At 64.5% G+C, this 114,498-nt stretch carries 101 protein-coding genes and 1 tRNA gene (2 of these 102 running past the window's edge); 44 read left to right on the forward strand and 58 right to left on the reverse strand.

Annotated elements, in window-relative coordinates:
- The 4 genes from secD to queA all read right to left on the reverse strand — a co-directional run.
- Nucleotides 1-160: the 5' portion of a protein translocase subunit SecD gene (gene secD, locus NCR39_RS01655; protein ID WP_250450323.1), read on the reverse strand. Its footprint begins 1,907 nt before the window's first position; the window shows 160 of its 2,067 coding nt (coding positions 1-160); it begins with the start codon at nt 158-160; its stop codon lies off the left edge, out of view.
- A 130-nt stretch (nt 161-290) separates the two neighbouring features.
- The gene (yajC, locus tag NCR39_RS01660) at nt 291-620 is read right to left on the reverse strand and encodes a preprotein translocase subunit YajC (protein WP_159835259.1); all 330 of its coding nucleotides are present in this window, start codon (nt 618-620) and stop codon (nt 291-293) included.
- A 203-nt stretch (nt 621-823) separates the two neighbouring features.
- Nucleotides 824-1,984, reverse strand: coding sequence for a tRNA guanosine(34) transglycosylase Tgt (tgt, locus tag NCR39_RS01665; protein WP_250450324.1), 1,161 nt, complete (start codon nt 1,982-1,984; stop codon nt 824-826).
- Nucleotides 1,985-2,035: 51 nt separating this feature from the next.
- Nucleotides 2,036-3,079, reverse strand: coding sequence for a tRNA preQ1(34) S-adenosylmethionine ribosyltransferase-isomerase QueA (queA, locus tag NCR39_RS01670; protein ID WP_250450325.1), 1,044 nt, complete (start codon nt 3,077-3,079; stop codon nt 2,036-2,038).
- 90 nt (nt 3,080-3,169) lie between these two features.
- Here queA and recG point away from each other — a divergent pair, with 90 nt between their 5' ends.
- From recG to ubiA, 7 genes are all read left to right on the forward strand, one after another.
- Nucleotides 3,170-5,368, forward strand: coding sequence for an ATP-dependent DNA helicase RecG (gene recG / locus NCR39_RS01675; protein ID WP_250450326.1), 2,199 nt, complete (start codon nt 3,170-3,172; stop codon nt 5,366-5,368).
- Nucleotides 5,369-5,528: 160 nt separating this feature from the next.
- Nucleotides 5,529-6,488, forward strand: a complete 960-nt coding sequence (locus NCR39_RS01680; protein WP_087127862.1) for a hydrogen peroxide-inducible genes activator — start codon at nt 5,529-5,531, stop codon at nt 6,486-6,488.
- A gap of 238 nt (nt 6,489-6,726) precedes the next feature.
- Nucleotides 6,727-7,092 carry a DUF805 domain-containing protein gene (locus tag NCR39_RS01685; protein ID WP_250450327.1) on the forward strand — a complete coding sequence of 122 codons (366 nt, stop codon included), beginning with the start codon at nt 6,727-6,729 and terminating at the stop codon, nt 7,090-7,092.
- A gap of 301 nt (nt 7,093-7,393) precedes the next feature.
- Entirely contained in the window at nt 7,394-8,881 is a 1,488-nt protein-coding gene (locus NCR39_RS01690) for a catalase (RefSeq protein WP_250450328.1), read from the forward strand.
- A 51-nt stretch (nt 8,882-8,932) separates the two neighbouring features.
- Entirely contained in the window at nt 8,933-9,085 is a 153-nt protein-coding gene (locus NCR39_RS01695; protein WP_250450329.1) for a hypothetical protein, read from the forward strand.
- 199 nt (nt 9,086-9,284) lie between these two features.
- Nucleotides 9,285-9,773 carry a Dps family protein gene (locus tag NCR39_RS01700; protein WP_250450330.1) on the forward strand — a complete coding sequence of 163 codons (489 nt, stop codon included), beginning with the start codon at nt 9,285-9,287 and terminating at the stop codon, nt 9,771-9,773.
- Nucleotides 9,774-9,911: 138 nt separating this feature from the next.
- On the forward strand, nt 9,912-10,772 hold the full coding sequence (gene ubiA / locus NCR39_RS01705; RefSeq protein WP_250450331.1) for a 4-hydroxybenzoate octaprenyltransferase: 861 nt from the start codon (nt 9,912-9,914) through the stop codon (nt 10,770-10,772).
- Between the two features lie 53 nt (nt 10,773-10,825).
- On the opposite strand, the gene proC is transcribed toward ubiA, so the two are convergent.
- The 6 genes from proC to NCR39_RS01735 form a co-directional block, all read right to left on the reverse strand.
- The gene (gene proC / locus NCR39_RS01710; protein WP_250450333.1) at nt 10,826-11,638 is read right to left on the reverse strand and encodes a pyrroline-5-carboxylate reductase; all 813 of its coding nucleotides are present in this window, start codon (nt 11,636-11,638) and stop codon (nt 10,826-10,828) included.
- Between the two features lie 22 nt (nt 11,639-11,660).
- Nucleotides 11,661-12,356 (reverse strand): YggS family pyridoxal phosphate-dependent enzyme, encoded by a 696-nt coding sequence (locus tag NCR39_RS01715; protein ID WP_250450335.1) that lies wholly within the window; start codon nt 12,354-12,356, stop codon nt 11,661-11,663.
- Nucleotides 12,357-12,402: 46 nt separating this feature from the next.
- Complete coding sequence (glcF, locus tag NCR39_RS01720) at nt 12,403-13,629, reverse strand: glycolate oxidase subunit GlcF (protein ID WP_250450337.1); 1,227 nt, start codon at nt 13,627-13,629, stop codon at nt 12,403-12,405.
- Between the two features lie 8 nt (nt 13,630-13,637).
- On the reverse strand, nt 13,638-14,726 hold the full coding sequence (glcE, locus tag NCR39_RS01725; RefSeq protein ID WP_040052940.1) for a glycolate oxidase subunit GlcE: 1,089 nt from the start codon (nt 14,724-14,726) through the stop codon (nt 13,638-13,640).
- Nucleotides 14,727-14,845: 119 nt separating this feature from the next.
- Complete coding sequence (locus NCR39_RS01730; RefSeq protein WP_250450339.1) at nt 14,846-16,399, reverse strand: FAD-linked oxidase C-terminal domain-containing protein; 1,554 nt, start codon at nt 16,397-16,399, stop codon at nt 14,846-14,848.
- A 94-nt stretch (nt 16,400-16,493) separates the two neighbouring features.
- A complete protein-coding gene (locus NCR39_RS01735) occupies nt 16,494-17,918 on the reverse strand; it encodes an FAD-binding oxidoreductase (protein WP_250450341.1) in 1,425 nt (474 codons plus the stop codon).
- Between the two features lie 186 nt (nt 17,919-18,104).
- On the opposite strand from NCR39_RS01735, the gene NCR39_RS01740 reads away from it, so the two are divergent.
- Both NCR39_RS01740 and NCR39_RS01745 read left to right on the forward strand, forming a co-directional pair.
- On the forward strand, nt 18,105-18,656 hold the full coding sequence (locus NCR39_RS01740) for a cob(I)yrinic acid a,c-diamide adenosyltransferase (protein ID WP_250451435.1): 552 nt from the start codon (nt 18,105-18,107) through the stop codon (nt 18,654-18,656).
- 59 nt (nt 18,657-18,715) lie between these two features.
- The gene (locus NCR39_RS01745) at nt 18,716-19,792 is read left to right on the forward strand and encodes a hypothetical protein (RefSeq protein ID WP_250450342.1); all 1,077 of its coding nucleotides are present in this window, start codon (nt 18,716-18,718) and stop codon (nt 19,790-19,792) included.
- 64 nt (nt 19,793-19,856) lie between these two features.
- On the opposite strand, the gene aroG is transcribed toward NCR39_RS01745, so the two are convergent.
- The 4 genes from aroG to NCR39_RS01765 all read right to left on the reverse strand — a co-directional run bounded on the left by aroG (nt 19,857) and on the right by NCR39_RS01765 (nt 28,074).
- The gene (aroG, locus tag NCR39_RS01750) at nt 19,857-20,930 is read right to left on the reverse strand and encodes a 3-deoxy-7-phosphoheptulonate synthase AroG (protein WP_250450343.1); all 1,074 of its coding nucleotides are present in this window, start codon (nt 20,928-20,930) and stop codon (nt 19,857-19,859) included.
- A 333-nt stretch (nt 20,931-21,263) separates the two neighbouring features.
- On the reverse strand, nt 21,264-22,730 hold the full coding sequence (gene tldD / locus NCR39_RS01755; protein WP_040052935.1) for a metalloprotease TldD: 1,467 nt from the start codon (nt 22,728-22,730) through the stop codon (nt 21,264-21,266).
- A gap of 180 nt (nt 22,731-22,910) precedes the next feature.
- Nucleotides 22,911-23,744 carry a carbon-nitrogen hydrolase family protein gene (locus NCR39_RS01760; protein WP_250450345.1) on the reverse strand — a complete coding sequence of 278 codons (834 nt, stop codon included), beginning with the start codon at nt 23,742-23,744 and terminating at the stop codon, nt 22,911-22,913.
- A 55-nt stretch (nt 23,745-23,799) separates the two neighbouring features.
- A complete protein-coding gene (locus NCR39_RS01765) occupies nt 23,800-28,074 on the reverse strand; it encodes a YhdP family protein (protein WP_250450347.1) in 4,275 nt (1,424 codons plus the stop codon).
- A gap of 215 nt (nt 28,075-28,289) precedes the next feature.
- On the opposite strand from NCR39_RS01765, the gene glnE reads away from it, so the two are divergent.
- A complete protein-coding gene (gene glnE, locus NCR39_RS01770; RefSeq protein ID WP_250450349.1) occupies nt 28,290-31,082 on the forward strand; it encodes a bifunctional [glutamate--ammonia ligase]-adenylyl-L-tyrosine phosphorylase/[glutamate--ammonia-ligase] adenylyltransferase in 2,793 nt (930 codons plus the stop codon).
- A 57-nt stretch (nt 31,083-31,139) separates the two neighbouring features.
- Here the strand turns inward: glnE and recN are convergent, their stop codons facing one another.
- Both recN and NCR39_RS01780 read right to left on the reverse strand, forming a co-directional pair.
- Nucleotides 31,140-32,792, reverse strand: a complete 1,653-nt coding sequence (recN, locus tag NCR39_RS01775; RefSeq protein WP_250450351.1) for a DNA repair protein RecN — start codon at nt 32,790-32,792, stop codon at nt 31,140-31,142.
- Between the two features lie 34 nt (nt 32,793-32,826).
- The gene (locus NCR39_RS01780) at nt 32,827-33,720 is read right to left on the reverse strand and encodes an NAD kinase (RefSeq protein WP_040052930.1); all 894 of its coding nucleotides are present in this window, start codon (nt 33,718-33,720) and stop codon (nt 32,827-32,829) included.
- A 198-nt stretch (nt 33,721-33,918) separates the two neighbouring features.
- Here NCR39_RS01780 and hrcA point away from each other — a divergent pair, with 198 nt between their 5' ends.
- The 3 genes from hrcA to NCR39_RS01795 all read left to right on the forward strand — a co-directional run bounded on the left by hrcA (nt 33,919) and on the right by NCR39_RS01795 (nt 36,566).
- The gene (hrcA, locus tag NCR39_RS01785) at nt 33,919-34,935 is read left to right on the forward strand and encodes a heat-inducible transcriptional repressor HrcA (RefSeq protein ID WP_250450353.1); all 1,017 of its coding nucleotides are present in this window, start codon (nt 33,919-33,921) and stop codon (nt 34,933-34,935) included.
- A 128-nt stretch (nt 34,936-35,063) separates the two neighbouring features.
- Nucleotides 35,064-36,131 carry a ferrochelatase gene (gene hemH, locus NCR39_RS01790; protein ID WP_250450355.1) on the forward strand — a complete coding sequence of 356 codons (1,068 nt, stop codon included), beginning with the start codon at nt 35,064-35,066 and terminating at the stop codon, nt 36,129-36,131.
- Nucleotides 36,132-36,158: 27 nt separating this feature from the next.
- Entirely contained in the window at nt 36,159-36,566 is a 408-nt protein-coding gene (locus NCR39_RS01795; protein WP_250450357.1) for an RNA-binding S4 domain-containing protein, read from the forward strand.
- On the opposite strand, the gene NCR39_RS01800 is transcribed toward NCR39_RS01795, so the two are convergent.
- Nucleotides 36,538-36,699, reverse strand: coding sequence for a hypothetical protein (locus NCR39_RS01800; protein ID WP_250450359.1), 162 nt, complete (start codon nt 36,697-36,699; stop codon nt 36,538-36,540). The two genes, NCR39_RS01795 and NCR39_RS01800, sit on opposite strands and share 29 nt — an antisense overlap.
- A 350-nt stretch (nt 36,700-37,049) precedes the next feature.
- Here NCR39_RS01800 and grpE point away from each other — a divergent pair, with 350 nt between their 5' ends.
- The 5 genes from grpE to pabB all read left to right on the forward strand — a co-directional run bounded on the left by grpE (nt 37,050) and on the right by pabB (nt 43,403).
- Entirely contained in the window at nt 37,050-37,652 is a 603-nt protein-coding gene (grpE, locus tag NCR39_RS01805; protein ID WP_250450361.1) for a nucleotide exchange factor GrpE, read from the forward strand.
- Between the two features lie 7 nt (nt 37,653-37,659).
- Nucleotides 37,660-38,061: a thioredoxin family protein gene (locus tag NCR39_RS01810; protein WP_250450362.1), complete on the forward strand. Its 402-nt coding sequence runs from the start codon at nt 37,660-37,662 to the stop codon at nt 38,059-38,061.
- 153 nt (nt 38,062-38,214) lie between these two features.
- On the forward strand, nt 38,215-40,167 hold the full coding sequence (gene dnaK / locus NCR39_RS01815) for a molecular chaperone DnaK (RefSeq protein WP_250450363.1): 1,953 nt from the start codon (nt 38,215-38,217) through the stop codon (nt 40,165-40,167).
- Between the two features lie 264 nt (nt 40,168-40,431).
- Nucleotides 40,432-41,568, forward strand: coding sequence for a molecular chaperone DnaJ (gene dnaJ / locus NCR39_RS01820; protein ID WP_040052923.1), 1,137 nt, complete (start codon nt 40,432-40,434; stop codon nt 41,566-41,568).
- A gap of 44 nt (nt 41,569-41,612) precedes the next feature.
- Nucleotides 41,613-43,403, forward strand: a complete 1,791-nt coding sequence (gene pabB / locus NCR39_RS01825) for an aminodeoxychorismate synthase component I (protein ID WP_250450364.1) — start codon at nt 41,613-41,615, stop codon at nt 43,401-43,403.
- Between the two features lie 10 nt (nt 43,404-43,413).
- On the opposite strand, the gene dgoD is transcribed toward pabB, so the two are convergent.
- Nucleotides 43,414-44,562 carry a galactonate dehydratase gene (gene dgoD / locus NCR39_RS01830; protein ID WP_250450365.1) on the reverse strand — a complete coding sequence of 383 codons (1,149 nt, stop codon included), beginning with the start codon at nt 44,560-44,562 and terminating at the stop codon, nt 43,414-43,416.
- 191 nt (nt 44,563-44,753) lie between these two features.
- Between dgoD and NCR39_RS01835 the strand changes: the two genes are divergently transcribed.
- Entirely contained in the window at nt 44,754-45,389 is a 636-nt protein-coding gene (locus tag NCR39_RS01835) for an FCD domain-containing protein (RefSeq protein ID WP_250450366.1), read from the forward strand.
- Between the two features lie 69 nt (nt 45,390-45,458).
- Here NCR39_RS01835 and gloA read toward each other — a convergent pair whose 3' ends face one another.
- The 13 genes from gloA to glpK form a co-directional block, all read right to left on the reverse strand.
- Nucleotides 45,459-45,845 (reverse strand): lactoylglutathione lyase, encoded by a 387-nt coding sequence (gene gloA / locus NCR39_RS01840; RefSeq protein WP_250450367.1) that lies wholly within the window; start codon nt 45,843-45,845, stop codon nt 45,459-45,461.
- Between the two features lie 121 nt (nt 45,846-45,966).
- A complete protein-coding gene (locus NCR39_RS01845; protein WP_040053239.1) occupies nt 45,967-46,857 on the reverse strand; it encodes a M48 family metallopeptidase in 891 nt (296 codons plus the stop codon).
- A gap of 93 nt (nt 46,858-46,950) precedes the next feature.
- Complete coding sequence (locus NCR39_RS01850) at nt 46,951-47,724, reverse strand: lysophospholipid acyltransferase family protein (RefSeq protein ID WP_250450368.1); 774 nt, start codon at nt 47,722-47,724, stop codon at nt 46,951-46,953.
- Between the two features lie 32 nt (nt 47,725-47,756).
- Nucleotides 47,757-48,308: a D-glycero-beta-D-manno-heptose 1,7-bisphosphate 7-phosphatase gene (gene gmhB / locus NCR39_RS01855; protein ID WP_250450369.1), complete on the reverse strand. Its 552-nt coding sequence runs from the start codon at nt 48,306-48,308 to the stop codon at nt 47,757-47,759.
- Between the two features lie 3 nt (nt 48,309-48,311).
- Nucleotides 48,312-50,411: a glycine--tRNA ligase subunit beta gene (glyS, locus tag NCR39_RS01860; protein WP_250450371.1), complete on the reverse strand. Its 2,100-nt coding sequence runs from the start codon at nt 50,409-50,411 to the stop codon at nt 48,312-48,314.
- A 17-nt stretch (nt 50,412-50,428) separates the two neighbouring features.
- Nucleotides 50,429-51,445, reverse strand: coding sequence for a glycine--tRNA ligase subunit alpha (gene glyQ / locus NCR39_RS01865; RefSeq protein WP_250450373.1), 1,017 nt, complete (start codon nt 51,443-51,445; stop codon nt 50,429-50,431).
- A gap of 172 nt (nt 51,446-51,617) precedes the next feature.
- Nucleotides 51,618-53,297, reverse strand: coding sequence for an apolipoprotein N-acyltransferase (gene lnt / locus NCR39_RS01870; RefSeq protein ID WP_250450374.1), 1,680 nt, complete (start codon nt 53,295-53,297; stop codon nt 51,618-51,620).
- Nucleotides 53,298-53,374: 77 nt separating this feature from the next.
- Nucleotides 53,375-54,277, reverse strand: a complete 903-nt coding sequence (locus tag NCR39_RS01875; RefSeq protein WP_250450376.1) for a CorC family transporter — start codon at nt 54,275-54,277, stop codon at nt 53,375-53,377.
- A gap of 173 nt (nt 54,278-54,450) precedes the next feature.
- The gene (locus NCR39_RS01880) at nt 54,451-55,149 is read right to left on the reverse strand and encodes a gamma-glutamylcyclotransferase (RefSeq protein ID WP_502800150.1); all 699 of its coding nucleotides are present in this window, start codon (nt 55,147-55,149) and stop codon (nt 54,451-54,453) included.
- Between the two features lie 47 nt (nt 55,150-55,196).
- A complete protein-coding gene (gene ybeY / locus NCR39_RS01885) occupies nt 55,197-55,667 on the reverse strand; it encodes an rRNA maturation RNase YbeY (protein ID WP_250450378.1) in 471 nt (156 codons plus the stop codon).
- Entirely contained in the window at nt 55,664-56,779 is a 1,116-nt protein-coding gene (locus tag NCR39_RS01890; RefSeq protein WP_250450380.1) for a PhoH family protein, read from the reverse strand. The genes ybeY and NCR39_RS01890 overlap by 4 nt, the downstream gene beginning before the upstream one ends.
- Nucleotides 56,780-56,812: 33 nt before the next feature.
- A complete protein-coding gene (miaB, locus tag NCR39_RS01895) occupies nt 56,813-58,189 on the reverse strand; it encodes a tRNA (N6-isopentenyl adenosine(37)-C2)-methylthiotransferase MiaB (protein WP_250450381.1) in 1,377 nt (458 codons plus the stop codon).
- A gap of 193 nt (nt 58,190-58,382) precedes the next feature.
- On the reverse strand, nt 58,383-59,879 hold the full coding sequence (gene glpK / locus NCR39_RS01900) for a glycerol kinase GlpK (RefSeq protein ID WP_250450383.1): 1,497 nt from the start codon (nt 59,877-59,879) through the stop codon (nt 58,383-58,385).
- Nucleotides 59,880-60,103: 224 nt separating this feature from the next.
- Between glpK and NCR39_RS01905 the strand changes: the two genes are divergently transcribed.
- The gene (locus NCR39_RS01905) at nt 60,104-60,493 is read left to right on the forward strand and encodes a hypothetical protein (protein ID WP_250450384.1); all 390 of its coding nucleotides are present in this window, start codon (nt 60,104-60,106) and stop codon (nt 60,491-60,493) included.
- A gap of 51 nt (nt 60,494-60,544) precedes the next feature.
- Here NCR39_RS01905 and NCR39_RS01910 read toward each other — a convergent pair whose 3' ends face one another.
- Nucleotides 60,545-60,742, reverse strand: coding sequence for a hypothetical protein (locus NCR39_RS01910; protein ID WP_040053236.1), 198 nt, complete (start codon nt 60,740-60,742; stop codon nt 60,545-60,547).
- Nucleotides 60,743-61,178: 436 nt separating this feature from the next.
- Between NCR39_RS01910 and ggt the strand changes: the two genes are divergently transcribed.
- The 4 genes from ggt (at nt 61,179) to NCR39_RS01930 (ending at nt 66,016) form a co-directional block, all read left to right on the forward strand.
- Nucleotides 61,179-62,816: a gamma-glutamyltransferase gene (gene ggt, locus NCR39_RS01915; RefSeq protein ID WP_250450385.1), complete on the forward strand. Its 1,638-nt coding sequence runs from the start codon at nt 61,179-61,181 to the stop codon at nt 62,814-62,816.
- Between the two features lie 127 nt (nt 62,817-62,943).
- Nucleotides 62,944-64,311 carry an MFS transporter gene (locus NCR39_RS01920; protein WP_250450386.1) on the forward strand — a complete coding sequence of 456 codons (1,368 nt, stop codon included), beginning with the start codon at nt 62,944-62,946 and terminating at the stop codon, nt 64,309-64,311.
- Between the two features lie 343 nt (nt 64,312-64,654).
- Complete coding sequence (locus tag NCR39_RS01925) at nt 64,655-65,479, forward strand: ferritin-like domain-containing protein (protein ID WP_250450387.1); 825 nt, start codon at nt 64,655-64,657, stop codon at nt 65,477-65,479.
- Nucleotides 65,480-65,521: 42 nt separating this feature from the next.
- Nucleotides 65,522-66,016, forward strand: a complete 495-nt coding sequence (locus NCR39_RS01930) for a hypothetical protein (protein WP_250450388.1) — start codon at nt 65,522-65,524, stop codon at nt 66,014-66,016.
- Between the two features lie 91 nt (nt 66,017-66,107).
- Here NCR39_RS01930 and NCR39_RS01935 read toward each other — a convergent pair whose 3' ends face one another.
- The 4 genes from NCR39_RS01935 to NCR39_RS01950 form a co-directional block, all read right to left on the reverse strand.
- Entirely contained in the window at nt 66,108-67,652 is a 1,545-nt protein-coding gene (locus tag NCR39_RS01935) for a DEAD/DEAH box helicase (RefSeq protein ID WP_250450389.1), read from the reverse strand.
- Nucleotides 67,653-67,888: 236 nt separating this feature from the next.
- Nucleotides 67,889-68,509 (reverse strand): PAQR family membrane homeostasis protein TrhA, encoded by a 621-nt coding sequence (trhA, locus tag NCR39_RS01940; protein ID WP_250450390.1) that lies wholly within the window; start codon nt 68,507-68,509, stop codon nt 67,889-67,891.
- An 82-nt stretch (nt 68,510-68,591) separates the two neighbouring features.
- Nucleotides 68,592-69,890: a c-type cytochrome gene (locus NCR39_RS01945; protein WP_250450392.1), complete on the reverse strand. Its 1,299-nt coding sequence runs from the start codon at nt 69,888-69,890 to the stop codon at nt 68,592-68,594.
- Nucleotides 69,891-69,911: 21 nt separating this feature from the next.
- A complete protein-coding gene (locus NCR39_RS01950; RefSeq protein ID WP_250450394.1) occupies nt 69,912-70,655 on the reverse strand; it encodes a c-type cytochrome in 744 nt (247 codons plus the stop codon).
- Between the two features lie 479 nt (nt 70,656-71,134).
- On the opposite strand from NCR39_RS01950, the gene NCR39_RS01955 reads away from it, so the two are divergent.
- Nucleotides 71,135-72,070 carry a CopD family protein gene (locus NCR39_RS01955; protein ID WP_250450396.1) on the forward strand — a complete coding sequence of 312 codons (936 nt, stop codon included), beginning with the start codon at nt 71,135-71,137 and terminating at the stop codon, nt 72,068-72,070.
- Between the two features lie 21 nt (nt 72,071-72,091).
- Here the strand turns inward: NCR39_RS01955 and NCR39_RS01960 are convergent, their stop codons facing one another.
- From NCR39_RS01960 to hda, 7 genes are all read right to left on the reverse strand, one after another.
- On the reverse strand, nt 72,092-72,391 hold the full coding sequence (locus NCR39_RS01960) for a hypothetical protein (RefSeq protein ID WP_250450398.1): 300 nt from the start codon (nt 72,389-72,391) through the stop codon (nt 72,092-72,094).
- 110 nt (nt 72,392-72,501) lie between these two features.
- A complete protein-coding gene (gene panB / locus NCR39_RS01965; RefSeq protein ID WP_250451437.1) occupies nt 72,502-73,317 on the reverse strand; it encodes a 3-methyl-2-oxobutanoate hydroxymethyltransferase in 816 nt (271 codons plus the stop codon).
- Between the two features lie 41 nt (nt 73,318-73,358).
- Nucleotides 73,359-74,039, reverse strand: coding sequence for a deoxynucleoside kinase (locus tag NCR39_RS01970; protein WP_250450400.1), 681 nt, complete (start codon nt 74,037-74,039; stop codon nt 73,359-73,361).
- Complete coding sequence (gene folK / locus NCR39_RS01975) at nt 74,036-74,608, reverse strand: 2-amino-4-hydroxy-6-hydroxymethyldihydropteridine diphosphokinase (protein ID WP_250450402.1); 573 nt, start codon at nt 74,606-74,608, stop codon at nt 74,036-74,038. Before folK ends, NCR39_RS01970 begins: the two co-directional genes overlap by 4 nt.
- Nucleotides 74,609-74,705: 97 nt before the next feature.
- Nucleotides 74,706-76,295, reverse strand: coding sequence for a polynucleotide adenylyltransferase PcnB (pcnB, locus tag NCR39_RS01980; protein WP_250450404.1), 1,590 nt, complete (start codon nt 76,293-76,295; stop codon nt 74,706-74,708).
- Nucleotides 76,288-76,974, reverse strand: a complete 687-nt coding sequence (locus tag NCR39_RS01985; protein ID WP_250450406.1) for a histidinol-phosphatase — start codon at nt 76,972-76,974, stop codon at nt 76,288-76,290. Before NCR39_RS01985 ends, pcnB begins: the two co-directional genes overlap by 8 nt.
- A gap of 11 nt (nt 76,975-76,985) precedes the next feature.
- On the reverse strand, nt 76,986-77,801 hold the full coding sequence (gene hda, locus NCR39_RS01990; RefSeq protein ID WP_250450408.1) for a DnaA regulatory inactivator Hda: 816 nt from the start codon (nt 77,799-77,801) through the stop codon (nt 76,986-76,988).
- A 245-nt stretch (nt 77,802-78,046) separates the two neighbouring features.
- Here hda and purM point away from each other — a divergent pair, with 245 nt between their 5' ends.
- Complete coding sequence (gene purM / locus NCR39_RS01995; RefSeq protein WP_250450410.1) at nt 78,047-79,102, forward strand: phosphoribosylformylglycinamidine cyclo-ligase; 1,056 nt, start codon at nt 78,047-78,049, stop codon at nt 79,100-79,102.
- A 648-nt stretch (nt 79,103-79,750) separates the two neighbouring features.
- Here the strand turns inward: purM and miaA are convergent.
- Nucleotides 79,751-80,734, reverse strand: a complete 984-nt coding sequence (gene miaA / locus NCR39_RS02000; protein ID WP_250450412.1) for a tRNA (adenosine(37)-N6)-dimethylallyltransferase MiaA — start codon at nt 80,732-80,734, stop codon at nt 79,751-79,753.
- Nucleotides 80,731-82,668: a DNA mismatch repair endonuclease MutL gene (gene mutL, locus NCR39_RS02005; protein WP_250450413.1), complete on the reverse strand. Its 1,938-nt coding sequence runs from the start codon at nt 82,666-82,668 to the stop codon at nt 80,731-80,733. The genes miaA and mutL overlap by 4 nt, the downstream gene beginning before the upstream one ends.
- 189 nt (nt 82,669-82,857) lie before the next feature.
- On the opposite strand from mutL, the gene NCR39_RS02010 reads away from it, so the two are divergent.
- Entirely contained in the window at nt 82,858-83,517 is a 660-nt protein-coding gene (locus NCR39_RS02010) for a VTT domain-containing protein (RefSeq protein ID WP_250450414.1), read from the forward strand.
- Nucleotides 83,518-83,575: 58 nt separating this feature from the next.
- Here NCR39_RS02010 and NCR39_RS02015 read toward each other — a convergent pair whose 3' ends face one another.
- Nucleotides 83,576-83,827: a GlsB/YeaQ/YmgE family stress response membrane protein gene (locus NCR39_RS02015; RefSeq protein WP_250451438.1), complete on the reverse strand. Its 252-nt coding sequence runs from the start codon at nt 83,825-83,827 to the stop codon at nt 83,576-83,578.
- A gap of 489 nt (nt 83,828-84,316) precedes the next feature.
- On the opposite strand from NCR39_RS02015, the gene NCR39_RS02020 reads away from it, so the two are divergent.
- Together NCR39_RS02020 and bamE are read left to right on the forward strand one after the other, a co-directional pair.
- Nucleotides 84,317-85,210 (forward strand): peptidoglycan DD-metalloendopeptidase family protein, encoded by an 894-nt coding sequence (locus NCR39_RS02020; protein WP_250450415.1) that lies wholly within the window; start codon nt 84,317-84,319, stop codon nt 85,208-85,210.
- 19 nt (nt 85,211-85,229) lie between these two features.
- Complete coding sequence (gene bamE, locus NCR39_RS02025) at nt 85,230-85,781, forward strand: outer membrane protein assembly factor BamE domain-containing protein (protein ID WP_250450416.1); 552 nt, start codon at nt 85,230-85,232, stop codon at nt 85,779-85,781.
- Nucleotides 85,782-86,120: 339 nt separating this feature from the next.
- Here bamE and NCR39_RS02030 read toward each other — a convergent pair whose 3' ends face one another.
- The 5 genes from NCR39_RS02030 to NCR39_RS02050 all read right to left on the reverse strand — a co-directional run bounded on the left by NCR39_RS02030 (nt 86,121) and on the right by NCR39_RS02050 (nt 90,972).
- On the reverse strand, nt 86,121-86,333 hold the full coding sequence (locus NCR39_RS02030; protein ID WP_250450417.1) for a hypothetical protein: 213 nt from the start codon (nt 86,331-86,333) through the stop codon (nt 86,121-86,123).
- Nucleotides 86,334-86,555: 222 nt separating this feature from the next.
- Nucleotides 86,556-86,632: transfer RNA gene (locus NCR39_RS02035), tRNA-Met, on the reverse strand.
- 95 nt (nt 86,633-86,727) lie between these two features.
- On the reverse strand, nt 86,728-88,386 hold the full coding sequence (locus tag NCR39_RS02040) for an MFS transporter (protein ID WP_250450418.1): 1,659 nt from the start codon (nt 88,384-88,386) through the stop codon (nt 86,728-86,730).
- A 236-nt stretch (nt 88,387-88,622) separates the two neighbouring features.
- Nucleotides 88,623-90,227 carry a sensor histidine kinase gene (locus NCR39_RS02045; protein ID WP_250450419.1) on the reverse strand — a complete coding sequence of 535 codons (1,605 nt, stop codon included), beginning with the start codon at nt 90,225-90,227 and terminating at the stop codon, nt 88,623-88,625.
- Nucleotides 90,228-90,240: 13 nt separating this feature from the next.
- On the reverse strand, nt 90,241-90,972 hold the full coding sequence (locus NCR39_RS02050) for a response regulator transcription factor (RefSeq protein ID WP_250450421.1): 732 nt from the start codon (nt 90,970-90,972) through the stop codon (nt 90,241-90,243).
- A 255-nt stretch (nt 90,973-91,227) separates the two neighbouring features.
- On the opposite strand from NCR39_RS02050, the gene recA reads away from it, so the two are divergent.
- From recA to NCR39_RS02090, 8 genes are all read left to right on the forward strand, one after another.
- Entirely contained in the window at nt 91,228-92,298 is a 1,071-nt protein-coding gene (gene recA / locus NCR39_RS02055) for a recombinase RecA (RefSeq protein WP_040051648.1), read from the forward strand.
- A gap of 381 nt (nt 92,299-92,679) precedes the next feature.
- Nucleotides 92,680-93,612 carry a recombination regulator RecX gene (gene recX, locus NCR39_RS02060; protein ID WP_250450423.1) on the forward strand — a complete coding sequence of 311 codons (933 nt, stop codon included), beginning with the start codon at nt 92,680-92,682 and terminating at the stop codon, nt 93,610-93,612.
- A 133-nt stretch (nt 93,613-93,745) separates the two neighbouring features.
- Complete coding sequence (locus NCR39_RS02065; RefSeq protein ID WP_250451439.1) at nt 93,746-94,402, forward strand: DUF2889 domain-containing protein; 657 nt, start codon at nt 93,746-93,748, stop codon at nt 94,400-94,402.
- Nucleotides 94,403-94,519: 117 nt separating this feature from the next.
- Nucleotides 94,520-95,686 carry an ADP-forming succinate--CoA ligase subunit beta gene (gene sucC / locus NCR39_RS02070; protein WP_040051651.1) on the forward strand — a complete coding sequence of 389 codons (1,167 nt, stop codon included), beginning with the start codon at nt 94,520-94,522 and terminating at the stop codon, nt 95,684-95,686.
- 98 nt (nt 95,687-95,784) lie between these two features.
- On the forward strand, nt 95,785-96,666 hold the full coding sequence (gene sucD, locus NCR39_RS02075; RefSeq protein WP_040051652.1) for a succinate--CoA ligase subunit alpha: 882 nt from the start codon (nt 95,785-95,787) through the stop codon (nt 96,664-96,666).
- A 123-nt stretch (nt 96,667-96,789) separates the two neighbouring features.
- Complete coding sequence (locus NCR39_RS02080; protein ID WP_250450425.1) at nt 96,790-97,506, forward strand: TerC family protein; 717 nt, start codon at nt 96,790-96,792, stop codon at nt 97,504-97,506.
- 134 nt (nt 97,507-97,640) lie between these two features.
- Nucleotides 97,641-98,210: a pilin gene (locus tag NCR39_RS02085; protein WP_502800170.1), complete on the forward strand. Its 570-nt coding sequence runs from the start codon at nt 97,641-97,643 to the stop codon at nt 98,208-98,210.
- Nucleotides 98,211-98,381: 171 nt separating this feature from the next.
- Nucleotides 98,382-100,220, forward strand: coding sequence for a PglL family O-oligosaccharyltransferase (locus tag NCR39_RS02090; protein WP_250450426.1), 1,839 nt, complete (start codon nt 98,382-98,384; stop codon nt 100,218-100,220).
- Nucleotides 100,221-100,239: 19 nt separating this feature from the next.
- Here the strand turns inward: NCR39_RS02090 and moaC are convergent, their stop codons facing one another.
- Entirely contained in the window at nt 100,240-100,719 is a 480-nt protein-coding gene (moaC, locus tag NCR39_RS02095) for a cyclic pyranopterin monophosphate synthase MoaC (protein WP_250450427.1), read from the reverse strand.
- Between the two features lie 160 nt (nt 100,720-100,879).
- Between moaC and NCR39_RS02100 the strand changes: the two genes are divergently transcribed.
- Complete coding sequence (locus NCR39_RS02100) at nt 100,880-103,081, forward strand: M48 family metalloprotease (protein WP_250450428.1); 2,202 nt, start codon at nt 100,880-100,882, stop codon at nt 103,079-103,081.
- Nucleotides 103,082-103,085: 4 nt separating this feature from the next.
- On the opposite strand, the gene NCR39_RS02105 is transcribed toward NCR39_RS02100, so the two are convergent.
- The 6 genes from NCR39_RS02105 to NCR39_RS02130 all read right to left on the reverse strand — a co-directional run bounded on the left by NCR39_RS02105 (nt 103,086) and on the right by NCR39_RS02130 (nt 107,837).
- Entirely contained in the window at nt 103,086-103,667 is a 582-nt protein-coding gene (locus tag NCR39_RS02105; protein WP_250450429.1) for a DUF2946 family protein, read from the reverse strand.
- Between the two features lie 3 nt (nt 103,668-103,670).
- On the reverse strand, nt 103,671-104,744 hold the full coding sequence (locus tag NCR39_RS02110; protein WP_250450430.1) for a hydrolase: 1,074 nt from the start codon (nt 104,742-104,744) through the stop codon (nt 103,671-103,673).
- A 39-nt stretch (nt 104,745-104,783) separates the two neighbouring features.
- Nucleotides 104,784-105,227 carry a nuclear transport factor 2 family protein gene (locus NCR39_RS02115; protein ID WP_250450431.1) on the reverse strand — a complete coding sequence of 148 codons (444 nt, stop codon included), beginning with the start codon at nt 105,225-105,227 and terminating at the stop codon, nt 104,784-104,786.
- A gap of 155 nt (nt 105,228-105,382) precedes the next feature.
- Complete coding sequence (waaF, locus tag NCR39_RS02120; RefSeq protein ID WP_250450432.1) at nt 105,383-106,456, reverse strand: lipopolysaccharide heptosyltransferase II; 1,074 nt, start codon at nt 106,454-106,456, stop codon at nt 105,383-105,385.
- 202 nt (nt 106,457-106,658) lie between these two features.
- Nucleotides 106,659-106,853, reverse strand: coding sequence for a zinc-finger domain-containing protein (locus NCR39_RS02125; protein WP_035961321.1), 195 nt, complete (start codon nt 106,851-106,853; stop codon nt 106,659-106,661).
- A 63-nt stretch (nt 106,854-106,916) separates the two neighbouring features.
- Nucleotides 106,917-107,837 (reverse strand): branched-chain amino acid transaminase, encoded by a 921-nt coding sequence (locus NCR39_RS02130; RefSeq protein WP_250450433.1) that lies wholly within the window; start codon nt 107,835-107,837, stop codon nt 106,917-106,919.
- A 349-nt stretch (nt 107,838-108,186) separates the two neighbouring features.
- On the opposite strand from NCR39_RS02130, the gene NCR39_RS02135 reads away from it, so the two are divergent.
- The 6 genes from NCR39_RS02135 to NCR39_RS02160 all read left to right on the forward strand — a co-directional run.
- Nucleotides 108,187-108,981 (forward strand): AzlC family ABC transporter permease, encoded by a 795-nt coding sequence (locus NCR39_RS02135; protein ID WP_250450435.1) that lies wholly within the window; start codon nt 108,187-108,189, stop codon nt 108,979-108,981.
- A complete protein-coding gene (locus NCR39_RS02140) occupies nt 108,978-109,301 on the forward strand; it encodes an AzlD domain-containing protein (protein ID WP_250450437.1) in 324 nt (107 codons plus the stop codon). Before NCR39_RS02135 ends, NCR39_RS02140 begins: the two co-directional genes overlap by 4 nt.
- 405 nt (nt 109,302-109,706) lie before the next feature.
- Nucleotides 109,707-110,903, forward strand: coding sequence for a phosphoglycerate kinase (locus NCR39_RS02145; RefSeq protein WP_250450438.1), 1,197 nt, complete (start codon nt 109,707-109,709; stop codon nt 110,901-110,903).
- Nucleotides 110,904-111,288: 385 nt separating this feature from the next.
- Entirely contained in the window at nt 111,289-112,725 is a 1,437-nt protein-coding gene (pyk, locus tag NCR39_RS02150; RefSeq protein ID WP_250451441.1) for a pyruvate kinase, read from the forward strand.
- Nucleotides 112,726-112,901: 176 nt separating this feature from the next.
- Nucleotides 112,902-113,966 (forward strand): class II fructose-bisphosphate aldolase, encoded by a 1,065-nt coding sequence (gene fba, locus NCR39_RS02155; protein WP_250450439.1) that lies wholly within the window; start codon nt 112,902-112,904, stop codon nt 113,964-113,966.
- A 134-nt stretch (nt 113,967-114,100) separates the two neighbouring features.
- Nucleotides 114,101-114,498 carry the start of a phosphoribosylaminoimidazolesuccinocarboxamide synthase gene (locus NCR39_RS02160; protein WP_250450440.1) on the forward strand. It continues 493 nt past the right edge of the window, so only the first 398 of its 891 coding nucleotides appear in the window; the start codon lies at nt 114,101-114,103; its stop codon lies beyond the right edge, outside the window.

A 114,498-nucleotide genomic window follows, 5' to 3' on the forward strand; every position in this document is an offset into this window, starting at 1 on the left:
CGACATTGGCGAGCGTCGACGAATCGAGCTTGACCGTTGCCTTGCCGCTCGACACCTGCACTGCGGGCGCTTCGCCGAAGAAGTTGGGGAGCGTGTACACGAGGCCGATGACGAGCGCCACCAGCATCACGACATACTTCCAGAGGGGATAACGATTCATGGGGATGGCCGAACGGAAAGTTGGCTTCGGAGGAGAGGGCGTCCGGCGTTATGCGCGACGAGCCGGCTGGACCGACTCGGGGACTCGGAGGGCTCGGAGCGAGGCCGCGCCGGACGCGGAAATACTGGCCTTACAGCGATTTGATCGTGCCCTTCGGGAGAATGGTCGTGACGGACGCCTTCTGCACGGTGATCTCCGTGCCCTCGGCGATTTCGACGCCCACGTACGCTTCCGACACCTTCGTGACCTTGCCGACGATGCCGCCGTTCGTCACCACTTCATCGCCCTTGGCCATGGCCGCGAGCATGTTGCGATGTTCCTTCTGACGCTTCATCTGCGGACGGATCATGATGAAGTACAGCACCGCGAACATCAGGATCAGCGGCAGGAAGCTCATCAGGCTCGATTCCGCGCTGCCCGCGGTGGCGCCTTGTGCAAAGGCATTGGAAATGAACGACACGTTGGTCTCTCCGTTATACGTCGAAAATACGTTCAAAAACTAGGTCAGAAATTAGCCGGGTATTCTACCACCCGCCCATGCCGCGAAGCCCCCGGAATGCGCTTTGGCATCAAGCCGTTACCGCATGTCGAAGGCGTTCGCGAGCAATAGAAAGCAGATTGTAATATGTCGCCGCATCGCGACGGCGGATTGTCGGTGCTTCGTTAATCGACGCCCCGCGCGCGGTTTTCCGCGAACGTCTTGCGAAACGCTTCGAACGTGTGATTTTCGATCGATTCGCGCACTTCGCCGATAAGCTGCAGGTAGTAATGCAGGTTGTGGATGGTGTTGAGCTGCGCGCCGAGAATTTCGCCCACGCGATGCAAATGGTGCAGATACGCCCGCGTGAAATTCCGGCAGGTGTAGCAGCCGCAGCTTTCGTCGAGCGGTTTCATCGAATTCTTGTGGCTCGCGTTCTTGATCTTCAGGTCGCCGAAACGCGTGAAGAGCCAGCCGTTGCGCGCGTTGCGCGTCGGCATCACGCAATCGAACATGTCGACGCCTGCCGCCACGCCATTGACGAGATCTTCCGGCGTGCCGACGCCCATCAGGTAATGCGGCTTGTCGGCAGGCAGCTTCGGGCCGATGTGATTCAGCACGCGCATCATGTCTTCCTTCGGCTCGCCGACCGACAGCCCGCCGATGGCGAACCCGTGGAAGCCGATGTCCGACAGCCCCGCAAGCGACTCGTCGCGCAGGTCTTCGAACATGCCGCCCTGCACGATGCCGAAGAGCGCATTCGGATTGCCGAGCCGCTCGAATTCGTCGATGGAGCGCTTCGCCCAGCGCATCGACATGCGCATGGAATCGGCGGCGTCCTTGTGCGAGGTCGGCACGCCGTTGGTCGCGTAGGGCGTGCATTCGTCGAACTGCATGACGATGTCGGAGTTCAGCACCTTCTGAATCTGCATCGACACTTCGGGCGACAGGAACAGCCGGTCGCCGTTGATCGGCGATGCGAACGTGACGCCTTCTTCGGTGATCTTGCGCAGATCGCCGAGCGAAAAGACCTGAAAGCCGCCGGAATCGGTGAGAATCGGCTTGTTCCATCCCATGAAGCGATGCAGGCCGCCGTGCGCGCCGATGGTCTCCAGCCCGGGCCGCAGCCACAGGTGGAACGTGTTGCCGAGGATGATCTGCGCGCGGATTTCGTCGAGTTCGCGCGGCTGGATGGCCTTGACGGTGCCGTACGTGCCGACCGGCATGAAGATCGGCGTTTCGATGACGCCGTGATTGAGCGTGAGGCGGCCGCGGCGCGCCTGGCCGTCGGTCGTCAGCAGTTCGAACTTGAGGCCGTTGTCCGGCGGAGTGTGATTCTCGGTCATGTAGATTCCTGTGCTACCGGAGAACAGTCCGGCGCGTCGGGTTGAAAGGAGTTATGCGCGCGTGAGGAGCATCGCGTCGCCGTAGCTGAAAAAACGATAACGCTGTTCGATTGCGTGCCGGTACGCCTCGCGGATGGTATCGATTCCGGCGAATGCGGAGACGAGCATCATCAGCGTCGATTTGGGCAGATGGAAGTTCGTCACGAGCCGGTCCACCACGCGGAATTCGTAGCCCGGCGTGATGAAGATGTCGGTCTCGGCGCTCGTCGCGGAAAGCGGACGGCCGGCGGCGGCGGCGTCGCGGGCGGCGGCTTCGAGCGCGCGCATCGACGTGGTGCCGACCGCGATCACGCGATTGCCGCGCGCCTTCACCGCCGCGATTCGGTCGACGAGCGTCTGCGGCAGCGCGTACCACTCGCTGTGCATCTTGTGCTCCGCGATGTTCTCCACGCGCACCGGCTGGAACGTGCCCGCGCCGACGTGCAGCGTGAGCGTCGCGCGCTCGACGCCGCGCGCATCGAGCCGGGCGAAGAGGGCGTCGTCGAAATGCAGGCCCGCGGTCGGTGCGGCCACCGCGCCGGGATTCGCCGCGTAGACCGTCTGATAGCGCGTTTCGTCGTAGGCGTCGGCGTCGTGCTCGATGTACGGCGGCAGCGGCAAGCGCCCGAATTGCTCGATGAGCGTCAGGCAATCGGCCGGAAAATGCAGCGTATAGAACGGTTCGACGCGCTCGCCGACGGTCACGTCGAACGCATCGGCGAGGCGGATGGTGCTGCCCGGCGCCGGACTCTTGCTCGCCCGAATCTGCGCGAGCGCGGTCGTCGCGCCGGTCAGGCGCTCCACCAGAACTTCGACGCGCCCGCCACTGGCCTTTTGGCCGAAGAACCGCGCCTTCAGGACTTTGGTATCGTTGAAGACCAGCAGATCGCCGGGTTCGACGAGATCGGGCAATTCGGAAAAGCGCCGGTCGACGAGCGTGGCCGGCGTGCTGCGGGTGTCGACTTCGAGCAGACGGCTCGCGCTGCGCTCGGCGAGCGCGCTCTGCGCGATCAACTCGGGCGGCAGATTAAAATCGAAATCGGAAAGCGTGAACATGGCTGGAAGTCGCACGAACGAAGGCGCAAACAAGCTAAAACAGCATGAAACGCGCCGACAAACCTCATATTGTACTTGCGAAGAGATTAGATGCCCCTGTCCGACCGCCGCGTGGCCGCCTCGACCGATCCGCTGACCGCCGAGCCGGGTGCCGCAAGCGAGGCGCCGCGCGCCGCCGCCGCGCCCGCGCGCAAGAAGGCGAAAGCGGAGGAAAAGCCGAAGCCCGTCGTCAAGACGGCGGACAAGCTCGCGAGGCTCGGCCTCAAGTCGGACATCGACCTCGTGCTGCATCTGCCGATGCGCTACGAGGACGAAACCTCGCTTACGCCGATTGCCGAACTCATTCCCGGCGACAACGGGCAGACCGAAGGCATCGTTTTCGACAATGAGATTGCCTACCGTCCGCGACGCCAGTTGCTGGTCAAGATTCACGACGACGCCGGCGACGAACTCACGCTGCGCTTTCTCAACTTCTACGGGTCGCAGGTCAAGCAAATGGCCATCGGCACGCGGCTGCGCGTGCGCGGCGACGTGCGCGGCGGGTTCTTCGGGCTGGAAATGGTGCATCCGGCCTTGCGTCCTGTGGATGAAGACACGCCGCTGCCGCAGGCGCTCACGCCCGTTTATCCGGCGACGGCGGGCATCTCGCAGGCCTATTTGCGCAAGGCGATCGACAACGCGCTCGCCCGCGTGTCGTTGCCGGAACTGCTGCCCGAGCCGATCGCGCGGGCGCATCTCGCGCCGCTCGACGTGCCGGGCCTCTTCGACGCCGTGAAGACGCTGCATCATCCGCGCGCGGATTCGGACGAGACCGCGCTCATCGACGGCACGCATCCCGCGTGGACGCGCATCAAGTTCGAGGAACTGCTCGCGCAGCAGTTGTCGCTCAAGCGCGCGCATGCCGAGCGACGCACCCGCGCCGCGCCCGCGATGCCGCGCCGTGCCGCCGACGACGCCGCTTCGCTCGTCGTGCGCCTGCTGCGCGCGCTGCCGTTTCGGCTGACCGGCGCGCAGGAGCGCGTGTGCGCGGAAATCGCGGGCGAACTGACGCTCGCGCATCCTATGCAGCGTCTCCTGCAAGGCGATGTCGGCAGCGGCAAGACCATCGTCGCGGCGCTGGCGGCGGCGCAGGCCATCGACGCCGGTTATCAGGCCGCGCTCATGGCGCCGACCGAAATCCTCGCGGAGCAGCACGCGCGCAAGCTGCGCGGCTGGCTGGAGCCGCTCGGCGTCACCGTCGCGTGGCTCGCGGGCAGTCTCAAGGCGAAGGAGAAGCGCGCGGCCAACGAAGCGGCGGCGCTCGGCACCGCGCAACTCGTGATCGGCACGCACGCGATCATTCAGGACGCGGTGGAATTCGCGCGCCTCGGGCTCGTGATCGTGGACGAGCAGCATCGCTTCGGCGTCGCGCAGCGGCTGGCGTTGCGCGCGAAGGCGCAGAACGCGGCGGACGGCCGGCACGACTTCCAGCCGCATCAACTGATGATGTCCGCCACGCCGATTCCCCGCACGCTCGCCATGACCTACTACGCGGATCTCGACGTATCGACCATCGACGAACTGCCGCCGGGCCGCACGCCGATTCTCACGAAGGTCGTGTCGGATGGCCGCCGCGACGAGATCATCGGCCGCGTGCGCGAGGCGGCGCTGACGGGGCGGCAAGTCTATTGGGTTTGTCCGCTGATCGAGGAGAGCGAAACGCTGCAACTGCAAACGGCCGTCGAGACTTACGAGACGCTCGTCGCAGCGCTGCCGGAATTGCGCGTCGGCCTGGTTCATGGCCGGCTCGCGCCCGCCGAAAAAGCCGCGGTGATGGACGCCTTCGCGCGCAACGAAGTGCAATTGCTCGTCGCGACGACGGTGATCGAAGTCGGCGTCGATGTGCCGAACGCGTCGCTGATGGTGATCGAGCACGCGGAGCGCTTCGGGCTCGCGCAGCTGCATCAGTTGCGCGGGCGCGTGGGGCGGGGCAGCGCGGCTTCCGTGTGCGTGCTGATGTACTCGAATCCGCTTTCGCAGACGGCGCGCGCCCGGCTCCAAACGATGCGCGAAACCACCGACGGCTTCGAAATCGCCCGGCGCGATCTGGAAATTCGCGGTCCCGGCGAGTTTCTCGGCGCGCGGCAATCGGGCGAAGCGATGCTGCGCTTCGCCAGTCTCGAAAACGACGGCTGGTTGATCGAACCCGCGCGCGAGGCCGCGGAGCAGATGCTAAATGCGTTTCCGGATGCGGTCACGCGGCATCTCGCGCGCTGGCTCGGCGCGCGTGAGCATTATCTGAAGGCTTAGGCGACGAACTAGATTCGTTCTTGTCTGTCCCTATTGATTACCGCAACGTGCAGCGGGTACGACACGACGCCGCGCGCGCCGCTACAACTTTGGTTGTCGAACCGGCGTGCAGAGGTGTATAACTTCAACCTATTGAATCCAAGTCTTTCATTGGCCCCCAATGACGCTTACTGAATTGAAGTACATCGTCGCGGTTGCGCGCGAGCGGCACTTCGGCCGCGCCGCCGAGGCGTGCTTCGTCAGCCAGCCGACGCTGTCGGTGGCAATCAAGAAACTCGAAGACGAGCTCAACGTGCAGATCTTCGAGCGCGGCACGAGCGAAGTCAGCGTCACGCCGATCGGCGAGCAGATCGTCACGCAGGCGCAGCGCGTGCTCGAACAGACGCTCGCCATCAAGGAAATCGCGAAGCAGGGCAAGGACCCGCTGGTCGGCCCGCTGCGGCTGGGCGTCATCTACACGATCGGGCCTTATCTGCTGCCGACGCTCGTCAAGCAGATGATCAAATCGGTCCCGCAGATGCCGCTGATGCTTCAGGAAAACTACACGCTCAAGCTGATCGAGTTGTTGAAGCAAGGCGAAATCGATGTCGCGATCATGGCGCTGCCGTTTCCCGAAACCGGGCTGATGGTGCGCGCGCTGTACGACGAGCCGTTCGTCGTCGCGATGCCTTCGGGTCACGCGTGGGAAAACCGCAGCAAGATCGACGCGGACGATCTCAAGCAGGAAACCATGCTGCTGCTCGGCAGCGGCCATTGCTTCCGCGATCACGTATTGGGCGTGTGTCCGGAGTTGATGCGCTTTTCGCAGAATGCGGACGGCATTCAGAAGACGTTCGAAGGATCGTCGCTGGAAACGATTCGGCATATGGTGGCGAGCGGCGTCGGGATTACGGTGCTGCCGCGCATGTCGGTGATGGAAGTGAAGCCGAAAGCGGCGGGCATCGATGCCGGATTGCTCAGCTACGTTCCGTTCGACGATCCCGTGCCGGACCGTCGCGTGGTGCTCGCGTGGCGCAAGAGCTTCACGCGGATGCCCGCGATCGATGCCATCAGCGATGCCATCGCCGCATGCGATTTGCCGGGCGTGAAGAAGCTGGATATTCCGGTGGCGGTAAATTGATATTCGGTTTTACGCTTTTTAGCGAAGCCGTTTATTACGCGCTGCCTCGACAGGCCCATTAGGACTATTCATAAAGCCGCGTCCGCGTTTAGCGGACGCTTCCGATATTTGCGATCGGGTTTGTGGCTTTTGGTCATTGGCGCCGCTGAGTACTATTTCTGCTTTTCGTCCGAACCTAGAATCGCCCGTGGTTAGCCGGCCCAAGTGTGATGTCGGCGCCATTACCACGGAGATCCACATGAATTTCTCGCAGGCCATTCGTTCGGCCTTTTCCAAGTACGCCACCTTTGACGGTCGCGCTCGCCGCGCTGAATACTGGTATTACAACCTGTTGATCGCACTTCTGAATATCGGGATCGTGCTGCTGGGTGTTTCCGGCGGCGAACACATGACCGGTCTGGTAATCGGATTGCAGGTGATTATCGGACTTGGAACCTTCTTGCCGTCACTCGCAGTCTGTGCCCGCCGCCTGCACGATACCGACCGTTCCGGCTGGTGGATGTTCGTCTCGCTGATTCCGGTGGTCGGTCTGATTCTGCTCGTATGGGTATGCACGCGCGGTACGCTCGGCTCGAACCGTTTCGGCGACGATCCTGTCCAGTGACGCCCTCGCGCGCAGCTCGAGGCGCGCAGCGCACGAAGCTGCGCGCCGCCAGCGCTCGCCGCGCCTAGTCCACCTATCGAATAGATAAAATTAATCGAATTCAATTATTCGATAGGTTTCGATATGCTTCCTCCAAAGTCAGCCAGGAGAGAAGCGATGACCCCGCACCCGTCACAACCGCGCGTCCCGACCATGTGGTCCGAACTGCGCGGCGTCGCGCTTCACGTTCTGGCCGATTTCGCCCGCACCGCGTGAGCGACGCATCCCTCATCCCAAGCGAACACAAACCAGGAGTATCACGATGACGACCCAACGACTCACGACCGCTGCCGGCGCACCCGTCGGGGACAACCAGAACTCGCAGACCGCCGGTCCGCGCGGCCCCGTCACGCTGCAGGACTTCTGGCTCGTCGAGAAGCTCGCGCACTTCGACCGCGAAGTGATTCCCGAGCGCCGCGTGCACGCGAAAGGATCGGGCGCGTTCGGCACGTTTCGCGTGACGCACGACATCTCGCGCTACACGAAGGCTAAACTCTTCTCGGCGATCGGCAAGGAAACGCCCATCTTCATGCGCTTTTCGACGGTCGCGGGCGAGCGCGGCGCCGCCGATGCCGAACGCGACGTGCGCGGCTTCTCCATCAAGTTCTACACGGAAGAGGGCAACTGGGACGTGGTCGGCAACAACACGCCGGTGTTCTTCATCCGCGATCCGCTGAAGTTTCCCGACTTCATCCACACGCAAAAGCGCGATCCGTACACGAACCTGCGCAGCAACGTCGCGGCGTGGGATTTCTGGTCGCGTCATCCGGAATCGCTGCATCAGGTGACCATTTTGATGAGCGACCGCGGCATTCCGAAGAATTATCGGCAGATGCATGGCTTCGGTTCGCACACGTTCTCGTTCATCAACGCGGACAACGAGCGCGCTTACGTGAAGTTCCATTTCAAGTCGCAGCAGCCGCTCGAGAATTACACGGATGCGCAAGCCGCCGCCGTCATCGCGAATGATCGCGAAAGCGCGCAGCGCGATCTCGTCGAGAACATCGATCGCGGCAACTTTCCGCGCTGGAATTTCCGCATCCAGGTGATGACGGAAACGCAAGCCGCGCAGTACCGCATCAATCCGTTCGACATCACGAAGGTGTGGCCGCATGGCGACTTTCCGCTGATCGATGTCGGCGTGATCGAACTGAACCGCAACGCGCAAAACTATTTCGCCGAAGTGGAGCAGGCGGCGTTCACGCCGGCGAACGTGGTGCCGGGCATCGGCTTCTCGCCGGACCGGCTGTTGCAGGGGCGTCTGTTCTCGTATGGCGACACGCAGCGTTATCGGCTCGGCATCAATCACCATCAGATTCCGGTGAACGCGTCGCGCGCGCCGATGGCGAATCCGTTTCATCGCGATGGCGCGATGCGCGTCGACGGCAATCTCGGCGGCACCGTGAACTACGAGCCGAACCGCTTCGGCGAATTCGCGCAGGACGCGAGCGTCAACGAGCCGCTGCTCGATGCGGGCGCGGTGGACCGCTACGATCATCGCGAGGACGGCGACTACTACAGCCAGCCGGGCGCGCTCTTTCGCCTGTTCGACGATGCACAGCGCGAGCGGCTCTACGGCAATATCGCGCGGCACATTCACGGCGTGCCTGATGAGATCGTCGCGCGTCAATTGCAGCATTTCCATCGCGCCGATCCGGCCTACGCGCAAGGCGTCGCCGATGCGCTCGCGGCACTCGGGCAGCGCGTCGCGATCGACGAGATCGACGAGAACGACACGGCAGCCGTCTGACGCAAACCTCACCGCTAAGCGGCTGCGACGAATCAACGAAGGAGAAAGATCATGGCTCAGGCATTGAACATCATCTGCGAGGCGGTCGATCACATCGAAACGACGAGCCTTCAGGCCTCGCGCGGCGCACGCGTGGCGCTCGCGTTCGGCATCGTCGCGGCGGGCTATGGACTCGTCGTCGCGAGCGCGGGCGTCTTCGCGTGACATGCATGGATGCGCGCGTGCATGCGTCCGCGAGACGCGCGAAGCAACGCTTTCGCGCCTTGCTGACCAAAGAAGTACGCGCGTTTCTAGGCTAAACTGTCGGACGCTCGAAACGCCGCGCGACGGAACGATCGCAGCCTGCAATGGAAGTCCGGCGCGGCGCGCATCAGGTTCATATCACTCTTCTCACGGAGTCATCATGGCGAAAAAAGGCATCGCACCTGCCGTCAACATCGGCATCAACGACAAAGATCGCAAACGCATCGCCGAAGGCCTGTCGCGGCTGCTGGCGGACACGTACACGCTGTATCTGAAGACCCACAACTTCCACTGGAACGTCACCGGTCCGATGTTCAACACGCTGCATCTGATGTTCGAGACGCAGTACACGGAACTCGCGACGGCTGTCGATTCCATCGCGGAACGCATCCGCGCGCTGGGCGTGCATGCGCCGGGCAGCTATCGCGAATTCGCGAAGCTGTCGTCGATTCCCGAAGCGGACGGCGTGCCGAACGCCGAAGACATGATCCGCCAACTGGTCGAAGGCCAGGAAGCGGTGGTGCGCACGGCGCGCGAAATTTTCCCGTCGACGGAAGCCGCGAACGACGAACCGACCGCCGACCTGCTCACGCAGCGCATGCAGACGCACGAAAAGACCGCGTGGATGCTGCGTTCGATGCTCGCGTAAAGCAGCGTTCGCTTCGTTTCGACAAGAACCCGTGCCATTCACCGCACGGGTTTTTTGCTTTTGGGCGATGCGCGATGCGCAAAGGCGTGCGCTCGCGAGCCTGGTCTAAAATAGCCCATCGCCTTTTCGCCGCCGTCCATGCTCGCCCGTCTTCCGCTCTATATGCGCCTCGTGCGCCTCGACAAGCCCATCGGCAGCCTGCTGCTTTTGTGGCCGACGCTCAACGCGCTGTGGATTGCCTCCGATGGCCGTCCGCCGATCATGCTGCTCGTCATCTTCGCGGTCGGCACGATCCTCATGCGCTCGGCGGGCTGCGCGATCAACGATTACGCCGACCGCGACTTCGACCGCTACGTGAAGCGCACCGCCGAGCGGCCGATCACGTCGGGCAAGATCAAGGCGTGGGAAGCGGTTGCGCTCGCGGCGGCGCTCTCGCTGGTGGCGTTCCTGCTCATCTTGCCGCTCAACACGCTGACGAAAGAGCTTTCGGTGTTCGCGCTCTTCGTCGCGGGCACGTATCCGTTCACGAAGCGATTCTTCGCGATTCCGCAGGCGTATCTCGGCATCGCGTTCGGTTTCGGCATTCCAATGGCATTCGCCGCCGTCCAGAATCATGTGCCGATGCTCGCGTGGATCATGCTCGCCGCGAACGTCTGCTGGTCCGTTGCCTACGACACCGAATACGCGATGGTCGATCGCGACGACGACATCAAGATCGGCATCCGCACATCGGCGCTCACCTTCGGCCGATACGACGTGCTCGCCGTCATGCTCTGCTACGCCGCGACGCTCGCGGTGTACGCGGGCATCGGCATCGCGCTCAAGTTCGGCTGGCCGTACTGGCTCGGCTGGCTCGCGGCGGCGGGCTGCGCGGCGTATCACTACGTGCTGATCCGCGGCCGAGAGCGCATGGCGTGTTTCGCCGCGTTCAGGCATAACAACTGGCTCGGCGGCATGTTGTTCGCGGGAATCGCGCTGCACTACGCGCTCGCCGCGTAATCGCGGCGTGCGCGGACGCTAGCCGCCGCGCACGCAGCCACGCATCAAACGCATCACACGCCGCCCAGTTCGTCGCCCATTTCCTTCGCGCGCGCTTCAGCCGCGAGCGCGCCGCGCACGATCGCGTCCTTCACGCCGCTTGCTTCGAACGACGACAACGCCGCCGCCGTCGTGCCGCCCTTCGACGTCACGCGCTCGCGCAGCACGCTCGCCGGCTCGCCGGATTGCGCCGCGAGTTGCGCCGCGCCGGTGAACGTCGCCACGGCCAGCGCGCGGCCCTGTTCCTCGTCCATGCCGAGCGCGCGCGCCGCTTCCTGCATCGCTTCGATGAAATAGAACACGTACGCCGGGCCGCTGCCGGAAATGGCGGTGACGGCGTCGAGCTTCGCTTCGTCGTCGAACCAGACGGTCGTGCCGACCGCTTCCAGAACTTGCGATGCCAGCGCCTTCGCCGCGTCGCTCACGCCCGGCAGCGCGGCCAGCCCCGTCACGCCCATGCCGATGAGCGCGGGCGTGTTCGGCATCGTCCGCACGATCTGCGCGTAGCCGTTGAGCCAGCGCGACAAATCCGTCGCGCGGATGCCCGCCGCGATGCTGATGATGGTCTGCCGCGACAGATGCGGCGCGAGCGCCTCGGCGACGCTCTTCAGCACTTGCGGCTTCACCGCGAGCACGATGGCGTCGAAGCTGGCGAGCGTCGCGTCGATGGCCGCGCCCGTCGACACGCCGAATTCCTTCGCGGTGCGCGCGCGCGCTTCGTCGTTGATGTCGATGGCATGGATGTCTGCCGGCGCGACGCCGCGTTTGACGAGACCGCCGATGAGCGCCGCGGCCATGTTGCCGCCGCCGATGAATGCGATTTTCATGATTGAGCCAGAAGGTGAGTGTTCAGTTCGTGTAGTCGCGCGCGCCGAAGATGGCGGTGCCGATGCGCACCATCGTCGCGCCTTCGAGCACGGCGGCTTCGAGGTCGGCGGACATGCCCATCGAGAGCGTGTCGAGATCGAGGCCGTCGGCGCGCAACGTGTTCATCAGGTCGCGCAGGCGCGCGTGCGGCGTGCGCTGGGCGTCGAGCGTGCCGGCGGGTTCGGGAATCGCCATCAGGCCGCGCAAACGCAAGCCCGGAAGCGCGGCGATTGCATGCGCGAGCGCGGCGGCATCGGCCGGTTCCACGCCGCTCTTCGATGTCTCGCCGCTCACGTTCACCTGCACGCAGACGTTGAGCGCCGCCGCGCCTTCGGGACGCTGCGCCGACAGCCGCTCGGCGATCTTCAGCCGGTCGATGGAATGCACCCAGTCGAACTGCTCGGCGACGAGCTTCGTCTTGTTCGATTGCAGCGGCCCGATGAAATGCCATTCGATCTCGCCGCGCAGATCCGCGAGCGCCGCGATCTTCGCCACGCCTTCCTGCACGTAGTTCTCGCCGAACGCGCGCTGGCCCGCGTCGAAGGCGGCGCGGACATCGTCGGCGGGAAAGGTTTTGGAGACGGCGAGCAGCCTGACCGACGCCGGATCGCGCGATGCGCTTTTCGCTGCTTCCGCGATGCGTTGCCGGACTTCTTCGAGATGTTGAGCGATGGACATGCTTCAAGGCTTAAGGGCGGTCGAGCACTCATTATACGAAGCGGCGTCAACCGTACAGCAGATGCTCCAGCAGTTGAATCCAGTGCGTGACGGGCGTGGACGTGCCGCTTTGCAGATGCGCGATGCAACCCACGTTCGCCGACACGATCATCTGCGGCTCGGTCTTTTCGAGCCGGTCGAGCTTCTGGTTGCGCAGCGCGTACGAGAGCTTCGGCTGTAAGACCGAATACGTTCCCGCCGATCCGCAGCAAATGTGGCTGTCCGCGGGCAGGCGCACTTCGATGCCGAGCGAGGTCAGCAAATGCTCGACGCGCCCGCGAATCTGCTGCCCGTGCTGAAGCGTGCACGGCGGATGAAACGCGACGGTATGCACGCCGCGCCGCCGCGCGATCGCGACCAGTTCTTCCTCGAAGACCGGCAGGATTTCGGCGAGATCGCGCGTCAGGTCGACGATGCGCCGCGCTTTTTCCGCGTACATCGGATCGTCGCGCAACAGGTGCGCGTATTCCTTCACGGTCGCGCCGCAGCCGGACGCGTTCATCACGATCGCCTCGACGCCGCTCTCCACGTACGGCCACCATGCGTCGATGTTGTTGCGCATGTCGTCGAGCGCGTCGCCGTTGTAGCCGAGATGCAGGCGGATCGCGCCGCAGCAGCCGGCGTCGGGCGCGGTCACGATCTCGATGCCGAGCGCATCGAACACGCGCGCCGTCGCGATGTTCACGTTCGGCATCATCGCGGGCTGCACGCAACCGGCAAGCATCAGCATCTTGCGCGCGTGCTTGCGTGTCGGCGGGGCGAGCGGCTTTTCGGCGACCGGAATCTTCGCGCGCAGCTTGCGCGGCAGGACGCCGCGAAACTGCTGCCCGAGTTTCATCGCGGGCGTGAAGAGCGTGCTGTTCGGCAGGAAGCTTGCAAGAAGACGCCGTTGCAGGCGCTGGCGCATCGGGCGTTCGACTTTTTCTTCGACGTGCTTGCGCCCGATCTCGACGAGCTTGCCGTACTGCACGCCCGACGGACACGTGCTCTCGCAATTGCGGCACGTGAGGCAGCGGTCCAGATGCGTCTGCGTGCTGCGCGTCACCGGCGCGCCTTCGAACATCTGCTTCATCAGATAGATGCGCCCGCGCGGTCCGTCGAGTTCGTCGCCGAGCAACTGATACGTCGGGCACGTCGCCGTGCAGAAACCGCAGTGAACGCATTTGCGCAGGATGGCGTCGGCTTCGTCGCCATCGGCCGTGCCGCGGATGAAATCGGCGAGATTGGTTTGCATCGATGCGCCTAGAAGTCGGGATACAAACGTGCGCGATTGAACACGCGCGCCGGATCGAACACCGCCTTCAGCCCGCGATGAATCTTCATCAGCGGCGCCGGCAGCGGCGTGAACACGCCCGCGTTGCGATCGTAGGCGGAACCTGCGCGGAAGATCGTCGCGTGGCCGCCCGCCTGTTTCGCGCTGATGCGAACGGTCTGCGGATCGGTATCGGTGATCCACCAGCGTTGCGCGCCGCCCCATTCCATCAGTTGCGCGCCCGGCAGATGCAGCGGCTCCGCGATCGACGGCAGCGCGAGCCGCCACAGCGCCGAGCGCGGTTCGATGACGGCGAAGAACGGGTCCGTCTGCTCGCGCATGGCGATCCAGAAGCGATCGGCTTCGACGGCATCGACCACTTCGCCGCCGAGCGTGTTGCGCGCGGTTTTCACGGCGGCTTCCGCGCCCGCGAGACGCAGCGCGAGCGTGCCGTCGCGCCACGCGCTGCCGGTGATCGGCAACGGATGGCCGCCCCATTCGTTGAGCTTGCGCACGCCGTCGGTGGCGTGCATGTCGAACTTGAGCGTGGCTTCGGCGACCGGGCGCGGCAGCACCTTGATCGACAATTCGAGGATCAGGCCGAGCGTGCCGAGCGATCCCGCGAGCAGCCGCGAAACATCGTAGCCCGCGACGTTCTTCACCACTTGCCCGCCGAAGTGCAGCACTTGTCCGCGTCCGTTCATGATGACCGCGCCGAGCACGAAATCGCGCGGCGCGCCGGTCCACGCGCGGCGCGGTCCGGCGATGCCTGCCGCGATGCAGCCGCCGAGCGTCGCGTTGCGGCCGAAGTGCGGCGGCTCGAAGGGCAGCATCTGCCCGTGCGCGCGCAGCGCGGCTTCGATTTCAGCAAGCGGTGTTCCGCTTTTCGCGGTGATGACGAGCTCCGCCGGGTCGTACGCGACGATGCCGCGATGCACGCGCGTGTCGAGAATCTCACCCTGGAGCGTCTGGCCGTACCAGTCCTTCGTCCCGCCGCCGCGGATGCGCAGCGGCGTGCCGGCCTCGGTGGCCCGGGCGATCCGCTCCGACCAGCCGGCGACGATGTCGTCCTGTTCCATGGATGTCCCGCTCTTCGTTTCGACTGCTGTAGTGGCGGTGCCGCCTGTCCGGTCGATTGTACCGGCCGCTTAACGCAGCCATACCCGGACAAACGTGGATAGCGGAACGCGCCGCGCCGCTAGAAACGCGGCAGTTCCGGATGCGGCAGCAGCCCGCCGCGAATGTGCATCTTCCCGTACTCGGCGCAACGCGCGCGCGTGGGAATGCCCTTGTCCGGATTGAGCAGCCCGGGCGGATCGAACGCGCGCTTCACCGCGTGAAACGCATCGCGTTCTTCGGGCGAGAATTGCACGCACATCGAATTGATTTTTTCGATGCCGACGCCATGCTCGCCCGTCACCGTTCCGCCCAGTTCCACGCAGCATTCGAGAATGTCCGAGCCGAACGCTTCCGCGCGATGCCATTCGTCGAGATCGTTGCCGTTGAACAGGATCAGCGGATGCATGTTGCCGTCGCCGGCATGGAACACGTTGATGCAGCGCAGCGCGTACTTCTTCTCCATCTCTTCGATGCGCGCGAGCAGCGGCCCGATGGCGCGTCGCGGCACGGTGCCGTCCATGCAGTAGTAGTCGGGCGATATGCGGCCGGCGGCGGGGAACGCGTTCTTGCGCCCGGACCAGAACTTGAGGCGCTCCGTTTCCGAACGCGAAATCTGGATGCGCGTCGCGCCGTGTTCGCGCAGCACGGCGGTCATGCGGACGATTTCCTCGGTGACTTCGTCGTAGGTGCCGTCGGATTCGCAGAGCAGGATGGCGGCGGCGTCCAGATCGTAGCCCGCGTTGACGAACTCCTCGACGGCGCGCGTCGCGGGCTTGTCCATCATTTCGAGACCGGCCGGGATGATGCCCGCCGCGATGATCGCCGCGACCGCGTTGCCGCCTTTCACCACGTCGTCGAAGCTCGCCATGATGACTTGCGCGGTCTGCGGCTTCGGGATCAGCTTGACTGTGACTTCGGTGACGATGGCGAACATGCCTTCGCTGCCGATGAGCACCGCGAGCAGATCGAGCCCCGGCGCGTCGGGGCCGAGCGAGCCGAATTCGACGATGTCGCCGTCCATCGTCACCGCGCGCACGCGCAGCACGTTGTGCACCGTGAGGCCGTATTTCAGGCAGTGGACGCCGCCCGAATTCTCGGAGACGTTGCCGCCGATGGTGCACGCGATCTGCGACGACGGATCGGGCGCGTAGTAAAGACCGTAGGGCGCGGCGGCTTCGGAGATCGCGAGATTGCGCACGCCGGGCTGCACGGTGGCCGTGCGCGCGTAGGGATCGACTTCGACGATCTTCCGGAAGCGCGCGAGCGACAGCACGATGCCGTGACGAATGGGCATCGCGCCGCCCGACAGCCCGGTGCCCGCGCCGCGCGGAACGATGGGCACCGCGAGCCGCGCGCAGATCTGCACGACGCGCTGAACCTGCGCCTCCGTTTCCGGCAGCGCGACCGCGAGCGGCAGACGCCGGTAAGCGGCGAGGCCGTCGCATTCGTAGACGGACGTGTCTTCGTCGCGGAACAAGAGGCAATGCGTGGGCAGCACGGCCATCAGCGCCTGAACGACTTCGCGCTGACGCTCGGCCAGTTGCTCCTCGGTCAGCGCGGGGGAAATCTCGTGCGGCAGATTTGGCGATACCGCCGGCGAAAGCGGCGGCTTGAGTTCGTCCGGTGCGTTCATGTCTCCTCCCGGCGCCTGTCCTGATGCTGGCGCTTGTTCAATGACGATGTTGCGCGCGCGTGGCTTCTGCGTCCATCCGGCGCGCTTCCGATGCCTAGTGCGTGAAGCTGAAGATCTTGCCCGGATTCATCATGTTCTTCGGATCGAGCGCCTGTTTGATGGAACGCATGACGCCGATGGCGTCCTCGCCGTGCTCGTCGATCATGAAGCCCATCTTGTGCAGCCCGACGCCGTGCTCGCCCGTGCAGGTGCCACCCGCTTCGAGCGCGCGCTCCACGATGCGCCGGTTCAGACGCTCCGCCTCTTCCAGTTCCTCGGGCTTCGCGGGATCGAGCAGCATGGCGACGTGGAAGTTTCCGTCGCCGACATGACCGACGATCGGACACGGCAGCCACGAGCCGAGCAGATCCTTCTCCGTCTCGACGACGCATTCCGCGAGCCGCGAAATCGGCACGCAGACGTCGGTGGTGACGGCGCGGCAGCCGGGCTTCAGTTGCAGCATCGCGAAATAGGCGTTGTGGCGGGCGTTCCAGAGGCGGCTGCGGTCTTCGGGGCGCGTCGCCCAGTCGAAGTCGGTGCCGCCGTTCTGCGCGGTGATGTCCTGCACGGTCTCGGCCTGCTCCTTGACGCCCGCTTCGGTGCCGTGGAATTCGAAGAACAGCATCGGCGATTCGCGCAGCGTGAGGTTCGAATGGCGATTGATCGCGCGCACGGCGAGCGTATCGACGAATTCGACGCGCGCAATCGGCACGCCCATCTGAATGGTTTCGATGACGGCGCGCACGGCGTCGCCCATCGACGGGAATGCGCAGACGGCCGCCGAAATCGCTTCGGGCTGCGGATAAAGGCGCACGGTCACTTCGGTGATGACGCCGAGCGTGCCTTCGGAGCCGACGAAGAGCCGCGTGAGGTCGTAGCCCGCCGACGATTTGCGCGCGCGCGTGCCGGTCTTGATGACGCGGCCGTCGGCGAGCACGACGGTCAGCGCGAGCACGTTTTCGCGCATCGAGCCGTAGCGCACGGCGTTGGTGCCGGAGGCGCGCGTCGCGGACATGCCGCCGATGCTGGCGTCCGCGCCGGGATCGATCGGGAAGAAGAGGCCGGTGTCTTTCAGCGCTTCGTTCAGTTGCTTGCGCGAGATGCCGGGTTCGACGGTGGCGGTGAGGTCTTCGGCGTTGATCGAGATGACCTTGTTCATTTCCGACAGGTCGATCGAGACGCCGCCTTGCACCGCGAGCAAATGCCCTTCGAGCGACGATCCGTTGCCGTAGGGGATGATCGGCACGTCGTGCTGCGCGCACAGGCGCACGATGGCTTGCACGTCCTCGGTGCTGCGCGCGAAGACGACGGCGTCGGGCAGTTGCGGATCGAACGGCGATTCGTCGCGGCCGTGATGTTCGCGCACGGCTTGCGAGGTCGAAACGCGATCGCCGAATTGTTCTTTCAGCGAGTCGAGGAGCGCGGCGGGAAACGGGCGGCGCGCTTGCTGGATGGCGGTGTGTTCGGCGGGATGATTCACGGGATGTCTCCGGGGCTTTTCTTGCGGCTTATTGTGCGGTTTCCGCCGATGTCGCGCGGGCGCTTGCGCGGCTCTGCGTGCGGCGGCGAAAGGTTGCTTCATTCTACGCGCTGGAAGAATCGGCCGGAGGGGCGTGCCTATAATGGGGCGGCTGATTTTGGCGCTTTGATAAATCGAGGAGCAATGATGGGACACCGCCTGAGCAAGATCGCCACGCGCACCGGCGACGATGGCACCACCGGTCTCGGCGATGGCCGCCGCGTTTCGAAAGACGATGCGCGCGTCGCGTCGATCGGGGATGTGGATGAATTGAATTCCTCGCTGGGCGTTTTATTGTGCGAGCCATTACCGCCCGAGATTCGCGATGCGCTGACGCAGATTCAAAATGATTTATTCGATTTAGGCGGGGAATTGTCGATTCCCGGGTATTCGATGATTTCGGATTCGCATCTGGAACGGCTGGATGGGTGGCTGGCGGAGTACAACGCTAATTTGCCGCCGCTCAAGGAGTTTATTTTGCCGGGGGGATCGAGGGCGGCGGCGTTGGCGCATGTTTCGCGGACGATTTGCCGGAGAGCGGAGCGGGCGATTGTGGCGTTAGGGCGTATCGAAACCGATGCGGTCAATGAGGCTCCCAGGCGGTATGTGAATCGGTTGTCGGATTTGTTGTTTGTGGTGGCGAGGGTGGTGAATCGGGCGGATGGGGGAGGGGATGTGTTGTGGAGGCGTATATCGTAATTCATAATTGTTTACTTCCAGCAGTAACGGAAACGTTTAGTTTTAACGCGTTATAAGCAATGAAAGAAAGAAACCGCTTAAGAGAGATACTCGAGAAAAAATCGCGCTCTTCGGGTAGATACCTGCCAGGCAGAAGTGAATTGCAGGACCTCGACTGGATGCTGGAATGCCATGGCGATAGTTCGATTGTTAACTCACTGACAATGGTCGGGCTAGCAGGTTGCATCGAAGTTTCGGTGCGTAATGCGATTGAGAGATTAATCGACCACGGCGCCCCTTATGTTGATAGATTAGACCAGTTCAAGAAGTGCTTAGAGTTTGATCTTCAACTGACGAAGGCGCTAAGTGATGGTGAGATAACGTTTGGTAATCTAGTGGCGCATCTCTTGCCAGTTAGCAACCTGTCTCATATAGCGTCGCATCTGGAGAAACTGCTGAATGGCGATGGGCATTCGAAATCTCTGGCAAGGTGGCTGTCTGACATCCAGCCGTTCGTTGAACCCGATGACGATTACCTATCCAGCGAAGACCTCCAAGACGAGCGCGGTCGCCGTGGAATGAGCTTTGAGTCGTTTGCTATGCGCCCCGTGCGTTTTCCGATCTCGAACGTTCCGGCGGTGCTCGCTGATATTGAGAAGATTTTTGTCGTCCGCCATATCGTTGCCCACGAGGCGGATTTCAGTAATGTAACGTTGCAGCAGATCGACGTGCTGCTTGGTAGCGCGACAGTGTTTGCAACTGCCCTTCAGGAACTCGTCGAGCAGGTATTGCATCCGGGAGAGCCGCGATCGGTGGTCCGCACCACCGTTCGCGACGCACGTAAGATTCAACGATTCTACGCAACGATTCTCGACCGGGAGAACGAGGCGATGCGCGCGTTGGCTGCGCGCGGACAATCAGCGTTCTCAGCTATCGGTCATTTCCAGAAGGCTAGTCGAGCATTCTCAGATCACGTCGAGGCGGAAGTACGGTTCACGATGCAGGCCAACCCGATTCAGGACCGTTGCAACCGTCGCAGCCTCGATACGAGTGTCAGAAAGAGCTTTTATGACCATCGCTACACCTATCTAAGCGGCGAAATCGACGCTTTGACGTCCATGAACGATTTTCTCTTTGATTGCTCCAAGTGGCGTTAAGTGAACGGTAAGCAGGTTTGACTGGGGAACTCGATATATGGGTAGAGATTCCACTTATCCAGAATCAGTTCCCCCCACCCCTCACAATTCGCCGCTGCTTCACCGCCGCCGCGAGCCCTTCGAGAACGCCGACGCTTTCATCCCACCCGATACAAGCGTCAGTAACGCTTTGACCGTACGTAAGCTCACAGCCTTCCTTCAAATCCTGCCGTCCCGCGACCAAATGCGACTCCACCATGACCCCGACGATCCGCTCATCCCCAGCCGCCAATTGCCGTCCGATATCCGCACAAACGGGAATCTGATTCTCATGCTTCTTCGAGCTATTAGCATGACTCGCATCGATCATTAAGCGCGCGGCCAATCCCGCCTTGCCGATATCGCTACAAGCCGCATCGACCGAAGCGGCATCGTAATTCGGCGCTTTGCCGCCGCGCAAAATGATGTGGCAATCCTCATTCCCCGCGGTAGAAACAATCGCCGAATGCCCGCCCTTGGTCACGGACAAGAAGTGATGCGGCTGCGACGCAGCCTTGATCGCATCGACGGCGATTTTGACATTCCCATCGGTGCCATTCTTGAACCCAACCGGACAAGAAAGCCCGGAAGCCAGTTCCCGATGAACCTGCGACTCAGTCGTCCGCGCGCCAATCGCGCCCCAGGAAATAAGATCGGCGATATATTGCGGGCTGATCATATCCAGATATTCCGTTCCGGCGGGAAGACCAAGCTCATTGATATGCATGAGCAATTCCCGCGCGGCGCGCAAACCATCGTTGATCTTGAAGCTGTTATCCATATACGGATCGTTGATCAGCCCCTTCCAGCCCACCGTCGTGCGCGGCTTTTCGAAATAAACCCGCATCACGATTTCCAGTTCCCCCGCGAACCGCTTGCGCTGCTCGATCAGCCGCCCGGCATATTCCATCGCCGCCTTGGGATCGTGAATCGAGCACGGCCCGACGATCACGATCAGCCGGTCGTCCATGCCGTGCAAAATGCGATGCATCGACTGCCGCGCGTTGAAAATGAGATCGGACACCGGCTCCGTGCACGGAAATTCGCGGATCAGATGCGCGGGCGGTACAAGCTCTTTCAACTCACGGATACGAACGTCATCGGTATTGTGCGGGGGCATTTCGGTTCTCCAACAACAGTGTTCTAAGCAAAGAATGAAGGGCGAAAAAAAACCGCCAGACTCGCTGGCGGTTTCTCGGGATTCGGTTTTTTCAACCTGCGTACGACTCACCCTCTCGATCCGCCAGCGGCCTGAGATGCCAAAAGAAATAAAAATAAAACTTGGCGGACATGATGAGTCGGATCGGACGTCGAAAAAAGTTGTGACTGCCTTTATAACCTCAAACACGCGGCGCTGACAACCCGTCGCGCTGCAAAACGCGGGCAATCCGCATCGAGCGGCGCGGCCAAGCCGCAAACAAACGCGTTCGATGCGGAAAAGCCGCATAAAAAATCAAACCGTGCCGCCCACCGTCATCTTCTCGATGCGCAACGTCGGCTGGCCGACACCCACCGGCACGCTCTGGCCTTCCTTGCCGCACACGCCGACGCCGCTATCCAGCGACATATCGTTGCCGATCATCGTCACGTATTTGAGCGATTCCGGCCCGCTGCCGATCAGCGTCGCGCCCTTCACCGGATACGTGATCTTGCCGTTCTCGATCATGTACGCCTCGGACGCCGAGAACACGAACTTGCCGTTGGTGATATCCACCTGGCCGCCGCCGAAATTCACCGCGTACAAGCCGTTCTTCACCGACGCGAGAATCTCCTGCGGATCCTTGTCGCCGTTGAGCATGTACGTGTTCGTCATGCGCGGCATCGGCAGCGCGGCGTAGGATTCGCGGCGCGCGTTGCCCGTCACCGGCATCTTCATCAGGCGCGCGTTCAGCGAATCCTGAATGTAGCCCTTCAGGATGCCGTCCTCGATCAGCGTCGTGCACTGCGTCGGGTTGCCTTCATCGTCGATATTGAGCGAGCCGCGCCGATTCGGCAGCGTGCCGTCATCCACGACCGTCACGCCCTTCGCCGCCACCTGCTCGCCGATGCGCCCCGCGAACGCCGACGATCCCTTGCGGTTGAAATCGCCCTCGAGTCCGTGTCCGACCGCCTCGTGCAGCAGCACGCCCGGCCAGCCCGGCCCGAGCACGACGGTCATCGCGCCGGCCGGAGCAGGGCGCGCTTCGAGATTCACGAGCGCCGCGTGCACGGCGTCGTCGCAATACTTGTTCAGCACGTCGTCGGTGAAATAGCCGTAGTCGAAGCGTCCGCCGCCGCCGCCCGTGCCGATCTCGCGCCGGCCGTTCTGTTCGGCGATCACCGTCACCGAAACGCGCACGAGCGGTCGCACGTCCGCCGCGAGCGCGCCGTCGCTGCGCGCGACGAGCACCACGTCGTATTCGCCCGCGAGGCCCGCCATCACCTGCACGATGCGCGGATCGCGGCTGCGCGCCATCTGTTCGACGCGCTCCAGCAGCTTCACCTTCGCGTTCGCATCGAGCGAATGCAGCGGATCGGCGGGCAGGTAGAGATCGCGGCCCGACACGCCCGTGAGCGTGCTGGCCGGCTTGACCTTGTGCTTGCCGCCGCCCGCCTTGGCGATCGCGCGCGTGGCGAGCGCGGCCTGGCGGATGGAGTCGGGCGAAAGATCGTCGGAATAGGCGAAAGCCGTGCGCTCGCCCGAGACGGCGCGCACGCCGACGCCCTGATCGATGCTGAAGCTGCCCGATTTGACGATGCCTTCTTCGAGACTCCACGCTTCGCTGCGCGTGGACTGGAAATAGAGGTCGGCGTAATCGACGCGGTGCGTGAAGATTTCCGCGAGCGTACGCGTGATGAGCCCTTCGTCGAGGCCGTAGGGCGTCAGCAAGACGTCCTTCGCCGTGACGAGGTTGCGAATGCCGGGTTCGATGATGTTCATGCGGTGCCTATTGCGTGATTGGCGTGATTGCGCGTGTTCGTGATCGAGTCCGCTTCGGACTCGAAGTGCTGTCGGACTATTCTACTGTCCGGCGTCAGTGAAGCCATGTGCAGGGGAAAACGCGCGTCTTCAAGTCCGTCGAAATGCTGATTATCGGGATACGGGGCGTCGTGGCGGATTTCAGCCGATCACGCGATGCCGGTACGCCGGCAAGCTCTGCCGCACCTCGGCGATGCGCGCCGGATCGACCGTTCCCGCGACGACGCCCGCGCCTTCCTCGCGCACGGCGACGACTTCGCCCCACGGATCGATCAGCACGCTGTGTCCCCATGTGCGCCGGCCGTTCTCGTGCTTGCCGCCTTGCGCGGCGGCGAGCACGTAGCACTGGTTTTCGATCGCGCGCGCCTTGAGCAGCGTTTCCCAGTGCGCTTGGCCGGTGGTGTACGTGAACGCGGACGGCACGACGATCAGCGCGCAATCGCCCATTTTCCGATACAGCTCCGGAAAGCGCAGGTCATAGCAGACGGAAAGTCCGACGCGCCCGAACGGCGCATCGAACGTCCGCACTTCGCTGCCGGGGCAGATGGTGCGCGCTTCGTCGAACGATTCCTCGCCCTTTTCGTAATTGAACAGATGAATCTTGTCGTAGCGCGCGGCTTGGCGGCCGGAAGGATCGAAGACGAGCGTCGTATTCAGTACGCGCGACGCTTCCGGCGATTTCAGCGGCAGCGTCCCGCCGATCACCCATACGCGATGCTCGCGCGCGGCATCGGCGAGAAATTGCTGAATGGGACCGTCGCCGGGCGTCTCGCGGATGCCGAGCTTGTCCGTGTCCTTGAAGCCCATGAAGCAGAAGTATTCGGGCAGCAGCACGAGTTGCGCGCCGCCTCGCGCGGCCTCGCCGATGAGCCGTCCGGCTTCGGCGAGATTGCGGTCGCGATCGGGCGTGCTGACCATTTGCAGCGCGGCGACGTGAAACGGCTGCGCCGCGCTTTCGCTCGATTGTTCGTTCATGTTCTGGTGCCGGTTGGGAAGCGGAACAAGGCCGGAACGTTGAGCTGCTCCGCAATTATTGAGCGGCTGACGGAGTCGCCACGGCCGCGGGTGATTCGATCTTACCCTGATCGCCATGCAGACGCTGGACGACGGGTTTCGTCCACGATCCGGTGATGGAATAGTCCATTGCGAACGCTTTCTGGATCGACTTCGAGAGCGCGAGATCGGCGGCGAGCGCGCCTAAGCCGAGCAGCGGATTGATCACCGCCGCGCCGATCGCCACCGCGCCCGCGCCGACGGTCGGAATCACCTTCACGCGCAAATCTTGCGTTTCCTTCGGCAGGTCGACGCTGCCTTGCATCTGCACGCGCGCCGGCGACGTCACCATCACCAGATCGTCGGTCCGGCTGATGCCGCTGTCGATGCGCGCGTTGCCCGTGATCTTCTCGAACGGCAATCCCTTGCCGACGACATCCTCGAAATGCAGCGTCAGCAGATTGGCGAGACTGCGCAGGCTGAAAATGCCGAGCCACTTCGCCGCGCCGGGCGCGCGCAGAATCTGCCCGTGGCGCAGATCGACGGAGACCTTGCCGTCGAGCGTATTCACATCGACGGCGGCCGGGCTGCCGTTCCACGCCGCGTGGCCGGAGATCGTGCCCGCGCCGCCGTTCACGGTGTGCGGCAGGCCGAAGCGGTCGAGGAACTGTCCGCCGTTGACGACATCGAGCGCGAAGCCGAGCGACGTGCGGCGCGGCGCGCGGTCGTCGTCGGTGACGTTCGTGGCCGAAGGCAGCGTGCGCCACGTCGCGTTCGCGGTGAGCTTCGCGTCGGGATTCGCGAGTTCGAGCTTGTCGAGCGTCCAGATCGGCTCGTCGGCGATGACTTCGTTGTGCGCATCGACTTCGAGCCTGCCCAGGCCGTGTCCGCGAAACACCAGTTCGTTCACGATCAAGTCGATCGACGGCATGTTGCGCGGCGGCCGGCTCGCGATCTTTTCGGCGGGCGCGTTCGTCGCCTTGTCGGGAATCACGACCTTGTCGAGCCGCGCCTGCAACGCGCCGGGGCCGCCCTTCACGGCGCCGGGCGTGAACGCGACGCTGCCCGTCACCTGATCCGACGCGATGTTCGCCTGCCACTTGTTCGACGTCTGCGCCGCGTTCACCGCGAGGTTGTCCCAGCGGCGATCGAGCAGCGTGAGCGTGCCGATGTGCACGTCGGCGCGCGTCGGGATGAACTGGCGGACGCTTTCGCTCATCGGCGGGCGGGCGACGTCGGCGGCCGGTTCGAGCGGCGCGGCGCTCGCGTTGAGTTCGGCGATGACCTTGCGCCATGCATCGGCGTCGAGCGTGGCGATATCCGCCGTGGCGGCGACGCCTTCGGCGGGCAGATCGGCGGGCTTGTTCAGCGCGATCGCGCCGCGCACGGCCCGAAGCTGCGCGCGCATGTTCATCGGCTCGGCGGCGTTCTGCGGATCGACCTTGACCTGCGCGCGCCCGATCTGCTGCAACACGTAATGCGCCGCGAGCGGGCCGAAGACGAGTTGCGCGTCGTGCAGATTCGACGCGCCGGGTGCGGGCTGGAAGCTGAGCGAGAAGGGCATCGGCGCGCCCTTCGCCTTGCCGAACGGCGCGGGCAGATCGATGCCGACGCCGCTCAAGTCCGCATTCGCCTGCACGTTCGGCAGCGCGTTCTTCGCGCCGCGCAGGCGCAATTCGTAGGGCGCCGCGCCGTCGATGCGCTTCAGCAGCGCCGCTACTTGCGGCGTGATGCGCCCGTCGAAACGCTGCGCCGCATCCGTGCCGATGCGCCCGGTCACGTCGAACGCGTAGTTGCCGCCCGGCTGCACGCCGCCGGTCGCGCGCACGTCGCCGCCGAGCAGTTGCGCGGTGAGCGAATCGACCTTGACGGTGTTCGCCGCGAAGTTCGCGCGGCCGCGGACATGCGAGAGCGGCGGCAAGTTCGCGTACGCCACTTCGTTGTCGAGGAAAGTCAGCGACCCTTTGTAGTCCGTGCGCAGCGGCAACGCGGGCGGCGGCGGCCGATAGCGCGGAATGCCGAGCGTGAGCGCGAGTGCCGCGTTGCCCTTCGCGTCGAGCTTGCGCGTGCCGTGCTTTGCCATCAGGCCGAGCGAACTGTTGTCGACGTAATCGAGCATGTCGGCGAGCGGCCCGCGCGCGTCGCCGTCGATCCACAGTTTCGATTCGCGATTGCCCGTATCGTCGATCCGCCCCGTCACGCGCGATACCGCGACGCCCTTGTAATGCCCGCGATGGATATCGAAGCCGAGCTTGTTCTGCGCGAGCCTGAACGTGCCGTCGATGCCCTCGAACGCCGGCCAGAAGTTCGGCAGACCATTGCGCATCGTGCGCGGCGGGAACGGCGTCGGATCGAACTTGCCGCCGGTGAACGGCGCCTCGATCCGGAAAATGCCCGCGTCCGGCGCTTTCGCGTACGGGAAACGCGTGAGGTCGCCGTGAATCTCCAGCGTGCCGTTTCGCGCGATGCCCGCCTGCAGCGCGTGTCCGAGATACACGCGCACGCGTTCGTTGAGGCTCGTCGGCAGATAACGCACGAGACGCGTCGCCTTCAGATAATCGACCTTCGCTTTCAGGTCCAGATTGCCGCGCCCGTGGCCCTGATTCCAGTACGCGGCGGTGACTTCGCCTTCTGCGTCGGCGTTCTTGACGCGCAGCGTATCGAGATGAATGGTGAACGCGCGGCGCAGTTCGCCCGGCGCGATGGCGTCCGCGACGGTCCACGTCGCGCGGCCTTGCAGCGAATCGAAGGTGAGGCGCGGATCGTCGAAAGCGCCGGGAATCGTCACGGCCGCTTTTTTCGTGTCGATGTCGATGCGGCCCTGCGCCTCGTTCGCATCCACGACGCCCCACAGGTTCTCGATGCCCGGCACGCCCGCGCGCGGATGGTTGTTGATCGTGAGTCCCGGCGGCGGCTCCTGCGCCTGCACGCTGATGCCCTGCAGCTCGGCCTTGAACGCGTAATGCTCGATCTTGGCGTCGCCTTTCTCGCGCTGGCGCTTCACTTCTTCTTCGTTCTTCGGCGCGGCGCGTTCGGTGTAGATCGTGTAGTTCGCAATCTGCCCGCGCGGATTGAAGCGCACGAGTTCGTTCAGCACGCGCGACGGCAGCGGCAGCGTGCGCGCGAATTCCGCGAGGATGCCGAGATCGACCTGATCGCCCGCGATGCGAAACAAGAGCCCCTTGTTCACCGATGGCGGCCGATACGTGCCCGTCAGCGTCTGCATGGTCAGGAGACGCGCGACCGGCGTGCCGTCGTCGAGCGCGGGCTGGCCGAGTTCGGCGCGTACGTCGGAAAGATTCAGCGTGTACGTGGTGTCCTTCTTGTCGACGGTCCACGCGAAGCGCGCCACCGGCAAGTCGAGACGCGGCTGCGTCGCGCGCACGCGCAGCGCGATCCTGCCGCCCGTGAGATCGCCGTTCGCGGTCTGCAACTGGCCGCGCGCGAAGTTCAGCCAGATGCGGTTTTCGATGCGGCCATCGTAGACGGCGAACGGCATCTTCACGTAGCGCGCGAGCATCGGCAGATCGACGGGGCCCGTGGACAAATACAGGCGGCCGGTCCAGTTCGCGGGCGCGCCCATCGTGGTGAACGGCTCATGACGAAAGTCCGCGCGAAAATCGAGCGGGCCGTGCAGGACGTCGCCATCGGCGGGAGCGTTCAGCGCGAGCCGGTGACGCACGCCGTCGTTGAGAATCGCGAGCCGCAGCCGCTTGAACGCGATCTCCGGCGCGTCGCGTTCGGCGTCGCGCCAGCGCAGCGTGCCGCCGCGCAGCACGATCCGTTGCTGGTCGAGCAGCCACGTCGTGAACGCGTTCGATCCCGTGCGATGCGTCGGAATCGGCACGCCCGCGACCGTCACTTCGCCTTTCGCATTGCGCGCGACGATGACATCCGGACCATCGACGGTGAGATCCGCGAGCTTCGGCTTCAATTCGAGCAGCGAGCGCCACGCGATGCTCGCGCTCGCGTGCGGCACCGCGAGTCCCGGCGAGCCGTCGGCGGCGTCGATGCGCAAATTGTCGATGTCGATGGTCGGCTGCATGCCGCTCCATCGCGCGGACAATCTGCCTAGACGAAGTTGCGCGTGAATGCGCGACGAGACGGCCTGTTCAATCTTTGGCCTGAACGAATCGATCTGCGGCAGCACCGCATAACGCAAGCCGAGATAGATGCCCGCGACCGCGAAATACAGCACTGCGGCAACCACGAGCATGACTTTGAGGACGCGCGACAGTACGCGCTCGGCGTTGCCGCTGGGCTTTGCTTGTCCAACTTCGGTCGGGTCGACGGATCGTCTGCTGTCGGACATGCTGCGGCTGATCGGCGATATGGTAGTTTTGCGTGTTTGACGCTGCAATGTAACACAGGGTATGTCGTGGACGGCTTCGCGCGCGCACTCGAAAAAGCCCGCAAAGCCGCGTCCGGCAAGCCTCGCGGACGGTGCGGCCTGACGCGCCGGGAAGACGCATCGGCGCGGGCCAAGCCCGAAGCAAACCCAAAAGCAACGAGCGAGCCTAAGCATTCATGACCGACGTGATCCTGCGCAGTTCCGGCTATTCCAACTATGCGTCGCGCGCGTACGCGGCGCGTCCCGAGCTTGCATCGTATGTCGCGCAATGGGCGCGAACGCCCGTCACGCGCGAATGGATCGAAGCGCGTCTCGACGAACTCTGCGCGCGTTGCGGCGAAAGCGGCGCGCTCGACGAAGCCGCGCTCAAGACCGCGCTGCGCCGCTTGCGAACGGAAGTGTTCTGCACGGTGATGGAGCGCGATCTGTCCGGCGCCGCCGATGTCGCCGAAGTCACTGGCGCGATGACCGATCTCGCCGAAGTCACCATTCAGCGCGCGCTCGCGGTGCTGTCGGCGGATATGGAGACGCTCTTCGGCGAGCCGCGCGGACCGGACGGCGAGCGGCTCACGCTCGGCGTCGTCGGCATGGGGAAGCTCGGCGGGCGCGAACTGAATGCGTCGTCGGATATCGATCTGATCTTCGTCTATGAAGAAGACGGCGAAACGGCGGGCGGCAAACGCTCGGCGCTGACCACGCAGGAATTCTTCACACGGCTCGGGCGGCGGCTCATCGGCGCGCTCGCGGAAATGACGCAGGACGGCTACGTGTTTCGCGTCGACATGCGGCTGCGCCCGAACGGCGATTCCGGTCCGCTCGTGTGCAGCCTCGGCATGCTCGAAGAATATTTCTACGTGCAGGGCCGCGAGTGGGAACGCTATGCGTGGATCAAGGCGCGGCTCGTGTCCGAGCGCGAGAGCGATTCCGCGCAACGGCTCGCGAAGCAGCTCGACGCCATCGCGACGCCGTTCATCTATCGCCGCTATCTCGATTACGGCGTGATCGCGGCCATTCGCTCGCTGCATCAGCAGATTCGGCAGGAAGCGCGGCGGCGCGCGTCCATGCGCCCCGACAAGGCCGACGACATCAAGCTCGGGCGCGGCGGCATCCGCGAAATCGAATTCAGCGCGCAAGTGTTTCAGCTGATTCGCGGCGGACAGGCGGCGGATTTCCGCATTCGACCGACGCTCGCCGTGCTGAAGCGCGCGGCGTCGCACGGGCTCATTTCGGCGGCCGTGTGCGACGCGCTCACCGACGCGTACCGGTTTCTGAGGACGGTGGAGCATCGGCTGCAATATCGCAACGACGCGCAGACGCACGCGATGCCCGTCGCCGATGACGAACGCGCGCTGCTCGCGTCGTCGCTCGGCTTCGCGGACTACGCGGCGCTGATGACCAGGCTGGACGCGCATCGCGAATTCGTCGAGCAGCAGTTCGACGCGATCTTCGCCGACAAGGTGAGCGGCGAAAAAGGCTGCGGCGTGGCCGACGATTCCGCCGCGTCGTGGATCTGGAGCAGCGCGCTCGCCGACGATTCCGCGCAGGACGAACTCGCCGCGCGCCTCACCGAACTCGGCTTCGCGGACCCGTCGCCGGTGCTCGCGCGGCTGACGGGCGTGTGGAACTCGTCGCGCTACGCGGGCCTGCCCGAACGCAGCCGCGAACGTTTCGACATCGTCGCGCAGCGGGCGCTCGAAGCCGTGCAGTCGATCGATGCCGCGCGCCGCGGCGACACCATCGCGCGTCTCTTCGACCTGCTCGAAGCCACGGCGAAGCGCGGCGCGTATCTCGCGCTGCTGACGGAGTATCCGGCGGCGCTCGACCGCGTGCTGTCGGTGCTGTCGGGCTCGCGCTGGGCGGCGGGCTATCTCATTCGTCATCCGCAATTGCTCGACGAATTGCTCGACGACGAAGCCATCGCGAGTCCGTTCGACTGGGCCGAATTCAAGCGTTCGCTGCTCGCGCGCCTCGTCGCCGCCGAGGACGCCGAGCATCAGATGGATTTGCTGCGGCACGCGCATCAGGCCGAAGTGTTCCGCATTCTGCTGATCGATCTGGCCGGGCGCCTGAGCGTCGAGCGCGTGAGCGATCTGTTGTCCGAGCTTGCGGACGCCGTGCTCGACGTGACCGTGCAGACCGTGTGGCAGCAGTTCCCGAAGCGGCATCGCGAGACGCCGCGCTTTTCGGTCATCGCGTACGGGAAGCTCGGCGGCAAGGAACTGGGCTACGCGTCGGACCTCGATCTGATCTTTCTCTACGAGGACCCCGACGACGCCGCCGCCGACATCTACGCGATGTTCGCGCGCCGTCTCATCACGTGGCTCACGGCGGCGACGGGCGCGGGCACGCTCTTCGACGTGGACTTGCGGCTGCGGCCGAACGGCGAGTCCGGCTTTCTCGTGACGAGCCTCGATTCGTTCCGCCGCTATCAGATGCGCGAGGGCGACGCGGCCAACACCGCGTGGGTCTGGGAACATCAGGCGTTGTCGCGGGCGCGTTACAGCGCGGGCGATGCCGAGATCGGCGCGCAGTTCGAAGCGATCCGCGCGGACGTGCTCGTCACCGAGCGCGATGCGGCGGCGCTCGCACGCGAGATCGTCGCGATGCGGGAGCGCGTGCGGGCGGGGCATCCGAATCGCACGGAACTGTTCGACCTGAAGCACGATCGCGGCGGCATGGTGGATATCGAGTTCATCGTGCAGTACTGGGTGCTGCTGCACGCGCGGACGCATCGCGAGTTTCTGCGCAACGCGGGCAATATCACGCTGCTCAAACTCGCCGCGAAGAGCGGACTCATTTCAGACGATGACGCCGACGTGATCGGCGCGGCGTACCGGCATTACCGGAAGCTGCAGCACACGCTCAGGCTCGATGGAATGGAGAAGGCGCGCGTTGATCCGGATGTCGTTCGCGGCGAGCGCGAAGCGGTGACGGGGCTGTGGAGACGGGTGTTCGCGGACGGGAGTTGAGGGGCGAGAAGCAAGGGGCGAGAAGCGGCTGCGCCGATCGCCCCGCCGCTCGCCGCCTCACGCCGCCAGCATTTCCTTCGCGTGCTTGCGCGTGGTCGCCGTGATCTCGATGCCGCCGAGCATCCGCGCGACTTCCTCGATGCGCCTTGCCTTGTCGAGCGGCGTGACGGTGCTGACAGTGCCGCCCGCATCGTCGGACGATTTCGCCACTTGAAAGTGCTGATCGCCGCGCGCGGCCACTTGCGGCAAATGCGTGACGCACAACACCTGACGGTCGCGCCCGAGCTGATGCAGCAGCCGCCCGACGACTTCCGCCACGCCCCCGCCGATGCCCGTGTCCACTTCGTCGAAGATCAGCGTAGGCGTTGGGCTGGCCGTGCTCGCGATGACCGCCAGCGCCAGGCTGATACGCGCAAGCTCGCCGCCCGACGCGACTTTCGCGAGCGGCCGCAGCGCGACGCCCGCGTGACCGGCGACGCGGAATTCGACCTGCTCCAGCCCGTTCGCGCCGCCTTCCGCGAGCGGCACGAGCGCGACTTCGAAGCTGCCGCCCGCCATCGACAATTCCTGCATGCCTTCGGTGACCGCTTTCGACAGCGCCTTCGCGGCCTTCGCGCGCGTCTTCGAGAGCACTTTCGCTTCCGCGAGATACGCTTCCTTCGCGCGGTCGGCGGCGGCGTTGAGCGCGTCGAGATCGGCGGCGGCGTCGAGTTCCGCGAGCTGGCGGCGGCGCGCCTCGTGCTCTTCCGGCAGCGTCTCCGGCTGAAGGCGGAACTTGCGCGCGGTGGAATGCAACTGATCCATCCGCCGTTCGACTTGCGCGAGCCGGTCCGGATCGAGTTCGAGGCGCTGCGCGTAATGCGACAGGGAATACGCCGCTTCCTGCAACTGGATCTCGGCGGGTTCGAGCGAGGCGAGCACGTCGTTCAAGGCGGGATCGATATCGGCGAGGCTGCGCAGTTTGGAGATGATTGCGCCGAGTTGCGAAATCATCGCTTCGTCGGATTCGGAAAGCGCACCGAGCGCGTTCTGCACGCCGTCGATCAGACTCGCCGAATGCGACAGCCGATGATGCTCCGCGCTCACTTCCTCCCACTCGCCCGGCTGCGGCGCGAGCTTGTCGAATTCGCTCAATTGCCACGCGAGACGCTCGCGTTCGAGTTGCAGCTCGCGGTCGCGGCTCTGCGCGGCATCGACGGCCTGCTGCGCCTCGCGATACGCGCGCCACGCACGATTCACGGCGCCGGCGGTATCGGTTAAGCCGGCGTGCGTGTCGAAGAGTTCGCGTTGCGCATCGGGACGCATCAATAACTGATGCGCGTGCTGGCCGTGAATGTCGACGAGCATTTCGCCCACTTCGCGCAACTGCGCGAGCGTCGCCGGCGTGCCGTTGATGAACGCGCGCGAGCGTCCGCTCGAATCGATCACGCGGCGCAGCATGACCGTGTCGCCGTCCTGCGTGAGCGCATGTTCTTCGAGCCAGCGAAGCGCTTGTTCGTGCGTGCCGAATTCGGCGGTGATGTCCGCGCGCGCTTCGCCGGATCGCACGACGCTCGCGTCGGCACGCGCGCCGAGCGTGAGCGCGAGGGCGTCGATGAGGATCGACTTGCCCGCGCCGGTTTCACCCGAAAAGACCGTGAAGCCCGAATCGAATTCGATGTCGAGCGCGGCAACGATAACGAAGTCTCGAATGGAGAGATGACGGAGCATGGATGCTTCGGGATGAGAGTTCGGCGAGGTTGCGTCAGAGGGACGAGTCCTGCGAGGGATGCTCGTTCCAGTGCAGTTTCTTGCGCAGCGTGGCGTAGCTGCTGTAGCCGACCGGATGAAGCACCGGCACGGTATGGCGCGAGCGGCGCACTTCGATGGCGTCGTTCAGTTCGACGGCGGTGAACGACTGCATGTCGAAATTCACGTTCACGTCGCGCCCGCCGATGATCTGGATGGTGACCTTCGAATCGTCGGGCAGCACGATCGGCCGGTTCGACAGCGAATGCGGCGCAATCGGCACGAGCACGAAGCCCTGCAGTTGCGGATGAAGAATAGGCCCCGCGGACGACAGCGCATACGCGGTCGAACCCGTCGGCGTGGCGACGATCAGCCCGTCCGAGCGCTGGTTGTACATGAAGTGCCCGTCCACGGACACGCGCAATTCGGCCATGCCGGAAAAGCCGCTGCGATTCACCACCACGTCATTGAATGCGAGCGCGTGATAGATCGGCTTGTCGTTTCGCACGATGCGCGCTTCGAGCAGCGTGCGCTCCTCGCGTTCGAACTGGCCGGCGAGCATCTGCGGCACGCGCTCGCGCATCTCGCTGAGCGGGATGTCGGTGATGAACCCGAGCCGCCCATGATTCACGCCGATGAGCGGCGTCTTGTATGGCGCAAGCTGACGACCCACGCCGAGCATGGTGCCGTCGCCGCCGAGCACGACCGCGACGTCCGCGCGCGCACCGATTGCCGCGATCGACAACGCCGGATACTGCGTCACGCCGACATCCTTCGCCGTCCCTTCTTCGAACACGACGTCGAAGCCCTGGTTCGCAATGTGCTCCGCGAGCGATGTCAGCGGCGCCTCGATGCCGGGCGTGTTGGTTCGCCCGACGAGGGCGACGGTCTTGAATTGGCCAATTTCCATGCCGGCATTACACCATAGGTGGAAGGCGAAAAGAACCGGGACGGCGCGCGGCGACAGGCGTCATGTCGCGACGTCGGCGCGTCCTTCGTTTCTCGCTAGAATGGAGCAGACATTGAACGGCTCACGAGCGGTTCAGCCAGCGGTTTCACCACGGCGGCGCGGTCGCCGCGCCCCGATACGTTGCGCTAAAATTTGCCCATGCTAGACCCACGTGCACAAACCCTCCTCAAAACGTTGATCGAGCGCTACATCGCCGAAGGTCAGCCGGTCGGTTCGCGCACGTTATCACGGCACTCCGGCCTCGAACTCAGTCCGGCGACCATCCGCAACGTGATGTCGGACCTCGAAGACCTCGGCCTCGTCGCGAGTCCGCATACGTCGGCGGGCCGCATTCCCACGCCGCGCGGCTACCGGCTCTTCGTCGATACCATGCTGACCGTGGAAGCGCCGCAGGACGAAGCGATGACCACCGCGGTCAAGACGCGTCTTCAGGGCGAGGAGCCGCAGAAGATCGTCGCGGCGGCGGCGAGCGTGCTGTCGAGCCTGTCGTCGTTCGCGGGCGTGATCCTCACGCCGCGCCGCAGCCACATGTTCAAGCAGATCGAATTCATGCGGTTGTCGGACAAACGCATTCTGCTGATCATCGTGACGCCCGAGGGCGACGTGCAAAACCGCATGATGGCCACGCAGCGCGACTACTCGCCTTCGCAGCTCACGGAAGCCTCCAATTACATCAACGCGCATTTTGCGGGCCTGTCGTTCGACGAAGTGCGCCGCCGCCTGCGCGAGGAAATCGACCAGTTGCGCGGCGACATGACCGCGCTGATGCAAGCCGCTGTCGTCGCGAGCACGGCCGAAGCCGACCCCGGCGAAACGGTGCTGATTTCCGGCGAGCGCAACCTGCTCGAAGTGGCGGACCTGTCCTCCGACATGGCGCGGCTGCGCAAACTCTTCGACTTGTTCGATCAAAAGACGAGCCTCCTGCAATTGCTGGATGTGTCGAGCCACGCACAGGGCGTGCAGATCTTCATCGGCGGGGAATCGAATCTCGTGCCGATAGAAGAGATGAGCGTGGTGACCGCGCCGTACGAAGTGAACGGCAAGATTGTCGGCACGCTCGGCGTGATCGGCCCGACGCGCATGGCGTACAACCGCGTGATTCCCATTGTGGATATCACCGCGCGGCTGTTGTCGATGTCGCTCAGCCAGCAGTAACGCGGCTCTTGCCGCGCGGCCGGGCGCGCCGCCACTAGGCCGTTCGGCCAATGATGCGCGCGCAAACGCGCCGCTATAATGGCCTTCACCTTTCGATACCTTTCGATGCCTTCTGGCCGTCCTGCCCTATGCGTTTCGACCTCGAGTTGCCTTCGCAGCCCAGCGCTTCACATCGCGTCGCGGTGCTGCTGATCAATCTCGGCACGCCGGACGCGCCCACGCCGCGAGCCGTGCGCAAGTATCTGGCGCAGTTTCTGTCGGACCCGCGCGTCGTCGAGATTCCGTCGTTCATCTGGCAAGTCATTTTGCGCGGCGTGATCTTGCCGTTTCGCGGGCGGGCATCGGCGAAAAAGTATGCGCAGGTCTGGCTGCCGGAAGGCTCGCCGTTGCGTGTCCATACGGAAAAGCAGGTCGAAGCATTGCGGCGGCTTTTCGCGGTGAACGACTATCAGGTGATCGTCGATTACGCGATGCGTTACGGCACGCCGGGCATCGGCGCCATGCTGAATCGACTGAAGCTGGAAGGCGCCGAGCGCGTTCTTCTGGTGCCGATGTATCCGCAGTATTCGTCGTCGACGACCGCGACCGCTTTCGACGACGCCTTCACCGCGCTCAAGCGCGTGCGCAATCAGCCGGAAATCCGCACGATTCGTCACTATGCCGATCATCCGGCGTATATCGCGGCGCTCGCCGAGCAGGTTCGCGAGTATTGGCGCGTGCACGACCAGCCTGATTTCGCCGCCGGCGACAAACTCGTGCTCAGCTTCCACGGCGTGCCGAAACGCACGATGGACCTGGGCGACCCGTATCACGATCAATGTCAGTTAACCGGCTCGCTGCTCTCGGCGGCGCTCGGGCTCACGCCGGTCGAATGCCGCGTGACGTTCCAGTCGCGCTTCGGCCGCGCCGAATGGCTGCAGCCGTACACCGCGCCGACGCTCGCGGAACTGGGCGCGGGCGGCGTCGCGCGCGTGGACGTGTTCTGCCCCGGCTTCACGGCGGACTGTCTGGAGACGATCGAGGAAATCGGCATCGAAGTGCGCGACGAATTCCTGAAGGCGGGCGGCAAGCAGTTTCACCGCATTCCTTGCCTGAATGCATCGCCCGCGTGGATCAAGGCGCTGGGCGAAATCGCGGCACAACATCTGCAAGGTTGGCCGGTACAGGCCGCGCAACCCGCGACGGTTGCCGCCTGAACGCGGTCGAACGCAAGAGATTCACGCATGAACTACCAGATTTCGACGGAACCCGGCGCGCGTTTGCGCATCGATAAATGGCTGTGGGCGGCGCGCTTCTTTAAGACGCGCTCGCTCGCCAGCGACGCGGTGGAGAAAGGCCGCGTGAAGATCGGCGGCGCGAACGTGAAGCCGTCGAAGGACGTGCGCGTGGGCGATATGGTCGAGATCGATATCGAGCGGATCGTCTGGCAGGTTGAAGTGCTCGGCGTGTGCGACGTGCGCGGCCCCGCGCCGGTCGCGCAGACGCTCTACGCGGAAACGGAGGAAGGCCGCGCGAAGCGGCTCGCGGAAGCGGAGCGCCGCAAGACGTATCGCGAGCCGGCGGCCGGCATGCAGGGCAGGCCGACCAAGCGCGATCGCCGTGTCATCGACAAATTTTCAGGTTCGGATTGAAAAATTCTTCGACCGTCGCATGGACGCCGCCGTACTCGATGGTACGGGCGGTCAGTGCACCGGACATGCAGATGGTGGTCGTTCCGGCGACGAGTACCAGGGCGACCACCGCAATGGCAAAGGTCAGTTTCATGGTACCCCCGGCAAGCGGGCTGAGCGGTCGGACGACCGGACAAGGTCAGGAAACGGGCGAGGCGTAAGCGGTTTGAAGCATTCGTAGGATTAGGGTAAACGTGCTTCCTGCGATGCCTGTTCGAAGTGTAGGCGACGCCGTTCGTTCGCTCAAACTCTTTCTCGCCGCCCTGCGTTACGGCGCGTTTCGGCCGTGCGCGCTCTGATATCCGGCGCACAAAATTCGTCGGACAAAGGCTTGAAAATGTTGCCGGTGCCCCAAATTCAGCCGCTAGTGCGACGAAGTGCGGACAGTCTCACGCCTGGCCGCGCTTCTCATCCAATTCACTCACAGCAATAACATTCAGCGACATGGAAAACACGCAAGAGAATTCAGCGAGCCAGAACCCGACGCCCGCCGACGAAACCGCGCGCCAGGCCGCCGACCCGACTCAGGCAACCACGCAGGCCGCGCCGAATGCGCAGGCAGTCGCGGACGCCACACCGCAAGCCGCTTCGAACGAAACCGAAGCCGCGCTCGCCGAAGCGCAGGCCAAGGTGGCCGCGCTGCAGGAAGAATTTCTGCGCGCGAAGGCGGAAACGGAAAATGTGCGCCGCCGCAGCCAGGAAGACGTGTCGAAGGCGCACAAGTTCGCCATCGAAAATTTCGCGGAAAACCTGCTGCCGGTGCTCGACAGCCTGGAAGCCGCGCTCGCCGACCAGTCGAGCGATGTCGTCAAAGTGCGCGAGGGCGTTGAACTGACGCTGCGCCAGTTGACCGGCGCGCTGGAAAAGGGCCGCGTCACGGCGCTCAACCCGGTCGGCGAGAAATTCGATCCGCATCGCCATCAGGCCATCTCGATGGTGCCGGCGGAGCAGGAGCCGAACACGGTCGTCGCCGTGCTGCAGAAGGGCTACATCATTGCCGACCGCGTGTTGCGCCCGGCGCTCGTCACCGTCGCCGCACCGAAGTAAGACGGCCATGGGCCAGATCCCGGTCGATTCCACCGCTTTTTCCGTCTTCGGAATGCAGGAACTCGACGCCGCCGGCTTCGACGCCGGCCTGGCCTCCGCCGGGGACGAACTGGCCGTGGTGTTCTTCTGGGGCATCGACTGCTTCAACTGCGAAATCGCGAAGAAAGCGATGCTCGCGCAGCCCGACGCAATACGCGCGCTCGGGCTGACGTGGTTTCACAGCAATGTGTACGAGCATCGCGAACTCGGCCGCCGCTTCCTGCTGCACGGCGTGCCGACGTGGTTCTTCTTTCACCGCGGCAAGCGGCTCGGCCGCGCGACCGGCTGGCACGGCATCGCGCAGTTCGAAGCGGCCGTGAAGGCGGCGCGGGAGAAGATCGGCGCATCGGGACAACCGAAAAAGTTATAGACCGCATCGCATTCAGGGTCTTGAAAACGAAATCGGCGCTCCTATCTTGCGTACAGGTATGAATTTTGGGCGTTCGGCCCGGTAAATCGGCCGCAAAAGCCGGCGTGTTCCGGCCGCAGCGCCAAAGCGATCAAAGCTAGGAGAGTATAAAAAATGGGCAAAATCATTGGCATCGACCTCGGCACCACGAACTCGTGCGTGGCGCTGATGGAAGGCAATCAGGTCAAGGTCATCGAGAACTCGGAAGGCGCGCGCACCACGCCGTCGATCATTGCGTATCTGGACGACAACGAGATTCTGGTCGGCGCGCCCGCGAAGCGTCAGTCGGTCACGAACCCGCGGAACACGCTGTACGCGGTGAAGCGCCTGATCGGCCGCCGTTTCGACGAAAAGGAAGTGCAGAAGGACATCAACCTGATGCCCTACAAGATCGTGCGTCACGACAACGGCGACGCCTGGGTCGAAGCGCATGGCAAGAACCTCGCGCCGTCGCAGGTTTCGGCCGAAGTGCTGCGCAAGATGAAGAAGACCGCTGAAGACTACCTCGGCGAGCCGGTGACGGAAGCCGTCATCACGGTTCCGGCGTACTTCAACGACAGCCAGCGTCAGGCAACCAAGGACGCGGGCCGCATCGCCGGTCTGGAAGTGAAGCGCATCATCAACGAGCCGACGGCAGCCGCGCTCGCGTTCGGTCTCGACAAGGCCGAAAAGGGCGACCGCAAGATCGCCGTGTTCGACCTGGGCGGCGGCACGTTCGACATCTCGATCATCGAAATCGCGGATGTGGACGGCGAAATGCAGTTCGAAGTGCTCTCGACGAACGGCGACACGTTCCTGGGCGGTGAAGACTTCGACCAGCGCATCATCGATTACATCATCGGCGAGTTCAAGAAGGAGCAGGGCGTCGACCTCTCCAAGGACGTGCTCGCGCTGCAACGCCTGAAGGAAGCCGCTGAAAAGGCGAAGATCGAACTGTCGTCCACGGCTCAGACCGACATCAACCTGCCGTACATCACGGCGGACGCGACCGGTCCGAAGCACTTGAACCTCAAGTTCACCCGCGCCAAGCTCGAAGCGCTCGTGGAAGAACTGATCGAACGCACGATCGAACCGTGCCGCATCGCGATCAAGGACGCGGGCGTGAAGGTCGGCGAAATCGACGACGTGATCCTCGTCGGCGGCATGACGCGCATGCCGAAGGTGCAGGAAAAGGTGAAGGAATTCTTCGGCAAGGAACCGCGCCGTGACGTGAACCCGGACGAAGCCGTGGCGGTTGGCGCTGCGATTCAGGGTCAGGTTCTGTCGGGCGACCGCAAGGACGTTCTGCTGCTCGACGTGACGCCTCTGTCGCTCGGCATCGAGACGCTCGGCGGCGTGATGACGAAGATGATCAACAAGAACACCACGATCCCGACGAAGCACGCGCAAGTGTATTCGACGGCGGACGACAGCCAGTCGGCCGTGACGATCAAGGTGTTCCAGGGCGAGCGTGAAATGGCCGCGGGCAACAAGCTGCTCGGCGAATTCAACCTCGAAGGCATTCCGCCCGCACCGCGCGGCGTGCCGCAGATCGAAGTGACCTTCGACATCGACGCGAACGGCATTCTGCACGTCGGCGCGAAGGACAAGGCGACGGGCAAGGAAAACAAGATCACCATCAAGGCGAACTCGGGTCTGACGGACGCGGAAATCGACAAGATGGTGAAGGACGCCGAAGCCAACGCCGAGGAAGATCACAAGCTGCGCGAACTCGCGGATGCCCGCAACCAGGGCGACGCGCTGGTCCACAGCACGAAGAAGGCGGTCGCGGAGTACGGCGACAAGGTCGACGCTTCGGAAAAGGAAAAGATCGAAGCCGCGCTGAAGGAACTCGAAGACGCGTTGAAGAACTCGTCGAGCGACAAGGCCACGATCGAAGCGAAGGTCGAGGCGCTGGCTCAGGCTTCGCAGAAGCTCGGCGAGAAGATGTACGCCGACATGCAGGCGCAGCAGGGCGCGGCCGGTGCGGCAGCGGGTGCGGCCGGCGCGGAAGCGGCATCGGCTGGTGCGAGCCAGCAGCATGACGATGTCGTCGACGCCGACTTCAAGGAAGTGAAGAAGGACTAAGCCGCAGGGCGCGTGGATGGCAACGTTCACGCGCCCGCGGTCTTTCGCGCGGTACACGGCGCGAACAGGACCGGGACGCGTCGAGCGTCTGACGTGGAACGCGCCTGGCGAGCTTTTCGGCTCCCCGGGCACGTTGTTTTTTTGGGGCGTCTTGCTCTCAGCGGAAGTCGAGCCGGGCAGGGCGTCAGAGGTTACGCGCGGATCATCTGATCCGAGGCATCTGACAGGAACCGTCGCGGCCAAGCGCGGCGGCATGGAACCGACATGGCGAAACGGGATTACTACGACGTTCTGGGCGTCGCAAAGAACGCGAGCGACGACGAGATCAAGAAGGCGTATCGCAAGCTCGCGATGAAGTATCACCCTGACCGCAATCCGGACAACAAGAAGGCGGAAGAGAATTTCAAGGAGGCCAAGGAAGCCTACGAAATGCTCTCCGACCAGCAGAAGCGTGCCGCGTACGACCAGTACGGTCACGCGGGCGTCGATCCGAACATGGCAGGGGCGGGCGCGCAAGGCTTCGGCGGATTCGCCGATGCGTTCGGCGACATCTTCGGCGATATCTTCGGACAGACGGCGGGCGCGGGTGCGCGCGGCGGACGCGGCGGCCCGCAGGTGTATCGCGGCGCGGATCTTCGCTACAGCATGGAGATCACGCTCGAACAGGCCGCGCACGGCTACGACACGCAAATCCGCGTGCCGAGTTGGAGCAACTGCAATGTCTGTCATGGTTCGGGCGCGAAGCCGGGCACCAAGCCGGAAACCTGCCCGACGTGTCACGGCCAGGGCCAGGTGCGGATGTCGCAGGGCTTTTTCAGCATCCAGCAGACGTGTCCGAAGTGTCACGGCAGCGGCACGTATGTTCCCGAGCCTTGCACCAACTGCCACGGCGCGGGCAAGGTGAAGGAAACGAAGACGCTGGAAGTGAAGATTCCGGCGGGCATCGACGACGGCATGCGCATCCGCTCGGCGGGCAACGGCGAGCCGGGCATCAACGGCGGGCCGAACGGCGACTTGTATGTGGAGATCCACATCAAGCAGCACGCGGTGTTCGAGCGCGACGGCGACGACCTGCACTGCCAGATGCCGATTCCGTTCACGACGGCAGCGCTCGGCGGCGAAATCGAAGTGCCGACGCTCGCGGGCCGCGCGAGCTTCACGGTGCCGGAAGGCACGCAGTCGGGCAAGACGTTCCGTCTGCGCGGCAAGGGCATCAAGGGATTGCGGTCGAGCATCGCGGGCGATCTCTACGTGCACGTGCAGGTGGAAACGCCGGTCAAGCTCACCGAGCAGCAGCGCGACTTGCTCAAGCAGTTCGAGAAGTCGCTGTCGGAAGGCGGCGCGCGGCATAGTCCGCAAAGCAAGAGCTGGTTCGATCGCGTGAAGAGTTTCTTCGACTGACGCGCGCTGTCGACCAGGCAGTGACGCATCATGCGAGCATGGCCATGAAGATCGAAGCACGCAGCGCGGTGTTCGCGCTGCTCGACGATTGCGACGCGACCGCCGAAAGGCGGTCGAGTCGTTTGTACGCGGACTTCTCGCACGAGCACGTCTGCGAGGACGGGCGCGCGCTCGAAGCGGTGTGCGCGGCGATCGAACGCGATTTGCGGGATGGACTGCACGCGGTCGTCGTCGCGGATTACGAATTCGGGCGCAACCTGCAGTTCGGCGCAATCGGGCGCGGCGGCGACCATGCGTTGCGCGTGCTGATGTTTCGCTCGTGCGCGATGTTGTCCCGCGACGAAGCGACCGCCTGGCTCGCGTCGTCGCCCGGTTCGGACGAGGTCGCGGGCGTGGCGGGCATCGAGCCGGGCATCACGCGCGACGCGTTCGACGCCGCCATCGCCGCCGTGCACGAGGCGTTGGTCGAAGGCGAGTCGTATCAGATCAACTTCACGTACCGGCTCGCGTTCGATGTCTTCGGCACGCCGCTCGCGCTGTATCGGCGGTTGCGCGAGCGCCAGCCGGTGCGGTACGGCGCGTTGATCGCGTTGCCGGACGGGCGGGCGGTGGTGTCGTGCTCGCCGGAGCTTTTCATCGAGAAGCATGGCGACGTGTTGCGCGCCCGGCCGATGAAAGGCACCGCGCCGCGCGACACCGATCCCGCCGCGCTGCACGACGATCCCAAGAATCGCGCGGAAAACGTGATGATCGTCGACTTGCTGCGCAACGACATTTCGCGCGTGGCCGTCACGGGGTCGGTGCACGTGCCCGCGCTCTTTTCCGTCGAGCCGTATGCATCCGTGTGGCAGATGACATCGACGGTGGAGGCGCGCGTCGTGCCGGGCACGCCGTTCGCCGCGATCATGCGCGCGCTGTTTCCGTGCGGGTCGATCACCGGCGCGCCGAAGTACCGCACGATGCAACTCATCGATGAAATCGAAAGCACGCCGCGCGGGCTGTATACCGGCGCGATCGGCTGGCTCGATGCAAGCGGCGACTTCTGTCTCTCGGTCGCGATTCGCACGCTGGTCATCGACGCTGCCGGTGAGCGCGGCGTGCTCGGCATCGGCGCGGGCATCGTGCTGGATAGCATCGCCGAAAGCGAGTACGAGGAGTGTCTTCTGAAGGCGCGCTTCCTGACCGGCGCGGACCCCGGCTTCGAACTGTTCGAGACAACCTACGCCACGCGCGACGAACACGTGCGCCATTACGCGCGGCACGTGGCGCGCCTCGCGCAGAGCGCGGCGTATCTCGGCTTCGCGTTCGACGAGCGCGAACTCGATGCCGAAGTCGCGCGGCACTGCGCGAGCTTCGATGCGGGAAAGGCGTATCGCTTGCGCATCGCGCTCGACAAGCGCGGACGCATCGCGATGACGAGCGCGCCACTCGCGCCGTTGTCATCGGATACGGTGAATGTGATGCTCGCGTCGGATCACGGCTTCGCGGCGCAGTCGTCGCGCGACGTGCTGCTTCGCCACAAGACGACGCGCCGCGCCGACTACGATCGCGCGTGGAAAGCGGCCGAAGCCGCGGGCGCGTTCGACATGCTCTTCACCAACGAGCGCGGCGAACTCACCGAAGGCGGCCGTTCGAGCGTGTTCGTCAAGCTGGACGGCAAGTGGTGGACGCCGCCCATCGACGCCGGCGTGCTGCCGGGCGTGATGCGCGCGGTATTGATCGAAGAACTCGGCGCAGAGGAACGCGCGCTGATGCCCGCCGATCTGGACCGCGCCGAAGACGTGCTCATCAGCAATGCGCTGCGCGGCGCGGTCAAAGCCCGTCTCAGGCGCTAGATCGAGCGCATCACCACTCCGCCACGCTTCCGTCCGCGTGACGCCACACCGGATTGCGCCAGCGGTGCCCGATCTTCGCCATCTCGCGCACCTTCTCCTCGTTCACTTCGATGCCGAGCCCCGGCCCTTGCGGAATCGACACCATGCCGTCGTCGTACTTGAAGACTTCCGGATTCTTGATGTAGTCGAGCAGGTCGTTGCCCTTGTTGTAGTGAATGCCTAAGCTCTGTTCCTGGATGAACGCGTTGTAGCTGACGGCATCGATCTGCAGGCACGTGGCGAGCGCGATCGGGCCGAGCGGGCAATGCAGCGCGAGCGCGACGTCGTAGGCTTCGGCCATCGACGCGATCTTGCGGCATTCGGTCAGCCCGCCCGCATGCGATGCGTCCGGCTGAATGATGTCAACGTAACCGCCCGCCAGAATGTGCTTGAAGTCCCAGCGCGAATAGAGGCGCTCGCCGAGCGCGATCGGCGTGCTCGTCTGATTGACGATATCGCGCAACGCCTCGACGTTTTCCGAGAGCACCGGCTCTTCGATGAACATCAGCTTGTACGGATCGAGTTCCCGCGCGAGCACCTTCGCCATCGGCTTGTGCACGCGCCCATGAAAATCCACGCCGATGCCCACGTTCGGCCCGACGGCCTCGCGCACCGCGCGCACGTTGTCGATCACGCCCTGCACCTTGTCGAACGTGTCGATCATCTGCAGCTCTTCGGAGCCGTTCATCTTCACGGCCTTGAAGCCGCGTTCGACGACGGCGCGCGCGTTGTTCGCGACATCGCTCGGACGGTCGCCGCCGATCCACGAATACACCTTGATCTTGTCGCGCACCTGGCCGCCGAGCAGCGCGTGGATCGGCACGCCGTGATGCTTGCCGAGAATGTCCCACAGCGCCTGATCGACGCCCGCGATCGCGCTCATGCCGATAGGCCCGCCGCGATAAAAGCCCGAGCGATACATCACTTGCCACAGGTCTTCGATATGGCGCGGATCTTTTCCGATCAGATAGTCGGCCAGTTCGTCGACGGCGGCGGCGACCGTGTGCGCGCGTCCTTCGACGACCGGCTCGCCCCAGCCCGTGATGCCTTCGTCGGTTTCGATCTTGAGGAAGCACCAGCGCGGCGGAACGATGAACGTTTCGAGTTTCGTGATTTTCATTGCGTGTCTCCTACCGAGGGGCTCTCATGTTAGCAAAAAGCCGGGCTTCCGTCCTATTAATAGTATTATTTGACTCGGAGCAGCGTTCGACCGGCGAGTCAGATATCCGATAATCGCGCCCGTCCCTTTAGCACGACGAGGAGTTCACCATTTATCGCGATCTACATAGCCGCGTGGCGCACGAACTGGGCATGGCCATTTTGCGCGGCGACTTTCCACCGGCCTCGCCGCTGCCGCGCGAAGCGGAGTTGATGACGCACTTCGGCGTGAGCCGCACCGTGCTGCGCGAGGCGCTGCGCACGTTGACATCGAAGGGGCTGATCGAATCGCGTCCGAAAGTCGGCACGCGCGTGCGGTCCAGGAACGCATGGAATCTGCTCGACGCCGACATGCTCCTCTGGTATTCGCGCGTCGCCCCGCCCATGCAGTTCGCGCTCAAGCTCCAGGAAATGCGCGAGATGATCGAGCCCTACGCCGCGGCTCTCGCGGCGGAGAATCACGAAGCGGCGACGCTCGATTTGCTGACGCAGGCGCATTGCTCGATGGTGAGGGCGCAGAACGTCGAGGAATGGGTGCGCGCCGACCTTCAGTTCCATCTGTGCGTGCTCGGCGCATGCAGCAACGAGTTGCTCGTGCCGCTGGGCGCGCTGATCGGGCAGACGCTGGAAGGGCAGTTGCAATTGAACGCGAAGCGCGCCGAAATGTTCAACGCGTCGCAGGCGGAACACACGGCGGTGTTCGAAGCGATCGTCGCGCGCGATGCCGACGCCGCCCGTCGCGCGATGTCGGCGCTGCTCGGCGTGACGCGTGCGCGCATCGAAGGTTGACGCCGCGGGCGAAAAAAAGCGCGCGGCGATTGAATCGCCTGCGCGCTTGGCCGGTGTATCGGCGATCGATCAGGAATGCTTTTCGATCAGTTCCACCTTGTAGCCGTCCGGATCTTCGACGAACGCGATCACCGTCTTGCCGCCCTTCACCGGGCCGGCTTCGCGCGTGACCTTGCCGCCTGCCTGACGAATGCGCTCGCACGCGTCGGCGGCGCTGTCCACTTCCAGCGCGATATGGCCGTACGCCGTGCCCATCTCGTACTTCTCGACGCCCCAGTTGTAGGTGAGTTCGAGCACGCTGTTTTCGCTCTCGTCGCCGTAACCGACGAACGCCAGCGTGTACTTGTACTCGGTGTTCTCGCTCTGGCGCAGCACCTTCATGCCGAGAATGCGCGTGTAAAAGTCGATGGAACGCTGCAGGTCGCCGACGCGCAGCATCGTGTGGAGGAGTCGCATGATGGGTTTCCTGTGTGTTGACGGCGGCGCGGTTTCTCGACGGATCGCGCTCGGCCGGAATTGCGGGTTTGTGCGAAATTGTACCGTTCGATGAAATCGCGCGCTCGCCGCCCGGCCGCGCTCACAGGGCAGGCAGCAGATCCGGCGGATGATGCTTGAGCGTATGCCGCGCCTCGCGAAACTCCGGAAAGATGGATTCGACCGTCTTCCAGAAGCGCGGACTGTGATTCATCTCACGAAGATGCGCGAGTTCGTGCGCGACGACGTAATCGATGATCGACAGCGGAAAGTGAATGAGCCGCCAGTTGAGGCGAATCTTGCCGTCGCTCGAACAACTGCCCCAGCGCGTCGCCGCCGACGAAAGCGCGTACGCGCGATACTCCGCGCCCAGCTTGAGCGCATACACCGCGAGCCGCTCGCCGAAGATGCGCTTCGCCTCGCTCTGCAGCCAGCCTTGCACGCGATCCTTGATCTGCTGCGCATCCGCGAGCGCGGGCAGGGCGAGCGCGAGCACGCCGGTTTCGGCATCGAAGGAAAGTGTGCTCGCGGACGGATTCAGCGACACGCGGATGGTCTTGCCGAGAAACGGAAACTGCGCGCCGTCCTGCCACTCGATACGCGGCAGCGCACGCTGTTCGACGCGCGTCTGCCATTCGGCGAGCTTGCGAAAGATCCAGCTTTGCTTGTCGCCGATGGCGTTCTCGATGTCCGCGATCGTCACCCAGCGCGGCGCGGTGATCGTGAGCCCGGTTGCGTCGATGCAAAAGCCGATGGTGCGCCGCGCCGAGCGCTTCAGCCGATAATCGAGCGCCCGCGCGCCGAGCAGCATGCGGCGCTGGCGCACGCCGTCGGGAAGCGGCGCGGGCTTCGGAACGTCGACGGGCGGAACATCGCCGCGTAACGACGCCGGCGCGGGAGCGGGCGCGGTGGCGGGCGCATGCTCGAAGGGCAGATCGAGCTGCAGGGAATCGAGCGCGACGGCGGGGCGCTGTCGCGAGGGAGGCTTCTGCATCGGCTCGGCTTTGCGCTCACGGCGCAGAAATGACGAGAGGAACGAGTAAGGCACGCGGCTCGACCGGCTTGAAGCGTCGGAGGCGAGGCCGCGTCAGCGGCCCGCGCCCGCAGCGCCCGCCCGTTCCGGCTGCGCATTCGGCGTGGCGTAAGCGAGCGGATCGATCCGGCGCATCTCCGTTTCGATCCAGCTTTCGACGCGCACATTCACTTCTTCAGGCGAGAGTCCGGCGGTATCGATAGGCTTGCCGATCGACACCGTGACTATACCCGGATACTTGATGAACGAATTGCGCGGCCACACGTGCCCGGCGTTATGCGCGATGGGCACGACCGGCGCGCCCGTCGCGACCGCGAAGCGCGCGCCGCCCGTCTTGTACTTGCCCTGCGCGCCGACGCGCGTGCGCGTGCCTTCGGGGAACATGATGACCCACGCGCCTTCGTCCATGCGCGCGCGGCCCTGGCGCGTGACCGACACGAACGCGTCACGCCCTTGCTTGCGGTCGATATGAACCATCTTCAACAGCCCGAGCGCCCAGCCGAAGAACGGCACATAGAGCAGTTCGCGCTTGAAAACGTAGCAGAGCGGGCGCGGCATCAGCGCGGGAAAGGCCAGCGTTTCCCATGCGGACTGATGCTTCGAGAGCAGCACGGCGGGGCCGTCGGGCAGATTCTCCATGCCCTCGATCCTGTAGCGGATGCCCACGAGATGACGCAGCACGACGATCGTCGACTTGCACCAGCCGGCCGCCATCCAGTAGCGCTTGTCGGCGCGCATGAACGGAAACGCGATGAAGCAGGCGGTCGCGTACGGCACCGTGTACACGACGAAGTACAGCATCAACAGCAACGAACGGATGAAGCGCATGAAGTCTCGGCGATACGTGGCGGGGCCGGCGATCAGTCGTGATGCCGTGCGAGAAAGTCGAGCGCGAACGCGCGCAGATCCTTGTGAACCAGCGTGCCTTCGGGCAGCTTGCCTTCCGCGAGCGTCTTTTCGCCCTTGCCGGTCAGCACGAGATGAACCGGAAAGCCGAGCGCCGCGCCGGACTGAAGATCACGCAAGGAATCGCCGACGACGGGCGTATCTTCCGGATCGATCTCGAAACGGTCGATGATCTGCTGCAGCATGCCCGGCTTCGGCTTGCGGCAATCGCATTGATCTTCCGCCGTGTGCGGGCAGAAGAAGATCGCGTCGATACGCCCGCCGACGGCCGCCGCCGCGCGATTCATCTTCTGATGCATCGCGTTGAGCGCGGCCATGTCGAAGAGACCGCGCCCAATGCCCGACTGGTTCGACGCGATCGCCACGCGATATCCCGCCTGGTTCAGCCGCGCGATGGCTTCGAGACTGCCGGGAATGGCGACCCATTCTTCCGGCGACTTGATGAACGCGTCCGAATCGACGTTGATGACGCCGTCGCGATCGAGGATGACCAATCGTCTGTTCATGTTTTACGCCGCCAGCTTGGAGATGTCGGCCACGCAGTTCATCTGCTGATGCAGCGCGTTCAGCAGCGCGAGACGGTTGTTGCGCAACGCCGGATCTTCGGCATTCACCATCACGTCGTTGAAGAACGTGTCCACGCTTTCGCGCAACGCGGCGAGCGCGGTCAGCGCTTCCGTGTAGTTGCGCGCGGCGAGCTGGCTTTGCACGCGCGGCGTCACGCTCTCAATCTGCGCGTACAGATTCTTCTCGGCCGCTTCGACGAGCAATTCCGGATTCACCGACGACGGCGCGCCTTGCTCCGACTTCTTCAGGATGTTCGAGATGCGCTTGTTCGCCGCCGCCAGCGATGCCGCCTCGGGCAGCGACGCGAACTCGCGCACGGCGTCGAGACGCGCGACGATGTCGTCGAGGCGCGTGGGATTCAGGCTCAGCACGGCTTCGATATCGTTCGCTTCGAAACCGCGCTCACGCAGCAGGCCGCGCAGACGGTCGAGGAAGAACGCGTAGACGGCTTCGGTCGAATCCGCGACTTGCGGCATGCCGGCGAACTGGCGCTGGGCGGCGGCGACGAGATCGCGCAGATCCACCGGCAGCTTCTTTTCGAGCAGGATGCGCAGCACGCCGAGCGCGTGACGGCGCAGCGCGAACGGATCTTTCTCGCCCGTCGGCGCGAGGCCGATGCCCCAGATGCCGACGATCGTTTCCAGCTTGTCGGCGAGCGCCACCGCGCAGCCGACGCCCGTGGACGGCGTTTCATCGCCCGAGAAACGCGGCTGATAGTGCTCCGAGCACGCGAGCGCGACTTCTTCCGGCTCGCCGTCGTGGCGCGCGTAATACGTGCCCATCGTGCCCTGCAGCTCGGGGAATTCGCCGACCATGTCGGTCAACAAGTCCGCCTTCGCGAGACGCGCGGCGCGGCGCGTGAGCGCGGCATCGACGCCGACCATCGGCGCGATCTCGCCCGCGAGCGCTTCGAGACGCTCGACGCGCTGCAGCGTCGAACCGAGCTTGTTGTGATACACGACGTTCGCGAGCAGCGGCACGCGCTCCTCCAGCCGCTTCTTCTTGTCCTGCGTGAAGAAGAACTTGGCGTCGGCGAGGCGCGGGCGCACCACGCGCTCGTTGCCTTCGACGATCTCGGCGGGCGTCTGCGTATCGATGTTCGACACGATCAGAAAGCGCGAGCGCAGCTTGCCGTTCTGATCGGTGAGCGCGAAATACTTCTGGTTCGTCTGCATCGTGAGGATCAGGCATTCCTGCGGCACTTGCAGGAATTCCTCGTCGAAGCGGCACTGATACACGACCGGCCATTCGACGAGCGCGTTCACTTCGTCGAGCAGCGCTTCCGGCATCACGACGCGATCCTCGCCCGCGAACGCCTGCAACTGCGTGCGGATGGATTCGCGGCGATCGTCGAAATTCGCGACGACGTGCGCCTTCGTGCGCAGCGTTTCCGCGTAGTCGTCGGCGTGCGAAATCGGCACGAAGCCTTCCGACATGAATCGATGGCCGATGGTCGTATCGCCCGCATCGACGCCGAGCGCGCTCACCGGCACCACGTTGCCGCCATGGAGCGCGACGAGGCGCTGCACCGGACGCACGAACTGCACGTTGGTGCCGTCCGGGCGCTGGTAGGTCATGACCTTCGGAATCGGCAGCTTGCCGAGCGTTTCGTCGAGCGCGGCTTGCAGGCCGTCCGCGAGCGTGGCGCCGGGCGCGGCATAGCGCAGGAAGAACGCTTCGGCCTTGCCGTCCTGCGCGCGTTCGAGTTCGGCGAGCGGGAAGTCGGGGAAGCCGAGCGCCGCGAGCTTCTTCGCGAGCGGCGGCGTGGGATTGCCTTCTTTATCGAGCGCGACGGAAACCGGCAGCACCTTTTCGCGCACCTGCTTTTCCGGCGCGACGTCGCGCACATTGCGGATGAGCACGGCGAGGCGGCGGGGCGTCGCGTATTTTTCGAACGATGCCGCGCCGTCGATCAGATCGCGCGCAGCCAGGCGCTCGACGATGCCTTCGGCGAATGCAGTGCCGAGACGCGCGAGCGCTTTCGGCGGCAGTTCTTCGGTGAGCAGCTCGACGAGCAGAGAAGCGTGATTGGATTGCGTCATTGTTCTGTCTTGCCTCGTCAAGCCTGATCGATGTTGCCGGGAGTGCTTTCGACCTTCAGCGGCGGCGCCCATGCGGGCCGCGCGGCTTCCTGCTGGTCGGTGATGAGTTCGGCCGCGCCGCGCACGGGATTGCCGAGCATCGGGAAACCGAGGGCTTCGCGGGATTCGTAATAAGCCTGCGCGACGAGACGCGACAGCGCCCGGATGCGCCCGATATACGCCGCGCGTTCCGTCACGGAAATCGCGCCGCGCGCGTCGAGCAGATTGAACGTGTGGCCGGCCTTCAGCACGAGTTCGTACGCGGGCAGCGCGAGCTTCGCGTCGATCATCTTCTTGGCTTCGGCTTCGTAGCTGTTGAAGAACGTGAACAGGAGATCGACGTTCGCGTGCTCGAAGTTGTACGTGGACTGCTCGACTTCGTTCTGGTGATAGACGTCGCCATACGTGAGGCGGCGCAGTTCACGGCCGTTCGGGCCGTCTTCTTCCCACTCGGTCCAGATGAGGTCGTAGACGTTCTCGACCTTTTGCAGATACATCGCGAGGCGTTCGAGACCGTAGGTGATTTCGCCGAGCACCGGCTTGCAGTCGATGCCGCCCACTTGCTGGAAGTACGTGAACTGCGTGACTTCCATGCCGTTCAGCCACACTTCCCAGCCGAGACCCCACGCGCCGAGCGTCGGATTTTCCCAGTCGTCCTCGACGAAGCGCACGTCGTTTTGCTTCAGATCGAAACCGAGCGCTTCGAGCGAGCCGAGGTACAGATCGAGGATGTTTTCAGGCGCGGGCTTCAGCACGACCTGATACTGGTAGTAATGCTGCAGCCGGTTCGGATTCTCGCCGTAGCGGCCGTCTTTCGGGCGGCGCGACGGCTGGACGTAGGCGGCGCGCCACGGCTCGGGGCCGATTGCGCGCAGGAACGTGTGGACGTGCGACGTGCCCGCGCCGACTTCCATGTCGATCGGCTGGAGAAGCGCGCAGCCCTTGTCGTTCCAGTAGGACTGCAGCGTCAGGATGATTTGCTGAAAGGTGAGCATGATTGCCTTGGATGCGGACCGGGCGGCGTCGCCGATGGTGTGTCGGCGGCGCGGCTCCGAGGCTCGGCTGAAGTGCTAAAACCTTGAATTTTAGCTGGAACGCGGAGTGGGCGGGACTTTTTGGGACGTGCCGGGCGCGCCGTTGCATCGCGCGATGCGCGCCCGCGCTTCGTTACACGCGTTCGACGCGCTTGCGTTTTGCCGCCGGCGCGAACGCAAATCCGAACGCCAGCAACAGCAGCGACACGGCGATCACCGTGATATTGCCGCTCGTCACATACGGCGTGCGCCCGGACGTGCCTTGCACGCGCGCTTCGAGCACGCCGGTCGTGAAGGTCGGCAGCTTCGAGACGACATCGCCGTTGGCCGCGATCACCGCCGTCATGCCGGTGTTCGTCGCGCGCAGCATCGGCCGGCCGGTTTCGATCGAACGCATGCGCGCGATCTGCAAATGCTGGTCGAGCGCGATGGTGTTGCCGAACCACGCGAGGTTCGTCGAATTGACGAGCACGCCCGCGGGCGTTTGCTGCTCGCGAATGGTGCGCGCGATCTCTTCGCCGAAAATGTCCTCGTAGCAGATATCGACGGCGATCGGCTGGTTGTGCACGAAGAACGCTTTCTGAGCGATGGGTCCGCGCGCGAGATCGCCGAGCGGAATGCCCATCAGGTTCACGAACCAGTGGAAACCGAGCGGCACGAATTCGCCGAACGGCACGAGATGATGCTTGTCGTAGCGATAAACGTCGTTCACGCCCGGCGTGATGCCGAAGAGACTATTGGTGAAATCGGTCACGCGCCCGTCGGGAAGCACGGTCACGCCGATCGCGCCGAAGAGGATCGACGAGTTCGTATGGTCCGCGAAACCGCGCATGGCAGCCGCGAAATCGGGCGGCACTTGCGCCGCGAGCACCGGCAGCGCAGTCTCCGGCGTGACGATGAGATCGGCGGGCTTTTCGGTGATGAGCCGCTTGTACAGCGCCAGCGATTCATCCACGCCCGCCTGCTCGAACTTCATCTCCTGTTTGACGTTGCCTTGCAGAAGGCGCACGTCGAGCGGCGCGTTGGCGGGCGTCGTCCATTTAATGAGCGACAGCAGCAGGCCCGCGACGATCAGCACGAGCGCGATCGCGGCCGGCATCAGCGCGCGCGCGCCGCGCCCCGTTCGCCGCAGATGGAAAAGCGCCTGCACGATGAGCGCCGCGACCAGCGCCAGCACCCAGCCGACGCCGTACACACCGGCAATTGCGCCGTATCCGGCGAGCGGGCCGTCGACTTGCGCATAGCCGCTCGCGAGCCACGGAAAGCCGGTGAACACGAGTCCGCGCAGCCATTCGCCGAGCGCCCACGCGCTCGCGAACGCGAATGCGCCGTGCCAGGTCGGGGCGTAGACCGGGGATGCGTCGATGTCGCGGGCGGTGAGCCTGTCTTCATCGCCGAAGCGCGCGCGTCCCGCGACCAGCGACCAGACCACGCTCGATGCCGCCGGATACACGGCGAGATAGAGCGAGAACAGCGCGACCGCGGCCGCTGCGAGCGGCGCGGCCATGCCGCCATAGAAGTGCATGCTGACGTAGAGCCACCAGACGCCCGTCACGAAATTGCCGAAGCCGAACGCCCAGCCCGTCAGCGCCGCGCTTTTCCAGCCGCTCGTGCGCGAGAGCCACGCGAAGAACAGCGCGAAGATGACGAGTTCGAGCCATCCGCCGTGCGGCGTCGGCGCGAACGAAAGCGTGTTCGCCGCGCCGAGCACGGCTGCGACGAGGTAATGCCAGAAGGGAAGCGCGCGGGGCGTGATCGACGCGGTCTCTGCGTTGCGTCGCCACGGGAACATGCGAAACGATGAATCGGCCATTGAATGCGGGGATGGGCTAGGTCGAAGGGCAGTGCGTTGACGCTATGCGTGGCGACGAACTGCGCCACGCCGCGCGGTCAGTCGCGCAATTCGCCCTCGTCGTCGCCGGTGTGAGGCTGTTGCGCGAGATTCGGCACGCGCCGAACCAGGAGGACGTGAATCTGCCGGGCATCGCCGCGCAGAATTTCGAAGGCGAAATCGTCGATGCGAACCTTCTCGCCACGATGCGGCACGCGTCCGAACCGATGCGTGACCAGTCCGCCGATGGTATCGACTTCTTCGTCCGAGAAATCGGTGCCGAACTGCTCGTTGAACTGTTCGATGCCCGTCAGCGCGCGCACGCGAAACTTTCCGTCCGGCGACGCGATGATGTTGCCGGCTTCCTCGTCGAAGTCGTATTCGTCCTCGATATCGCCGACGATTTGCTCCAGTACGTCCTCGATGGTGATGAGGCCCGCGACGCCGCCGTATTCATCGACGACGATGGCAATGTGATTGCGGTTCACCCGGAAGTCGTGCAGCAGCACATTCAGGCGCTTGGACTCCGGAATGAACACGGCGGGGCGCAGCATGCCGCGCACGTCGAACTCTTCTTCGGCGTAGTAGCGCAGCAGGTCTTTGGCGAGCAGCACGCCGATAATGTTGTCGCGATTGCCTTCGTACACCGGGTAGCGCGAGTGCGCCTTTTCCAGCACGAAGGGAATGAATTCGGCGGGCGTTTCCGCGATATTGATGGCGTCCATCTGGGCGCGCGGAATCATGATGTCGCGCGCGCAGAGATCGGACACCTGAAAGACGCCTTCGATCATGGAGAGCGAATCGGCGTCGAGCAGGTTGCGCTCGTGGGCGTCCTGAAGCACTTCGAGAAGCTCGTCGCGCGACTCGGGTTCGTGCGAGATGAAGTCGGTCAGGCGTTCGAGCAGCGATCGCTTTTCGGCTGGTTTGTCGGAATGTCGTCGACTGGGATAGGGTTCGTTCATAGCGGAGCGCCCGGGACGTCCCGGGCGCGAATTAACGGAAAGTTAAGCATACACCAAGGCAAATCGCGGCCTGGGTGGTGCGGCGCGCGCATCGGATGGTTCGAACATCCTAGCCGAAAAATGTGCGAAAACCGTGTCCACGGCGCAGCGTTAGCCATTCGGACAAGGGCCGACTATTCGCGCCCGCCCGCATTTTTATGGCACCGCCGCAGCAGCGCCTCCAGCGCGCGGTCCGGCATGCCGCTTTCGCGCAGCGCTTCCACCGTGCGGCTGACGTAATCGAGCGTGGTGCCATATCGGCCGCTCGCGCAGCCGAACACCGTGCGGATGACCGGATCGGCGAGCTTGCCGGTGTACGACGTCGCATCGCGGCGCATGACGAACGCAAGCGCCTCGACGCGCCGTCCGTCCGCGAGCGTGCAAGGCAGCCACGCGGGCCGGTACGACGCCATCGACATTTCCCGCCGCCACAGCACGTCGAGATGCTCCGTCGCCTCCGTGCCGCCGAGCCGGAACGCCATGCCGGTGCAGGAGCCGCCGCGATCGAGTGCGAGCACGAGGCCCGGCTGCTCAGGCGTTCCGCGATTCACCCGCGACCAGAGATAGAGTCCGCGATGATAGCCGTGCACCTTGCCGCGCACGGCTTCGAGCGTCGGCAATCCGGGGTTCCAGATGAGCGACCCATAGCCGAAAAGCCACAAGTCCGACTGCCCGTCCCAATGCGCGAGGGCCGCCTCGCGCGAGGCCGCGAGTTCTTCGTCGGTCAGAAGCGCCGTTTCTTCGAGCGCGGGCGGATAGTCCGGGCACGGCGGCGCCGGATCGTGCGGGGTGATGTCGGGATCGGATGTGGGCTCGGGCGTTTTGTCGTTCACGGCGCGTTGGAAGCAGCGAATCGGCTGGCTGAGGACTCAGGTCAGACTCAGGTCAGCGGGACGTAAGGATCGGAGAAACCCAGAGCCTTCATGATATCCGTCTCGATCGATTCCATCTCTTCCGCCTCGCTTTCGACCTCGTGATCGTAGCCCTGCGCGTGCAGCGTGCCGTGGACGATCAGATGCGCGTAATGCGCGGCGAGCGGCTTGCCCTGTTCGGCGGCCTCGCGTTCGACGACGGGACAGCAAAGAATCAGATCGCCCGCGACGGGATCTTCCTCCGACTCCGCGTACGCGAAAGTCAGCACGTTCGTCGCGTAATCCTTCTGACGATACGTGCGATTCAGCATGCGGCCTTCTTCCTCGTCGACGAAGCGCACGGTCAGTTCGGCGTCCGCGAACAGGGACGCCTTGATCCAGTGCGCGACCGTCGCGCGCGGCAGCATGGCCTTGTGCGACGGAAACACTCTTGCGGCGGGAAACTGCAGGGTGAGCGTGAGGGTGAAGCGCGGCATCATTCCGATTTCTGTGACTGCTGCGCGGCGCGCGCCGCTTCGGCGATGGCGGCGTCTTTCTGCGACTGCGCGTCGTAAGCCTCGACGATGCGCGCCACGAGCGGATGTCGCACCACGTCCGCCGACGAGAAACGCGTCATCGCGATGCCGCGCACTTCCGACAGCACATGCTGCGCTTCGATCAAGCCGCTCTTGTGGCCGCGCGGCAAGTCGACCTGCGTGGTGTCGCCCGTCACGACCGCTTTCGAGCCGAAGCCGATGCGCGTCAGGAACATCTTCATCTGTTCGGGCGTGGTGTTCTGCGCCTCGTCCAGGATGATGAACGCGTGATTCAGCGTGCGGCCGCGCATGTACGCGAGCGGCGCGATCTCGATCATCTGGCGCTCGAACATCTTCGCGGTCTTGTCGAAACCGAGGAGATCGTAGAGCGCGTCGTACAGCGGACGCAGGTACGGATCGACTTTTTGCGCCAGATCGCCCGGCAGAAAACCGAGCCGCTCGCCCGCTTCGACGGCCGGACGCGTCAGCACGATGCGCTTGACCTGATCGCGCTCGAGCGCATCGACCGCGCACGCGACCGCCAGATACGTCTTGCCCGTGCCCGCCGGCCCGATGCCGAACGTCACGTCATGCGCCACGATCTGCCGGAGATATTCGCGCTGCGCAGGCGTTCTGCCGCGCAGATCGGCACGGCGCGTGTACAGCTTCGGGCCGTGGTCCTCGTCTTCGCCGAGATCCATCGTGGCGCTTGGCTCGTCGAACGGATGATCCGGGTCGCCGCGAAAACGCGGATCGACCGGGACATCGTCCTCGCCGTTCTGCTGCGCTTCCCTTGCGAGACGCGTGGCGTGGCGCGCTTCGACCAGCGCGAGCTGGATGTCGTCGACGGAAATGGGGTCGCGCGCGCGGTTGTAGAAGTTCTCGAGCGCGGCGAGCGCCACTTTTGCGCCACGGCCGCGAATCGAAATCTTGTGACCGCGCCGCGACAAGGTGACATCGAGCGCCTGTTCGATCTGGCGCAGGTTCTCGTCGAGCGGGCCGCAGAGGTTGGCGAGCCGCGCGTTGTCCTCGCGCGGGGCGGTGAATTCGAGATGCTGCTGAGGAGCGTTCTTCAAGGCGGGGTGGGGGTCCTTTCCGGTCACGTTCGATTAATTGGCCAGCTCCGGCGCGGCCGTTTCCGGTGCGAGCACGAGCGCGCCGCGCAGCGAATGCGGATACGCGTGATTGATCTCGACATCGATCATCTGGCCGATGAGCCGCGCGTGCGACGCGATCGGCGCCGGGAAATTCACGACGCGATTGTTCGCGGTGCGGCCCGCGAGTTCGCTCGGATCCTTGCGCGACGGCCCTTCGACGAGAATGCGCTGCACCGAGCCGACCATCGAATTGCTGATTCTCACGACGTTTTCCTCGATCGTTGCCTGCAGGTGCTGCAGACGCTTCAGCTTGACTTCGCGTGGCGTGTCGTCGTGCAGATTCGCAGCGGGCGTGCCCGGACGCGGACTGTAGATGAACGAGAAACTCGTGTCGTAGCTCATCTCGTCGACGAGCGCCATCATCTTCGCGAAATCGTCCTCGGTCTCGCCGGGGAATCCGACAATGAAATCCGTCGACAGGGACAAATCCGGGCGAATGGCGCGCAGACGGCGAATGACCGACTTATATTCCAGCACGGTGTAGCCGCGCTTCATTGCCATCAGGATGCGGTCCGAGCCGTGCTGTACCGGCAAATGCAAATGCGAGACGAGCTTCGGCACCTTCGCGTAGGTGTCGATGAGACGCTGCGTGAATTCCTTCGGGTGCGAAGTCGTATAACGAATGCGTTCGATGCCCGGCACGTCCGCGACGTACTCGATGAGCGTCGCGAAATCCGCGATCTCGTGCGACCCGGCAGTGAGCGCGCCGCGATAGGCGTTGACGTTCTGGCCGAGCAGCGTGACTTCGCGCACGCCCTGATCGGCGAGGCCGGCGACTTCGGTGAGCACGTCGTCGAGCGGGCGCGACACTTCCTCGCCGCGCGTATAAGGCACGACGCAATAGCTGCAGTACTTGCTGCAACCTTCCATGATCGAAACGAACGCGCTCGGGCCTTCGACGCGCGCCGGCGGCAAGTGATCAAACTTCTCGATTTCCGGGAACGTGATGTCCACTTGCGGGCGGCCGGTCGAGCGCCGCTTGTCGATCATGTCCGGCAGTCGATGCAGCGTCTGCGGGCCGAACACGAGGTCGACGTAAGGTGCGCGAGAGACGATCGACGCGCCTTCCTGGCTTGCGACGCAACCGCCGACGCCAATCAGCAGGTTCGGATTCGCTTCTTTCAGTTCGCGCACGCGGCCGAGGTCCGAGAACACTTTTTCCTGCGCCTTTTCGCGCACGGAACAGGTGTTGAACAGAATGACGTCCGCGTCTTCGGGGGTGTCGGTCTTGACGAGTCCTTCTGCTGCGCCGAGCACGTCGACCATCTTGTCGGAGTCGTACTCGTTCATCTGGCAGCCGAAGGTCTTTACATATACTTTCTTGGTCATGAATGGGTCGCCGGTCGCAGTGGTTAACCTGGGGGCGTAAAAAAAGAATTGAAGAGGACGCGCGGTTTTTTGCAGCAAACTGCACCGCTTTTGCTTGTAATTTAGCCCGATATTATAGCCCTGCTCGCAAATCATGACGTTGGAGCAGGGCGGCGCGTAGCGCGCCATGACGGCCCTGTCTGGAAGCATGCGATTACGCATCGGCCCACGCCTTCGCCGCATTGACCGCACGCCGCCACCCGGCAAGATTCGCTTTGACTTCCGATGCCGGCATGGACGGCGCAAATTGCCGATCCAGTTGCCACTGTGCCTTCAGTTCGCCGACATCCTTCCAGTACCCGACTGCCAGGCCCGCGAGATAAGCTGCGCCGAGCGCCGTAGTCTCGGCGACGCGCGGACGCACCACATCCACGCCGAGCACGTCGGCCTGAAACTGCATCAGCAGGTCGTTCGCGCAGGCGCCGCCGTCCACGCGCAATTGCGCGATGGGCATGCCCGAGTCCGCTTCCATCGCCCGGAGCACATCCAAAGATTGATACGCGATCGAATCGAGCGCCGCCCGCGCGATATGGCTCGACGTGGTCCCGCGCGTGACGCCGAACAGCGTGCCGCGTGCGCGCGCGTTCCAGTGCGGCGCGCCGAGACCGGCAAAGGCGGGCACGAGATAGACGCCGTCGGAATGCGGCACGCCGCGCGCGAGCGTTTCAATATCACTCGCGCGGCGGATCAGCCCGAGTCCGTCGCGCAGCCATTGCACGACCGCCCCCGCGATGAAAATGCTGCCCTCGAGCGCATAGTTCACGCTGTCGCCGATCTGCCAGGCGATCGTCGTCACGAGGTTGTTGCGCGACTCGATCGGCTTCTCGCCCGTGTTCATCACAAGGAAGCAGCCCGTGCCGTAGGTGTTTTTCACCGTGCCGCTCTCGGTGCACATTTGCCCGAACAGCGCGGCGTGCTGGTCTCCGGCGATCGAGGCAATCGGCACTTCGGCGGCGAGCACGCTGCCGTGCGTCGTGCCATATATCTCCGATGAAGCCCGCACCTCGGGCAACATGCTGCGAGGAATGTCGAACGCGTCGAGCAGCTCGTCGTCCCAGCGCCGCGCGTGAATGTCGAAAAGCATCGTGCGCGACGCGTTGGTGATGTCGGTGATATGCATGCCGCGCCGCGTGAAGTTCCACACGAGCCAGCTATCGACCGTGCCGAAAGCGAGCCGCCCCTGATTCGCCTTCGCGCGCGCACCTTCGACGTTGTCCAGAATCCAGCGGATTTTGGTCGCGGAGAAATAGGCGTCGATGGGCAAGCCGGTCTTTGCACGGACCATGGGTTCGAGGCCGCGCGCCTTCAGTTCGTCGCACAGGGCTGCCGTGCGACGGTCCTGCCAGACGATCGCGTTGTACACCGGCCTGCCGGTTTCGCGATCCCACACGATGGTCGTCTCGCGCTGATTCGTGATGCCCACCGCCGCAATCGACGACGCGTTCAGGCCCGCCCGCGTGACCGCTTCGGCCGCGACGCCCGCCTGCGTCGACCAGATTTCCTGCGGATCGTGCTCGACCCAACCCGGCTGCGGATAGATCTGCTGAAACTCCTTCTGCGCGACGGACACGACGTTGCCGTTCCTGTCGAACAGCATGGCGCGCGAGCTGGTCGTGCCCTGATCGAGCGCAAGGACGATTTGATCCTGCATGGTCATCTCCGAGGTTGAGCGGACACCGGCGCCCGGGGCGATGGCGTGCGAAGTCCGCATGCGCAATCTATCGGACACGCGAGGCGCGGACAACCTGGCCGAATGGCATAAGCCGAATCCCGGGTTTCGCGGGCGCGTGAATTTGCCTATGCCATCTGGCCGAGTAGCAGCGACGCGTCGATCGTCCGATACTGGCGGCTCGAATCAAGCCAAGGGTGAATGCAATGCCAAAGTGGATTGCGCAGGGTGCGTTGGCCGTGCTGAGCGTGGCGGCGCTGGCGGGCTGCGTCTCGACGCCGGGTCTCGAAGGATCTTTCGGCGAGCCGTTGTTCAGCGCGCTGCAGGAGATGTGTGGAACGGCTCAGACGGACTACGGTGCCGACGCGCAGTCCGTTTATTCGGCCCTTGTCGACGCTCATGTGGCTCAGCGGCGAGGCGGCTTGTCGAAAGAGCAGTTTTGCGCGTTTCAGGCCGGCATCGCGGAGCGGCATCGCGCGTATGTGGCGAATCCGGGGCCGGAATCGCAGCGCGCATGGGCGACATTCATTCTGGGCGAGCGTGCGCGCGCGCTGAGTTGGCGTGCTGCGGTAGACCCGACCTTGCGGGCGTGGTGAGACGCGAAGGAAATCCATGGGCGCGGCATTTGAACCGCGCCCGGCGAACTGCTACGAGAACCGCTTGAATGCCTTGATGGTTGAATCGCCGGTTGCGGTGAGGCGCCATTGTTGACGTCCGGACGCGAGATTTTCAAGCTGCACGAGTTGGCGTTCGAGCAGTGCGTCGAGTTCTTCGCGTTCCATATCGACCTGATTGGGCGCTTCCTGAACCAATAGCAGCGTGGCAAATTCATGCGGACTCAGCATTGTGTTCTCCATGACGACCGACAGCCTGGCCACCGGCCTTGAGGCCGGGTCTTCTTGCGTCGAAGCGTGGTACGAGAAACTGCAATTGCCGGGCAGACTCGCTGGCTCGTGCTTTGCGAATGCCGGGAATTGGGATTGTAGGCAAGCGTCTGAGGAGTGCCAAACGTCCAGACCAAAATTTTGGCTTTGACTTTTGGGGTGCGCGAAAGCGGTTCGGCGCACCGGGCGATTCGAAGAATCGACTTGAAGTTCATGCCGCACTGCACATAAAAGCGGATAGCAATGCATTCATACCGCCGTTTCATTAATTTATACAATAAATGAATTTGTTCAAGGCTGCGCGGACGTTGCAAGATGCTTCTTTTGTGCGATCAACTAATTGCATTGCCTGGCGGTTCCATAACCGGCCAGTCAGCTAGTAATTCGGAATTCATTCATGACTCGCTTCAACTGGCAAAACCCGTATCCCACGCCGCGCCTGCCGGTATTCGCCCGGAACATCGTTTCGACGTCGCACCCGCTTGCCGCCCAAGCCGGCTTGCGCATGCTCTGGAAAGGCGGCAATGCCGTCGATGCGGCCATCGCGGCAGCGGCGGCTATTACCGTCGTCGAACCGGTGTCGTGCGGACTGGGCGGCGACGCCTTCGCGCTGGTCTGGGACGGCAGCAAGCTGCATGGGCTGAATGCATCGGGTGTGTCGCCAGCGGCGTGGAACGTCGACTATTTCCGTCGCAAGTATGGGGAAGAAAACGGCCTTGCCCGCCAGCCTAAGCGTGGCTGGGACACCGTGACCGTGCCGGGCGTCATCGCGGGCTGGGAAGCGTTGCATGCGAAGTTCGGCTCGCTGCCGTTTGCCGATCTGATGGAGCCGGCGATCGAGATCGCGGAGCGCGGGCACGCGGTGGCCAGCATCGTCGCTTACAAGTGGGCAGCGGCTGTGCCGGAACTGAAGGATTTCCCAGGCTTCGCGGATGTCTTCATGCCGCGCGGACGCGCGCCCGAAGTCAGCGAACTCGTGCGCATGCCGGGCCACGCGAAGACCTTGCGCAAGCTGGCCGAGCAGGGTCCGCGCGCGTTCTATGAAGGCGAGATCGCCGAGCGCATCGCGGCTTTCGCGCGCGAAGGCGGCGCGGCCATGACGCTCGACGATCTGCGCAACTACCGCGCGGATTGGGTCGAGCCGATCAGCAAGGATTATCGCGGCTACACGGTGCACGAAATTCCGCCGAACGGGCAGGGCATCGCGGCGCTGATCGCGCTCGGCATTCTCGACAAGTTCGATGTCCGCGCGCTGACCGTCGATCGCATCGAATCGCAGCATCTGCAGATCGAGGCGATGAAGCTCGCGTTCGCGGACGTTTATCGCTATGTCGCGGACCCGCGCTCCATGGACGTGACGCCGGAGCAAATGCTCGACGACGCGTACCTCGCGGAGCGCGCCAAGCTCATCGATCCGTCGAAGGCCACGCAGTTCGACTTCGGCATGCCGAAGGCGGGCGGCACCATCTATATGTCGGTCGCGGACGAGCGCGGCATGATGGTCAGCTTTATTCAGTCGAATTACATGGGTTTCGGTTCGGGTGTCGTGGTGCCGGACAGCGGCATCTCGCTGCAGAATCGCGGCTGCGGTTTCTCGATGCACCCGAAATCCGCGAACGTGGTGGAAGGCGGCAAGCGCCCGTTCCACACCATCATTCCCGCGTTCGTCACGCAGGAAGTGGACGGCCGCCGCGACGCCGTCATGAGCTTCGGCGTGATGGGCGGCGATATGCAGCCGCAAGGGCATCTTCAATCCATCGTGCGCATGATGGACTACGGCCAGCAGCCGCAGGCCGCCTGCGATGCGCCGCGCTGGAAGGTCAATCGCGACTTCACCATCGATATCGAGGCGACGCTCGATCTCGAGACGGCACGCGCGCTCGAAGGCCTCGGTCATACGATCAAGTCCATCGACGATCCGTACATGGATTTCGGCTCCGGCCAGTACATCTGGAAGCTGGATCGCAACGACCCCGAGCGCGGTTACGTCGCCGCGAGCGATAGCCGGCGCGACGGTCTGGCCGCCGGCTTCTAAAGCGTTTCGGTGCGCCGCGCCCTCGCGCGGTTCGCCATCTCACTTCACCAATATTCGCCTTCGACTGCTCCGACGCAGTCGAACGGCGGCGCACGCCTGCCTAACGGATACGGACCGAGACCACGACATGAAGCACGGAGACACCCTCAATCAACCGGCGTATCGGCCGACAGTCTCAGGCGACGCGGCAGCAGCGGCGACTACGACCACGCCGTCCGCGCCGCTTTCGAAGGCGATGGTCCGTCGCATCGTTTTTTCGTCGTCCGTCGGCAATGCGCTCGAGTGGTTCGATTTCCTCGTTTACGGCTACTTTGCGGCGACCATCGCGAAGGCTTTCTTCCCGTCGCACGACGAGTGGCTTTCGACGATGCTCGCCATCGGCACGTTCGGCATCTCGTTCCTCATGCGTCCGCTCGGGGCAATCGTGCTCGGCATCTACGGCGATCGAAAGGGACGCAAGGCCGCGCTGACGCTCGCCATTCTCATGATGATGATCGGCACGCTCACGATGGCGGTGATGCCGTCGTATCGGCACATCGGCATCGCCGCGCCGCTCCTCATCCTGCTCGCGCGGCTGATTCAGGGTTTCGCGGTCGGCGGGGAATTCGGCAGCGCGACCGCCTTCATGGTCGAGCACAGCGACGCGCGGCGTGGCTATTACGCCAGTTGGCAGTTCGCGAGCCAAGGTCTCGCCGCGATCATGGCTGCGGCGTTCGGTTCGATTCTCACCGCCTGGTTGCCGCCGCCGCAACTGGAAAGCTGGGGCTGGCGCATTCCGTTCGTTTTCGGGCTGCTGATCGGGCCGGTCGGGTACTACATCCGCTCGCATCTGGATGAAACGCCCGAGTTCCTCGCCACCCGTCCCGCGAAGACGACGCCGGCGCCGGGCGTTTCGTTCTCGAATCAGTGGGTCAACCTGTTGCTGGCGGTCGGCATCGTGGCGCAGTCGACGGTCGGCGTGTACGTCCTGCAGCTTTACATGCCGATGTATGCCGTCAAGCAGTTGCATCTGCCCGCGACGGCGTCGTTTGCTGTCGTCGTGCTGAACGGCACCTTGCAGTTCATCTTCTCGCCGATCATGGGCGCGCTCTCGGACAAGCTCGGACGCATCCGCATCATGCTCGGCACGTCTATCGTGATGGGCCTTTCCATCTATCCGATGTTCGCGTGGCTTCAGGCGTCTCCCACGGTGATGTCGCTGGTCGTGCTGCAGGCGGTGGCGGGCATTCTCAAGGCAGCGTACTCGGGACCGATGCCCGCGCTGATGTCCGAAATCTTCCCGACGCGCGTGCGCTCCACGGGCTTGTCGATCGGCTATGCGCTCGGCGTCACGCTCTTCGGCGGATTCGCGCCGACGATCGTCGAAGCCTTCATCCACGTGACCGGCGACAAGCTCGCGCCGAGCTACTACGTGCTGCTGGCGGCGGTGTTGTCGGGCGTCTCGCTTGCGATCGTCGCGTGGCGCATGCGCGGTGGCGCGAGGCGCGCGGCCTGACGCTGCACGCAGGCAGCGGTTTATCGGCAAAGGCGGCTCCGGCCGCCTTTTGCTTTTGGCGACCGAAGCCGTCGGCACGCTTCCTGCTGTTGTTGGCCGATCTGGCCGTCGTCCGAACAGTCGTGGAAATTTGATGCATAGCAACGCGCACGCGGAACCGTGCCGCGCGGCGTGAGTCTGTCCCCATGTCTGCAAGTTCATTGCAGGACGGCTAAGATGCAAAAGCATAAGCCGCTAATTTTTGATTCCAGGACGCCCGGACGAAATGTTCGCGGCGTCGCCTGAACCTCGGCCGTCTTTCCATGGCCGGTGGCGCGTTCAGTCCAGCCAGGGAGCGCGATATATGCACACCGACAGCACTCACGTCATGCCGTGGCGCATCGAAGACATCGATCTCACTCGAATCGATCGTCAGAAGGCGGCATCCAATGAACATCTTCTTTTGTTGCTCTGCGCCTGCTCGTTCATCGAGAGCGGGACGGATCTCTATACGAGCAATCTCAGCACCTATTTCCGCGACGATCCCGAAGTCTCCGCCTGGCTCAACGACGAGTGGGAGCCCGAGGAAATGCAGCACGGCCGGGCGCTGAAGACGTACATCAATCACGTCTGGCCGGAATTCGACTGGGACACGGCCTTCAAGAACTTCTTCGCTGAATATTCGCTGACCTGCTCTTACGAACAGTTCGAAAAGAAGCGCGCGCTGGAAATGGTGGCGCGCTGCGTCATCGAGACGGGAACGGCCACGCTTTATCGGGCGATCAACGAATGTTCCGACGAGCCGGTGCTCAAGGAAATCACCGATCACATTCGCACGGACGAAGTGCGGCACTACAAGCACTTTTTCCGCTTCTTCAAGAAGTGGAACAAGATCGAAGGCAATGGACGCGTCGCGGTGCTGGGCGCGCTCATTCGCCGCGTGATGGAACTCAAGAGCGAGGATTCGGAGATTGCGCTGCGGCATGTGTTCGCGGTGCGTTACCCGGAGCGCGTGAAGGATTCGAGCTACAACCGAGAACTGTTCGCGAGCGTGAATGCGCTCGTGCGGCGCAATCTGTCGGCGGACCAGTGCATCAAGATGCTGCTCAAACCGCTCGATCTGCCGGCGCGCATCCAGCCGGGCGTACATTATCCGCTCGCCAAGATCACGCAGTTGTTCTTCCGGTGAGCTGAGCCGATGTCGGACGATGCATCGCACAACTCTGACCGCATGAGCGAGTCTCGTGCATCGCAGGCGGTCTTCGACGAATGGCCGCCCAACCTGCGCGCGCTGTTCGACGGCACGCTCACCGGTGCGCCGCACGGTTTCACTGCGTCGCTCTGTGCCGTCGATAGCGCCGGGCGCATCCGCACCGCGCTATTGAGCGCGGGCGAATTGCTCGCGCCGGACGCGCGGACGCTCTGCTTCGCGCTGTGGCCGTCGTCGCGTACCGCGCAGGCGATTGTTTCGAGCGGACGCGCGACGCTCGCCTTCGTTTTCGACGAAGCGTTCCATCAAGTGCAACTGGACGCGCGGCGCGTGCCGCTGGACGGCGTGCCGCTCGCGTGCTTCGTCGGCTCGATCGAAAGCGGGGAGATTCAGCGCGTGGCCTACGCGCGATTGACCGGCGGCATCGCGTTCGAATTGACGGATGCCGAGAACGTGCTTGCCCGCTGGCGCGAGCAAATCGAGTGGTTGACGCGGGCAGCGAGCGCCGCCGCTTGATGCGCGGGCGCATTCGTCGAGGCGAACGTCATCGCGCGAATTCAAACACGACGAGCCGCTGCGACAGCGGCTCGTCGACAACCTGCGTTAATTAGCGACCACGATCCCCGGAGCGCATGCCATCGCGTCGGCCGCCGCCGTTGTCGCTACGCGGCTTGCCGCCGAGCAGCGCGCCGGGATTGCCCGCCTTCGCGCGCGGATTCGGCGCGTGGCTGGCGTTCGTTGTCTCGGCGCGGCGAGGCGCCGGCTTCGCGCTGACGCCACTGTTCGGCTTCGCCGCGTTTGCCGGCTTGCTCGCGCTGCGTCCATCGCGGGGCGCGCGGTTCTCACGCTGTCCCTGGCCGCTGTTGCCGCCGCCGTTGGCCGGCTTCGCGCCACGCCCTTGCCCTTGCCCCTGCGATGCCCCGTTCCCACGACCGCCTTCGCGCCGCTCGCCGTCACGCGGTGCGCCGCGTCCCTGGCTGCGGCGCTGGATCGGCTCGGGCTTCGCGTTCGGATCGGGTTCGAAGCCCGGAATCACTTCCTGCGGAATCGGACGCTTGATGAGCCGCTCGATGTCTTTCAGCAACTGCAGTTCGTCGACGCAAACGAGCGACACCGCTTCGCCTTCCGCGCCCGCGCGCCCCGTGCGGCCGATGCGATGCACGTAATCTTCCGGCACGTTCGGCAGATCGAAGTTGACGACGTGCGGCAACTGGTCGATATCGATGCCGCGCGCCGCGATATCCGTCGCCACCAGCACCTGCAAGGTCTGATCCTTGAACTCGGCGAGCGCCCGCGTGCGCGCCGACTGGCTCTTGTTGCCGTGAATGGCGAGCGCGCTGATGCCGTCCTTCGTCAATTGCTCCGCGAGACGGTTCGCGCCGTGCTTCGTGCGCGTGAACACGAGCACCTGAAACCAGTTGTGCTGGCGAATGAGGTGCGTGAGCATTTCACGCTTGCGGTCGCGATCGACCGGATGAATCTTTTGCTCGATGCGCTCGGCCGTCGTGTTGCGGCGCGCGACTTCGATCAGCGCGGGCGAATCGAGCAGGCTGTCGGCGAGCGCTTTGATTTCGTCGGAGAACGTGGCCGAGAACAGCAGGTTCTGGCGCTTCTCCGGCAGCCGCGCGAGCACGCGCTTGATGTCGTGGATGAAGCCCATGTCGAGCATGCGGTCGGCTTCGTCGAGCACGAGAATTTCGAGTTGCGAAACGTCGATGGTCTTCTGCTGCATGTGATCGAGCAAGCGGCCCGGCGTTGCCACGACGATATCCACGCCACGGCGCAGCGCATCGATTTGCGGATTGATGCCGACGCCGCCGAACATCACCGTCGAGCGCAGCTTCAGGTACTTGCCGTACGCGCGCACGCTTTCTTCGACCTGCGCGGCGAGCTCGCGCGTCGGCGTGAGAATCAGCGCGCGCACCGGACGCTTCGCGCTGCCCGAGGCGGACGGGAGCTGCGAGAGACGTTGCAGGATCGGCAAGGTGAAGCCGGCGGTCTTGCCGGTGCCGGTCTGTGCGCCGGCCAGCAGGTCGCCGCCCTTGAGGACGGCCGGAATCGCCTGAAGCTGAATCGGAGTCGGGTTGGTATAGCCTAGTTCGTTGACGGCGCGAAGGAGGGGTTCAGACAGTCCAAGTGAATCAAAAGACATATAGGAATATTCAAATCGTTATGGCGAACGGCGCGCACGCGATCCAATGCAGCGGCGAACCGGGTTCAGCCGGCTGAGCGCATGGGCGACGCTCGGAAAAAGTCGGGCGGCAGGCCATGACCCCGGTCATCGACCGCTGGCGGTGCCGCATGTTTCGACCCGTAATCAAGACACGTTAGCTGGGTGTAAGTTGCATCGCAATCGTCACGATGCGTGATGTGCGACAGGTTCACGGCTCACGCGACATAGCGCGCGACGCTCACGAACTGACACAGACTGCCCGCCAGCACGAACAGATGCCAGATGCCGTGGCCGTGCCGGATGCGCTCGTCGTTGATGAAAAACCAGATGCCGGCGGTATAAATGACGCCGCCCGCCAGAAGCCATGCGGTGCCGGCGACCGGCAGCGTCGTCACGAGCGGATGGACGGCTACGAGCGCGAGCCAGCCCATCAACACGTAGAGCACCATCGAAACGCTGCGGGTTCTTCGCCCGAGCGTCAGTTCCTGCGTGATGCCGAGAACGGCGAGTCCCCAGCTCACGCCGAAGAGGGACCAGCCCCACGGGCCGCGCAAGGTCACCAGTGTAAACGGTGTGTAGCTGCCCGCTATCAGCAGATAAATGGCCGAGTGATCGCACTTCTGGAGGACCGCCTTCAGCCGCGGGCTGCGCGCGCAGTGATAGAACGTCGAGATCAGGTAAAGCGCGCAAAGCATCGCGCCGTACACGGCGAAGCTGACGACCTTGTACGCGTCGCGTTCGACCGCGCCCATCGTGACGAGGGCCGCGAGTCCCGCTATCGACAAAATCGCGCCGATCAAATGGCTGATGCTGTTGAAACGTTCCCCTGCATGCATGACCGATCCACCAAAAGACAAAGGGCGCAGCCCCGACATAAGGCTGCGCCCTGTGCGTATTGTACGCTGTCTGGCGAAGACGTCAGTCGAGCGGCGCCGAACGCAGATTGCTCACCTGCTGCGGCGACACCGGCGTGCCGTGGTTGCCCCACGACATACGGATGTACGTCACGACCGCCGCCACTTCCGTATCCGACAGCGACTGCGCGAACGGCGGCATGCCGTGCGGCATCGGGTTGCCTTCCGTGCTCGGCGGATAGCCGCCGTTGAGCGTCATGCGGATCGGGTTGACGGCCGACGGCATCTGGATCGACTGGTTGTTCGCGAGCGGCGGGTAAGCCGGCGGCTTGCCCAGACCGTTCTCCGCGTGGCACTTCGCGCAGTTCTCGGTGTAGACCTTCTTGCCCATCGTCAGCAGCTCGCCGCCGAACTTCTCGGACGTTTCCAGTTGCAGCGATTCCGGCGCTTCCTTCTTCTGCGGGATCGACTTGAGATACGTCGACATCGCGTTGATATCCGCGTCGGTCATGTACTGCAGGCTGTTGTGCACCACTTCCGCCATCGGGCCGAACACCGCGCCGCGCTGCGACACGCCGGTCTTCAGGAGGTCGTTGATGTCCTTGATGTCCCAGTCGCCGAGGCCGGCTTCCTTGTTCGACGTGAGCGACGGTGCATACCAGTTCTGCAGCGGGATCAGGCCGCCGGCGAATGCCGCCGAGTTGACCGGGCCGCCCATCGCGTTGATCGACGTGTGGCACATGCCGCAGTGGCCGAGGCCTTCGACGAGGTACGCGCCGCGATTCCATTCCACCGACTTGGTCGGATCCGGCTTGTACTCGCCTTCCGAGAAGAACAGCGTGCGCCAGCCGATCAGCAGGTTGCGGTTGTTGAACGGGAAGCGCAATTCATGCGGACGGCTCGGTTCCGAGACCGGCGCGACCGAGCGCAGATACGCGTAGATCGCGTCCGAATCGGCGCGCGTGACCTTCGTGTAGCTCGTGAACGGGAAGCCGGGATACAGCAGGCTGCCGTCCTTCGAGCGGCCGGTGTGCATCGCGCGATAGAAGTCGTCCGACGTCCATTTGCCGATGCCGTACTTGTCGTCCGGCGTGATGTTCGGCGTGAACATGGTGCCGAACGGCGTGGCCATCGGCAGGCCGCCCGCGAACTGCTTGCCGCCGCGCACCGTGTGGCAGGCGATACAGTCGCCCGCGCGGGCCAGATACTCGCCTTGCTTGACGAGCGCGGCCTTGTCGGCAGGCGTCGCCGCGACGGCGCCGCCCGAATGGAGATTGTCGCCGCCCGACCAGAGGACGGCGCCGGCTGCGACGGCTGCCACCACGACAGCCGAGGAAAGTGCGAACAGGGACTTGCGTTTCATTGTGTTGTCGCTCCAGACGCCTTATTGCGGTTCGCTGCCGCACGTGAGCGGCATCTTCGACGAGCCAGCGGGCGCGGGCACCGGGTTGGCGGGTGCGGTTTGCGTGGAGAGCCATGCGGCGACGGCGGTCACGTCGTCGTCGGACAGGCGCGTGGCGATTTGCTGCATGCAGTCAGGCGCCTTGGCGTGACGCGTGCCCGACTTCCATGCGCCGAGCTGCGCGCTGATGTAGTCCGAATGCAGGCCGACGAGACCGGGGATAGCCGGCTGCATGCCGGTCAGGCCCTTGCCGTGGCACGCCGCGCAGGCGGGAATGTTCTTCGACGCATCGCCGTTCAGCACGATCTGCGAGCCGCGCGCGAGCGTCGTCGACGAGACGTTCGTCTTGGCCGGCGCCGGATACGGAGGACGCTGCTGCGAGAAGTAACCCGCGATCTGATGAAGGTAGTCGTCCGAGAGATACGTGACGAGGTAGTTCATCGGCGGATACTTGCGCCGGCCTTCGCGGAAATTCTGAAGCTGGTTGTAGAGGTAATCGGCGGGCTTGCCGGCAAGACGCGGGAAATAGTCGTTGTCCGTGCCTTCGCCGTGAACACCGTGACATGCGGTGCAGCCTTGCACGCGCGCTGCCATCGAGTCGGGAGCGATCGGCTGATTTTGCGCCTGGGCTTGCGCTTGACCCGCGCTGAGAACGCCAGCGCTGCCGATCATTGCCAGGGCGAGCAGCGGACGAAAGATGCGTCTTGAAAACACGCGACACTCCATGAAATTCGGGGACCTGCCGAGCTTCGTGCGGCTCGGTGCGAAGGTGGCGAACCACGGCCACGCGGATGGTGGCGGAGGGTGGCGGACCACGGCCACAGTGGCTCGACGAGCCTCTGATGCGACGCGGAATTCTATCATCGATGCCTGATGGTGACTATTTGACACAACTTTTCGGGCCCGCTGCGGCGGAATCGCGACAAAATGCCGCGCGACAGACAAGAACTTTGACATTGCGTTGAATTCAGCACTTATCGACAACAGTTGGACGGCGTGGCGCCCGCGGTCGGCCTTTTTGCCTTCGTGTTGCTTGCGAAGCTTAGGAAGGCGCGCGGCGACGTTCAAGGCGCATTCGTCGCGATCCGGCATCCCTGGCGGACGGGTTCGTTTAGACTGCGCGGGCCCGACTTCACACATTTCTCCATGACTTGCTCGCAGCCAGAATCAGCAATTCCCGTTCACGCCGCGCCGGACGCCGTTTCATGAGCGACGATCCGCTCTGGCTGCTTCAGGTCTTCTTCGCCGCGCTCGCCGATGTCGCGTTCGCCTGCACGCTCGGCGCGTTGCTCCTCAATGCGTGGCTCGGCGGCGAACAGGCGTTCGCGCCGGTGTCGCCCGCGCGCGGCGGGTTCAGGCGCGCGGCGCGGTTCGGCGCGGCGTCGGCGGCGGTTTTCGTCGCGGGCAACTTCGCGTCGCTCTGGCTTCAGTCGGCGGCGATGAGCGGCTCGCCCATTTCCGATGCAGGCGCGTCGCTCTGGCTCGTCGCGACGGCCACGCATGCGGGCATCGGCTGGGCGGTGGCGTTGGCGGGCGGCGTCGTGATCGCGATTGCCGCCGCGACGAGCGGACGCTTGAGCGCCGCACGCATGGCGATCGCCGCGCTCGGCGCGCTGATCGCGTCGGCGGGCAAGGCGGCGATCGGCCATGCCGCCGATGCCGGCGCGTTCTCGCTGGCCGAAGTCGTCCAGACGCTGCATCTGCTCGCGACGGGCGTGTGGGGCGGCGTGGTCATCGCGGGCGCGGCGGCGGTGTTGCCGGCGCTCGAATCGTCGGTGGCGCGGGCTTCGTTGATGCGCATCGTCGGGCGCATGTCGCATGCGGCGACGATCGCGGTCGTGTTCGTCATCGCGACGGGCGCGTTCAACGCGTGGCGCGGGACGGGCGGATCGGCTGCCGTGCTGACGGGAAGCGGCTGGGGCAGGGCGTTGCTCGTGAAGAGCGCGCTGATCGCGGCGGCGCTCGCGTTGGGCGCGCTCAATCGCTGGTCGGCGTTACCGCGCCTGCAACGCACGGCATCGACGATGGACGCGCACACGGTCATCAACGTGATGCGTATCGAAGCCGTGCTGATGGTGGCGGTGTTCGTGGCGGCGTCGGTGCTGTCGCACAGCGTGCCGGGGTTTGCCGCGGGCGGGTGACGCGGAGATTTTGCTTGGCGGCTACTCGTACCCCAGCCGGTGACTGACGATCGGCGCGCAGAACAAGGCCAGCGCGCATCCCGCCGCCTTGCCCTGCAACTCCACGAACGCGCGATACGAATCCGCCGCGACGAGCGCATCGAGCAATTGCGGCAAGCAGAACACCGCCGACAGCACGATGAACGCGCGCGTCACCGCCGATATGCGCCATCCGTGCTGCGCCCCGAGCACCGCGGCGATCACCCGCGCCACGCCGAACGCGACGAACGCGCCGACGGCAAGCTGCGCGCGGACATATTCATCGGGAAGGGTGTGCCACATGGTCGGTCTCGCTTCGGGTACGTTCGACGCCTAGTGTGCAAGAACCTCGCCAGTCCGGTCTGTACGAGAAAACGCAGACCGGCTGCACCGCGCGCCGGCCTGACTAGCGATCAAAACGTGTGCTCGGGACCGGGAAAACTGCCGTCCTTCACCGCGCGCACATACGCTTCGACGGCCGCGAAAATGCTCGGCTGGCCCTGCATGAAATCCTTCACGAAGCGCGGACGCTTGCCGGGGAAAATGCCCAGCATGTCGTGCAAGACGAGCACCTGGCCCGAACAGTCGATCCCCGCGCCGATGCCGATGGTCGGAATCGCGAGCTTCGCGGTGACATCGCGTGCGAGCAGCGTCGGCACCGCTTCGATCACGAGCAGTTGCGCGCCCGCTTCCTGCAGCGCGAGCGCGTCGCGGCGCATTTGCTCGGCGGCGGCGTCGGTCTTGCCTTGCACCTTGAAGCCGCCGAACGCATGCACCGACTGCGGCGTGAGCCCGACATGCCCGCACACCGGAATGGAGCGCTCGACGAGAAAGCGCACCGTTTCCGCGAGCCACTCGCCGCCTTCGATCTTGACCATCTGCGCGCCGGCGCGCATCAGCTTGACCGCGTTCGCATACGCTTCTTCGCGCGATCCGATCGTGCCGAACGGCATGTCCGCGACGATCAGCGCGCTCTTGCTGCCGCGCGCGACCGACGCCGTGTGATATGCGATGTCATCGAGCGTGACGGGCAGCGTCGTGCCGTGTCCTTGCAGCACGTTGCCGAGCGAATCGCCGATCAGCATCACGTCGACGCCCGCGCGATCCAGCAGCGCCGCGAAGCTGGCGTCGTAGCACGTGAGCATCGCGATGCGCTCGCCCGCCTCGCGCATGGCTTGCAGCTTGGGTACGGTGATCGTCGAACGGCTCGTTTCCTGCAAATACGTCATGATGATTTCACTGGAGATGGCGCGGGCATCGAGCACGAAGCTCAGGCCGACACGCCTTTGACAAAGAATTCCTTGCGCCCGCGCATGGTCTCGATGCGCTCGATGAGCAGCGCCAGATCTTCTTCCGATGCCACCGGATTCAAATGCTCCGCGTTCACCGTGAGCAGCGGCGTCGCGTCATAGTGATAGAAGAAGTCGTTATAAGCATCGGTCAGCGCGCGCAAATACGAATCGGAGATTTGCAGCTCCATCGGCAGCGCGCGTTTCTGGATGCGCGAAAACAGCACTTCCGGGCTCGCCTGCAAATACACGACGAGATCCGGCGCGGGTGCGCTCGCCTCGATGCGCGAGGCGATGTCGCGGTAAAGCTGGAACTCGTCGTCGGGCAGCGTGAGGCGCGCGAAGAGTTCGCTCTTCTGCGTGATGAAGTCCGCGATCAGCGGCGTATTCGACGTGAGCATGTCCGCGACTTCCCGCGTCTGCGCGACGCGCTGCAATGCGAAGCTCAGTTGCGTGGGCAGCGCATGCCGCGTGGTATCGCGATAAAAGCGTTCGAGAAATGGATTCTCCTGCGGGCGTTCGAACAGCGTGCGCATCGACCAGCGTTCGGCGAGCAGCGTCGCGAGCGTGGTCTTGCCGACGCCGATCGGCCCTTCGATGGCGATATAGCGGTGCGGCGGCCGCAGTTGCGGCGCGGTGACGGTGAGTGGCGGAACGCTCATCGGCAAGTAGGTGAGTTGGAAGCTGGGGAAGCGCCGGCGGCATCGGATGCGTCGGCGTCGCGCGGCTGGCCGCCGAGCAGCAGGCACTGGCAGGTCGCGACGCGTTCGATGCGCTGATCGGCGACCGCCGCGACGAACGCATCGGCGCGGCCGCGTTGCGGAATGATGAGATCGGGTTCGAGTTCGACGAGCGGCACGAGCACGAACGCGCGCTCCGTCATGCGCGGATGCGGCACGACGAGATCCATTTCATCGACGCTCGATGCGCCGTACAGCAGGATATCGAGGTCGAGCGTGCGCGGTGCATTGCGATACGGCCGCTCGCGCCCGAATTGTTCTTCGATCACATGACACAGGCGCAAGAGCGCGCGTGCGGGAAGCGTCGTTTCGAGCTTGACGACGCAATTGAAGTAATCGTCGCCGGAAGAATCGATCGGCGCGGTGCGATACAGGCTCGATTTCGCGAGCACGGTGATCGTGTGCTGCTGCGCGAGACACACGACTGCGTCTTTCAAGGTCTGGCGCGCATCGCCGAGATTCGCTCCGAGGCCCAGATATGCAATCGTCATGGCAGTAGTCCTACGGGTAGGTCTTGGGCGACAGGCCGGTGAGACCCGGGCACGCCCGGGTGCAAACCTTTATCCGCTACTGTAGCGAAAACCGGCTTTACTCGTTGTCCGCGCCTTCGCCCTTTCCGCTGGTTCGTTCGACACTGCTTTCGTCCGATTCCCGCGATTCGCTCACGACGCCTTGTTCGCCAGTCTCGGTGGCCTTGCGCTTCGCATTGCTGCGACGGCGGCGCTTCTTCGGCGCGCTGCGCTCCTTGCCGCCTTGCGTGAGCAGGGCTTCGCGCCCGGCGTGGTCGCCGTCCACGAAGTCGGTCCACCATTGTCCGACTTCCGCGTCGAGTTCGCCCGATTCGCAACGCAGCAGCAGGAAATCATAACCCGCGCGGAATCTTTGGTGTTCCAGCAGCTTCAGCGCGCTGCGGCCGCGCTTTTCCAGCCGATGCTGCAAGCCCCAGATTTCGCGCATGTCCGCCGAATAGCGCTTGTGGATGGCGAGCTTCTCGGTCTGCATTTCGAGGACATCGTCCATCGCGCGATGCAGCGCCGGCACCGGATATTCACCCGCCGCCGTGTACTTCTGCCAGCGCGTCTGCACGTCGTGCCAGAGCAGCGTCGCGAAGAGAAAGCTCGGCGAAACGGGCTTGCCCGCGCGCACGCGTTCATCCGTGCTCGTGAGCGCGAGCGTGACGAATTTCTCGCCGTGCGGCTGTTCGAGCACGACATCGAGCAAAGGCAGCACGCCGTGATGCAGCCCTTCCTGACGCAGCCGCGTGAGGCAAGCGAGCGCGTGGCCGGACAACAGCAGCTTCAGCATCTCGTCGAAGAGACGCGCGGCCGGCACGTTGTTCATGAGGTCCGCGAGTTCCTTGATCGGCGCGCGCGTGGCTTCGTCGATCTCGAAGCCGAGCTTCGCGGCGAAACGCACGACGCGCAGCATCCGCACCGGATCTTCGCGATAACGCGTGGCCGGATCGCCGATCATGCGCAAGAGACGCGCGCGGATGTCGGCCATGCCGTCGTGATAGTCCAGCACCGTTTGCGTGGCCGGATCGTAATACATCGCGTTGATCGTGAAATCGCGGCGCGTGGCGTCTTCGTGCTGCTCGCCCCAGACGTTGTCGCGCAGCACGCGGCCGGATGCATCGACGGCGTGCGTGCGGCCGTCCAACTCGCCGCGCTTCAGGCGCCGCGGCGGTTCCGCCGACGGCTCGGGCGGCGCGTCCATCAGCGCGCGGAACGTCGATGTCTCGATGATCTCCTGCCCGAACTGCACGTGCACGATCTGAAAGCGCCGTCCGATGATGCGCGCACGCCGGAAGAGGCGCTGCACTTCGTCGGGCGTGCCGTCGGTGGCGACGTCGAAATCCTTCGGCGCGACGCCGAGCAACAGGTCGCGCACCGCGCCGCCGACGATGAACGCGCGATGCCCGGCCTGCTGCAGGCCTTCGGTGACGCGCACCGCGTTCTTCGAGATCAGCGACGGATCGATGCCGTGAATCTCCGACGACAGGATCACCGGCACGCTCGGGTCGCGCCTGACGGGCGCTGCGGCCTTCTTGCGCGGAACGCGAACGGTTTTGCGGGCGGGTTTCGCTTCTGCCGATGCGGTTGCCGTGTCGTTCGAAGCGCTTTCCTGGGATTCGGCGCTCTCTTGTCCGAACAGCTTGCGGATGAGTTTTTTAATCACGTGTATCGAAGAGGTTCAGGATGCGCCAGCCTTTGGCATGCGCGTGCGCGCGCAGGGTGTCGTCGGGATTCGTGGCGATCGGGTCGGTGACGCGCTCGAGCAGCGGAATGTCGTTGTGGGAATCGCTATAGAAATAGCTGTGCTTGAAGTCGCCGATCTTCTTGCCGAGCGACGCGAGCCATTCCTCGACGCGCACGATCTTGCCTTCGCGATAACTCGGCGTGCCGCGCGGCCGGCCGGTGAGCGCGCCGTGCGGATGATCGTCGACGGTTTCCACTTCGCACGCGATCAGCGTTTCGATGCCGAAGGCTTCCGCGATCGGCGCGGTGATGAACGCGTTCGTCGCGGTCACGAGGCAGCAGAGATCGCCATTGTCCTGATGCTCGCGCACGAGCGTGACCGCGGCCGGCACGATATGCGGATTGATGACCTCGTGCATGAACTGCGCGTGCCAGTCGGCGAGCTGTTCGCGGGAATATTTCGAAAGCGGCGCGAGCATGGCGTGCAGATACGCGTTGATGTCGAGCACGCCGGCTTTGTAATCGGCGTAGAAGGCGTCGTTCTGACGCGCGAATTCGGTCGGATCGACGATGCCGAGCTTCACCATGAAGCGGCCCCATTCGTGGTCGCTGTCGGTGGGGAGAAGCGTGTGATCGAGATCAAAAAGGGCGAGGTTCATGGGGACGCATTCTACTTGAAGCGGCTGGGGTCGTTGTCCGGCGCGGCGGGCGTGGCGTCGGTGTCGTCCGGCGACGCGTTCGGGCCGTCATCCGGCGATGCCTGCGGCGATTCCGGCGCAACCGCGACGAGCGGCGGCACGCGCCCGGTTTGCGCGAGCATCGTGCGAAGAAGCGAGCGCGTGACCGCGCGTTTCTGTTCGAGCGAGAAGCGGTCGAGGTCGTCGAAAAGCGCCATCAGGCTCGGCATGTCGCGTCGAAAATGCGTGAGCAGATAAGCCGGAACGTCTTCCGCCAGCACGATGCCGCGCTCGCGCGCCGCGTGCTTCAGCACCGATGCCTTCGCTTCGTCGGAGAGCGGCAGCAGATGGAACACGAGGCCCCAGCCGAGCCGCGTGCGCAGGTCTTCGCGCACGGCGAGCGTCATCGGCGCGGCGTTGCCGGTGGCGACGAGCGCGCTCGTCGGATGCGCGCGCACTTCGTTGAAGAGATTGAAGAGCGCGATCTGCTGCGGGGCGGAAAGGCGGTCGCAGTCGTCGACGGCGTACAGCGCGACTTCCGGGTCGAAGCCGAACGCGTTCAGCGCGCTTTGCGGGCTGAGATAGCGCGCGCGGCCGCTCGCTTCGTAGACGAGCGCGTGCAGCAGATGACTGCGCCCGCTGCCCGGCTCGCCCCACACATAGAACGAGCGATCCGCGACCGGGCCGGCCGCGAGCGCGCCTTCGAGTGCGCGCAGCCGCGTGACCAGTTCGTCGTTGCTGGCGGCGTGAAAATTGTCGAAGGTGGCGGGCGGCGGCGTGCCGAGGTCGAGCGTCAGTTGGCGTTGCACGGGGGAATGGATGTCGTCGGGCGGGATCGAATGAGCTGGCGTTTTCTCGAAATAGCGGTGGCGCGCGGCGCCGATGCGCGCGCGGCCGTTCGCCGTATTCGTTCGCGGATTTCGGCGTGGCGCGTCGCGCGACAGGCGCGATCTCGAAAAGGGCGCCGCCGCGCTGCCGGAAAACCAGCCGGCCGATCGTCGCCGGGTCATCATCGGGTAAAATCGCATTTTACCGACCTTCTTGCTCTCCCCCCATGAATCAACCGAAATCCGCCTCTGACGCCCAAGGTCTGTCCTATCGCGATGCGGGCGTGGACATCGACGCGGGCGATGCGCTCGTCGACCGTATCAAGCCGTTTGCCAAGAAGACTATGCGCGACGGCGTGCTGGGCGGTATCGGCGGATTCGGCGCGCTTTTCGAAGTGCCGAAGAAGTATAAGGAGCCGGTGCTCGTGTCGGGCACGGACGGCGTCGGCACCAAGCTGCGTCTCGCTTTCACGCTGAACCGGCATGACACGGTCGGCCAGGATCTCGTCGCGATGAGCGTGAACGACATTCTCGTGCAGGGCGCCGAGCCGCTCTTTTTCCTGGATTATTTCGCGTGCGGCAAGCTGGATGTCGATACGGCGGCGGACGTCGTGAAGGGCATCGCGCAGGGTTGCGAGTATGCGGGTTGCGCGCTGATCGGCGGCGAGACGGCGGAAATGCCGGGCATGTATCCGGACGGCGAATACGACCTCGCGGGCTTCGCGGTGGGCGCGGTGGAGAAGAGCAAGATCATCGACGGCAGCACGATCGCTCCGGGCGATGTGGTGCTGGGCTTGGCGTCGAGCGGCATTCATTCGAATGGTTATTCGCTGGTGCGCAAGATTATCGAGCGCGCGAATCCGGATCTGGACGCGGACTTCGACGGCCGTTCGCTTGCCGACGCGCTGATGGCGCCGACGCGCATTTACGTGAAGCCGCTGCTTTCCGCGATGCAGAGCGTCACGGTGAAGGGCATGGCGCATATCACGGGCGGCGGGCTTGTCGAGAATATTCCGCGCGTGCTGCGCGAGGGGCTGACGGCGGAGCTGGATCATCGCGCGTGGCCGCTGCCGCCGCTGTTCGCGTGGCTGCAGAAGCACGGCGGCGTGGCGGATGCGGAGATGCATCGCGTGTTCAATTGCGGGATCGGGATGGCGGTGATCGTCGCGGCCGAGGACGCCGATGCGGCGATCGGACTGTTGTCTGCTGCTGGCGAGCAGGTTTGGAAGATTGGCGTCGTGAGGGAGAGTCGCCAAGGGGAGGCGCAAACGGTCGTCGTTTGAGGGCCCTTTTGGCATCGGGCCTGCGAAGGCTTCTTTTTTGTTGTTGAACTTGTTTTCGCGTCGGTCTATTAGCACGCCCCTCCCCGGGGCGGGGGTCACTTTCTTTGCTGCTGCAAAGAAAGTAACCAAAGAAAGCAGCTTCTTGGCCCGAAGCACTGACTGTCGGGCCACTCCGTAGAAAAACGTTGGCACTCAGCTTGAAACAACCCTGAATCACCTTCCGCGCCCACTGAGCGCCACGTCCTCCGAGCCCCTCGGCTCGTTAACACCAGTGGGGCGCAACGCGTCACTGGAAAATATCCTCAACGCGAAAGCCGAATCTTTTGTCGCGCGGTGCGAGGGGAGCGCTCGCGTTTCCGTCAAGTCGCGAGGCTTGTCGTTGTTGGCCGTTGAGTATTTTGTTCGCGTGGGGCGTTGTGTCCGTGTGGTTTTGTCGAGCCCGGGGGCTCGCGTGGCGTGGCGCTCAGCGGGCGCGGAAGGTGATTCAAGGCTGTTTATAAGCTGAGTGCCAATCTGGTTCTACGGAGTGCTCCTGATTCTCGACTGCGGGCGAAAAGCTGCTTTCTTTGGTTACTTTCTTTGCAGCAGCAAAGAAAGTGACCCCCGCCCCGGGGAGGGGCGAGCAAATAGACCGACGCGAAAACAAGTTCACCGAGAATCAGAGCCAGAACCAGAACCGAAGCCCGAGCCCTGTGCGGCTCCAAGCACCACATCGACCACCCGCCGGATCGCATCCGGCGCACAACAATCGACGATAACCCGCTCCGGCATTCCCCGCAGCCACGTCAACTGCCGCTTGCACAACTGCCGCGTCGCGAAAATGCCCTTGTCGCGCATTTCGTCGTAGCGCGTCGCGCCATCCAGATACTCCCACGCTTGCCGATAGCCCACGCAACGCATCGACGGCATCGACAAATCGAGGTCGCCGCGCGCACGCAAGCGCTTCACTTCGTCGATGAATCCGCTCGCCAGCATCGCATCGAAGCGCGCCGCGATACGCGCGTGCAGCACCGCGCGATCCGACGGCTCCAGCGCAATCGGCACGAAACGATACGGCGTTTCATCGCCCGATGCGCGCGGCGCGGCAAGCAGCGCGGACATCGGCTGGCCGCTCAGCATGAAAATCTCGAGCGCGCGCTGGATGCGCTGCGAATCGTTCGGCGCGAGACGCGCAGCCGTTTCAGAATCGACTGATGCAAGCCGCGCATGCAGCGCCGGCCAGCCTTCGCGCGCGGCGTCGGCATCGAGCGCGGCGCGGATGTCGGCGTCGGCGGTCGGCAAATCGTTCAGGCCCTGCGTGAGCGCCTTGTAATAGAGCATCGTCCCGCCGACGAGAAGCGGCACGTGTCCCCGCGCGATGATCTCGCCCACGAGCCGCAGCGCGTCCGCACGAAACTGCGCGGCGGAATACGACTCGGCCGGATCGATGATGTCGATCAAATGATGCGCCGCCGCCGCGCGCTCTTGCGCGCTGGGCTTCGCGGTGCCGATGTCCATCTCGCGATAAACCAGCGCCGAATCCACGCTGATGATCTCGACCGGCCGGCTCGACGCCGCCGCGAACGCAAGCGCGGCAGCGGTTTTCCCGGACGCCGTCGGGCCGAGCAGACAGGCTATCGACTGGACACTCATTGTCCGCGCATGAAAAGGCGGTCGAGGTCCGCGAGCGTGAGCTGATACCACGTCGGGCGGCCGTGATTGCACTGATCGGCGCGCTCGGTGGCTTCCATCTGGCGCAAAAGCGCGTTCATTTCATCGAGCGTGAGCCGCCGATTCGCGCGCACCGCGTGATGACACGCGAGCGTGCCGAGCAACTCATGCTGACGCTCGGTGAGCACGCGCGATCCGCCATACGCGTGAAGATCCGCGAGCACGGCGCGCGCGAGCGCTTGCAAATCCGCGTCCTTCAAGAGCGCAGGCACCGCACGGATCGCGATGGATGTCGGCGACAGCACCGCCAGATCGAAGCCGAGCGCATCGAGCGTCTCGCGCTCTTCATCGACGATGCCGATTTCCACCGCATCCGCCGTCATCGATACCGGAATCAAGAGCGGCTGCACCGCGATCTCGCGATCGGTCAGCGCGTGCTTGAACTGCTCGTAGAGAATGCGCTCGTGCGCCGCGTGCATGTCGACGATCACGAGTCCGCGCGCGTTCTGCGCGAGCACGTAAATGCCGTGAATCTGACCGACGGCGAAGCCGAGCGGCTGATCGTCCGAAACGGGCGTGGCGGCGTACACGGGCGCAACGTCGCTGGCCCAGGCTTCCGACGCGGGCGTCGTCGCAGTCGCCGCGCTCGCGTCCTTTCGCCCGAACAGCGCGTCATAAAGCGCGAGCGGCTGCGCGACCGGCAACGTGCCTTGCGTCATGCGCGACTGGCGCATCCAGGTCGTGCCGTTTTCGCTCTTCAATTGCAACGCGTCCGGCGCGCTCGCGAACGGCTTCGCGCTGAACGACGACTCGCCAGTCGGCGTGAGTTGCGCCGCGTGGCCGCCCGACGTCGTTTCCGGCGACGCGCCCGCGTGCCGCGCCAGCGCACGCTGAACGGCATGGAACACGTACTGATGGATCGAGCGGGAATCGCGGAAACGCACTTCGATTTTCGACGGATGCACGTTCACATCCACCGATTCCGGCGGCAAGTCGAGAAACAGCACGTAAGCGGGATAGCGATTGCCGTGCAGCACGTCTTCATACGCGGCGCGCACGGCGTGCGTGAGCAGCTTGTCACGCACGAAGCGGCCGTTCACGAAGAAATATTGCTGATCGGCGCGGCCGCGGCTCGCGGTCGGCAGGCCCGCGCATCCGTAGACGGCGAGCGGTCCGGCGCGTTCGTCGAGCGGCAGATGCGACGTCTCGAAGACTTCGCCCAGAATCTTTGCGACGCGCGTCTGCGGATCGCTCGCGTTCCAGTGCTCGATCGCCTTGCCGTTATGCATCACCGAAATCGCGACGTCCGGCCGCGCGAGCGCCATGCGCCGAATCACGTCGAGGCAATGGCCGAGCTCGGTCTGCTCGCTCTTCAGAAATTTGCGGCGCGCCGGCGTGCTGAAATACAGCTCGCGGACTTCCATCGTCGTGCCGACCGTACCCGCAGCAGGCGTGATGGCGCCCGTCTGCGCGTCGATGCGCGTGGCGTGCGGGCAGCTTTCCGTGCGGCTCGTGATGAACATCTCGGCCACCGATGCGATCGACGCGATCGCCTCGCCGCGAAACCCGAGCGTGGCGACGGCTTCGAGATCGGCGAGCGAACGGATCTTGCTCGTCGCGTGACGCATCAGCGCGAGCGGAAGTTCGTTCGGCGGAATGCCGCAGCCGTCGTCGGCGATCACGATGCGTTTCACGCCGCCTTCATCGAGCGTGATGCGCAACGTGCGCGCGCCGGCATCGAGCGCATTCTCCAGCAGTTCCTTGACCACCGATGCAGGCCGCTCGACCACTTCGCCGGCGGCGATCTGGCTGATGAGCTGGTCGGGCAAAGGCGCAATGGCGCGCGAACGGGGCGCGCGATCCACGGTCAAAGCGGCTGCCGAAGCGCTGTCGGAAGGTTCGTTGAAGTCGGCCATGGGCAGATTATAACGATTCGCAACCGGCTCACCGGGCGCGCTCCGGTGCGCCAGCGGGCCGCGAGATGGCGCTGGATGCTCGCTTTTTAACGGACGCAGCCGGCCACTTCGGTATCATGGCGCGACCCCATCGCTCGCTGCCGGCACACTTTGTCATCTGCCGGTAACCAATCAATTCGAGGAACGCTTTTGGACACGCTGCTGCATTTCCTGGGACTCATCCTTCACATCGACAAGTCGCTCGGCGACTTCATCAACGTCTACGGCGCGTGGGTGTATGCGGTCCTGTTTCTTATCGTGTTTTGCGAAACCGGGCTGGTCGTTTTCCCGTTTCTGCCGGGCGATTCGCTGCTGTTCATCGGCGGCGCGTTTGCCGCCACGCACGAGATGGATCTGGGCGCGCTGATCGTGCTCTTGCTGATCGCGGCTGTCGCGGGCAACACGGTGAATTACTGGATCGGGCGGGCCATCGGTCCGAAAGTGTTCGACACGAATATTCCTGTGCTCGAACGCTTTCTCGACCGCGCCGCGCTTCAAAAGACGCACAACTTCTACGAACGGCACGGCGGCAAGACCATCGTGATCGCGCGTTTCGTGCCGGTGGTGCGCACGTTCGCGCCGTTCGTCGCGGGCGCATCGGCGATGAACGCGACGCGCTTCCAACTCTTCAACGTGCTCGGCGCGGCAGTCTGGGTGCTGTTGCTCGTGCTGCTCGGCTACTTCTTCGGCAACATTCCGTTCATCCGGCAATATCTGAACGTGATCGTGCTGGTGGGTATCGGCGCGGCAATCGTGCCGGTCGCATTGGGCGCGCTGTGGAAAATGAGCCGCGGCCGCTCGAAGGTTTGACGCTTCTTTATGCAACGGGCCGGTTCGATGAAGCGGCCCGTTGCAAAGTCGATGCGCTCTATCCGCGCTTGAAGAGGCGAATGATGAAGAGCAGCACGACCGCGCCGATGACCGCCGTCAGCAAGGTGCCGAGCAGGCCGCCGCCGAGCGAGATGCCGATCTTCGTGAACAGCCAGTTGCCCACCACGCCGCCGACGATGCCGACGAGAATATCGACGATAACGCCGAAGCCCGTGCCGTTCATGATGAGGCCGGCGAGCCATCCGGCGACGCCGCCGATGATCAGACCGAGAAGGATGCCGTGATGCATGAGTTCCATGCGCTAACTCCAGGAAGTGAGGGGTGAGCAGGACGGCAGGAAGGTCCTGCTTTCGAGTTGGATGAATTTAGCCGAAAGTGCGGTGCGAAAGATGCGCAAAGTGTCAAGGATTGTCGATGCCGCGCGGCATTGGCCGATCGGCCTATGCGCAGCTTTCGCGGCGCTTCGGCAGATCGCTGCGACGGAAGCGCGGCGTAAGCCAAATGGCCGCAGTCGGCGCAGGGCGGATGGGTTCGTCGGAAATTTAGAATTCCGAATGAGGCGCGGGTCTTGCTGAAAAGTGTCTCGTTTGGTGTCCTTTGGCGAATTGGCTTCGCAATGTTTTATGCTGGCGGGTATTTGTTCTAAAGAAGCGAGGCGCGGCTGAAGGCGCGCGGTTTGCGCGTTGCAGGCTTGACCGTGTGCTCGCCGAACGGCGCACGCGGGACGATTGAAGAGCGTTGCAAGACATCAAGACAAAGCATGGGAAAGTTGAAGTCGATGCAAAAAGGACTTTTTGGGCCGCACAGTCGAGCGGTCATCGCGGGCTTGGGACTCGCGGCAGGCATGGCAACGGTGGCGGGGCTGACGGGATGTACGTCGACGCCGAGAACGCCCGCGCCGATCGTCGAGAACTCGGTGTCGGGCACGCCGCCCGTGCTGTCGAGCACGCCGAGCGGTGCGCCCGTTGCGACGGCGCCGCTCGCACCGACGGTGTCGACGCCGGTCGCGGCGGGGTTTTATCGCGTGAAGCCGGGCGACACGCTCTATGGCATCGCGCGGCTCTACAAACAGAAGCCCGCCGATCTCGCTGCCTGGAACACGCTGCCGGAGAGCAAGCAGGTCAACGTCGGGCAAGTGCTGCGAGTCGTGCCGCCGGGCGCGTCGACGTCCGGTTCGGCTTCGACTTCGGCTGCTGCTTCCAACGGTGCGAAGGAAATGCCGCCGTTGCTTCCGGCCGCGCCGGGCAAGCAGGCTGCCGAAGCGCCGGCTGAGAAGCGCGCAGAGGAACCGGCGCACGTCGCGAAGGGCACGTTCGCCTGGCCCGCGAAGGGCGAGGTCGTGCGCAAGTTCGGCGCGAGCGGGAGCAAGGGTATCGACATCGCCGGGAAAGTCGGCCAGCCGGTGAAGGCGGCGGCATCGGGGAAGGTGGTCTATGCGGGCAGCGGCTTGCGGTCGTACGGGCGCATGATCATCGTGCGGCATGGCAACGATTATCTGACCGCGTACGCGTACAACGAGAAGCTGCTCGTCCGCGAGGGCGACAACGTCAAGCAGGGCGCGACTATCGCGGATATGGGCACGGGGCCGGGCGGATCGCCGGTGCTGCATTTCGAAGTGAGAAAGGCTGGCGCCGCCGTCGATCCCGTGCCGCTGCTCGGCGCGGGCGGTTGAGTCGCGCGAGGGAAGTCAAATGAAGAAAGTCATGTTTGCCGCGATCGCGGCGGTGTCGATGCTTGCCGGTTGCGATCAGCAGCAGAGCGGGGAAGCGATGAACAAGCTCAGTTCGTTCTTCAATTCGGTGAAGCCGGACACGCTCTTGCTGAAGGATCTGAAGCCGGGCGTCACGACCGAGGCGCAGATTCGCAGCCAGATGGGCGAGCCGGAGCGGGAGCGCACGTTCACGGACGGATCGAAGCGGCTCGAATATCCGCGCGGTCCGGCGGGCACGAATACGTACATGGTGGATCTCGATCCGGACGGCCTCTTCGTCTCGGTGACGCAGGTGCTGACGGCGGAGAATTTCGCGAAGGTGCGGCCGGGCATGACCGAGGACGAAGTGCGCAGGCTGCTCGGAAAGCCGACAACCGTGGCGGAATATCGGTTGAAGCAGGAGCACGTGTGGAGCTGGCACTGGCTCGAGGACGGCGTCAATCGCGACGCCATGTTCAATGCGCACTTCGGGCCGGACGGCACTGTGGTGACGACGTCGCGTTCGGAGGCGGAAGGCGGCGGGCGGCACTGAGCGCAAGCGAGGTTTGAGGCGTTGATGCAATGAGCGATAAACACGACTGCAAGAGACACCTCGCACTGATGGACGAGGCCTGGCGCTTTCGCGAGCGGGCATCGCGGGAAGCGAACGACGAATCGTCCGCGCGATGGGAATGCGCCGGCGGTCATAGCTGGGACGCATCGCTGGATGTTGCACAGAACATCCGTTGCATGAACTGCGCGGGGTATCGGCGTGAACTCGAAACGGACCGGGCGCGCGCGTTGGCCGAAGTGCGCGGGGGGATTTTGCTATCGCAGGGTTATCTGAATGCGACGACGCCGCTTAGCTGGCAATGCGCGTACGGACATGTCTTCAACGCCCGGCTGGATGCGGCGCAGCGTCGATGGTGCGGTGAGTGTGCTCGAACGGTGTTTGCGCGGTATCGCTGATAGAAGCGCTGGCCGCGCGTGCAAAAGAAAAAGCCGGCGAATGCCGGCTTTTGAGCTTCTTTGTCGGGGCGATGGCTTGATTCGCCTTGCTACTCGCCGGGACGTTGGCAAAGACCTGCGCTGAAATCACGCCCATTCTTTACCCACGGCTCGGTCGAGCGCCGCCCTTCGTGTTTTTGGTCTCTCCTTGCGCTACTGCTGATTCCCCGGTGCGCAGGCGTAGTATCGGTTGAAAGCAATGGTATGAATGTACGGTGGCGAACGTGATTTACCAGTCTCGGACGTCGTATGTGCGTCGCGCTCGGCGCAAATACAAAAAAGCCGCTGTCCTTGCGGAACAGCGGCTTTTTCTTGAAGCTGGTGGCGAATCAGGGATTCGAACCCCGGACCTGCGGATTATGATTCCGTCGCTCTAACCGACTGAGCTAATTCGCCGAAAGAAAACGAGATTATGGTGGGGCCGGGAACGCCTGTCAACCCCTTGCACGTAATTTGTTAACAACCCGCGCAAGGGGCGCGAAACACGAGCCTCAATCCTCGTGATACACGTTCGACTTGCGCGTGTCCTTCACGAACAGCATGCCGATCACGAACGTCGCGAGCGCGATCACGATCGGATACCACAGCCCCGAGTAGATATCGCCCTTGGCCGCGACGATCGCGAACGCGGTGGCCGGCAGGAAGCCGCCGAACCAGCCATTGCCGATGTGATACGGCAACGACATCGACGTATAGCGAATGCGCGCCGGGAACATTTCCACCAGCATCGCGGCGATCGGGCCGTAGACCATCGTCACGAAGATCACGAGGATCGTCAGAATCACGATCGCCATCGGCCAGTTGATGAGCGCCGGATCCGCCTTCGCCGGATAGCCCGCGCTCTTCAGCGTGCCCGCGAGCGTCTTGTCGAACGCCGCGCCCTGCGCCTTCGCGTCGGCGGCCTTGCCGTCGTACGTGTTCACCACGGTCTCGCCGACCTTGATCTGCGCAAGCGTGCCCGCCGGCGCGGCGACGTTTTCATAGTTGAGGCCGGCCTTCGACAACGCGCCCTTCGCGATATCGCACGACGTCGTGAATTTCGACGTGCCCACCGGATTGAACTGGAACGAGCACTCGTCCGGATTCGCGATGACGACGATCGGCGACTTCTGCGTCGCGCTTTCGAGCGTCGGATTCGTGTAGTGCGCGAGCGCCTTGAACAGCGGGAAGAACGAGAGCGCGGCGATCAGGCAGCCCGCCATGATGATCGGCTTGCGCCCGATGCGGTCCGACAGCGACCCGAAGAACACGAAGAACGGCGTGCCGATGAGCAGCGCCACCGCGACCATGATGTTCGCGCTGGTGCCGTCGACCTTGAGCGTCTGCGTGAGGAAGAAGAGCGAGTAGAACTGGCCCGTGTACCACACGACCGCCTGGCCCGCCGTCAGACCGAAGAGCGCGAGCAGCACGATCTTCAGGTTCTTCCACTCGCCGAACGCTTCCGTGAGCGGCGCCTTCGACGTCTTGCCCTCGGCCTTGATGCGCTCGAACACCGGCGACTCATGCAGCTTCATGCGAATCCACACGGAAACGGCGAGCAACAGAATCGAGACGAGGAACGGAATGCGCCACGCCCACGCGCCGAATTGTTCTTCGCCGGTGATCGTGCGGACCGCGAGAATCACGATCAGCGAGATGAAGAGGCCGAGCGTCGCGGTGGTCTGAATCCACGCGGTCCATGCGCCGCGCTTGTTCGATGGCGCGTGCTCCGCGACGTACGTCGCCGCGCCGCCATACTCGCCGCCGAGCGCGAGGCCCTGCAGCAGCCGCATCGCGATGAAGATGACCGGCGCCGCGATGCCGATCGTCGCGTAACCGGGCAGGAAGCCGATCAGGAACGTCGACAGGCCCATGATGACGATCGTCACGAGGAACGTGTACTTGCGCCCGACCATGTCGCCGAGCCGCCCGAACACGATCGCGCCGAACGGGCGCACCGCGAAGCCCGCCGCGAAGCCGAGCAGCGTGAAGATGAAGCCGGCCGTCGGATTGACGCCCGAGAAGAACGTCTTGCTGATGTAGATCGCCAGCGACCCGGCGAGATAGAAGTCGTACCACTCGAACACCGTCCCGAGCGACGAAGCGAAGATGACTTTCTTCTCCTCCGCCGTCATCGGCGCGTGTGAAACGCGCCCTTCGATCGTAGCCATGAATCGTCTCCTGTTGATTGCGTGTGATGTTCGATTCCATCCGAAGCGCGCGGCGGCGCCGGTGCAAAGATTATTGGAACGAAAACTTACGGCGTTCTGACGCGGAGAAGCATCGGGTAAAAGCGTGGCTAACGGTGAAATCGAGCGAATGTGCGTGCAATCGCGAAGAACGCGTCTCAATTAGCGCGCATCGTCGCGCTTCTGCCCGGGAAGCGAGTGTCGCGCGGTGAGAGCGCTCAGGGTTTGTCCTTGGCAGGAAAAACCCGCTGTAGGCTGACGCGCACGAGTGTCCCGGCGAGGCGCGGCGATTCCTGATAGACGTGATCCTCGATGGAAAGCGTGCCGCCGTGCATCGCCGCGATCTCCTTGACGATGGCGAGACCCAGTCCGCTGCCGTCGCCCTCGCGCCCGAGAATGCGATAGAACCGCTCGACCACGCGCTCCCGCTCGGCCGGCGGAATGCCGAGGCCGGTGTCTTCGACTTCGAGATGCACGAGATCGAGGTCGTGCTCGTCGGTCCGAACGCGCACGGTGATGCGTCCGCCGGGCGGCGTGTAGCGGATCGCGTTGTCGATCAGATTCGACAGCATCTCCCGCAGCATCACCACGTTGCCTTCCACTTCGACGGGAAACGGCGGCTCTTCAAAGCCGATGTCCATGCGCTTCGCGAGCGCCGCCTGCACCCAGTCGCGCACGGCGAGCCGCGCGAGCGCCGTCAGTTCGACGCACGAAAAAATCTGCCCCGTCGCGCGATTCTCCGCACGCGCCAGCGCGAGCAACTGCGTGACGAGCCGCGCCGCGTGCTCCGAACTCGTCGCGATCTGTTCGAGCGAGCGCTGCACTTCCGTCGATACGTCCTGACGCAGCGCGAACTCCGCCTGCATGCGCAGCCCGGCGAGCGGCGTTTTCATCTGATGCGCGGCATCGGCGATAAAGCGCTTCTGAAACTCCATGTTCTGTTCGAGCCGCGTGAGCAGATCGTTGAACGACGTGACGAGCGGCGCGATTTCCGGCGGCGCGCGGCCCGCTTCGAGCGGCGAGAGATCGTCGGGGCGGCGCGTGCGCATGTTCGACTGCAACGCATGCAGCGGCGCGAGCCCGCGCGAAAGCCCGAACCACACGAGCACGATCGCGAGCGGCAGGATCACGAACTGCGGCAGGATCACGCCCTTGATGATGTCGTTGGCGAGCTGGCTGCGCTTGTCGAGCGTCTCGGCGACCTGCACGAGCACCGGCTGCGTGCTTCCGGGATCGCGTCCCGGCGCGAGTCCCGGCAAATCGACGGTCGTATACGCCACGCGAATGTCGTTGCCGCGCAGCACGTCGTCCCGAAATTCGACGATGCCCGGCTGCGGCCGGTCGTCCTCGTGCGGCAGCGGCATGTCGCGGTCGCCGCCGACGAGTTCGCCGCGCGTGCCGAGCACCTGGAAAAACACGCTGTCGACGTTGTCGGCGCGCAGGAAATCGCGCGTGGCATCGGGCAGCCGCAATTCCGCCACGCCGTTGACCGGCTGGATCTGGCGCGCGAGCACGTAGGCGTCGGCTTCGAGCGCGCGGTCGAACGGCCCGTTCGCGATCGACTTCGCGACGAGATACGTCACCGCGATGCTCATCGGCCAGAGCAGCAGCAGCGGCGCGAGCATCCAGTCGAGAATCTCGCCGAAGAGCGAGCGCGGGTGCGCCTGCGTGTCCGGCTCCAGCTCCTCGGGCGGCGCGAACGGATTCGCGTAGCGGGCGTCGCGCTGGGCGTCGGAGTCGGCGGCCGGGTCGGTTGCGGACGCTGCCGCCGTTGCAGGCGATGGCGGCGCGCCGGAGCGCTCGGTGGAAACGGGCGACGCCATGCGCGGCTTGGCTTTAGTGATGACTGGCGGAAGCCGGATCGCCCGCCGGCGCGGCCGATGCTTTCGCGTCCGGCGCGCTCGCGACCTTCTCGAGCGTATAGCCGAGTCCGCGCACGGTGATGATCCGCGCGCCGCTCGGCTCGATCTTCTTGCGCAGCCGATGCACGTAGACTTCGATCGCGTTGTTGCTGACCTCTTCGCCCCACTCGCACAGATGATTGACGAGCTGCTCCTTCGACACGAGCCGCCCGATGCGCTGCAGCAGCACTTCGAGCACGCCGAGTTCGCGCGCCGACAGGTCGATGACCTGATCCGCGATATGCGCGATGCGCCCGACCTGATCGAACGACAGCGATCCGTGCCGGACGACCGTCGGTCCGCCGCCCGCGCCGCGCCGGGTCAGCGCCCGCACGCGCGCTTCGAGTTCGTTGAGCGCGAAGGGCTTGGCCATATAGTCGTCCGCGCCGAGATCGAGGCCCTTCACGCGCTCGTCGACGCTGTCGGCGGCGGTCAGGATCAGCACGGGCATCTGCGAATTGCGCGCGCGCAGGCGGCGCAGCACTTCGAGCCCGGACATGAGCGGCAGGCCGAGATCGAGGATGAGCAGGTCGAAGGATTGCAGCGAGAGGGCGGTGTCGGCCTCGACGCCATGCTTGACATGGTCAACGGCGTATCCCGATTGGCGGAGTGATCGAACGAGACCGTCCGCGAGTATGCTGTCGTCTTCGGCAATGAGGATTCGCATCGTCGTGTGCCTGATGCGCGGGGCGCATCGCATTGCCGGCACCGCATTTCGCCCGGCGCGGCGGTCTCCAGGGTGTTTTGCGGTTTTTGCACGGTTCGCGCGAAGTGGAAAAATACCACGCCGCAACGATCGGGCTTGCAAAAACTACTGTTTTTTTATACAGTGTCTGCGTTAGTGCGAAAAGCGGAGCGGAGTGCCACTTCGAGCCTGCGCGCACGCGTCTCAGACGCCGTTCATCATAGCAAAGGACGATTCATGGAAGAAAGCAAGAAAGGCCCGGCTGGAATGACTGCGGAGAAGAGCAAGGCGTTGGCCGCCGCGCTTTCGCAGATCGAAAAGCAATTCGGCAAAGGGTCGATCATGCGGCTCGGCGCAGGTGAGGCGGTCGAAGACATTCAGGTGGTCTCCACCGGCTCGCTCGGACTGGACATCGCGCTCGGCGTCGGCGGTTTGCCGCGCGGCCGCGTGGTGGAAATCTACGGTCCGGAATCGTCGGGCAAGACCACGCTCACGCTGCAAGTGATTGCCGAGATGCAGAAACTCGGCGGCACGGCGGCGTTCATCGACGCGGAGCACGCGCTCGACGTCCAATACGCGGGCAAGCTCGGCGTGAACGTGCCGGAACTGCTGATCTCGCAGCCGGACACGGGCGAGCAGGCGCTGGAAATCGCGGACGCGCTGGTGCGCTCCGGTTCCATCGACATGATCGTCATCGACTCGGTCGCGGCGCTCGTGCCGAAGGCGGAAATCGAAGGCGAAATGGGCGACTCGCTGCCCGGCCTGCAAGCGCGTCTCATGTCGCAGGCGCTGCGCAAGCTCACCGGCACGATCAAGCGCACGAACTGCCTCGTGATCTTCATCAACCAGATCCGCATGAAGATCGGCGTGATGTTCGGCAACCCCGAAACCACCACGGGCGGTAACGCGCTGAAGTTCTATTCGTCGGTGCGCCTGGACATTCGCCGTATCGGTTCGATCAAGAAGAACGACGAAGTGATCGGCAACGAAACGCGCGTGAAGGTGGTGAAGAACAAGGTGTCGCCGCCGTTCCGCGAAGCCATCTTCGACATTCTGTACGGCGAAGGCATTTCGCGTCAGGGCGAGATCATCGACCTCGGCGTGCAAGCGAAGCTGGTGGACAAGGCAGGCGCCTGGTACAGCTACAAGGGCGATCGCATCGGTCAGGGCAAGGACAACGCGCGCGAATTCCTGCGCGAGAATCCTGACATTGCGCGCGAGATCGAAAACAAGATCCGCGAATCGCTGGGTGTGGCTGCGCTGGCTGATGCTGTGGCCACGGGCGCAGCCGTGTCGGACGACGAATAAGCGTCCGATAATCACCCGATATCGCCGATGCTCAAGCGCCGGTTCGGATCGAAGGCAGGCAACGCTGATTTCGGGCGGTGCCGCGCGGGCGATTCGGACCGTTCGCGCGAGGACGATGATGCGCGCGAAGTCGGTCAGCCGGAGCAAGGCGCGGAGGCCGTCGACCGCTACGAGCGGAGCAGCGAGCGTCGGGACGCATCGCCCCGGCGCGGCGGGTTTCGCAAAAGCAGTCAATCACGCGCCGACGCGAAGTCATTCGCGCCGGCGCGTCGCGCTTTTAAGGCGGCGGACGAGGGCGGCGCGCTTTCGGACGCGGGGCAAATCGGTGGCGTCGAGCCATCGCCGCTACAGCAGCAGTCGCCGGCCCGCAAAGAGCGTCGCATGCAGGGTGCTCAACCGATCGCGCGTCGGCAAGCGGATCACGCTCCGACGCAAGCCGTCGAACCGGATCGCGCTGCACGGCTCGATCGGGCGCGCACGCTTTTGCAGCAAGCCACCGCGCGAATCGCCAGCCAGCCGCGTTCGGAAACGCCGTCAACGCCCGGCACCGCTCGTATCGACGATTCATTCCACGAAGCCGATCCCTTCGAGCCATTCGAACAATGCGCGCCATCCAGCTCGCCTGAAGCGCAGAGCGATTCCGTCCGCAGCCGTCCGGCTCGGCGTCAACGCAAAGCGCCGAGCAATCGACAACAACCGCAACGCTCCTCGGGCGACGCCTCGTTCGAAGACGCCGATCCTTTCGAGCAGTGCGTTCCACTCGACACGCCGGAAGCTGACCCGGACTCCGTCTACAGCCGCTCGAGCCAGCGCCAGCGCAAAACCACCGACACCAACAATCCGCGACGCCCGCAGCACTCGCTCAAAGGCCGCGCGTTGGGCTACCTTTCGCGCCGCGAATACAGCCGCGCGGAGTTGTCGCGCAAGCTGCGGCCGTACGTCGAAGAAGCCAATTCGCTCGAAACTCTGCTCGACGGTCTCGAACGCGAGGGCTGGCTGTCCAACGAGCGCTTCGTCGAAAGCGTGGTGCATCGGCGGGCGGCGCTCATGGGCGGCAGCCGCATCATCAGCGAACTGAAGCGGCATGCGGTCGGCGACGCGCTCATCGGCGAAACAGCCGGGAAGCTCGCGCAGACGGAAACGGCGCGCGCCCAGGCGGTCTGGCAAAAGAAATACGGCGTGCTGCCCGAGACGGCCGCCGAGCGCGCGAAACAGGCGCGCTTCCTTGCCGCGCGTGGTTTTTCCGGCAGCACCATCGGGAAGATTCTCAAAGGCGGCGACGAAGACTGCGCGGACGAATTCATCGACGACTGAGCCGCTCACCGGCATGCCCCGCGACGCGCGTGAACGCGTCAAATCGGCCAGCGGCGAATCCTCAGTCGCATGCGCGGCCCGAAATACCCGCTATGCTAAAATTCAACGGTTTTCCCGTTCCGGTTTCGCCTCCATGCCTCTTTCTCCGCCCGTTTCCCGACAGTTGCGCCATCGTCGCGCGATTCGCCTGGAAGCGTTCGAACGGGAAGACGGCCTGTGGGACATCGAAGCCTGTCTAACCGATGAGAAGCCCCGCGACCTTCCGCTCGCGGCGGGCGTCCGGCCGAAAGGCCTGCCGATCCATGAACTCTGGCTGCGCATCACCATCGACCGCAAGCTCAACATCGTCGAAGCCGAAGCTTCGTCGGACTGGGCGCCGTATGGCGGTCTCTGCGCCGAATCCAATTCAGCTTATCGCGCGCTCATCGGGCTCAATCTGTTGCGCAATTTCCGCCGCGAAGCCCGCGCCCGCTTGCGCGGCACGGCCGGCTGCACGCATCTCACCGAGTTGTGCGCCGTCTTGCCGACCGCGGCCATGCAGGCATTTTTCGGCGATGTCTGGTCCGACGACATGTCCGACCCCTTCGCACAGGAAAACGCCAATCCGGCCGCGCACCGGAACCAGCCGCCGTTCGAACTCGGCGGCTGTCACGCATTGCGTTTCGACGGCCCGGCCGTGCGCGAGTACTATCCGCGCTGGTTCGGCTACGAGCCGTCCCGCCGCGCCGACGTACACGAGAACGCACACGACAACGCACGCGCCGCGGAACGGGAAACCCCGGACACATAACACGCTCGTCACACCCGTGCGCGAGCGGCCGGCAATCAAACAAGAATCCAAGGCAATTGCGGTTCAGGCAATTCGAAATCGAAGTTCACTCCAACTCTCAGACTGAAGGAATCACGCATGAAGATTCACGAGTACCAGGGTAAGGAAATCCTGCGGAAGTTCGGCGTCGCGGTCCCGCGCGGCAAACCCGTGTTCTCGGTGGAAGATGCGGTCAAGGCCGCAGAAGAGCTGGGCGGCCCGGTTTGGGTCGTCAAGGCGCAGATCCACGCCGGCGGCCGCGGTAAGGGCGGCGGCGTGAAGGTCGCGAAGTCGATCGACCAGGTCCGCGAATACGCGAACCAGATCCTCGGCATGCAGCTCGTCACGCACCAGACCGGCCCGGAAGGCCAGAAGGTCAACCGCCTGCTGATCGAAGAAGGCGCGGACATCAAGAAGGAACTGTACGTCGGCCTCGTGCTGGATCGCGTTTCGCAGAAGATCGTCGTGATGGCGTCGAGCGAAGGCGGCATGGACATCGAAGAAGTCGCGGAAAAGACGCCGGAACTGCTGCACAAGTTCGCCGTCGAGCCGTCGACCGGCCTGCAAGACGCGGACGCCGATGACCTCGCACGCAAGATCGGCATTCCCGACGCATCGATCCCGCAGGCGCGCGCGATCCTTCAAGGCCTGTACAAGGCGTTCTTCGAAACCGACGCATCGCTCGCGGAAATCAACCCGCTGATCGTGACCGGCGACGGCAAGGTGATCGCGCTCGACGCCAAGTTCAACTTCGATTCGAACGCGCTCTTCCGTCATCCGGAAATCGTCGCGTATCGCGATCTGGACGAAGAAGATCCGGCTGAAGTCGAAGCGTCGAAGTTCGACCTCGCTTACATCTCGCTCGACGGCAACATCGGCTGTCTCGTGAACGGCGCAGGCCTCGCGATGGCGACGATGGACACCATCAAGCTGTTCGGCGGCGAGCCGGCCAACTTCCTGGACGTCGGCGGCGGCGCGACGACCGAGAAGGTCACCGAAGCGTTCAAGCTGATGCTGAAGAACCCGAACCTGAAGGCGATTCTCGTCAACATCTTCGGCGGCATCATGCGTTGCGACGTGATCGCGGAAGGCGTGATCGCGGCGTCGAAGGCCGTGGACCTGAAGGTGCCGCTCGTCGTGCGCATGAAGGGCACGAACGAAGACCTCGGCAAGAAGATGCTGGCTGACTCGGGCCTGCCGATCATCTCGGCGGACAGCATGGAAGAAGCCGCGCAGAAGGTCGTCGCGGCAGCCGAAGGCAAGTAAGCGCGTTCGCTTACCGAGCCTAAGAGAGCGTTCCACCAGATACGAATGGCGGCGCAAAGCATCTGCTTGAGCGACGCCAAACGAACAGAGGTCACTACATGTCGATTCTGATCAACAAAGACACGAAGGTCATCACGCAGGGCATCACCGGCAAGACCGGCCAGTTCCACACGCGCGCCTGCCGCGAATACGCGAACGGCCGCGAAGCGTACGTCGCGGGCGTGAACCCGAAGCGCGCCGGCGAAGACTTCGAAGGCATTCCCATCTACGCGTCCGTCAAGGAAGCGAAGGCTGAAACCGGCGCGACCGTTTCGGTGATCTACGTGCCGCCCGCGGGCGCTGCCGCCGCGATCTGGGAAGCCGTCGAAGCCGATCTCGATCTCGCGATCTGCATCACGGAAGGCATTCCGGTTCGCGACATGCTCGAGATCAAGGACCGCATGCGCCGCGAAAACCGCAAGACGCTGCTGCTCGGACCGAACTGCCCTGGCACGATCACGCCGGACGAGCTGAAGATCGGCATCATGCCGGGCCACATTCATCGCAAGGGCCGCATTGGCGTGGTGTCGCGTTCGGGCACGCTGACGTACGAAGCGGTCGGCCAACTGACGGCGCTGGGTCTCGGCCAGTCGTCGGCGGTGGGTATCGGCGGCGACCCGATCAACGGTCTCAAGCACATCGACGTGATGAAGATGTTCAACGACGATCCGGAAACGGACGCCGTCATCATGATCGGCGAGATCGGCGGTCCGGACGAAGCGAACGCCGCTTACTGGATCAAGGACAACATGAAGAAGCCGGTCGTCGGTTTCATCGCGGGCGTGACGGCGCCTCCGGGCAAGCGCATGGGCCACGCAGGCGCGCTGATTTCCGGCGGCGCGGACACGGCTGACGCGAAGCTCGAAATCATGGACGCGTGCGGCATCAAGGTCACGAAGAACCCGTCGGAAATGGGACGTCTTCTGAAGTCGGTGATCTAAGGGAAGTTCGGCAGAAGCCGTCAGGGTTTGGTACTCTTACTGGATCCTTTCGTCACAGCCGGAAAATGAAAGCGGGGGAGCGTCGGCTTCCCCGCTTTTTTTATTCCGGTCACGGTTTTTGCCATGCTCGAGTTCTTTTCCACGCTCCATTGGGGCGCCGTCGTCCAGATCATCGTCATCGACATCTTGCTCGGCGGCGATAACGCCGTCGTGATCGCGCTCGCGTGCCGCGATCTGCCGGTCACGCAAAGAAAGCGCGGCATCGTGCTCGGCACGCTCGGCGCGATCCTCTTGCGCGTCGCGCTGATCGCGTTCGCCGTCGTCCTGCTGGATGTACCGTTTTTGAAGTTCGTCGGCGGACTGCTGCTTTTGTGGATCGGCGTGAAGCTGATGCAGCCGGGCCACGACGCGCACAACATCAGTTCGTCCGACAAGCTGTGGGCGGCGGTGAAGACGATCATCGTCGCCGATGCGGTCATGAGTCTCGATAACGTCATCGCCATTGCGGGCGCGGCCGAGGCCGCCGATCCGCAGCATCGCCTGACGCTCGTGATCTTCGGGCTTGTGGTGAGCATTCCGCTCATCGTGTGGGGCAGCACGCTGGTGCTCAAGCTGCTGGACCGCTTTCCCGTCGTGGTGTTGCTGGGCGCGGGGCTGCTCGGATGGATCGCGGGCGGGCTCATCATCGACGATCCGTTCATCGACCGCTGGCCCGCGCTCAACACGGACGTTGCCGGCTATGCGGCGCGCGTCGGGGGCGCGCTGCTCGTGATCGCCGCCGGCATGTTGATGAAGCGCCACACGCTGTCTCATGGAAAGGGCGCCACGGCCGACACGTGACGCGCAGCGTTAGCCGAATGGCCGACTGCCGCCGCGCCCGCTCCCTGAATACGATCGAAGCGTCCGGTCTGCATACGCAGCCGGCGCTTTTTGTCTTTCTGGGAGCAGCAATGTCGAGCATGGTTACGAACTTCATGGTCCCGCGCGAACGGCGCGGGTGGCAAATGTGGATGAAGCGCGCGCACGCGGCGGCGCACGGCTTCACCCTGATCGAATTGATGATCGTGCTGGCGATCGTCGGCGTGGTCGCGGCGTACGCGATTCCCGCGTATCAGGACTATCTGGCGCGCAGCCGCGTGGGCGAAGGCATGTCGCTCGCGGCATCGGCGCGGCTCGCGGTAGCGGAGAACGCGGCGAGCGGCGGGGATCTGTCGAGCGGGTATGCATCGCCGCCGGGCACGCGCAACGTCGAGTCGATCCACGTCGACAGCGACACCGGCCAGATCACGATCGCCTATTCGACGCGCGTCGCGCCGGCGGGATCGAACACGCTCGTGCTCGTGCCTTCCGCGCCCGATAACGCCGATACGCCGACGGCGCGCATCGCGCTTGCGCGAGGCACGGTACAGGCGGGCACGATCACGTGGGAATGCTTCGCGGGCGGCAAGGCGGCGTCGTCGCTGCCGGCGCCGGGCGCGGGGCCGTCGCCTGTGGACGCGCCGACGCTATCGGCCAAGCTCGCGCCGCCCGAGTGCCGCGCCTGAGCATCGGTTCGCGCTGTCGAGGTGATGAGCGCGGCGGCGGATCATCACGCGCCGCCGCGCGTTGCATCGAAGGCGGAGAAACGGTTGAATTCGTGGCATTTCCGGCCGCGCGGCGCACAGGGGAGGCAAAGTTTTGTATAGTGCGCCGGTTAACGACGTTCCCAGCCCCTCATGCCTTCGCACACCACCCAGTACGCGCGCTATCTCTGTTTTGCCTTTCTGTGTGCCGCGTTGACGATTCCGTTCGGCGTCGTCAACCACACGTATCCGATACCGACCTTCTACGCCGAGTACACCGCGCTCGCGCTTTATCTGGCGCTCGGTGCGACCGTTGCGCTGCTCGTGCCCTTGTCCGAGCCGCGCGTTCCGTTCGCATCGCCGGTCGTCGCGTTGATGCCGCTGCTGTTCGGCCTCGTGCTCGTCGCGCAGACGGTGTTGCTGCCGGTCGCGCAGCCGTCGATGAACTGGCTCGGCGGCGCGTATCTGCTCGCGTCGTTCGTCGCGGTGCATACGGGCTTCGGACTCGCGCGGGCGGGGCTGTCGGAGAAGGCGCTGCGCATCGGCGCGGCGGCGCTGATCGCGGGCGGACTGTTCGCGGTGTTCTGCCAGACGGTGCAGATGTTCCATGCCGAAGTGAAGTTCGCGCCCTTCGTCGTGGCGTACAACGTCGCGACCGAGCGGCGGATGTTCGGCAACATGGCGCAGGCGAATCACCTCGCGACGGTCATCGCATTCGCGCTGGCGGGTGCGCTGTATCTGGTGCAAACGCGTCGCTTGCCGGTCGCCGTGTGGGTCGTGGTGTCGGCGGTGTTGTCGTTCGGGCTGGCGCTCACGGTATCGCGCGGTCCCTGGTTGCAGACGGCGGTGATCGTCGTCGCGGGATGGTGGATGGCGTTCGCGCAAGGACGCCCGAACGCCGCCGACGACCTCGACGCGCCCGCGCGCAACGGCCGGCGCGACATGCGCGCGTGGCTCATTCCTGTCGCGCTCGGCGTGCTGTTCGTCGCGGTGAACGCGGGCGTGCGCTGGGCCAACGTGCGCTTCCAGCTCGACCTGGCGCAATCGGCGGCGGAGCGCATGCAGGACGCCAACCAGATCGCGCCGCGTCTCGCGCTGTGGAAGTACGGCTGGACGATGTTCAAGACGCATCCGATTCTGGGCGTCGGCTGGGGCGAGTTTCCGCGCTATCAGTTCGATCTCGTGCGTGAACTGGGCGGCGTCGAGATTGCGAACAACGCGCACGATATCTTCATCGATCTGCTGGCGAAGACGGGGCTGCTGGGCATGGGCGTGCTGGTCGTGGGCATCGTGCTGTGGCTCATTCGCGTGCTGCGCGCGCCGCATACGCCCGCGCGCATTTTCGGGCTCTCGCTGTTGGGCGTGCTGGTGATGCACGCGCTCGTCGAGTATCCGCAGCAGTACATGTTCTTTCTGATGCCGGCGATGCTCGTCATCGGCCTGCTCGAAACGCGTCCGATGCGGCTCGTCGCGCGGCCGCTGTCGTATGGCGTGTATGTCGTGCTCGTCGCGGGCGGCCTGATCGCGCTCTATCCGACGATGCGCGACTACAACCGCGCCGAAGTGCTGTATTACGGTTCGCGGCCGGCGGAACAGTATCGCGACGATCCGTCGTTCCTGTTCGGCGCGTGGGGCGAATATGGCGCGGCCACGTTGCTGCCGATGAACGCGCAGAACCTCGAGGCGAAGCTGGCGGCGCATCGGCAGGCCATCGCGCTCTTGCCCGGCGAGACGGTGCTGCGGCGCTACGCGGTGCTGCAGGCGCTGGCGGGGCAGCGGAAAGAAGCGCTGGATACCATCGCGCGCCTCAAGATTTTCTCGACGCAGCTCAAGGACTGGCCGGCGCAACTGGAGTCGGTGTATCGCTCGATCGATGAAATCGGCGCGCCGCTGGCTTCGTTCAAGACGGAGTTGATGAAGCTGTATGGGGCGTCCGCTGGCGCGCAGCCGCAGTCCGGCGACGACGATAGCGACAGCGACGGCGACGAATGATGCGTGCGGGGGCGCTGCGTTAGGCGCTCGCCACCCAATCCCCCGACTTCCCGCCATGCTTTTCCATCACGCGCACGTTGGTGATGGTCATCCCGCGATCGACGGCCTTGCACATGTCGTAGATCGTCAGCAGCCCGACCTGCACGGCGGTCAGCGCTTCCATCTCCACGCCCGTGCGCCCGACCGTTTCCACGCGCACTTCGCAATGCACGCCGGGCAGGGTGTCGTCGATGGAAAAATCCACCGCCACGCGCGTCAGCGCAAGCGGATGGCACAGCGGAATGAGATCGGCGGTGCGCTTCGCACCCTGGATCGCGGCGATGCGCGCCACGCCGAGCACGTCGCCTTTCTTGGCGCGGCCTTCGCGGATCAGCGCGAGTGTGCCTTCGAGCATCGCGATCGAGCCGCGCGCCACCGCAATGCGCCGCGTCTCGCCCTTGTCGCCGACGTCGACCATGTGCGCCTCGCCGGCGGCATCGAAATGTGTGAGTCCGGACATCGCGTCCTCCTTTGAGCGGGCGCCTATCATACCAGCGTGATCCGGCGCGGTTTTCCACGAATCCGACGCGGCGCACCGCATCGCCGGGCACCGAACACTTGATACGATAAGCGCGTTTTCCTCACCGAGCCGGCGGGTCGCGTCCAGCCGGCTGTGCGACATGCATCTGAATCGTCCGAGCCGCGCGCTCGTCCTCGCGTTGTGTCTGAGTCAGGCCGTGCCGTCCGTCGCGCTCGCGCAGACGGGCGCGAGCGCTGCCGCGACGACGCCAGCCCCGACGCCGACGACGACACCGCAAGCCGACGCCAGCGCAGGCAGCGTCGCGGACGGCGTGTTCGGTGTCTATGGCGGCGCGGAAAGCCGCTTCGCCAATCGGCCGGGCGCGATGGCCAACCTGCGCGCGCCGCTTTCATCGGTGCAACTTCCGGACCTCGGCGACGGCTCCGGCGGCACGCTCTCGCCGCAGGCCGAGCGCAAGGTCGGCGCGCGAATGATGCGCGAAGTCCGCGCCGATCCCGACTATCTCGACGACTGGCTCATGCGCGACTACCTCGATTCCGTCGCGTCGAGATTGTCGGCCGCCGCCGCCACGCAATATCTCGGCGGCTATCGCCCGGACTTCGAGCTGTTCGCCGTCCGCGATCCGCAGATCAACGCGTTTTCGATGCCCGGCGGGTTCATCGGCGTGAACACGGGGCTGATTTCCGCGACGCAGACGGAGTCCGAATTGGCGTCGGTCGTCGGGCACGAGATGGGACACGTGTTGCAGCGGCACATCGCGCGGATGCTCGGCACGCAGGAAAAGAGCAGCTACGCGGCGCTCGCGGCGATGCTCGCCGGTCTGCTCGCCGGCGTGATGACGCGAAGCGGCGATCTCGGCATGGGCATCGCGATGGGCGGGCAGGCGTTCGCCGTCGACAATCAATTGCGCTTTTCGCGGGCGGCGGAACACGAGGCGGACCGCGTCGGCTTTCAGATGCTGGCCGCCGCCGGCTACGATCCGTACGCGATGACGGCGTTCTTTGCGCGGCTCGATCGCGCGTCGATGGCCGATAACGGCGTGCCGGCCTACGTGCGCACGCATCCGCTGACGACCGAGCGCATCGCCGACATGGAGGATCGCGCTCGGCGCGTGCCGTACCGGCAGCCGAGGCAGTCGGCGGAATATGCGTTCGTGCGCGCCCGCGCTCGCGTGCTGCAGGTGAATTACGCGAGCGATTATCGCGAAGTGGCGAGCCGCCTGAAATCCGAAATCGACGATCAGACGGCGGTCAATCCGGCGGCGAACTGGTATGGCATTGCGCTCGCGCGATCGCTGATGGGCGATTACGACGCCGCCAACGATGCGCTCGCGAAGGCGCGGCGGGTTTTCGAAGGCGAGCAGGCGAGCGAAGCCACGGCGGCGATGGAGGCGCGGCGGGAGGCGGAGGCGGGGGTGGCGGCGAAAAGCGCGGGCGCGAGTGCCGATGCGGGCGTCGGCGCGGACGTCGCGGGTTCGGGTCGGCCTGGCGCGAGAAGCGACGGCCTCGCGATACCGTCGTCGAACGGCGCGACGCTTTCCAGGAACACGACGCCAGCCGACGCTCAAAACGCCGATCGCTCCGACCGGCTACCCGGCGCGAAAAACGCCAGCCTCGCGATGTCATCGTCGAACGGCGATGGCCTGTATCGGCTGCCCGCCAAGAGCAACGCCGGTCTCGCGATGGCATCCGCCAACGCCGCACGATCCGCCGCAGACATCATCGAGCGCCCAGCGCTACCGACCAATTCCCTCTTCAGCAGCAGTGCCCACGACGCACTGAACGCGGCCAACGCCACGCCGACGCCCAGATCGGCAAGCACCGAAATCACCCTTCCGCCGATCCGCGTCAACGCTCGCCCGACGCAGCCCGCGCCGACAGCCGCCGCCCGCAGCACCCCGAGCCTCGACGTCCTCGCCGCCGACATTGCGCGCCGCGCGGGCCGCTACGACGACGCCATCCGCCTCGCCGACATCGCGCAAACGCGCTGGCCGGACTCGCACGCGGCCATCGACATGCATCTTCAGGCACTGATCGGCGCACATCGCTACGCCGACGCGCAGACGCTCGCGCGCCGCGAAACGCGCGCCGAGCCCGCGCGCCCCGACTGGTGGCTCTATCTCGCGCAGGCGAGCGCGGGTCTGAACGATCCGTTGCGTCAGCATCAGGCGATGGCCGAGAAATTCGCGCTCGACGGCGCGTGGCCGTCCGCGATCCGCCAGTTGAAGGAAGCGCGCGATGTGAAGAGCGCGAGCTTCTACGATCTATCGACCATTTCGGCGCGTCTGCGCGATTTCGAGACGCGCTACAAGGAAGAGCGCGATCAGGACCGGAAGGGCTGACGCATCAGCGCTTCGCCGCCGCCCGCGCGACCGGGCTCGCGACGAACCCGAAGCGTTGCTCGATGTCCGCGCGCGCGATTGGCTGCACCGGCAAATCGACGGCATCGCGCCAGTGAAAAACGCCGGCGTGCGCGGGAGGATCGAAGCTCGCGTGATCCGAGAATAAACCGATGTCGTGATCATGCAGCGCGGCGATGCGCGCAGGCGCTGCATCGTCGGAAAAGAGCAGGCCGCCTTCGTCGTCGAGCCACGCGTGCGCCGGCTCGAACGCCGCGCCGGTCTGGTCCGTCAGGCGCAGCGCGCCGTCCGCAAGCGAAAGCCGCACGATCCACGGCGTATAAGCCAGTTCCACATACACGCGCTGCGGCCCGTTCTGAAAGAACCACTGGCCGTCGGCGTCGCGCTCGTAATTGCGGTTGATGAAGCCGATCAGCGCGTCATGCCGGATCGCGTCGCCGAGCGCGCCGGCCGCTTGCGCCGCTTCGTCGCGCATGCGCCACTGGCCGCGCCGGTCGAGCAGCAGCCAGCCCGTGCAGTGCGGAACGTTGGGCCATTTGGCGAGCGCCTGCTTGACGATTTCATCCATGATTCATCCGCGAGGAAGGAAATGCTCCAGATAGCCGGCGACGCGCTGCGACAGCCAGTCGATGCGCCCCGGAAACGGCCCCGTCATGAAGCCGACGTGTCCGCCGTGGTTCGGCTGATCGAGCGTCACGCGCGCCGACACGTCCGCCTGCGACGGCAGCGCGGACTCGGGCAGGAACGGATCGTTGCGCGCGTTCAGGACGAGCGCCGGCACTTCGATGCGCGTGAGATGCGCGCGCGTCGTCGCAGCCGACCAGTAGTGGTTCGTATCGCGAAAACCGTGCAGCGGCGCGGTGACGACGTTGTCGAATTCGTACAGCGTGCGCGCGGCGAGCACGGCGTGGCGATCGTACAGGCCGGGATACTGGACGAGCTTCGCGAGCGCCTTCTTCTTCAGCGACTTGAGGAAGCTGCGCGTGTAGACCATGCCGAAGCCCTGCGAGATCGCGTGGCCGCCCGCGTGGACGTCGAGCGGCGCGGAGATCGCGGCGGCCGCGTGGATGATCGATGCATCCGTGCCGCGCTCGCACAGCCAGCGCAAGAGCACGTTGCCGCCGAGCGAGACGCCCGCCGCGACGATCGGTCCGGCGTGCTGCTCGCGCAGACGGCGCAGGATCCAGTCGACTTCCGCGCTGTCCGCGAGGTGATAGAAGCGCGGCAACAGATTCAGCGGCCCGCTGCAGCTTCGAAAGTGCGGCACGACGCCGTGCCAGCCGCGCGCTTCGGCGGCGGCCATCATCGCGCGGGCATAGTGCGAGTCGGAACTGCCTTCGAGGCCGTGAAAGAGAACGAGGAGCGGGGCGGTCGGGGCGACATCGGTTGATGCGTGCGCGAGCCAGTCGAGTTCGATGAAATCGCCGTCCGGCGTGTCCCATCGCTCGCGGCGATAGCGCACCGCAGGCTTGCGCCCGAAAAGCGCGGGAACGATGGTCTGCGCGTGAGCCGTCGGCAGCCAGCGCGGCGCGCTGTAGAGCCAGCGGGAAACCGAAGCGTCGAGCGCGTGTTCGAGCGCATGCGCCACGGCCGGCGTTTCATCCACGAACGACGAATCGTGTTGCAACAACGGATCGCGCTTCATGGTCCTCTCCCGCAAACGCCTTCCTCCATGCTTCTGCTTTCAGTGCAGCGGTCCCTGCCCGTGACGCAGCTTCGCCGCGAACTGGCCGGCGGCTTCCGCAGGCATTTCGCTCGCGTGAATATGCGCGATGCGCCATTCGCCGCGCTCGTGGACCATCACGTAAGTCGTGAAAATCATGCGCGGCGCGACCGTGCCCGCCGGCTGATGCGCTTCCGCGATGGCATACACCACGGTGCCGAGGCTGTCGTACACGCGGATATCGAGCGGCTCGATGGTGATCGCCTCCGCTTCGAACTGCCTGGCGAGTCCCGTGCGGATGTCCTCCAGTCCATGCAGATGCGTGCCGTTCGCGCAGATGCAGGTGGCGAATTCCTCGTCGATCCAAAGCGACATCACGGCATCGATGCTGTTGTCCGCGACGGCCTGATAGTAGGCGTTGAGCGTGTCGGCGGCGGCTTCGAATAGGCGGGCGAAACGTGGCATGGCGCGTGGGTCTCTGGCATTCGTTGCGGCACGCCGGGTGACGGTGACGTGCCGCATCGGTCATGGTTCAAGGCATGTCCCCGATCAGACACGATTCGGGAGACATTCGCGTGTCCGCGCCCGCAAGAAGACGGTCGTTCCAGCGGCGTGACGCTTCAACGATGCGCGAGCAGCATGCCGCGCAAATCGGCAAAGACCTGTTCGGCGGAAAGCTCGCGAAGGCAATTCAGATGGCCGAGCGGACACTCGCGGGCAAAGCACGGACTGCAATCAAGATGAAGCCATTGTACCTTTGCGAGGTCGGACAAGGGCGGCGTATGGCGCGGATCGGTCGAGCCGTAGACCGCGACGAGCGGGCGTTTCAGCGCCGCCGCGACGTGCATCAGCCCCGAGTCGTTGGTCACGACGGCGCTCGCCCGCGCGATCAGCGCGCACGCTTCCCCGAGCGATGTCTGCCCGCACAGATTGCGCACGTTCGGCGCGCGCTCCGCGATGGCTTGCGCGGCGGCCGAATCCTTGTTCGATCCGAGCGCGACGATGCGCGCATAAGGAAACGACTGCGCGACGAACTGCGCAAGCGACGCGAAGTGCTCCGGCGGCCAGCGCTTGGCGGGACCGTACTCCGCGCCGGGACAGAACACGACGAGCGGCGCGCGCGTATCGAGATTGAAGCGCGCCGAGACGCGCGCGGCTTCGTTCGGATCGGATTCGAGGCGCGGCACGGGCAGAAGCGGCGCGTCGGTTGTCTGGGCGTCGTGGGCTTGCGCGAATTTGTCGATGAACGGCAGCTTCGCGCCCGGCGCGTAGGCGAGGGCGGCGTAGTGCGCGGTCATCGGCGGACGCTCCGTCTTCGGCGGATTCGCATGGCGCACGTTCAAGAGACCGTAGCGGCTCTCGCCCTTGTAGCCGATGCGCAGCCGGATGCCCGCCATCCACGGCAGCAGCGCGGATTTCATCGAGTTCGGCAGCACGTAGGCGGCGTCGTAGCCGACATCGCGCAAGTCGCTCGCGAGCTGCCAGCGGCGCAGCAACTGCAGCTTGCCGTGGGCGAGGTCGGTGGCGTAGACGTCGTGGATTTCCGGCATGCGTTCGAGCACGGGCGCGACCCACGAGGGCGCGACGGCATCGATCGCGATGCGCGGATGCAGCTTCTTCAGAAGCGTAAAGAGCGGCTGCGCCATCAATGCGTCACCGATCCAGTTCGGTGCTATAACCAGCGCACGGCGCATCGTTCGTTATCCGATCTCAAAATAGTCGCGGCTCCCCGCAATCGAGCGGCGAGGCGCAGGTGTCTTGTTGGTATGTGGGGCGGCCGCATCTTCCGGCCGTGCCATGTCATGCCGATGCCATGCAGCCGAGCCGAACGAAAACCCGCGCGCTTCGGTCAGCGAAGACGCTCGGTCATTCGGTCCGGCTCGGGTCAACGGGCGTTCAATGGCCCTTGATGACTTCGCCGTCCTTCAGCTTGTAGCGCGTGCCGCAGTACGGGCAGCGCGCTTCGCCGTGCGACACGTCCAGAAACACGCGCGGATGCGTGCTCCAGCGTTGCATCTTCGGGTTCGGGCAGAACGCGGGGATGTCCTTTGCCGACAATTCAACCAGCGGCATTTCCTTCAGGTCGCTCATTGCACTCTCTTTTCAATGTCGTTCATTGCATGCGGCAAGCGGGCGGCGCGGGCCGCCGCGGCATCACACTTTCGCGAGCCAGCTCGCGTACTTCTCGTTCTTGCCGCCGACCACGTCGAAGAATGCGCTTTGCAGCTTCTCCGTGATGGGGCCGCGCTTGCCCGCGCCGATGGTGCGGTTGTCGAGTTCGCGGATGGGCGTCACTTCGGCGGCGGTGCCGGTGAAGAACGCTTCGTCGCAGGTATAGACCTCGTCGCGCGTGATGCGTTTCTCGATCACGGGGATGCCGAAGTCGCGCGCCAGCGTGAGCACCGTGTCGCGCGTGATGCCGTCGAGGCACGACGACAGGTCCGGCGTGTACAGCTTGCCGTTGTTCACGAGGAAGAAGTTCTCGCCGGAGCCTTCGGACACGTAGCCGTCGACGTCGAGCAGCAGGGCTTCGTCGTAGCCGTCGGTCACGGCTTCCTGATTCGCGAGGATGGAGTTCACGTACCAGCCCGACGCCTTCGCGCGGACCATCGACACGTTCACGTGATGGCGCGTGAACGACGACGTCTTCACGCGGATGCCCTTCGCGAGGCCGTCTTCGCCGAGATACGCGCCCCACGGCCACGCGGCGATGGCCACGTGGATGGTGTTGCCCTTCGCGGACACGCCGAGCTTTTCGGAGCCGACCCAGATGATCGGTCGGATGTAGCAGGATTCCAGCTTGTTCTCGCGCACGACTTCGAGTTGCGCGGCTTCGAGCGTGGCGTGGTCGAACGGAACGTCCATCTGGAAGATCTTGGCCGAGTTGAGCAGACGCTTGGTGTGCTCCTGCAGGCGGAAGATGGCCGTGCCGCTCGCGGTCTTGTATGCGCGCACGCCCTCGAATACGCCCATGCCGTAATGCAGCGTGTGCGTCAGGACGTGGATGTTGGCGTCTCGCCAGTCGATCAGCTTGCCATCCATCCAGATCTTGCCGTCGCGGTCGGCCATTGACATACGCTTCTCCTAGCTTTCTCGTTCAGTGATTTCGATGAATCCGTGCCCGCCGATAACGGAAAGCGCGGCAAAAGCGCAATCGCGGGGAAGGCGGTGAAAGACCGCCATTTTAGCTTCTTTTCACAATTGAACCGAGCTAAAAGCGCTTTTCGCGACGCTATAATTTGCCTTTCACCGCGATTCTGAATGACGCGTCCGGTTTCTCCGGTCCGCGCGCCATCCAGGCAGGACGGGCGGTGATCCGCCGTATTTCGCTTCATCACGCTTCTCTCGTGCTTTTGCTTCGGCCGCATCGGGCGGCTTCGCGCGAAGGCATCGGCATCGCATTACATTGGCCTCGCATCCGTCCATGCTCCACCGGCTGTCCGACACGAATCGCCGCGCATTTCTCGAAGGCGTCCGCACCTTCTCTCCCGCCATTCTCGCGACGTTCTCCTGGGGTCTCGTCACCGGCATCGCCATGAGCAAGTCCGTGCTCACCCTGCCGCAGGCGTTCGGCATGTCGTTCGCGGTCTACGCGGGGTCGTCGCAACTCGCGGTGCTGCCGCTTTTCGCCGCGAAACTGCCGCTCTGGACCGTGCTCCTGACGGCCGCGATGGTCAATCTGCGTTTCGTGGTGTTTAGCGCCGGACTCGCGCCGCATTTCGCCTATTTGCCGATGTGGCGGCGCATGCTCATTGGCTACTTCAACGGCGACATCATTTATCTGATGTTTTCGAGGCGGAATTTCGCGCCCGGCGAACGCGACGGCAAGGAAGCGTTCTTCTGGGGACTCGCGCTCGTTTGCTGGTTCTGGTGGCAGGTGTCGTCGGTGGCGGGGATTCTGCTCGCGAGCCTGATTCCGGCGAACTGGGGACTCGAACTCGCGGGCACGCTCGCGCTGATCCCGATCATCGTCTCGGCCATCGCGACGCGCTCGACGCTTGCCGCCGTCGCCGTCGCGAGCGTGGTGGCGCTGCTTACCTTCGATCTGCCGTATCGCCTCGGCCTGCCGCTCGCGGTGCTGGCGGCGCTGCTGGCCGGCACGCTGGCGGACGTGATCGCGGATCGCGCGCGGCCCGTGGCGTCGCCGTCGCCGTTGCCGTCGAAACCGGCATCGACGGACGCTGCCGCCGAATCCGACACCATCAAGCCCGCCCGATGACCACACTCCAGATCTGGCTCGCCATTCTCGGCATGGGCATCGTGACGGCGGTGACGCGCGCTTTCTTCCTGATCGGCGGCGAGCGCGCGGTGCTGCCGCCGCGCATCCAGCGCGTGCTGCGCTACGCGCCGGCGGCGGCGCTCGCGGCTGTGGTCGTGCCGGACGTGCTGGAAACGTCCGCGGGCTTTTCGGTCGCGCTGTCGAATCACGCGATGTGGGCGTCGCTCGCCGGGCTCGCGTATTTCCTGTGGCGGCGCGGCATGATGGGCACGATCGCCGTCGGCATGATCGCGTTCACGCTGCTCAGGCTCGTCGCGTGAGAAATCGGCGGATGCGCCAAATACGCATCATCAAGCATTCGACGCTAAAAGCGGGCGGGGCTATCGGTTAAAATGACGGTCTTTCCTGTCGCAGAGCGAGGTCGAAAGTGAGTCCGGCAGTCACCGCGCATCGGTTCCGCAGCTCGCCGCCTCCGGCAAGACCGCCGGTCCCGTGCGCTCATGCGATCCGCGCTCACGCGCCTTTTCGCCGCCTGCCATCCCGCTTCCCCCTCCAGCATGTCCGCCGTGCGCCCGTTCCTCGCGCGCGGCCTTCGCCCCCAGATTGATGCACGCGCGGGGCTCGGATTCAGATTCTGTCGTCCGGTCCCCGCCGACAATCCAACGAAGCAGCCGGCCATAGCCGCTTCTTCGCCCGAACCGCTTTTCTGACTAACGTTGACTCCCATGACGAAAGTACTGCGTTTCACCGATCTGATATCCGAAGGCAAAGTCTCTGGCAAGCGCGTGTTCATCCGCGCGGACCTCAACGTGCCGCAGGACGACGCCGGCAACATCACCGAAGACACGCGCGTGCGCGCCTCCGTCCCGGCGATCAAGGCCGCGCTCGACGCCGGCGCCGCCGTGATGGTCACGTCCCACCTGGGCCGCCCGACCGAAGGCCAGTTCAAGCCGGAAGACTCGCTCGCGCCCGTCGCGAAGCGCCTGTCGGAACTGCTGGGCCGCGACGTGCCGCTCGTCGCCGACTGGGTCGATGGCGTTCAGGTCCAGCCGGGCAACGTCGTGCTGCTGGAAAACTGCCGCTGCAACAAGGGCGAGAAGAAGAACGACGACGCGCTCGCGCAGAAAATGGCGAAGCTCTGCGACATCTACGTGAACGACGCGTTCGGCACCGCGCATCGCGCCGAAGCCACGACGCACGGCATCGCGAAGTACGCGCCCGTCGCGTGCGCGGGCCCGCTGCTCGCCGCCGAACTCGACGCGCTCGGCAAGGCGCTCGGCAACCCGAAGCGCCCGCTCGTGGCCATCGTCGCCGGATCGAAGGTGTCGACCAAGCTGACCATTCTGAAGTCGCTCGCGGAGAAGGTGGATCAGCTGATCGTCGGCGGCGGCATCGCGAACACGTTCATGCTCGCGTCCGGCTTGAAGATCGGCAAGTCGCTCGCGGAAGCGGATCTCGTCGGCGAGGCGAAGGAAATCATCGAGGCGGCGCGCGCACGCGGCGCATCGGTGCCGATTCCGAGCGATGTCGTGACCGCGAAGGAATTCGCCGCGACCGCGAAGGCGGAAACGAAGCCCGTCGCCGATGTCGCCGACGACGACATGATCCTCGACATCGGCCCGGACACCGCGAAGGCGCTCGCCGCGCAACTCGCGACGGCCGGCACCATCGTGTGGAACGGCCCGGTCGGCGTGTTCGAATTCGACCAGTTCGGCAACGGCACGAAGACGCTCGCGCAGGCCATCGCCAATTCGTCGGCGTTTTCGATCGCAGGCGGCGGCGACACGCTCGCGGCCATCGCGAAATACAACATCCACGACAAGGTCAGCTACATCTCGACCGGCGGCGGCGCGTTCCTCGAATTCCTGGAAGGCAAGACGCTGCCCGCGGTGGAAGTGCTCGAATCCCGCGCCGGGGCTTGAGGCGTTGGCCGCCCGAAACCAACCGGCGAAAGCAGGAAAGCAGGGCGCGCAAGCAGCCGGCGGCGCGCAAACCGATGTGAACGACGAACGCGGCGAACTCGACGCCGCCGCCGAAGCGGTCCTCGTGATCGCCGAGGCGGCGCGGCCGGACGAGCCGGCGCCGTCGGAAAAAGAAGCGAAAGCGGAAGAAGCGGAGGACGAAGCGGCGTTGCCGCCGACGCCTCCGGTCATCATCGGCGGCGTGGCCGCCCTTGCCACACAAGAAATCGATAAAGCGACGCCGGCACGAACCGGCGCGCGCGCGCAACCGGTCAGCAATACATCGCCGTTGGCGCAACGTGCTCGCAGCGCTGTTACGGGCGGTCCCACTGAGACGAGGAATTCCATGCATCGCGCCACCAAGATTGTCGCCACCATCGGCCCGGCTTCGAGCAATCCCGACATCCTGCTTCAAATGATGCAGGCCGGGCTCGACGTCGTTCGCTTCAACTTCTCGCACGGCACCGCCGACGACCATCGCCAGCGCGCCGAATGGGTGCGCGAGGCGGCGCGCCACGTGGGCCGCGAGGTCGCGATCATGGCGGACCTGCAAGGCCCGAAAATCCGCGTCGGCAAGTTCGAGAACAACAAGACGATGCTCGTCGCGGGCAACACGTTCGTCCTCGACGCGAATTGCGAACTCGGGAACAACGACCGCGTCGGCCTCGACTACAAGGATCTGCCGCGCGATCTGCGCGCAGGCGACACGCTGCTGCTGAACGACGGCCTGATCGTGCTCGACGTGACGCGCGTGATCGGCGAGGAAATTCACACGGTCGTGAAGGTCGGCGGCGAGCTGTCGAACAACAAGGGCATCAACCGGCAGGGCGGCGGGCTTACGGCTCCCGCGCTGACCGAGAAGGACATGGAGGACATCAAGACGGCGATGTCGCTCGGCGCGGACTTCGTCGCGGTGTCGTTCCCGAAGAACGCGACGGACATGGAAATGGCGCGCCAACTCGCGAACATCGCGGGCGCGCCGTACGGCATCAAGCCGAAGATGATCGCGAAGATCGAGCGCGCCGAAGCCATTCCCGCGCTGCAAGGCATTCTCGACGCGTCCGACGGCATCATGGTCGCGCGCGGCGATCTGGCGGTGGAAGTGGGCAACGCGGCGGTGCCGGCGCTGCAAAAGCGCATGATCCGCATGGCGCGCGAGTCGAACAAGCTCGTGATCACCGCCACGCAGATGATGGAATCGATGATCCACGCGCCCGTGCCGACGCGCGCGGAAGTGTCGGACGTGGCGAACGCCGTGCTCGACGGCACCGACGCCGTCATGCTCTCCGCCGAAACGGCCGCGGGCAAGTATCCGGTCACGACCATCGAGACGATGGCGGCTATATGCGTCGAAGCGGAGAAGTCCGAAGAGTCGCAACTGGACCGCGATTTCCTGGACCGCACGTTCACGCGCATCGACCAGTCCATCGCGATGGGCGCGCTCTTCACGGCGTTCCATCTCGGCGCGAAGGCCGTGGTCGCGTTGACGGAATCCGGCTCCACCGCGCTGTGGATGTCGCGCCACTGGTCGCACGTGCCGATCTTCGCGCTGACGCCGCGCGTCGGCAGCGAACGCACGATGTCGCTGTATCGCAACGTCACGCCGCTGCATCTCGACACCAACATGGACCGCGACACCGCGCTCAATCAGGCGCTCGAAGTGGTCGTCTCGAAAGGCTACGCGGCGCGCGGCGACATGGTCGTGCTCACCGTCGGCGAGCCGATGGGCCAGGCGGGCGGCACCAACACGCTGAAGATCGTGCGCGTCGGCGATCATTTCTAAGCGTTTTTGAGAACGCTGCGCGGTCAAACGCCGCGCGATTTGTCGCACGTCCGGAACGGGCGCGGTCCCAGCCGCCGCGCTCGCTCCATCAAGCGCGCAAGACGACGAAGCCGAAAACCGCCCGAGAGCGAGTTCGCGCGCTGAAGAATTCGTTTCACTTATGGAGTTTCACCACAATGCCTCTCGTATCAATGCGTCAATTGCTGGATCACGCAGCCGAACACGGCTACGGCCTCCCGGCATTCAACGTGAACAATCTCGAACAGGTGCAGGCGATCATGGCGGCGGCGCACGAAGTCAACGCGCCCGTCATCATGCAGGCGTCGGCGGGCGCGCGTAAGTACGCGGGCGAAGCGTTCCTGCGTCATCTGATCGAAGCGGCGGTCGAGTCGTATCCGCATATTCCGGTCGTGATGCATCAGGATCACGGCCAGTCGCCGGCCGTGTGCATGGCCGCGATCCGCTCGGGCTTCACCAGCGTGATGATGGACGGCTCGCTCGAAGCCGACGGCAAGACCGTCGCGTCGTACGAGTACAACGTCGCGGTGTCGAAGCAGGTCGTCGAGTTTTCGCATTCGATCGGCGTCACCGTCGAAGCGGAGCTGGGCGTGCTCGGCTCGCTGGAAACGATGAAGGGCGACAAGGAAGACGGCCACGGCGCCGATGGCACGATGACGCGCGAGCAATTGCTCACCGACGTCGAACAGGCCGCCGACTTCGTGAAGCAAACGCAGTGCGATGCGCTCGCGATCGCCATCGGCACGTCGCACGGTGCGTACAAGTTCTCGAAGAAGCCGACGGGCGATATCCTCGCGATCGATCGCATCAAGGAAATCCATCAGCGCATTCCGAACACGCACCTCGTGATGCACGGTTCGTCGTCGGTGCCGCAGGAGTTGCTCGCGGAAATCCGCGAATTCGGCGGCGACATGAAGGAAACCTACGGCGTGCCCGTCGAAGAGATTCAGGAAGGCATCAAGCACGGCGTGCGCAAGGTGAACATCGACACCGACTTGCGGCTCGCGATCACCGGCGCGATCCGCCGTTATATGTTCCAGAATCCGTCGAAATTCGATCCGCGCGATTACCTGAAGCCCGCGCGCGACGCCGCGAAGGAAATCTGCCGCCAGCGCTACATGCAGTTCGGCTGCGAGGGCATGGCCGGCAAGATCAAGCCGATTCCGCTCGACAAGATCGCCGAGAAATACAAGTCCGGTGAGCTTGCGCAGATCGTGAAATAACGCTGCCGCAAATCAAGCTCGATTTGTAAAGTAAAATCAACGGGTTCCGGGTTCGGAGCCCGTTCGCTTTTTCCCTCTCCGCGCTCGCAGGCCAGGCGCGGCGTTCACCATTTCAGCCCTTTCGGTACATGACGATGTCCACGCTCTACGAATCCACGATCAAATCGCTGCCGCTGCTGGGCCGTGGCAAGGTCCGCGACAACTACGCCGTCGGTCAGGACAAGCTCCTCATCGTGACCACCGACCGCCTTTCCGCATTCGATGTCGTCATGGGCGAGCCGATTCCGAACAAGGGCCGCGTGCTGAACCAGATGGCCGACTTCTGGTTCGACAAGCTCGGCCATATCGTGCCGAACCACAACACGGGCATCGATCCTTCGACCGTCGTCGCGCCGGACGAAATCGAGCAGGTGAAGGGCCGCGCGGTCGTCGTGAAGCGCCTGGAGCCGATTCTCGTCGAAGCCGTGGTGCGCGGTTATCTCGCGGGCAGCGGCTGGAAGGACTATCAGGCGACGGGCGCGGTCTGCGGCGT

The sequence above is a fragment of the Caballeronia sp. ATUFL_M2_KS44 genome (assembly GCF_023630965.1).
In the GTDB taxonomy this organism is placed as follows: Bacteria; Pseudomonadota; Gammaproteobacteria; order Burkholderiales; family Burkholderiaceae; genus Caballeronia; species Caballeronia concitans.

Excerpts from the sequence above, each read along its gene's own strand:
- tgt (WP_250450324.1), bottom strand. The coding sequence starts at position 1,984 with ATGACCGAGAATCACACTCCGCCGGACAACGGCCTCAAGTTCGAACTG.
- queA (WP_250450325.1), bottom strand. The coding sequence starts at position 3,079 with ATGTTCACGCTTTCCGATTTCGATTTTAATCTGCCGCCCGAGTTGATC.
- recG (WP_250450326.1), top strand. The coding sequence starts at position 3,170 with ATGCCCCTGTCCGACCGCCGCGTGGCCGCCTCGACCGATCCGCTGACC.
- NCR39_RS01680 (WP_087127862.1), top strand. The coding sequence starts at position 5,529 with ATGACGCTTACTGAATTGAAGTACATCGTCGCGGTTGCGCGCGAGCGG.
- NCR39_RS01685 (WP_250450327.1), top strand. The coding sequence starts at position 6,727 with ATGAATTTCTCGCAGGCCATTCGTTCGGCCTTTTCCAAGTACGCCACC.
- NCR39_RS01690 (WP_250450328.1), top strand. The coding sequence starts at position 7,394 with ATGACGACCCAACGACTCACGACCGCTGCCGGCGCACCCGTCGGGGAC.
- NCR39_RS01695 (WP_250450329.1), top strand. The coding sequence starts at position 8,933 with ATGGCTCAGGCATTGAACATCATCTGCGAGGCGGTCGATCACATCGAA.
- NCR39_RS01700 (WP_250450330.1), top strand. The coding sequence starts at position 9,285 with ATGGCGAAAAAAGGCATCGCACCTGCCGTCAACATCGGCATCAACGAC.
- ubiA (WP_250450331.1), top strand. The coding sequence starts at position 9,912 with ATGCTCGCCCGTCTTCCGCTCTATATGCGCCTCGTGCGCCTCGACAAG.
- proC (WP_250450333.1), bottom strand. The coding sequence starts at position 11,638 with ATGAAAATCGCATTCATCGGCGGCGGCAACATGGCCGCGGCGCTCATC.
- NCR39_RS01715 (WP_250450335.1), bottom strand. The coding sequence starts at position 12,356 with ATGTCCATCGCTCAACATCTCGAAGAAGTCCGGCAACGCATCGCGGAA.
- glcF (WP_250450337.1), bottom strand. The coding sequence starts at position 13,629 with ATGCAAACCAATCTCGCCGATTTCATCCGCGGCACGGCCGATGGCGAC.
- glcE (WP_040052940.1), bottom strand. The coding sequence starts at position 14,726 with ATGGAACAGGACGACATCGTCGCCGGCTGGTCGGAGCGGATCGCCCGG.
- NCR39_RS01730 (WP_250450339.1), bottom strand. The coding sequence starts at position 16,399 with ATGAACGCACCGGACGAACTCAAGCCGCCGCTTTCGCCGGCGGTATCG.
- NCR39_RS01740 (WP_250451435.1), top strand. The coding sequence starts at position 18,105 with ATGGGACACCGCCTGAGCAAGATCGCCACGCGCACCGGCGACGATGGC.
- NCR39_RS01745 (WP_250450342.1), top strand. The coding sequence starts at position 18,716 with ATGAAAGAAAGAAACCGCTTAAGAGAGATACTCGAGAAAAAATCGCGC.
- aroG (WP_250450343.1), bottom strand. The coding sequence starts at position 20,930 with ATGCCCCCGCACAATACCGATGACGTTCGTATCCGTGAGTTGAAAGAG.
- tldD (WP_040052935.1), bottom strand. The coding sequence starts at position 22,730 with ATGAACATCATCGAACCCGGCATTCGCAACCTCGTCACGGCGAAGGAC.
- NCR39_RS01760 (WP_250450345.1), bottom strand. The coding sequence starts at position 23,744 with ATGAACGAACAATCGAGCGAAAGCGCGGCGCAGCCGTTTCACGTCGCC.
- NCR39_RS01765 (WP_250450347.1), bottom strand. The coding sequence starts at position 28,074 with ATGTCCGACAGCAGACGATCCGTCGACCCGACCGAAGTTGGACAAGCA.
- glnE (WP_250450349.1), top strand. The coding sequence starts at position 28,290 with ATGACCGACGTGATCCTGCGCAGTTCCGGCTATTCCAACTATGCGTCG.
- recN (WP_250450351.1), bottom strand. The coding sequence starts at position 32,792 with ATGCTCCGTCATCTCTCCATTCGAGACTTCGTTATCGTTGCCGCGCTC.
- NCR39_RS01780 (WP_040052930.1), bottom strand. The coding sequence starts at position 33,720 with ATGGAAATTGGCCAATTCAAGACCGTCGCCCTCGTCGGGCGAACCAAC.
- hrcA (WP_250450353.1), top strand. The coding sequence starts at position 33,919 with ATGCTAGACCCACGTGCACAAACCCTCCTCAAAACGTTGATCGAGCGC.
- hemH (WP_250450355.1), top strand. The coding sequence starts at position 35,064 with ATGCGTTTCGACCTCGAGTTGCCTTCGCAGCCCAGCGCTTCACATCGC.
- NCR39_RS01795 (WP_250450357.1), top strand. The coding sequence starts at position 36,159 with ATGAACTACCAGATTTCGACGGAACCCGGCGCGCGTTTGCGCATCGAT.
- NCR39_RS01800 (WP_250450359.1), bottom strand. The coding sequence starts at position 36,699 with ATGAAACTGACCTTTGCCATTGCGGTGGTCGCCCTGGTACTCGTCGCC.
- grpE (WP_250450361.1), top strand. The coding sequence starts at position 37,050 with ATGGAAAACACGCAAGAGAATTCAGCGAGCCAGAACCCGACGCCCGCC.
- NCR39_RS01810 (WP_250450362.1), top strand. The coding sequence starts at position 37,660 with ATGGGCCAGATCCCGGTCGATTCCACCGCTTTTTCCGTCTTCGGAATG.
- dnaK (WP_250450363.1), top strand. The coding sequence starts at position 38,215 with ATGGGCAAAATCATTGGCATCGACCTCGGCACCACGAACTCGTGCGTG.
- dnaJ (WP_040052923.1), top strand. The coding sequence starts at position 40,432 with ATGGCGAAACGGGATTACTACGACGTTCTGGGCGTCGCAAAGAACGCG.
- pabB (WP_250450364.1), top strand. The coding sequence starts at position 41,613 with ATGAAGATCGAAGCACGCAGCGCGGTGTTCGCGCTGCTCGACGATTGC.
- dgoD (WP_250450365.1), bottom strand. The coding sequence starts at position 44,562 with ATGAAAATCACGAAACTCGAAACGTTCATCGTTCCGCCGCGCTGGTGC.
- NCR39_RS01835 (WP_250450366.1), top strand. The coding sequence starts at position 44,754 with ATGGCCATTTTGCGCGGCGACTTTCCACCGGCCTCGCCGCTGCCGCGC.
- gloA (WP_250450367.1), bottom strand. The coding sequence starts at position 45,845 with ATGCGACTCCTCCACACGATGCTGCGCGTCGGCGACCTGCAGCGTTCC.
- NCR39_RS01845 (WP_040053239.1), bottom strand. The coding sequence starts at position 46,857 with ATGCAGAAGCCTCCCTCGCGACAGCGCCCCGCCGTCGCGCTCGATTCC.
- NCR39_RS01850 (WP_250450368.1), bottom strand. The coding sequence starts at position 47,724 with ATGCGCTTCATCCGTTCGTTGCTGTTGATGCTGTACTTCGTCGTGTAC.
- gmhB (WP_250450369.1), bottom strand. The coding sequence starts at position 48,308 with ATGAACAGACGATTGGTCATCCTCGATCGCGACGGCGTCATCAACGTC.
- glyS (WP_250450371.1), bottom strand. The coding sequence starts at position 50,411 with ATGACGCAATCCAATCACGCTTCTCTGCTCGTCGAGCTGCTCACCGAA.
- glyQ (WP_250450373.1), bottom strand. The coding sequence starts at position 51,445 with ATGCTCACCTTTCAGCAAATCATCCTGACGCTGCAGTCCTACTGGAAC.
- lnt (WP_250450374.1), bottom strand. The coding sequence starts at position 53,297 with ATGGCCGATTCATCGTTTCGCATGTTCCCGTGGCGACGCAACGCAGAG.
- NCR39_RS01875 (WP_250450376.1), bottom strand. The coding sequence starts at position 54,277 with ATGAACGAACCCTATCCCAGTCGACGACATTCCGACAAACCAGCCGAA.
- ybeY (WP_250450378.1), bottom strand. The coding sequence starts at position 55,667 with ATGATGCCGCGCTTCACCCTCACGCTCACCCTGCAGTTTCCCGCCGCA.
- miaB (WP_250450381.1), bottom strand. The coding sequence starts at position 58,189 with ATGACCAAGAAAGTATATGTAAAGACCTTCGGCTGCCAGATGAACGAG.
- glpK (WP_250450383.1), bottom strand. The coding sequence starts at position 59,879 with ATGCAGGATCAAATCGTCCTTGCGCTCGATCAGGGCACGACCAGCTCG.
- NCR39_RS01905 (WP_250450384.1), top strand. The coding sequence starts at position 60,104 with ATGCCAAAGTGGATTGCGCAGGGTGCGTTGGCCGTGCTGAGCGTGGCG.
- NCR39_RS01910 (WP_040053236.1), bottom strand. The coding sequence starts at position 60,742 with ATGCTGAGTCCGCATGAATTTGCCACGCTGCTATTGGTTCAGGAAGCG.
- ggt (WP_250450385.1), top strand. The coding sequence starts at position 61,179 with ATGACTCGCTTCAACTGGCAAAACCCGTATCCCACGCCGCGCCTGCCG.
- NCR39_RS01920 (WP_250450386.1), top strand. The coding sequence starts at position 62,944 with ATGAAGCACGGAGACACCCTCAATCAACCGGCGTATCGGCCGACAGTC.
- NCR39_RS01925 (WP_250450387.1), top strand. The coding sequence starts at position 64,655 with ATGCACACCGACAGCACTCACGTCATGCCGTGGCGCATCGAAGACATC.
- NCR39_RS01930 (WP_250450388.1), top strand. The coding sequence starts at position 65,522 with ATGAGCGAGTCTCGTGCATCGCAGGCGGTCTTCGACGAATGGCCGCCC.
- NCR39_RS01935 (WP_250450389.1), bottom strand. The coding sequence starts at position 67,652 with ATGTCTTTTGATTCACTTGGACTGTCTGAACCCCTCCTTCGCGCCGTC.
- trhA (WP_250450390.1), bottom strand. The coding sequence starts at position 68,509 with ATGCATGCAGGGGAACGTTTCAACAGCATCAGCCATTTGATCGGCGCG.
- NCR39_RS01945 (WP_250450392.1), bottom strand. The coding sequence starts at position 69,890 with ATGAAACGCAAGTCCCTGTTCGCACTTTCCTCGGCTGTCGTGGTGGCA.
- NCR39_RS01950 (WP_250450394.1), bottom strand. The coding sequence starts at position 70,655 with ATGGAGTGTCGCGTGTTTTCAAGACGCATCTTTCGTCCGCTGCTCGCC.
- NCR39_RS01955 (WP_250450396.1), top strand. The coding sequence starts at position 71,135 with ATGAGCGACGATCCGCTCTGGCTGCTTCAGGTCTTCTTCGCCGCGCTC.
- NCR39_RS01960 (WP_250450398.1), bottom strand. The coding sequence starts at position 72,391 with ATGTGGCACACCCTTCCCGATGAATATGTCCGCGCGCAGCTTGCCGTC.
- panB (WP_250451437.1), bottom strand. The coding sequence starts at position 73,317 with ATGACGTATTTGCAGGAAACGAGCCGTTCGACGATCACCGTACCCAAG.
- NCR39_RS01970 (WP_250450400.1), bottom strand. The coding sequence starts at position 74,039 with ATGAGCGTTCCGCCACTCACCGTCACCGCGCCGCAACTGCGGCCGCCG.
- folK (WP_250450402.1), bottom strand. The coding sequence starts at position 74,608 with ATGACGATTGCATATCTGGGCCTCGGAGCGAATCTCGGCGATGCGCGC.
- NCR39_RS01985 (WP_250450406.1), bottom strand. The coding sequence starts at position 76,974 with ATGAACCTCGCCCTTTTTGATCTCGATCACACGCTTCTCCCCACCGAC.
- purM (WP_250450410.1), top strand. The coding sequence starts at position 78,047 with ATGAATCAACCGAAATCCGCCTCTGACGCCCAAGGTCTGTCCTATCGC.
- miaA (WP_250450412.1), bottom strand. The coding sequence starts at position 80,734 with ATGAGTGTCCAGTCGATAGCCTGTCTGCTCGGCCCGACGGCGTCCGGG.
- mutL (WP_250450413.1), bottom strand. The coding sequence starts at position 82,668 with ATGGCCGACTTCAACGAACCTTCCGACAGCGCTTCGGCAGCCGCTTTG.
- NCR39_RS02015 (WP_250451438.1), bottom strand. The coding sequence starts at position 83,827 with ATGCATCACGGCATCCTTCTCGGTCTGATCATCGGCGGCGTCGCCGGA.
- NCR39_RS02020 (WP_250450415.1), top strand. The coding sequence starts at position 84,317 with ATGCAAAAAGGACTTTTTGGGCCGCACAGTCGAGCGGTCATCGCGGGC.
- bamE (WP_250450416.1), top strand. The coding sequence starts at position 85,230 with ATGAAGAAAGTCATGTTTGCCGCGATCGCGGCGGTGTCGATGCTTGCC.
- NCR39_RS02030 (WP_250450417.1), bottom strand. The coding sequence starts at position 86,333 with ATGGGCGTGATTTCAGCGCAGGTCTTTGCCAACGTCCCGGCGAGTAGC.
- NCR39_RS02040 (WP_250450418.1), bottom strand. The coding sequence starts at position 88,386 with ATGGCTACGATCGAAGGGCGCGTTTCACACGCGCCGATGACGGCGGAG.
- NCR39_RS02045 (WP_250450419.1), bottom strand. The coding sequence starts at position 90,227 with ATGGCGTCGCCCGTTTCCACCGAGCGCTCCGGCGCGCCGCCATCGCCT.
- NCR39_RS02050 (WP_250450421.1), bottom strand. The coding sequence starts at position 90,972 with ATGCGAATCCTCATTGCCGAAGACGACAGCATACTCGCGGACGGTCTC.
- recA (WP_040051648.1), top strand. The coding sequence starts at position 91,228 with ATGGAAGAAAGCAAGAAAGGCCCGGCTGGAATGACTGCGGAGAAGAGC.
- recX (WP_250450423.1), top strand. The coding sequence starts at position 92,680 with ATGCAGGGTGCTCAACCGATCGCGCGTCGGCAAGCGGATCACGCTCCG.
- NCR39_RS02065 (WP_250451439.1), top strand. The coding sequence starts at position 93,746 with ATGCCTCTTTCTCCGCCCGTTTCCCGACAGTTGCGCCATCGTCGCGCG.
- sucC (WP_040051651.1), top strand. The coding sequence starts at position 94,520 with ATGAAGATTCACGAGTACCAGGGTAAGGAAATCCTGCGGAAGTTCGGC.
- sucD (WP_040051652.1), top strand. The coding sequence starts at position 95,785 with ATGTCGATTCTGATCAACAAAGACACGAAGGTCATCACGCAGGGCATC.
- NCR39_RS02080 (WP_250450425.1), top strand. The coding sequence starts at position 96,790 with ATGCTCGAGTTCTTTTCCACGCTCCATTGGGGCGCCGTCGTCCAGATC.
- NCR39_RS02085 (WP_502800170.1), top strand. The coding sequence starts at position 97,641 with ATGGTCCCGCGCGAACGGCGCGGGTGGCAAATGTGGATGAAGCGCGCG.
- NCR39_RS02090 (WP_250450426.1), top strand. The coding sequence starts at position 98,382 with ATGCCTTCGCACACCACCCAGTACGCGCGCTATCTCTGTTTTGCCTTT.
- moaC (WP_250450427.1), bottom strand. The coding sequence starts at position 100,719 with ATGTCCGGACTCACACATTTCGATGCCGCCGGCGAGGCGCACATGGTC.
- NCR39_RS02100 (WP_250450428.1), top strand. The coding sequence starts at position 100,880 with ATGCATCTGAATCGTCCGAGCCGCGCGCTCGTCCTCGCGTTGTGTCTG.
- NCR39_RS02105 (WP_250450429.1), bottom strand. The coding sequence starts at position 103,667 with ATGGATGAAATCGTCAAGCAGGCGCTCGCCAAATGGCCCAACGTTCCG.
- NCR39_RS02110 (WP_250450430.1), bottom strand. The coding sequence starts at position 104,744 with ATGAAGCGCGATCCGTTGTTGCAACACGATTCGTCGTTCGTGGATGAA.
- NCR39_RS02115 (WP_250450431.1), bottom strand. The coding sequence starts at position 105,227 with ATGCCACGTTTCGCCCGCCTATTCGAAGCCGCCGCCGACACGCTCAAC.
- waaF (WP_250450432.1), bottom strand. The coding sequence starts at position 106,456 with ATGCGCCGTGCGCTGGTTATAGCACCGAACTGGATCGGTGACGCATTG.
- NCR39_RS02125 (WP_035961321.1), bottom strand. The coding sequence starts at position 106,853 with ATGAGCGACCTGAAGGAAATGCCGCTGGTTGAATTGTCGGCAAAGGAC.
- NCR39_RS02130 (WP_250450433.1), bottom strand. The coding sequence starts at position 107,837 with ATGTCAATGGCCGACCGCGACGGCAAGATCTGGATGGATGGCAAGCTG.
- NCR39_RS02135 (WP_250450435.1), top strand. The coding sequence starts at position 108,187 with ATGCTCCACCGGCTGTCCGACACGAATCGCCGCGCATTTCTCGAAGGC.
- NCR39_RS02140 (WP_250450437.1), top strand. The coding sequence starts at position 108,978 with ATGACCACACTCCAGATCTGGCTCGCCATTCTCGGCATGGGCATCGTG.
- NCR39_RS02145 (WP_250450438.1), top strand. The coding sequence starts at position 109,707 with ATGACGAAAGTACTGCGTTTCACCGATCTGATATCCGAAGGCAAAGTC.
- pyk (WP_250451441.1), top strand. The coding sequence starts at position 111,289 with ATGCATCGCGCCACCAAGATTGTCGCCACCATCGGCCCGGCTTCGAGC.
- fba (WP_250450439.1), top strand. The coding sequence starts at position 112,902 with ATGCCTCTCGTATCAATGCGTCAATTGCTGGATCACGCAGCCGAACAC.